The 84,001-nt window shown below is 70.4% G+C and carries 76 protein-coding genes, 3 tRNA genes, 1 rRNA gene and 1 other RNA gene; 48 read left to right on the top strand and 33 right to left on the bottom strand.

Going from position 1 to position 84,001, the window contains the following annotated elements:
- Positions 1–3 precede the first annotated feature (3 nt).
- From rrf to QSK30_RS26000, 5 genes are all read left to right on the top strand, one after another.
- Positions 4–120, top strand: a 5S ribosomal RNA gene (gene rrf, locus QSK30_RS26020).
- A gap of 129 nt (positions 121–249) precedes the next feature.
- Positions 250–1,137, top strand: coding sequence for a GNAT family N-acetyltransferase (locus QSK30_RS26015; RefSeq protein WP_285506636.1), 888 nt, complete (start codon positions 250–252; stop codon positions 1,135–1,137).
- Entirely contained in the window at positions 1,134–1,889 is a 756-nt protein-coding gene (locus tag QSK30_RS26010; RefSeq protein WP_285506635.1) for a type 1 glutamine amidotransferase, read from the top strand. The genes QSK30_RS26015 and QSK30_RS26010 overlap by 4 nt, the downstream gene beginning before the upstream one ends.
- Positions 1,890–1,893: 4 nt before the next feature.
- On the top strand, positions 1,894–4,875 hold the full coding sequence (locus QSK30_RS26005) for a bifunctional [glutamine synthetase] adenylyltransferase/[glutamine synthetase]-adenylyl-L-tyrosine phosphorylase (protein ID WP_285506633.1): 2,982 nt from the start codon (positions 1,894–1,896) through the stop codon (positions 4,873–4,875).
- 55 nt (positions 4,876–4,930) lie between these two features.
- A complete protein-coding gene (locus tag QSK30_RS26000) occupies positions 4,931–5,341 on the top strand; it encodes an acyl-CoA thioesterase (protein WP_285506631.1) in 411 nt (136 codons plus the stop codon).
- Positions 5,342–5,356: 15 nt separating this feature from the next.
- On the opposite strand, the gene QSK30_RS25995 is transcribed toward QSK30_RS26000, so the two are convergent.
- The 3 genes from QSK30_RS25995 to glnA form a co-directional block, all read right to left on the bottom strand.
- Positions 5,357–6,439, bottom strand: a complete 1,083-nt coding sequence (locus tag QSK30_RS25995) for a DUF1611 domain-containing protein (protein WP_285506629.1) — start codon at positions 6,437–6,439, stop codon at positions 5,357–5,359.
- A 185-nt stretch (positions 6,440–6,624) separates the two neighbouring features.
- Positions 6,625–6,843 carry a hypothetical protein gene (locus QSK30_RS25990; protein ID WP_285506627.1) on the bottom strand — a complete coding sequence of 73 codons (219 nt, stop codon included), beginning with the start codon at positions 6,841–6,843 and terminating at the stop codon, positions 6,625–6,627.
- 169 nt (positions 6,844–7,012) lie between these two features.
- On the bottom strand, positions 7,013–8,437 hold the full coding sequence (gene glnA, locus QSK30_RS25985; protein WP_285506625.1) for a type I glutamate--ammonia ligase: 1,425 nt from the start codon (positions 8,435–8,437) through the stop codon (positions 7,013–7,015).
- A gap of 234 nt (positions 8,438–8,671) precedes the next feature.
- Here glnA and QSK30_RS25980 point away from each other — a divergent pair, with 234 nt between their 5' ends.
- Complete coding sequence (locus tag QSK30_RS25980; RefSeq protein ID WP_285506623.1) at positions 8,672–9,163, top strand: RDD family protein; 492 nt, start codon at positions 8,672–8,674, stop codon at positions 9,161–9,163.
- Positions 9,164–9,326: 163 nt separating this feature from the next.
- Here QSK30_RS25980 and QSK30_RS25975 read toward each other — a convergent pair whose 3' ends face one another.
- Genes QSK30_RS25975 through QSK30_RS25965 form a run of 3 tightly spaced genes read right to left on the bottom strand, consistent with a single transcriptional unit; the run spans position 9,327 to position 11,560 of the window.
- Positions 9,327–10,139 carry a GNAT family N-acetyltransferase gene (locus QSK30_RS25975; RefSeq protein WP_285506621.1) on the bottom strand — a complete coding sequence of 271 codons (813 nt, stop codon included), beginning with the start codon at positions 10,137–10,139 and terminating at the stop codon, positions 9,327–9,329.
- Positions 10,140–10,179: 40 nt separating this feature from the next.
- On the bottom strand, positions 10,180–10,779 hold the full coding sequence (locus tag QSK30_RS25970; protein ID WP_285506619.1) for a Uma2 family endonuclease: 600 nt from the start codon (positions 10,777–10,779) through the stop codon (positions 10,180–10,182).
- A gap of 52 nt (positions 10,780–10,831) precedes the next feature.
- The gene (locus QSK30_RS25965; protein ID WP_285506616.1) at positions 10,832–11,560 is read right to left on the bottom strand and encodes a DUF4191 domain-containing protein; all 729 of its coding nucleotides are present in this window, start codon (positions 11,558–11,560) and stop codon (positions 10,832–10,834) included.
- Between the two features lie 62 nt (positions 11,561–11,622).
- On the opposite strand from QSK30_RS25965, the gene QSK30_RS25960 reads away from it, so the two are divergent.
- The 6 genes from QSK30_RS25960 (at position 11,623) to QSK30_RS25935 (ending at position 15,945) form a co-directional block, all read left to right on the top strand.
- Positions 11,623–13,734 (top strand): ATP-dependent DNA helicase UvrD2, encoded by a 2,112-nt coding sequence (locus tag QSK30_RS25960; protein ID WP_285506614.1) that lies wholly within the window; start codon positions 11,623–11,625, stop codon positions 13,732–13,734.
- A 128-nt stretch (positions 13,735–13,862) separates the two neighbouring features.
- On the top strand, positions 13,863–14,150 hold the full coding sequence (locus QSK30_RS25955; protein ID WP_285506612.1) for a hypothetical protein: 288 nt from the start codon (positions 13,863–13,865) through the stop codon (positions 14,148–14,150).
- 130 nt (positions 14,151–14,280) lie between these two features.
- Positions 14,281–14,676, top strand: a complete 396-nt coding sequence (locus QSK30_RS25950) for a WhiB family transcriptional regulator (RefSeq protein WP_285506640.1) — start codon at positions 14,281–14,283, stop codon at positions 14,674–14,676.
- Positions 14,673–14,888: a hypothetical protein gene (locus QSK30_RS25945; RefSeq protein WP_285506610.1), complete on the top strand. Its 216-nt coding sequence runs from the start codon at positions 14,673–14,675 to the stop codon at positions 14,886–14,888. Before QSK30_RS25950 ends, QSK30_RS25945 begins: the two co-directional genes overlap by 4 nt.
- Before the next feature lie 167 nt (positions 14,889–15,055).
- Positions 15,056–15,727 carry a DUF742 domain-containing protein gene (locus tag QSK30_RS25940; RefSeq protein WP_285506608.1) on the top strand — a complete coding sequence of 224 codons (672 nt, stop codon included), beginning with the start codon at positions 15,056–15,058 and terminating at the stop codon, positions 15,725–15,727.
- 11 nt (positions 15,728–15,738) lie between these two features.
- Positions 15,739–15,945, top strand: coding sequence for a hypothetical protein (locus tag QSK30_RS25935; RefSeq protein WP_285506642.1), 207 nt, complete (start codon positions 15,739–15,741; stop codon positions 15,943–15,945).
- A 519-nt stretch (positions 15,946–16,464) separates the two neighbouring features.
- Here QSK30_RS25935 and QSK30_RS25930 read toward each other — a convergent pair.
- Complete coding sequence (locus QSK30_RS25930; RefSeq protein WP_285506638.1) at positions 16,465–17,766, bottom strand: ABC1 kinase family protein; 1,302 nt, start codon at positions 17,764–17,766, stop codon at positions 16,465–16,467.
- Positions 17,767–17,909: 143 nt separating this feature from the next.
- Positions 17,910–18,962, bottom strand: coding sequence for a hypothetical protein (locus QSK30_RS25925; protein ID WP_285506607.1), 1,053 nt, complete (start codon positions 18,960–18,962; stop codon positions 17,910–17,912).
- An 81-nt stretch (positions 18,963–19,043) separates the two neighbouring features.
- Here QSK30_RS25925 and QSK30_RS25920 point away from each other — a divergent pair, with 81 nt between their 5' ends.
- Positions 19,044–19,604: a M48 family metallopeptidase gene (locus QSK30_RS25920; protein WP_502871887.1), complete on the top strand. Its 561-nt coding sequence runs from the start codon at positions 19,044–19,046 to the stop codon at positions 19,602–19,604.
- Between the two features lie 45 nt (positions 19,605–19,649).
- Here the strand turns inward: QSK30_RS25920 and QSK30_RS25915 are convergent, their stop codons facing one another.
- Positions 19,650–20,981: a zinc-dependent metalloprotease gene (locus QSK30_RS25915; protein WP_285506603.1), complete on the bottom strand. Its 1,332-nt coding sequence runs from the start codon at positions 20,979–20,981 to the stop codon at positions 19,650–19,652.
- 79 nt (positions 20,982–21,060) lie between these two features.
- Between QSK30_RS25915 and QSK30_RS25910 the strand changes: the two genes are divergently transcribed.
- A complete protein-coding gene (locus QSK30_RS25910) occupies positions 21,061–22,167 on the top strand; it encodes a YlbL family protein (RefSeq protein ID WP_285506601.1) in 1,107 nt (368 codons plus the stop codon).
- Between the two features lie 6 nt (positions 22,168–22,173).
- Here QSK30_RS25910 and QSK30_RS25905 read toward each other — a convergent pair whose 3' ends face one another.
- Positions 22,174–22,734, bottom strand: coding sequence for a PPA1309 family protein (locus QSK30_RS25905; protein ID WP_285506599.1), 561 nt, complete (start codon positions 22,732–22,734; stop codon positions 22,174–22,176).
- A gap of 199 nt (positions 22,735–22,933) precedes the next feature.
- Between QSK30_RS25905 and QSK30_RS25900 the strand changes: the two genes are divergently transcribed.
- From QSK30_RS25900 to lon, 10 genes are all read left to right on the top strand, one after another.
- A complete protein-coding gene (locus tag QSK30_RS25900; protein ID WP_285506597.1) occupies positions 22,934–25,930 on the top strand; it encodes a UPF0182 family protein in 2,997 nt (998 codons plus the stop codon).
- Positions 25,931–26,069: 139 nt separating this feature from the next.
- Positions 26,070–26,143: transfer RNA gene (locus QSK30_RS25895), tRNA-Met, on the top strand.
- Between the two features lie 400 nt (positions 26,144–26,543).
- Positions 26,544–26,617: transfer RNA gene (locus QSK30_RS25890), tRNA-Met, on the top strand.
- Positions 26,618–28,008: 1,391 nt separating this feature from the next.
- Positions 28,009–28,509 (top strand): PadR family transcriptional regulator, encoded by a 501-nt coding sequence (locus tag QSK30_RS25885; protein ID WP_285506595.1) that lies wholly within the window; start codon positions 28,009–28,011, stop codon positions 28,507–28,509.
- Between the two features lie 51 nt (positions 28,510–28,560).
- A complete protein-coding gene (prfB, locus tag QSK30_RS25880) occupies positions 28,561–29,661 on the top strand; it encodes a peptide chain release factor 2 (protein WP_285506593.1) in 1,101 nt (366 codons plus the stop codon).
- 90 nt (positions 29,662–29,751) lie between these two features.
- Positions 29,752–30,441, top strand: a complete 690-nt coding sequence (gene ftsE, locus QSK30_RS25875; RefSeq protein ID WP_285506591.1) for a cell division ATP-binding protein FtsE — start codon at positions 29,752–29,754, stop codon at positions 30,439–30,441.
- Between the two features lie 36 nt (positions 30,442–30,477).
- Entirely contained in the window at positions 30,478–31,380 is a 903-nt protein-coding gene (gene ftsX / locus QSK30_RS25870; protein ID WP_285506589.1) for a permease-like cell division protein FtsX, read from the top strand.
- A 51-nt stretch (positions 31,381–31,431) separates the two neighbouring features.
- Positions 31,432–31,908 carry an SsrA-binding protein SmpB gene (gene smpB / locus QSK30_RS25865; RefSeq protein ID WP_285506588.1) on the top strand — a complete coding sequence of 159 codons (477 nt, stop codon included), beginning with the start codon at positions 31,432–31,434 and terminating at the stop codon, positions 31,906–31,908.
- Positions 31,908–32,810: an amidohydrolase family protein gene (locus QSK30_RS25860; RefSeq protein WP_285506585.1), complete on the top strand. Its 903-nt coding sequence runs from the start codon at positions 31,908–31,910 to the stop codon at positions 32,808–32,810. Before smpB ends, QSK30_RS25860 begins: the two co-directional genes overlap by 1 nt.
- Before the next feature lie 67 nt (positions 32,811–32,877).
- Entirely contained in the window at positions 32,878–35,238 is a 2,361-nt protein-coding gene (gene lon / locus QSK30_RS25855; RefSeq protein ID WP_285506583.1) for an endopeptidase La, read from the top strand.
- Here the strand turns inward: lon and QSK30_RS25850 are convergent.
- A complete protein-coding gene (locus QSK30_RS25850; RefSeq protein ID WP_285506582.1) occupies positions 35,171–36,496 on the bottom strand; it encodes an acyltransferase family protein in 1,326 nt (441 codons plus the stop codon). The genes lon and QSK30_RS25850 overlap by 68 nt on opposite strands.
- A 340-nt stretch (positions 36,497–36,836) precedes the next feature.
- Between QSK30_RS25850 and QSK30_RS25845 the strand changes: the two genes are divergently transcribed.
- Positions 36,837–39,569: a S8 family peptidase gene (locus tag QSK30_RS25845; RefSeq protein WP_285506578.1), complete on the top strand. Its 2,733-nt coding sequence runs from the start codon at positions 36,837–36,839 to the stop codon at positions 39,567–39,569.
- Between the two features lie 155 nt (positions 39,570–39,724).
- On the opposite strand, the gene QSK30_RS25840 is transcribed toward QSK30_RS25845, so the two are convergent.
- The 3 genes from QSK30_RS25840 to QSK30_RS25830 are packed head-to-tail and all read right to left on the bottom strand — an operon-like array spanning position 39,725 to position 42,157.
- Positions 39,725–40,369, bottom strand: a complete 645-nt coding sequence (locus QSK30_RS25840; RefSeq protein ID WP_285506576.1) for a response regulator transcription factor — start codon at positions 40,367–40,369, stop codon at positions 39,725–39,727.
- On the bottom strand, positions 40,357–41,481 hold the full coding sequence (locus QSK30_RS25835; RefSeq protein WP_285506574.1) for a sensor histidine kinase: 1,125 nt from the start codon (positions 41,479–41,481) through the stop codon (positions 40,357–40,359). The genes QSK30_RS25840 and QSK30_RS25835 overlap by 13 nt, the downstream gene beginning before the upstream one ends.
- A gap of 4 nt (positions 41,482–41,485) precedes the next feature.
- Positions 41,486–42,157: a sensor domain-containing protein gene (locus tag QSK30_RS25830; protein WP_285506573.1), complete on the bottom strand. Its 672-nt coding sequence runs from the start codon at positions 42,155–42,157 to the stop codon at positions 41,486–41,488.
- A gap of 170 nt (positions 42,158–42,327) precedes the next feature.
- On the opposite strand from QSK30_RS25830, the gene ssrA reads away from it, so the two are divergent.
- Positions 42,328–42,700, top strand: a transfer-messenger RNA (tmRNA) gene (gene ssrA, locus QSK30_RS25825).
- Between the two features lie 303 nt (positions 42,701–43,003).
- On the opposite strand, the gene QSK30_RS25820 is transcribed toward ssrA, so the two are convergent.
- The 5 genes from QSK30_RS25820 to hrpB form a co-directional block, all read right to left on the bottom strand.
- On the bottom strand, positions 43,004–43,411 hold the full coding sequence (locus tag QSK30_RS25820) for a helix-turn-helix domain-containing protein (protein ID WP_285506572.1): 408 nt from the start codon (positions 43,409–43,411) through the stop codon (positions 43,004–43,006).
- Between the two features lie 121 nt (positions 43,412–43,532).
- The gene (locus QSK30_RS25815; RefSeq protein WP_285506570.1) at positions 43,533–44,009 is read right to left on the bottom strand and encodes a SixA phosphatase family protein; all 477 of its coding nucleotides are present in this window, start codon (positions 44,007–44,009) and stop codon (positions 43,533–43,535) included.
- 130 nt (positions 44,010–44,139) lie between these two features.
- On the bottom strand, positions 44,140–44,763 hold the full coding sequence (locus QSK30_RS25810) for a DedA family protein (protein WP_285506568.1): 624 nt from the start codon (positions 44,761–44,763) through the stop codon (positions 44,140–44,142).
- Positions 44,764–44,786: 23 nt separating this feature from the next.
- The gene (locus QSK30_RS25805) at positions 44,787–45,278 is read right to left on the bottom strand and encodes a DUF2127 domain-containing protein (protein WP_285506566.1); all 492 of its coding nucleotides are present in this window, start codon (positions 45,276–45,278) and stop codon (positions 44,787–44,789) included.
- Between the two features lie 50 nt (positions 45,279–45,328).
- On the bottom strand, positions 45,329–47,743 hold the full coding sequence (gene hrpB, locus QSK30_RS25800; RefSeq protein WP_285506564.1) for an ATP-dependent helicase HrpB: 2,415 nt from the start codon (positions 47,741–47,743) through the stop codon (positions 45,329–45,331).
- A gap of 51 nt (positions 47,744–47,794) precedes the next feature.
- On the opposite strand from hrpB, the gene QSK30_RS25795 reads away from it, so the two are divergent.
- Together QSK30_RS25795 and QSK30_RS25790 are read left to right on the top strand one after the other, a co-directional pair.
- The gene (locus QSK30_RS25795) at positions 47,795–48,286 is read left to right on the top strand and encodes a MauE/DoxX family redox-associated membrane protein (RefSeq protein ID WP_285506562.1); all 492 of its coding nucleotides are present in this window, start codon (positions 47,795–47,797) and stop codon (positions 48,284–48,286) included.
- A gap of 15 nt (positions 48,287–48,301) precedes the next feature.
- Positions 48,302–49,123 carry a DsbA family protein gene (locus QSK30_RS25790; RefSeq protein WP_285506561.1) on the top strand — a complete coding sequence of 274 codons (822 nt, stop codon included), beginning with the start codon at positions 48,302–48,304 and terminating at the stop codon, positions 49,121–49,123.
- Positions 49,124–49,417: 294 nt separating this feature from the next.
- Here QSK30_RS25790 and QSK30_RS25785 read toward each other — a convergent pair whose 3' ends face one another.
- The gene (locus tag QSK30_RS25785; RefSeq protein WP_285506560.1) at positions 49,418–50,719 is read right to left on the bottom strand and encodes a phenylacetate--CoA ligase family protein; all 1,302 of its coding nucleotides are present in this window, start codon (positions 50,717–50,719) and stop codon (positions 49,418–49,420) included.
- A gap of 155 nt (positions 50,720–50,874) precedes the next feature.
- On the opposite strand from QSK30_RS25785, the gene QSK30_RS25780 reads away from it, so the two are divergent.
- The 4 genes from QSK30_RS25780 to QSK30_RS25765 all read left to right on the top strand — a co-directional run bounded on the left by QSK30_RS25780 (position 50,875) and on the right by QSK30_RS25765 (position 54,797).
- A tRNA-Ala gene (locus QSK30_RS25780) sits at positions 50,875–50,947 on the top strand.
- Positions 50,948–51,688: 741 nt separating this feature from the next.
- Positions 51,689–52,777 carry a hypothetical protein gene (locus QSK30_RS25775; protein WP_285506558.1) on the top strand — a complete coding sequence of 363 codons (1,089 nt, stop codon included), beginning with the start codon at positions 51,689–51,691 and terminating at the stop codon, positions 52,775–52,777.
- Positions 52,774–53,973, top strand: coding sequence for an ABC transporter ATP-binding protein (locus QSK30_RS25770; protein WP_285506557.1), 1,200 nt, complete (start codon positions 52,774–52,776; stop codon positions 53,971–53,973). The genes QSK30_RS25775 and QSK30_RS25770 overlap by 4 nt, the downstream gene beginning before the upstream one ends.
- The gene (locus QSK30_RS25765; protein WP_285506555.1) at positions 53,970–54,797 is read left to right on the top strand and encodes an ABC transporter permease; all 828 of its coding nucleotides are present in this window, start codon (positions 53,970–53,972) and stop codon (positions 54,795–54,797) included. Before QSK30_RS25770 ends, QSK30_RS25765 begins: the two co-directional genes overlap by 4 nt.
- Here QSK30_RS25765 and QSK30_RS25760 read toward each other — a convergent pair.
- Entirely contained in the window at positions 54,794–55,534 is a 741-nt protein-coding gene (locus tag QSK30_RS25760; protein ID WP_285506554.1) for an esterase/lipase family protein, read from the bottom strand. The genes QSK30_RS25765 and QSK30_RS25760 overlap by 4 nt on opposite strands.
- A gap of 194 nt (positions 55,535–55,728) precedes the next feature.
- Between QSK30_RS25760 and QSK30_RS25755 the strand changes: the two genes are divergently transcribed.
- The 4 genes from QSK30_RS25755 to QSK30_RS25740 all read left to right on the top strand — a co-directional run bounded on the left by QSK30_RS25755 (position 55,729) and on the right by QSK30_RS25740 (position 58,861).
- Positions 55,729–56,382: a hypothetical protein gene (locus QSK30_RS25755; protein WP_285506552.1), complete on the top strand. Its 654-nt coding sequence runs from the start codon at positions 55,729–55,731 to the stop codon at positions 56,380–56,382.
- A gap of 12 nt (positions 56,383–56,394) precedes the next feature.
- Complete coding sequence (locus QSK30_RS25750; RefSeq protein WP_285506550.1) at positions 56,395–57,348, top strand: OmpA family protein; 954 nt, start codon at positions 56,395–56,397, stop codon at positions 57,346–57,348.
- Between the two features lie 213 nt (positions 57,349–57,561).
- Complete coding sequence (locus tag QSK30_RS25745) at positions 57,562–57,768, top strand: hypothetical protein (RefSeq protein ID WP_285506547.1); 207 nt, start codon at positions 57,562–57,564, stop codon at positions 57,766–57,768.
- Between the two features lie 664 nt (positions 57,769–58,432).
- Positions 58,433–58,861 carry a hypothetical protein gene (locus QSK30_RS25740; RefSeq protein ID WP_285506545.1) on the top strand — a complete coding sequence of 143 codons (429 nt, stop codon included), beginning with the start codon at positions 58,433–58,435 and terminating at the stop codon, positions 58,859–58,861.
- 265 nt (positions 58,862–59,126) lie between these two features.
- Here QSK30_RS25740 and QSK30_RS25735 read toward each other — a convergent pair whose 3' ends face one another.
- The 4 genes from QSK30_RS25735 to QSK30_RS25720 form a co-directional block, all read right to left on the bottom strand.
- Positions 59,127–59,546 carry a hypothetical protein gene (locus QSK30_RS25735; protein WP_285506544.1) on the bottom strand — a complete coding sequence of 140 codons (420 nt, stop codon included), beginning with the start codon at positions 59,544–59,546 and terminating at the stop codon, positions 59,127–59,129.
- 307 nt (positions 59,547–59,853) lie between these two features.
- The gene (locus tag QSK30_RS25730) at positions 59,854–61,194 is read right to left on the bottom strand and encodes a tetratricopeptide repeat protein (protein ID WP_285506542.1); all 1,341 of its coding nucleotides are present in this window, start codon (positions 61,192–61,194) and stop codon (positions 59,854–59,856) included.
- Positions 61,191–62,408: an ATP-binding protein gene (locus QSK30_RS25725; protein ID WP_285506540.1), complete on the bottom strand. Its 1,218-nt coding sequence runs from the start codon at positions 62,406–62,408 to the stop codon at positions 61,191–61,193. Before QSK30_RS25725 ends, QSK30_RS25730 begins: the two co-directional genes overlap by 4 nt.
- Complete coding sequence (locus QSK30_RS25720) at positions 62,405–62,848, bottom strand: hypothetical protein (protein WP_285506539.1); 444 nt, start codon at positions 62,846–62,848, stop codon at positions 62,405–62,407. The genes QSK30_RS25725 and QSK30_RS25720 overlap by 4 nt, the downstream gene beginning before the upstream one ends.
- A 400-nt stretch (positions 62,849–63,248) precedes the next feature.
- On the opposite strand from QSK30_RS25720, the gene QSK30_RS25715 reads away from it, so the two are divergent.
- Positions 63,249–63,608: a hypothetical protein gene (locus QSK30_RS25715; protein ID WP_285506537.1), complete on the top strand. Its 360-nt coding sequence runs from the start codon at positions 63,249–63,251 to the stop codon at positions 63,606–63,608.
- Between the two features lie 26 nt (positions 63,609–63,634).
- Here the strand turns inward: QSK30_RS25715 and QSK30_RS25710 are convergent, their stop codons facing one another.
- Entirely contained in the window at positions 63,635–64,279 is a 645-nt protein-coding gene (locus QSK30_RS25710; RefSeq protein WP_285506535.1) for a TetR/AcrR family transcriptional regulator, read from the bottom strand.
- Between the two features lie 57 nt (positions 64,280–64,336).
- Between QSK30_RS25710 and QSK30_RS25705 the strand changes: the two genes are divergently transcribed.
- Positions 64,337–65,203 carry an SDR family oxidoreductase gene (locus QSK30_RS25705; RefSeq protein WP_285506533.1) on the top strand — a complete coding sequence of 289 codons (867 nt, stop codon included), beginning with the start codon at positions 64,337–64,339 and terminating at the stop codon, positions 65,201–65,203.
- Positions 65,204–65,400: 197 nt separating this feature from the next.
- Here the strand turns inward: QSK30_RS25705 and QSK30_RS25700 are convergent, their stop codons facing one another.
- The gene (locus tag QSK30_RS25700; RefSeq protein WP_285506531.1) at positions 65,401–65,919 is read right to left on the bottom strand and encodes a CAP family protein; all 519 of its coding nucleotides are present in this window, start codon (positions 65,917–65,919) and stop codon (positions 65,401–65,403) included.
- Between the two features lie 162 nt (positions 65,920–66,081).
- Here QSK30_RS25700 and QSK30_RS25695 point away from each other — a divergent pair, with 162 nt between their 5' ends.
- Positions 66,082–66,627 carry a GNAT family N-acetyltransferase gene (locus QSK30_RS25695; RefSeq protein ID WP_285506529.1) on the top strand — a complete coding sequence of 182 codons (546 nt, stop codon included), beginning with the start codon at positions 66,082–66,084 and terminating at the stop codon, positions 66,625–66,627.
- The gene (locus QSK30_RS25690) at positions 66,612–67,367 is read left to right on the top strand and encodes an NADPH-dependent F420 reductase (protein ID WP_285506528.1); all 756 of its coding nucleotides are present in this window, start codon (positions 66,612–66,614) and stop codon (positions 67,365–67,367) included. Before QSK30_RS25695 ends, QSK30_RS25690 begins: the two co-directional genes overlap by 16 nt.
- Before the next feature lie 448 nt (positions 67,368–67,815).
- Here QSK30_RS25690 and QSK30_RS25685 read toward each other — a convergent pair whose 3' ends face one another.
- Positions 67,816–68,271, bottom strand: a complete 456-nt coding sequence (locus QSK30_RS25685; RefSeq protein ID WP_285506527.1) for a hypothetical protein — start codon at positions 68,269–68,271, stop codon at positions 67,816–67,818.
- 101 nt (positions 68,272–68,372) lie between these two features.
- Here QSK30_RS25685 and QSK30_RS25680 point away from each other — a divergent pair, with 101 nt between their 5' ends.
- Complete coding sequence (locus QSK30_RS25680) at positions 68,373–68,876, top strand: DEAD/DEAH box helicase family protein (RefSeq protein ID WP_285506525.1); 504 nt, start codon at positions 68,373–68,375, stop codon at positions 68,874–68,876.
- Between the two features lie 55 nt (positions 68,877–68,931).
- On the opposite strand, the gene QSK30_RS25675 is transcribed toward QSK30_RS25680, so the two are convergent.
- Both QSK30_RS25675 and QSK30_RS25670 read right to left on the bottom strand, forming a co-directional pair.
- Positions 68,932–70,791 (bottom strand): S8 family peptidase, encoded by a 1,860-nt coding sequence (locus QSK30_RS25675; RefSeq protein ID WP_285506524.1) that lies wholly within the window; start codon positions 70,789–70,791, stop codon positions 68,932–68,934.
- Positions 70,792–71,009: 218 nt separating this feature from the next.
- Positions 71,010–72,101: a Glu/Leu/Phe/Val dehydrogenase dimerization domain-containing protein gene (locus QSK30_RS25670; RefSeq protein WP_285506523.1), complete on the bottom strand. Its 1,092-nt coding sequence runs from the start codon at positions 72,099–72,101 to the stop codon at positions 71,010–71,012.
- 79 nt (positions 72,102–72,180) lie between these two features.
- Between QSK30_RS25670 and QSK30_RS25665 the strand changes: the two genes are divergently transcribed.
- On the top strand, positions 72,181–72,648 hold the full coding sequence (locus QSK30_RS25665; protein WP_285506521.1) for an Lrp/AsnC family transcriptional regulator: 468 nt from the start codon (positions 72,181–72,183) through the stop codon (positions 72,646–72,648).
- A gap of 88 nt (positions 72,649–72,736) precedes the next feature.
- Positions 72,737–74,266 (top strand): choice-of-anchor A family protein, encoded by a 1,530-nt coding sequence (locus QSK30_RS25660; RefSeq protein WP_285506519.1) that lies wholly within the window; start codon positions 72,737–72,739, stop codon positions 74,264–74,266.
- 287 nt (positions 74,267–74,553) lie between these two features.
- Here QSK30_RS25660 and QSK30_RS25655 read toward each other — a convergent pair whose 3' ends face one another.
- Together QSK30_RS25655 and QSK30_RS25650 are read right to left on the bottom strand one after the other, a co-directional pair.
- Entirely contained in the window at positions 74,554–75,480 is a 927-nt protein-coding gene (locus QSK30_RS25655) for a hypothetical protein (protein ID WP_285506517.1), read from the bottom strand.
- Between the two features lie 5 nt (positions 75,481–75,485).
- Positions 75,486–76,223 carry a papain-like cysteine protease family protein gene (locus tag QSK30_RS25650; RefSeq protein WP_285506516.1) on the bottom strand — a complete coding sequence of 246 codons (738 nt, stop codon included), beginning with the start codon at positions 76,221–76,223 and terminating at the stop codon, positions 75,486–75,488.
- Positions 76,224–76,789: 566 nt separating this feature from the next.
- Here QSK30_RS25650 and QSK30_RS25645 point away from each other — a divergent pair.
- Complete coding sequence (locus QSK30_RS25645) at positions 76,790–78,937, top strand: M4 family metallopeptidase (RefSeq protein WP_285506514.1); 2,148 nt, start codon at positions 76,790–76,792, stop codon at positions 78,935–78,937.
- Between the two features lie 482 nt (positions 78,938–79,419).
- On the opposite strand, the gene QSK30_RS25640 is transcribed toward QSK30_RS25645, so the two are convergent.
- Entirely contained in the window at positions 79,420–80,925 is a 1,506-nt protein-coding gene (locus tag QSK30_RS25640; RefSeq protein ID WP_285506512.1) for a M1 family metallopeptidase, read from the bottom strand.
- Positions 80,926–81,331: 406 nt separating this feature from the next.
- Here QSK30_RS25640 and QSK30_RS25635 point away from each other — a divergent pair, with 406 nt between their 5' ends.
- The 4 genes from QSK30_RS25635 to QSK30_RS25620 all read left to right on the top strand — a co-directional run bounded on the left by QSK30_RS25635 (position 81,332) and on the right by QSK30_RS25620 (position 83,656).
- Entirely contained in the window at positions 81,332–81,751 is a 420-nt protein-coding gene (locus QSK30_RS25635; protein WP_285506511.1) for a helix-turn-helix transcriptional regulator, read from the top strand.
- A 10-nt stretch (positions 81,752–81,761) separates the two neighbouring features.
- Positions 81,762–82,175, top strand: a complete 414-nt coding sequence (locus tag QSK30_RS25630) for a VOC family protein (protein ID WP_285506509.1) — start codon at positions 81,762–81,764, stop codon at positions 82,173–82,175.
- Between the two features lie 118 nt (positions 82,176–82,293).
- The gene (locus QSK30_RS25625; protein WP_285506507.1) at positions 82,294–82,713 is read left to right on the top strand and encodes a glyoxalase superfamily protein; all 420 of its coding nucleotides are present in this window, start codon (positions 82,294–82,296) and stop codon (positions 82,711–82,713) included.
- A gap of 1 nt (position 82,714) precedes the next feature.
- On the top strand, positions 82,715–83,656 hold the full coding sequence (locus tag QSK30_RS25620; RefSeq protein WP_285506505.1) for an RNA polymerase subunit sigma-70: 942 nt from the start codon (positions 82,715–82,717) through the stop codon (positions 83,654–83,656).
- Positions 83,657–84,001: the final 345 nt, after the last annotated feature.

Here is an 84,001-nt window from a genome sequence, read left to right as displayed (position 1 = left end):
TGTTACGGCGGTCATAGCGGTGGGGAAACGCCCGGTCCCATCCCGAACCCGGAAGCTAAGCCCACCTGCGCCGATGGTACTGCACTCGTGAGGGTGTGGGAGAGTAGGACGCCGCCGGACTAAAATTGGGTCAAGCCCCTGTGTTCCTCGAGAAATCGAGGAACACAGGGGCTTTTCTCGTTTGAGGTCGTCAAGGGCCCGTACCGAAAATCGGTCGCTGGTGTCGACTGGGCCGGGTCACCATGGGCTATGACCGTCACCCGACACGCGACCGCGCACGAGTTCTGGGAGCAGACCCGCGGCCTCTTCAGCGCCGATCCCATTCGGCACACCGGTCCCATCACAGTGCTGAACCAGCTCGTGGGACAGGCTCTTACGGGCCAGGCCGCGGCCCAGGACGACATGCTGTTCCTGACCGCTCACCGCGGCAGTGAACTGGTGGGTGCCGTGCTGCAGACGCCCCCGCACCCGCTCGCCATCTCGGGACTGCCGGTCGAGGTGCACGACGAACTGATCAACCACCTGCTGGCCAACGACATCCGCCTACCGGGCGTGCGGGGTCCGCGAGACGTGGCCGAGCTGTTCATCCAGCGGTGGACAGTGGCGACTGGGGCGGCGGTCTCGCGCATCGTGCCTGAACGGCTCTACCGGCTCGAGGCACTCGCGGTGCCAGCCCGCGAGGGGCACGCGCGGATCGCGACCACCGAGGACCTGCCGCTCGTTGGGCGCTGGTGCGACGAATTCGCCGACGAGGTCACCGGGGAACCGACGGAAGACGCGACCAGTCGGTCTGCCAACGGCATCGAGGTAGCGAGCGCCGCGATGGCGAACGGGCGGCCGAGCGTCATCTGGGTCGACGGCGACGACTCCGCGTTCGCGATGGTCACGGCCCCACTGCACGGCATGTCCCGGATCGGGCCCGTCTACACCCCGCACGGCAAGCGGCGCCGCGGCTACGGCAGCGCGGTCACCGCCGCGGCTGCCCGGTGGGCGTTGGACCAGGGCGCCCGGGACGTCCTGCTGTTCGCCGACCTGGACAACCCCACCGCGAACTCGATCTACCAGAAGATCGGCTTCCGGCCGGTCCTGGACGCCGTGGATGCGGAGTTCGCGGAGCGGAATACTCTCGACCCGTGACGTCCGCACGCATCCTCGTCGTCCAGCTCTCCGACCTCGACCCGCCCGGCAGGCTCGTGGAGTGGCTCGCCGACGCGGGCGCCGAGATCGACCTGGCGCACCCGTACCGGGATCCGCTCCCACCGAGCCCCGCCGGCTACTCGGCGGTGGTGTGCCTCGGTGGGCCGATGGGCGCCAACGACGTGATCGCGCACCCCTGGCTCGTCGACGTCCGCAGGCTGCTGAGCACCTGCGTGTCCGGTTCGGTCCCGGTGCTGGCGGTCTGCCTCGGCGCGCAGCTGCTCGCCGTGGCCACCGGTGGTCAGGTCGAAGTCGGCGACAAGGGCCCCGAGGTCGGCAGCGGCCTGGTCGCCAAGCGCGACCTGGGCTGGGCCGACCCGCTGTTCGCCGACCTGCCGCTGATGCCGGACGTGGTGCAGTTCCACTCCGACACCGTCACCCGGCTGCCGGTGGACGCCGCGCTGCTCGCCTCTGCGACCAAGTACCCGAACCAGGCGTTCCGGGTCGGCCGGGTCGGCTACGGCATCCAGTTCCACATCGAGACCACCGCGGAGATCGTGCTCGACTGGGCGCGCAACGCCCCGGAGACCGCCGGCTGGGCCCGGCCCGGCGACCTCGAACCGGACCGCTTGGCCGAGCTGCACGCCGATGTCGAGGAGACCTGGCGCCCGTTCGTCGACCGGTTCGTGCGGCTCGCCCGCGGTGAGCTGGCCCCGGTGGACACCGGCCGACCGCAGCTCCCGATGATCTGACGCCATGGCCGACCGCGCCCGCTCCATCTCCTCGGCCGCCCGCTTCGGGCTCACCGAGAGCCGTGCCGAACAGGACCTGCGGGCCGCCGGGCTGTGGGGCGACAACGGCCCAGAGCACGAGGTCATCCTCACCGCCCTCTCCCGCACTCCCGACCCGGACCTCGCGTTGCGCGGTCTGGACCGCATCCGCGAGGCCGACCCGCAGGCGTGGCCGGAGCTGCGCGGGCAGTTGGAGTCCGACCGCAGGCTGCGCGGCAGGCTGATCGCCGTCCTGGGGTCGTCCAGCGCGTTGGCCGACCTCCTCGCCGCCCGCCCCGGCGAGTGGCGCAGGCTGGTCGGCGAAACCCCTGCTGAGCACTACACATCCGCGCTGTACGCCGCCGTTGGTGCTGCGGGTGAAGGCCCGCAGGGGCCGGTGGCTGCGCTGCGCGGTGCTGAAGCGATCCGCGAGCTGAAGTTCGCTTACCGCGGCCTACTAATGGAACTCGCCGCGGACGATCTCGGTCACCTGGTCGAGGCATCGCTACCGGTCTGCTCTTACGACAAAGTCGCCGACCAGCTGAGCGAGCTGGCCGAGGCAGCCTTGCGGGCAGCCCTAGCGGTGGCGTGGGCTGAGAACCGCTCACCAGACCAGGCCCGGCTCGCGGTGATCGCGATGGGCAAGTGCGGTGGGCACGAGCTCAACTACGTCAGCGACGTCGACGTCGTGTTCGTCGGCGAGGGCGACACCGGACTGGCCACCAGGGTCGCCAGCGGCATGATGCGGATCGCCACCGAGGCGTGCTTCGAGGTCGACGCGGGCCTGCGCCCCGAGGGCCGCAGTGGTGCCCTGGTCCGCACCCTCGACGGCCACGACACGTACTACAAGCGCTGGGCCAAGACCTGGGAGTTCCAAGCGCTGCTGAAGGCACGGGCGGTCGCGGGCGACGCGGAACTCGGACAGGCGTACCTCGACACGGTTAGCCCGATGGTGTGGAACGCGGCCGATCGGGACAACTTCGTCCCCGAGGTCCAGGCGATGCGCAGGCGGGTCGAGGACCACGTGCCCGCCGAGCTCATCGACCGCGAGCTCAAGCTGGGGCGCGGTGGGCTGCGCGACGTCGAGTTCGCCGTGCAGCTGTTGCAGCTCGTGCACGGCCGCACCGACGAGTCGCTGCGCCTCGGATCCACTGTGGACGCCCTGGCCGCGTTGGGCTCAGGTGGCTACGTCGGTCGCACCGACTCCGCGGAACTCGCTGAGTCCTACCGGTTCTTGCGCACCCTCGAGCACCGGCTGCAGCTGCAACGCCTGCGCCGCACGCACCTCTTCCCCAGTGACCAGGAGACCGACGAGCTGCGCTGGCTCGCCCGCGCCAGCGGCATCGGCCCTGAGCGCGGGCGCTCGGCCGCGCAGGTCCTGCACGCGGAGTTCCGCCGCAACACCAACCGGATCCGCCGGCTGCACGAGAAGTTGTTCTACCGACCGCTGCTCGAAGCCGTGTCCCGCGTCCCGACCGACGCGCTGCGGTTGACCGCCAAAGAGGCCGAGGCGCGACTGGCCGCGCTCGGCTACACCTCGCCGCAGGGCGCGTTGCAGCACATCAAGGCCCTCACCGAAGGGGTCTCGCGGCGCGCGGCCATCCAGACCGCGATCTTGCCCGTGCTGCTCGACCTCCTGGGGGCGACACCGGACCCGGACGGCGGGCTCTTGGCCTACCGCAAGGTGTCGGAGGCGTTGTCGTCCACGCCGTGGTACCTGCGGGTGCTTCGCGACGAGGGCGCGGTCGCCGAGCGGTTGGCCACCCTGCTCGGCACCTCGAAGCTGGTACCCGACCTGGTGGTCCGGGCGCCCGAGGTGCTGCGGCTGCTGGCCGAGCCCAAGGAGCTCGCGGTCCGCGACCCGGCCGAGGTGGCGCAGTCGTTGCGCGCGGCGGTGAAGCGGCACGGGTACCTGGGCAATGCCGTCGCCGCGGCTCGGTCGCTGCGCAGGCACGAGATCCTGCGGATCGCCTGCGCGGACCTGTTGGGGTTCACCGATGTGCTGGCGGTCTGCGCGGCGTTGTCCAGCGTCTGGTCCGCGGTGCTGGAGGCCGCGCTGGCCGCGGTCGACCGGGCCGAGGCCGCCGCGGCGGGCGGTCACCTGGCGACGATCGCGGTGATCGGCATGGGCAGGCTCGGCGGCGCGGAGCTGGGGTACGGCTCGGACGCCGACGTGCTGTTCGTCTGCGAGCCCGCGCCCGGGGTCGCCGACGCCGACGCGCTGAAGTACGCGGGCCGGGTCGCCCAGGCGGTGCGCAAGCTGCTCGGCTCGCCCAGCCAGGACCCGCCGCTGCAGGTCGACGTCGACCTCCGGCCGGAGGGTCGGCAGGGCCCGATCGTGCGCACAATGGAGTCCTACCGCGCGTATTACGCCCAATGGGGTGAGATCTGGGAAGCGCAAGCGTTGTTGCGCGCACGCCTGGTCGCGGGCGACCCGGATCTCGGTGCCCGGTTCCTGGCGATGATCGACCCGATCAGGTACCCCGAGGGGGGACTCGACGCCAACCAGGTCCGCGAGATCCGCCGGATCAAGGCCAGAGTGGACACCGAGCGGCTGCCGCGCGGCGCCGACCCCACGACGCACACCAAGCTCGGCCGCGGCGGCCTCGCCGACATCGAGTGGACCGTCCAGCTGCTCCAGCTGCGGCACGCGCGCGCCCACCCCGAGCTGCGCACGACGTCCACAGTGGACACCCTGGTCGCCGCGGCGGCCGCCGGGCTGGTCGCCCCCGAGGACGCCGAGGAGCTGCGTGCGGCCTGGCTGCTGGTCACCCGGGTGCGCAACGCCGCGTCCCTGGTGCGGGGCAAGCAAACCGACCAGGTCCCCACGCACGGGCGGGAGCTGTCCGCGGTCGCCTACGTCATGGGCACGCCGCTCGCCGAGGACCCCGGCAAGTTCCTCGACGACTACCGCCGCAGCACCCGCCGGGCCCGCGCGGTCGTCGAGCGCGTCTTCTACGACGGCTGAGGTCCTGGTCACCAGCGCGGGCAGCGGTCCGCGGCGGACTACTACCCTCCGGTAGATGACCTGGAGCATCCGCGTACCGGTGCGCAGCTACGAGCTCGACAGCCTCGGCCACCTCAACCACGCCGTCTACCACCAGTACGCGGAGATCGCCCGGGTCGAGGGGTTCGCGGCCGCCGGGTGCCTCTGGTTCGACCTGATCTCCGCCCGGGTCGCCCCGGTGCTGCTGTCGTCCACCATCGACTTCCGCCGCGAGCTGCGCGCGGGCGACGAGGTCGAGGTCAGCCTGGTGGTCAAGTTCGGTAGCGGCAAGACCTTCAACGCCGACTCGGTGATCACCAAGCTGGACGGCACAGTGGCCGCCGAGATCACCTGCCTGCTCGGCGTCATGGACCTCGACCGGCGCAAGCTGGTGACCGACCCGAGGGCCGTGCTGGCCCAGCACGGCCTCGACGTCGACCGGCTCTAGGTCCCGGTCAGGCGGTCAGGCGAGGACCTCGCCCACCTCGTGCTCCACCATGGCCTCGGCGACCGCGCGGCGCAGCAGCTCCCCGGCCAGGGCCGGGGACTGCAGGTCGAGCGGGCCGTACACCGGGACGTCCAAACCGGCCTGCGCCTCGCGCACCGCCAAGGGGGACGCGGTCAGCACACCGCTCACCGCGAGTACCGGGTGGCCGCCGGCCTGCAGGCGCTGCACCCCATAGAGGGCACCGGAAGAGTCCGCCGCGGAGAAGAGGACACCGCTGGTAATACGTCGAATCTCTTGCCGGTCGAGCAATTGCGCCGTCTCCGGCTGGAGCAGGCCGTCGGCGATCTCCAGCACGATCGCGTCGACACCGCGCGCCATCAGGTGTCCGTGCAGCAACAGCGAGCTGGACACCAGGCGGTCCAACGGGATCCGGAAGGTGGTGGCCATGCCCGCGTCGGTGAAGTCCAGCGCCACCACCGCCCCCGAGTCGCGGAACAGCCACGGGTCGCCGCCCGCCGCGGTGCCGGTCAGCTTCGCCGCGCCGACCCGCAGGCCCGACCGGGTGAGACCGTGCACCAGCGAGGCGACCGTCGTGGTCTTGCCCGAGTTCATCGACGTGCCGACCACGATGAACGTGGGTGGCTTGCGTAGCGCGGGAAGCGGCGCGCCCAGGGCCAGGTCGGACACGTTGAGCACGTGCCCGGCGGGGTCGCCCACCAGCCCGAGGGGACGGACCGTGGTCGGCGCGCTCACCGCGGCGTTGCGGCTGCGCACCTTGCCCAGCACGCCACCGGCGGCCACCAGGTCGCAGGCGCCCAGGTCGTCGGGCAGCTCGGCCTCGAAGTGGTCCGGCGCGTAGCGCGCGCCGTAGGCGACCAGGACCTCGTCGCCCACGTAGAGCTTGGCCTTGCGGCCGTCGGTGAGCTCGAGGACCTGGTGGTAGCCGACCTTGGTGATCTCGGCCAGCACGAGGTCGCCGTGCCGCGGCTGATGATCACTGTGGTGGACGAGGGTCAGCGGGGAGTCGCGATCGAGATTGCGCACGGCGTAGGCCGCCTTGAGTCGGTCGACGCGCGCGGGATCAAGGGGAGCGAACATGGCTGGGTCCTCGTCGATAGCGGAAGAAGCGTCCGAACGAGACCCGTGCGGACGTCGGTGCGCGGGAGCGTAAGGCTTCGTGAGCCGTCGGGGGAATCCCACACCGGGTCTCGATTCGGGAAACACTTCAGCTACCCAGCTAGCGGCCCGGTCCGGTCCGGATGATCTACCTGATCGGGTGGAAATCAGGCGGGCCCGGGCCACGCCGGGCGCACCCGCATGGCCCCCCGGCGCGCCTCGATCCCGGCGATGCCGGTGAACAGCGCGCGCGGGTCGACGGCCAGCCGCAGCGCGGTGATCGCGTCCTGCTCGCTGCCCGCGCAGGTGTCGAACAGCGCGTGCTCGTCGTGCACGGTGACGGTGACCTCGGTGGTGACGACGTACTGGCGTCCGTTGCTGGTCATGATCCAAGTGTCGGTCGGCGGACCGCGGTGCCACATCGGAGACAACCCCGGATTCGCCTCAGGGTCGCCACCCACCCCTCTCAGGGACACCGCGTACGACAAGAGCGGCGGCCGAGGGCAAGACCCTCGACCGCCGCTCTCGTACCTCTTAGCGGATCACACTCGGCGATCAGACGTCGTAGTACAGGCCGAACTCGTACGGGTGCGGGCGCAGCCGCAGCGGGTCGATCTCGTTCTCGCGCTTGAGCGCCACCCAGGTCTCGATCACGTCCGGGGTGAACACGCCACCCTCGAGCAGGTAGTCGTGGTCGGCCTCCAGCGCGTTGAGCACCTCGCCCAGCGACGCGGGGACCTGCGCGACCTCCTTGGCCTCCTCGGGCGGCAGCTCGTAGAGGTCCTTGTCGATCGGCGCGGGCGGCTCGATCCGGTTCTTCACGCCGTCGAGGCCCGCCATCACGATCGCGGCGAAGGCGAGGTAGGGGTTGCCCGAGGAGTCCGGGCAGCGGAACTCGACGCGCTTGGCCTTGGCGTTGTTGCCGGTGATCGGGATCCGCACGCAGGCGGAGCGGTTGCGCTGGGAGTAGACCAGGCTGACCGGGGCCTCGTAGCCGGGCACCAGGCGGTGGTAGGAGTTCACCGTCGGGTTGGTGAAGGCCAGCAGCGACGGGGCGTGCGCGAGCAGGCCGCCGATGTAGTGCCGCGCGGTGTCGGACAGGCCCGCGTAGCCGGACTCGTCGTGGAACAGCGGCGTGCCGTCCTTCCACAGCGACGAGTGCACGTGCATGCCGGAGCCGTTGTCACCGAAGAGCGGCTTGGGCATGAAGGTGGCGGACTTGTCCGCGGCCCAGGCGGTGTTCTTGATGACGTACTTGAACAGCTGCAGGTCGTCCGCGGCGTGCAGCAGGGTGTTGAACCGGTAGTTGATCTCGGTCTGGCCGCCGGTGCCCACCTCGTGGTGCGCGCGCTCGACGGTGAAGCCCGAGTCCTGCATGTTCAGCACCATCTGGTCGCGCAGGTCGGCGAAGTGGTCGACCGGCGGGACCGGGAAGTAGCCGCCCTTGAACCGGGTCTTGTAGCCCTTGTTGTGGCCGTCCTCGTGCGCGCCGGTGTTCCACCAGCCCTCGACCGAGTCGATCTCGTGGAACGAGCCGTTCTCGGTGTAGTCGAAGCGGATCGAGTCGAAGATGTAGAACTCCGCCTCGGGGCCGAAGTAGGCGGTGTCGGCGATGCCGGACTCGGCGATGTACTGCTCGGCCTTGCGCGCGATGTTGCGCGGGTCGCGGCTGTAGGCCTCGCGGGTGAACGGGTCGTGCACGAAGAAGTTGATGATCAGCGTCTTCTCGATCCGGAACGGATCGATCCGCGCGGTGTAGGGGTCGGGCAGCAGCAGCATGTCCGACTCGTGGATCGACTGGAAGCCGCGGACCGAGGAGCCGTCGAAGGCCAGACCCTCGTTCCAGGCGTCCTCGTCGAACGCGCTCGCGGGCAGGGTGAAGTGCTGCATGACGCCCGGCAGGTCGCAGAACCGGACATCGACGAACTTCACGTCCTCGTCGGCAATGAAGCGCAAGACCTCGTCGGAAGAGTTGAACACGCTTGTTGGCTCCTTCGTCTGCTTCGCCGGCCCTGACCCGGCCCACCGCGCGAGCGGGCAGCCGATGGTGTCCGGCGATCACGGCTACCGTGCCGTGCCCGCTCCGTGATGACGCTAGGAGCACGGTGTTGCCCGACCATCACCCGGATGTTTCGCCGGTGTTAACGACGCCCAAGTGTGCGCCAGAGCATGCCGGCAGCGGCCACGGCGGGCACTTCGTCCTACCCTGGTGGGGTGAGCAGATGGACCGGAACCTGGCTGTCCGGACCGGGCGCGGCCCTCGAGGCCATCGACAACGCGGACGGTCCGGTTCGATACCGAGGCGAGCGCCTCGGCCTGCCCGAGCGCGGCCCGGGGTCGGTGGCCTCGAACGGCCTGCGGCTGGGCGCGCTGCTGGTCGACCTGGTGCTGGCGTCCCTGGTGACCTCGGTGTTCCTGCGCCCGGACTACGGCGACCCGGCGACGATGTGGCGGTTCAACATCTGGGCGGGCCTGGTCTGGCTGGTGATCTCCTCGGTCGGGGTGTCGTTGGCCGGGTTCACCCCCGCGAAGGCGCTGCTCGGGATGCGGGTGGTGCGGATGGACGGCACCGCGCTGGTGGGCCCCTTCCGGGCGATCCCCCGATCGGTGCTGATCGCCCTGGTCATCCCGGCGGCGATCACCGACAAGGACGGCCGCGGCCTGCACGACCGGCTGGTCGGCACGATCGTCCTGCGCACCCGCTAGCCCGGTGCGGGAACCGACCAGCGGGCTGGCGTAGGCGTTGAGGTCGAACGGCGGGTGATGTGCTCGCGCAGCACGGCCCGGTGCTCGGGCGGGTCGGGTCTGGCGGTGGACTTTCGGCCACGGAGCTCGCCGACGGATCGGCGTGGCTCGGGTGCCCCAAGGGCTAGTTCTCGGCCAGGTGCACGGCGTGCGCGACCGGGGTGAAGCCGACCTTGCGGTAGACGCGGTCGGCGTCCGCGCTGCCCGGCGTCAGCCAGGTGAGCGTGGCCCCGGCGAGCTCGGCGGCCGCCCGCACGGCGTGCGCGGTGACCAGGCCACCCAGCCCCCGCCGTCGGTGCGCCGCGGCGGTGGCCACGCCGACGATCTCGGTGATGCCGTCGGCGACCTGGGTCCACGAGGTGACCGCGACCGGCTCGCCGTCGGCCAACCGGGCCAGCACCGAACCGCCGTCGGCGGGCAGCGGCGGAGGTCCGGTCGGGAGGTCACCGGCCATGCCGAACGCCGCGTTGGCCACCTCGGCCCCCGCGATCCGGTCGGCCGCGGTGCGGACGTAGTCGACGGTCACCCCGTCGGGGGTCGCGGGCACGACCACCTCGGCGGCGGCCAGCGTCATCACCGGGATGCGCATGGTGACGGTGAGACCGGCGGCCGCCAGCAGGTCGGCCGCGCCGGGGCAGGCCTCGTCGATGAGCTCGAAGCGCAGGGCACCCGGCTGGAACTCGGCCCGCAGCAGCTCGATGGCCTCGGCCACCTCGGCGGCGTCCTGGACGGGCCGCCCTGGACGTGAGGCGACGGCGTAGGACAGGAAGGCAGGCCCGTCGACGGCGAGCAGCCCGGTGAACGGCCCGGCCGGGACGACCCGCCTGGCCTGCTGGAGCACCGGCAGGTCGTCGTCCCCCACCACCCGCCTGGCCCGGCTGAGCCCGGACAACTGGGCGGCGGCGATACGGGACGCGAGCGGATCAGCAGTCGACACGGCAGGCAAGCTAGCCCGAAACCGCTCCGCCCGCCCCCGATTAACCGAGCGCGTCCAAGTCGACGGTCAGCGGGAACGGCTCGTCGGTCGTGAACAGGCCGGTGGCCTCTTGGCGCTGCTGGTAGCCGAACTGCTCAGTGAGGTGGCAGGCCAACAACGAGGTGGGCCGCTCGGTGTCGACCAGCCAGTAGTGCGGGATCCCGGCCTCGGCGTACTCCGCGTACTTGGTGATCCGGTCGGTCCGGCGGGAGCCGGGCGACACGATCTCGATGACGACCAGCACCTCGTCGGCACGGATCAGCCCGCCCTGCTCGTCGACCCGGTCGCCTGCCGCGCGGCTGTGCACGATCAAGTCCGGCCGCCTGCTGAACCCGGGCTGCCCGGCTGGCAGGAACCTCAGGTCGATGTCGAGGTCTTGGACCACGCTGAGGTGGTCCGGCAGCTGACCGTCGACCTGCTCGTAGAGCTCGCCGGACGCCTTCATGTGCCGACGGTCGGGACTTGGGGACGTCAGCAGGCGACCCTCGAGCAACTCCGTGTACCCGTGTGTCGGCTCGCCGAACTCCAGGTACTCCTCAATGGTCAGAAGGTGCGTCGCAGGCGCGTTGGACTCGACTTGGTGCTTCGGTGTCGCGAACACTGGCCACTCCTCACGTTCGACCGGAGGGTGGCAGAGGGGGACGACAATCGGCCTAGCGGCGGCGCATGGTGCGCTGGACGCTGCGCATCTTGGCGCCCGCGGGCATCGGGCCCTTGGGCAGGGCCGCGCCGCGGGCGGCGATGGCGGCCAGGCGCTTCTCGACGCCGTCGATCTGGTTCGGGCGCAGGTTGTTCGGCAGCTTCATCAGGTGCCGCTGCAGCCCGCGCAGTTCGACCTGGCCCTCTTCGTGGCCGACGATGACGTCGTAGATCGGGGTGTCGCCGACGATCCGGGCGATCCGCTTCTTCTCCTGCGCGAGCAGCGTCTTCACCCGGTGCGGGGCGCCCTCGGCGACCAGGATGACGCCCGGGCGGCCGATCACCCGGTGCACCGCGTCGAGCTGGGTGGTCCCGGCGACGCTGGGGGTGACCCGCCAGCGGCCGCGCAGGTTGTCCAGCGCCCAGGCCGCCGCGCCGGGCTGGCCGTCGGCCTTGGAGTAGACGTTCTTCTGCACCCGGCGACCGAAGATGATCACGGCCGCGAGCAGGCCGAACAGGATGCCGACCGGCAGCAGGAACCACTGGATGCCCAGCAGCCAGCCGATGCCGAACACCACGCCGGTGATCACCAGCAGCGCACCGGCCATCCACGGGATGAGCCCCTTGTCCTCCTTGCGCTGCATGTTGAACGCCTGGAAGATCTGCCCGCGCTTGGCCTTCGACTCGGCCTTGCGCGCCTTCTTGGCCTCCGCGGCGGCCGCCTTGTCCTGCTTCTCAGCCATAACCACCAGGATACGGGGCGTCGTCCCCCGGTTGGTGACCGCGCTCTGTAAGTATGCTCCCCATGGCTGGCGGACCCCGACCCGGAAACCTGCTCGCCGGCCTGGACCCGGACCAGCTGGCCGCCGTCGAGGCGCCCCGCGGCCCGGTCTGCGTGCTCGCGGGCGCGGGCACCGGCAAGACCAGGACCATCGTCAGCCGGATCACTCACCTGATCCACTCCGGGCACGTCACCCCCGGTCAGGTCCTCGCGGTCACCTTCACCGCCCGGGCGGCGGGGGAGATGCGCACCCGGCTGCTGGCGATGGACGTGCACGGTGCCCAGGCCCGCACCTTCCACGCCGCCGCCCTGCGCCAGCTGCGCTACTTCTGGCCGCGGGTGGTCGGCGACGCGCCGTGGGACCTGGTCGACGGCAAGCTCCGCCTGGTCGGCCAGGCCGCCCACCGGGCGGGCGCGGGTACCGAGCGGGACACCCTGCGCGACCTGGCCAGTGAGATCGAGTGGGCCAAGGCGTCCCTGGTCGCGCCCGAGGACTACCCGGCCGCCGCCGCCCGCGCCCGCCGCGACACCCCGGCCCCCGCCGAGCAGGTGGCCAAGGTCTACACGGCCTACGAGTCGCTGAAGAACGCCGCGCGCGTGCTCGACTTCGACGACCTCCTGTTGCACACCGCCGCCGCGCTGGAGGAGCACTCCGCGGTCGCCGAGGAGTTCCGCGACCGCTACCGCTGCTTCGTCGTCGACGAGTACCAGGACGTCACCCCGCTGCAGCAGCGGGTGCTCGACGCCTGGCTGGGCCACCGCGACGACCTGACCGTGGTCGGCGACGCGAACCAGACCATCTACTCGTTCGCCGGTGCCTCGCCCCGGCCGCTGCTCGACTTCACCCGCCGCTTCCCCGAGGCCACCGTGGTGCGCCTGGAGCGCGACTACCGCTCCACCCCCGAGGTCGTCTCGCTGGCCAACCGGGTCATCTCCGCCGCGCGCGACCGGCCCGCCGGTTCCCGCCTGCGGCTGATCGGCCAGCGCCCGACCGGGCCGGAGCCGGTCTTCGCCGAGTACGACGACGAGCCCGCCGAGGCGGCCGCGGTCGCGGGCCGGATCAAGGAACTGGTCGAGCAGGGCACCCCGCTCAGCGAGATCGCCGTCCTCTACCGGGTGAACGCGCAGTCGGAGGTCTACGAGCAGGCCTTGGCCGAGCTGGAACTGCCGTACCTCGTGCGCGGTGGTGAGCGGTTCTTCGCGCGCCAAGAGGTCCGCCAGGCCATGGCCGCGTTGCGCACGGCGTGCGGCAGGCCCCCCGAGGGGGAGTTGCCCGCGGTCGTACGAGCTCTTCTCGCGCCGCTCGGTTTAAGCGACGAGCCACCGGCGGGCGGTTCCGCGCGGGAGCGCTGGGAGGCGTTGCTGGCGCTGGTCGAGCTGGGGGAGGAGTTGGTGGCCACGGTCGCCGACGCCGACCTGCACCGGTACGTCGCCGAGTTGGAGCAGCGCGCACAGGCCCAGCACCCGCCCACGGTGGAGGGCGTCACGTTGGCCTCGCTGCACGCGGCCAAGGGCCTGGAGTGGGACGCGGTGTTCCTGGTCGGCGTGGCCGACGGCACGATGCCGATCCAGCACGCCGACGGCGACGACGCCGCGATCGAGGAAGAACGCAGGCTGCTCTACGTCGGCGTCACCCGCGCGCGCGTTCACTTATCTCTGACGTGGGCCCTTTCGCGTACCGCGGGCGGTAAGCGCTACCGCAGGCGCAGCCGGTTCCTCTACGGGCTGATCCCCGAGAACCACCCCACCGCGCGCGTCGCCGCGGTGCGGCAGCAGGAGACCCCGCGGCCCGCGATGGGCCGGGGGATGACGCCCGTCCGCTACTGCCGGGTGTGCGGCGACAAGCTGGTCGGCACCATGCCGGTCAAGCTCGGGCGCTGCCAGCACTGCCCGTCGGACCTCGACGAGGGCCTGCTGGCCGCGCTGCGCGAGTGGCGGGTCGACCGGGCCAAGGGCCTGAAGGTGCCGCCCTACGTCATCTTCACCGACGCGACGCTGCTGGCGATCGCCGAACAACGTCCGGCGGACCGCGCCGCGCTGGTGTCGATTTCCGGCATCGGGGCCGCCAAGCTGGACAGGTTCGGGGCCGAGGTGCTCTCCTTGATCTCTGGGGTTCACCGTTCGAGTGATGTGTGACCGGCGTCACGCGAACTTCTGGAAAATCGGTTGCACGGCCTCCGCGAAGGCCAATAACCTGCAATAGCGGGGCACGAAGTGCCCCGGAGTCCAAGCCCACGACGGCGAGTGCGAAGGAGGTGGCCCCGATGGTGATCTTCACGATGACCAAGGACGGCGGCCGCTTCCCGATGTCGCTGGGGACCGCTGAGCACAGCTGCCTGGAGGGCCTGAAGCAGGCCACCCGCGGGCAGTGGGAGCGGACCGTCGGACTGCCTGCCACTGGGGTGGAGACCTCGGGCAATCCGATCAGTGCCACTGGGTTCGAGCCTGCCACCGGCAGCACCTTCGGTGCCGTCGCGGCCGCGTCCTACGCCCGAACCATCGATCTCGTCGTTCCGACCCAGCTGTCCGCAGCCTCAGGCTGGAGGACTTGACGCGCGTCAAGTAACTCCTGGCCCGAGGCCGCGGACTCCGACACCGGAATCCGCGGCCTTTTTGTTTGCCCAAAACCGCCTGATCACCATGGTTTTCCCAGTTCAGATGACACGTCAGGAGTTCAACACCATGTCCACCGCCACTGTTCCGCTCACTGGCGGAGCACTCTCGGACCTGCTGGGGTCCCAGGGCTCCGGGGTGAGCGAGCTGCTCGACGCGGCTCCCGCCGCGGGCCTGGACCTGCCCTGCCGGTCCAACGACAACCCGGACCTGTGGTTCGCCGACGCGCCCGCCGAGCTCGAGCGCGCCAAGGACCTCTGCGGCGACTGCCCGGTGCGCGTCGCGTGCCTGGCCTCCGCACTCGCACGGCACGAGCCGTGGGGGGTCTGGGGCGGCGAGATCTTCGAACGCGGAGTCGTCATCGCGCGCAAGCGCCCCCGTGGGCGCCCGCGCAAGGAGGACGTCGCCGCCCGTACGGCGGCCGACCGCGTCACCACCGGTACCCGGGACGAGGTCGCCGCGTGAACGCCCTGCTGAAAGACCCGATGTTGACCTTCAAGCCTGAGGGATCCCCGCAAATGTTGCTCTATGAGAATCTCGCGAGATCACGAATGCGCGAGGCGGAGCAGGCTGCGCGTGCGCACCGCCTGGTCCGCCTGCTGAGCGCGGCCAAGCGCTGGGAGCGCGTCTCGAGCTGGGCATCACGGCGCGCCGATCGCGTCACGTCCAGCCTCTAGACCGCTCTCCTGCCCTGAACGCGAAGCCCGCCACCGGCCGGTCCGGTGGCGGGCTTCGGCCGTTCGGGTGGGAAACACGATGGAAACGAACTCGTCACCGATCACCCCGCTGACCAGCGCTACGGTGGGTTCCCCTGTCCACGACGCGCCTTGGGGCTCACGTGGTGATGCGGTTCGAGGAAACGGGCGCCACCGGTGGTGGGCGCAGGCACAAGCGCAAGACCGACGTGGGCCGCACCGGCGCCCGCTTCGGCCCACCCGGCCAGTGGCGCGCGCCCGAGGACCCCGACGAAGCCGACCCCCTGCTCCCACCGGCCCCGGACTCCGACGTCGGCCTGGTCGGCGCACGGTTCGGTGGCCAGTCGCGCAAGCGCCGCAAGCCCGACACCCCCACCGAGACCGAGCCCTGGGCCGACGAGGAGAACGACGACCCGCCGGTGGCCGCCGACGTGCCCGCCGAGGCCGACCTGTCAGCGGACTGGGCCGAGGAAGACCACTCCGAATGGCTGGCCCGACCGGAGTCGCACGCCCTGGTCCGCCCGTACGCCTGGACCGGCGGCCGCACCCGCACCCGGGCCGACCTGGCGATCGAGGCCCTCGTCTCCACCACCGGCACAGCGGGCGCGGTGTCCTGGGAACACCGGGCGATCACCGAACTGTGCGTCCACCCACGCTCGGTCGCCGAGATCGCGGCACTCGTGGCAGTGCCCCTGGGCGTGGCCCGAGTCCTGATCAGCGACCTGGCGGACTCCGGCGTCCTGACCGTCCACCGGGTCGCCGACGAAACACCGAACCTGGGCTTCATGGAACGAGTGCTCGAAGGCCTGCGCAAGCTCTAAGCTGGCCAGCCGTGGCAGACGACAACACCCAGAACGCGGGCGACAGCGCCAGCGACGGAATCGCGTGCGCGCTGTGCGGCAGACTCCGCAGCGCCGGCACACCGCTAGAGGCACTGGCCTGGGTGAAAGACGAGGGCAACCGCTGGCTGTGCCCAGAATGCGGCCGACGCCACGTCCGAGACATCGAGGGAAAACTCCCGGCTGAATACTGGAATTAGCTCAAACCACTGAAGCTTGCCCAGACCGCTGGTGGTTGTCGGAAAAGCAGAGTTGAGCCGGTACTGCCGAGAATGGCACCTCCACGAATGGCACCTCCACAGCAGCGGAGAGGCCGACTCGGCAGGTCCCGCAGCCGAAGGCCGACCTCGCTGGTACCGCAGCGGATAGACCGACAACCCTGGTCCCACAGCCGAAAGTCGACTGCGCTAGTCCCGCAGCGGAGAGGTCGACCACGCTGGTCCCACAGCCGAAAGCCAACCCCACCAAACCGCAGCGGTGAGGCCGACCCCGCTGGTACGCAAGTCCCGTTACGGATGCTCGATCTAGTGGACTCGCTTCGTGTGGGGGGAGGGCACCGCTAAACTTGCCTGGTAGTGGGGATGCCCTTCACCCCACGCTTTCCCCACCGCGGTGCTCTAGGGGCCCCACGCGAAGCGAGTTCACTAGATCGAGCCCCCGTCCTTACTCGGGCAACAAAGACGGCAACACGGAAACGAGTTCAAGCCCCGCGCATAAGCTCAAGAAGCGAACCCAGGCTGCCACTGCGAGATGATCGACCGCATCGAGAACTCCGCGTCCAGCTGGCACAGGATTCCGGTGGCCCCAGCGGTCACCCGCTGGATCAGCAGGTACTGCGGCGGCAGGTTCAACGACCGCCCGGTCTTGAAGTCCTGTCCCCGGAGGTCCCCCACCCGCTCAGCCTGCCGCTGCATCCACTTGCGGGTGAAGTGGAAGGTCTCCACCGAGGCGGGCTGGGTGAACGGTGCCAGGTAGGCCAGCACGTCGTCCGGGTCCAGCCGCATCCCGGGCCGGATGAACCCCTCGTCGCGCATCAGCTCCATCAGCTCGGTGGACTCGCCCTCGATGGACAGCCGGGTCATCTGCCCCAGCGGCCTGGGCAGGCCCTCGGGCAGCCGGGCGACGGCGCCGAAGTCGATGACGCAGAGCCTGCCGTCGGGCAGCAGCATGAAGTTGCCGGGGTGCGGGTCGGAGTGCAGCAGGCCCGCGCGGGCCGGGGAGGAGAAGTGGAACTCCGAGAGCAGCCGGCCCGCCAGGTCGCGGTCGGCCTTGGTGCCGTCCTTGATGACCGACGCGAGCGGGCGGCCGTCGACCCACTCGGTGATGGTGACCTTGGGGGCGCTGGCGACCACCTTGGGCACCAGCACCTGCTCGTCGCCCGCGAAGGCCTTGGCGAAGGCGCGCTGGTTCTCCGCCTCGGCGCGGTAGTCCAGCTCCTCGACCATCCGGTCGGTGAGCTCCTGGAGCAGCGGTTTGATCTCCATGCCGGGCGCGAACGGCTGGAACAGCCTGCTGAACCGCTGGAGCTGGCGCAGGTCGGAGAGCAGTGCCTCGTCGGCGCCCGGGTACTGGACCTTGACCGCGACCCGCCTGCCGTCGTGCCAGACGGCCCGGTGCACCTGGCCGATGCTGGCCGCGGCGGCGGGCACGTCGTCGAACTCGGTGAAGCGCGCGGCCCAGCCGCGGCCCAGCTGCTGGGCCAGGACGCGGTGCATGGCCTGCGCGCTCATCGGCGGGGCGGCGGCTTGGAGCTTGGTGAGCGCCTCGCGGTAGGGCTCGGCGAGCTCGTCGGGTACCGCCGCCTCGAACACCGACAGCGCCTGCCCGAACTTCATCGCGCCGCCCTTGAGCTGGCCGAGCACCGCGAACAGCTGCTCGGCGGTGCGCGCCGAGAGGTCCGCGCTGACCTGTTCGGCACTCTGCCCGGCCAGCCGCTTCCCCCAGCCGCCCACCGCCCGGCCCGCGACCCCCAGCGGAATGCTGGCGAGTCGCGCCGTGCGCGCGACGGTCTTGCGTGGCATATCGGTCACCGCACGATTGTCCCCTGTTCGGGCCTGTGGTCGCAGGTGAATACGCGCTCGGATATCAGGGGACCGCTCACAGTGGCACCCGGGTACCGGTCGACTACCCGGCGTTCGTGGTCCGAATTGCGTGCTTTGGGCGGTCATCGGCCGAACAGGCCCCGGTAGTCGGGCCGGGTGGCCGCCCGACAACCACAGGCCGTGTGCGGTGACCACGGCCTCCGGTCGAGGGTGGCGGCGAACGCATCGATCTCCACGGCCGTGTTCCAGGTGCTCGGCGGGGACTTCGACGGTTCGCGCAGCCAGCCGAGGGCGTCGAGGGCCTGTGCGGCGGCGACACCCGCGGTGGCGTGCACGGTGGCCAGGTCGGCGGCTTGGCTGCGGCCCGCGAGCTGGGCGGCCACCAGCGGCCAGCACGGGTCGAGGTCGGTGCGCTGGTGGTCGGCGCAGCGCAGGCAGCCGCTCACCCCGGGGACCACGAACGGGCCGACGATGCCCACGCCGTCGCGCACCCGCGCGCACAGGTGCGGCAGCCGGGCGGCCATCACGTCGGCGACCAGGTCCGGGCGCGGCACCACGGCGTCGGTGAGCAGCACCAGGTCCGGTCTGCGCCGGGTGAACCGCTGGGTGCCGACGCTGTCCTCGGCCCGGGTGATCGCGTCGTGGGCGGCCTCCTGCCGGGGCCTGCCGATGTCGGCGCGGCGCAGGCCCGCGCCGACGTCCTCGGCGGCCACCTCGCCGCGGGCGTGCACGTGGACCTGGCCCACGCCCGCCTCCGCCAGCAGGCACCCGATCGCCACGGCCAGCCGACCGTCGCCGTGGATCCGGACGCCCAAGCCCGCGCGGTCGCTAGGGGCCGCGGTGGGGGACCGCCCCGCGGCGGCGGTGTCGTCCGCCACGAGCCTGCGCGGCAAAGCGGGGGTGACCGCGCCCGCGTCCTCGACCAGGCCATGGCCCACCAGGTCGGCCAGCAGCTCGACCATCGCGGCGCCGTGCGGGCCGACCTGGGCGAGCAGTTCCTCGGTCGTGCGGCCGCCGGTCAACCCCGCGGCGGCCGCGACCACCTGGTCCGGCAACTCGGCGAACACCCGGGCCCGCCTCGGGTCCAGGCCGACCTGGATCTCGCCGGTGCGCCGGTGCAGGACGGCCACGCCGGGCCGGAGCCGGGGCCGCTGGGGACGTGCTGGTTCTCGCATGCGCCACAGCGTCCCGGACTCCGCCGATCGGCGGATCGAGTTGTCCACAGGCGAGAGTCACACCCTCCCGGTCCTCCCGCGATGTCGGTGCCGCCCCTTACGGTTGGGGGCGTGGTCGAACACCGCGTCGAGGTGCGCCGGAGCAAGCGCAGGACTCGAACCGTCACCGCCTACCGCGAAGGCGACACCGTCATCGTCCTGATCCCGGCCAGGCTCTCCAAGAAGGAGGAGGCCCACTGGGTGCAGGAGATGCAGCGCAGGCTGCTGCGCAACGAGACGCGCAGGCGCTCGCCCGCGCGCACCTCCGACACCGCGCTGCTGGCGCGCTGCGGCGAGCTGTCCCAGCGCTACTTCGAGGGGCGGTGCGACCCCGAGGCGGTGCGCTGGGTGCCGCCGATGCGCACCCGCTGGGCGTCCTGCACACCCGCCGACCGCACCATCCGGGTCAGCGAGCGGCTGCGCGAGGTACCGGCCTGGGTGCTCGACTACGTGCTCGTGCACGAGTTGGCCCACCTGCTGGTCCCCGGGCACGGCGAGGACTTCTGGGCGCTGGTGCACGCCTACCCCAAGACCGATCGGGCGGTGGGCTACCTGGAGGGGCTCTCCGCCGCCGCGGGCTGGGGCATCTCGACCGAGGACTGAGGCCCGGGGCGCCGAGAGGGCCCCGAGCCCGGCGGGGTGGCCGCCTCAGTCCTCGGTGGTCTCGTCGTTCTTGCGCTTCTCGGCTTCCTCGGTGCGCTGGAGCTGGGCGATCGGGTCGTCCTCCAGGTCGGTGGACTGCCCCAGCCGCTCGGCGAACTCCATCGGGTCGTCCAGGTCGGCGGCGGTGGGCATCAGGTCCGGGTGCGCCCACAGCCCGTCGCGGGCCTCGATGCCGTGCTGGTCGGTGACCAGCCGCCACAGCGCGGCCGCGGCCCGCAGCTTGCGCGGCCGCAGCTCCAGCCCGACCAGCGTGGCGAAGGTCTGCTCGGCCGGTCCGCCGGAGGCCCGGCGGCGGCGCAGGGTCTCGCGCAGCGCGTCGGCGCCCGGCAGCCGCTCGGCGACCGCGTCGCCGACGACGATGTCGACCCAGCCCTCCACCAGGGCCAGCAGCGTCTCGAGCCGGGTCAGCGCGACCTGCTGCTCGGGGGTGGTCTGCGGTTCCAGCACACCCGAGCGCATGGCCTGCTCGATGGTCTCCGGGTTCGCCGGGTCGACCTGGGTGGCCAGCTGCTCCAGCGCGGCGGTGTCGACCTTGATGCCGTTGGCGAACTCCTCGACGGTGGCCAGCAGCCGCTGCCGCAGCCACGGCACGTGCGCGAAGAGGCGCTGGTGGGCGGCCTCGCGGGCGGCGATGAAGACGATCACCTCGCTGGCCGGGCGCTCCAGGCCCTTGGTGAACTCCTCGATGTTCGCGGGCAGCAGCGCCGCGGTGGCGGGCGGGCCCAGCGGCAGACCGATGTCGGTGGCGGTGAGCACCTCGGCGGCGAGCTGGGCCAGGGCCCCGCCCAGCTGCGAGCCGAACGCCATGCCGCCCATCTGGCCGACCATCGCCAGCAGCGGACCGGCCTGCTCCTTGGCCTCGGCGGGCAGCGCGTCGACCCAGGCGCTCGACATCCGCCTGGCCACCGGGTCGCACAGCCGCTGCCAGGTGGGCAGCGTGTGCTCCACCCAGTCGCGGGCGGTCCAGGCGCGCGCGGAGGTGGCCCCCGCGGGCAGCGTGGTGGCCGGGTCGAGCCACATCTCGGCCAGGTGGACCGCGTCGGTGACCGCCTTGGCCGACTCCGACGGCGCGCTGAAGCCGACCTGGCCGCCGAGCTTCTGCACCGCGATCTGCTTGGCGAGGTCGTAGTTGACCGGCCCGCTCGAGGTGCCCGCCTGGCTCATCATCTGGCCGAGCTGGCTCAGCATCTGCCCGAGCTGGCCGAAGGCGTCGAACGGGTTCTCGCTGCCGCCGCCCTGCCCGGGGGCAGACTTGTCCTTGTCTTTGTCCCGGTCGTCAGGGTCCGGCGCGCTGAAGCCGAACTGGAACTCGCTCATGGGTCCACGGTACGCGGCGCCACCGCGGGTGTGCCGTCCGGTGATCCGCCCTGGGTGAACGCACGTACGCTGTCGATCCGTGAGCACCGCACCGGACGCCCCCGCTCCGCCGCAGCCCGCTGGGCCCACTCCGCCGACGCTGTCCAGGACGCTGTCCCGGCGCGGCTGGACGGTGGTGGTCAGCTTCGTCCTCACGGTGGCGTTCCTGTTGGTCGGCCTGCTGGTGCCGATCCCGTACGTCTCGCTCGGCCCCGGCCCCACCTACGACACGCTCGGCGCGGTCGAGGGCGTGCCGATCGTCAAGATCGACGGCGAGGAGAGCCACCCGACCACCGGTCAGCTGCGGATGACCACGGTGTCGGTGAACGACGAGATCAGCCTCTTCGGCGCGCTCGGGCTGTGGGTCAGCGGCCGCTACGCGCTCGCCCCGCGCGAAGACTACTTCCGCCCGGGGGAGACCGAGGAGCAGATCGAGCAGCAGAACACCAAGCTCTTCCAGGAGTCGCAGAGCAACGCCGAGATCGCCGCGCTGCGCTACCTGAAGTACCCGGTCAAGGTCATCGCCTCGTCGATCACCGCGGGCGCGCCCGCAGACAAGGTCCTCGCCCCCGGCGACCAGCTGGTCACGGTCAACGGCAAGCCGATCGTGGCCGCCACCGACGTGACCACCGCGCTCACCGGCACCGTGCCGGGGCAGACGGTGTCGATCACCTTCAAGCGCGACGGCCAGGAGCGCACCGCGCCGCTGACCCTGGCCAAGGCCACCGACTTCGGCGCCAAGGAGCGCGCCGAGGGGTTCATGGGGGTCGGCCCGGCCGAGCGGCCGGACGTGGCGTTCAAGACCACGATCCGGCTGCAGAACGTCGGCGGGCCGTCGGCCGGGCTGGTCTTCGCGCTGGCGATCGTGGACCGGCTGAGCACCGACGACCTCGCGGGCGGGGCCACCATCGCGGGCACCGGCGAGATCGACGTCGACGGCAACGTCGGGCGCATCGGCGGCATCCCGTTCAAGATGGTCGCCGCCAAGGAGGCCGGGGTGAACACCTTCCTGGTCCCGAAGGACAACTGCACCGAGGCCAAGGACAACGCCCCCGAGGGGTTGCGGCTGGTCAAGGTGGAGAACCTCGCGGGCGCCGTGCAGGCGCTCAAGGACATCAAGGCGGGCAAGGACGTCCCGGGCTGCTGACGAGCGCTACTCGCGCAGGGTCTCCAGGAGCGCGGCCGTGAGGTTCGCCGCCAGCTCCGGGTGCTCGATGACCTCATCCACGCCGTCCACGCCGTCCACGCCGTCCCCGTCGCCGCCCGCCGTGCCGTCGTCGCCGCCGCGCAGCCGCAGCACGCAGGCGACGGAGCCGTCGCGCAGCGCGGCCGCGACCAAGCGGGCCTCCCTGGCCTGCGGGTGCGTCGCGGCGATCCGGCTCATCGCGTCGCTGTCGCCCTCGGGCAGGTCGGCCTCGGCCTCCGGCGGCAGCATGACGATCTCCTGGGCGAGCGCGCAGCCCAGCACCGCCGCGGGCCACATGATCGAGGCCAGCGCCACGCCCAGGTCGGGCTCGGTGAGGGCCTCCTGGGCGATCGGGGTGAGCGCCGAGGACGGGTCGACCTGGCCCGCCAGGTCGGGCTGCTCGCGCAGCAGGTGCTCGGTGGGCACGAGCGCGAACAGCTGGGGCGGCTGGTCCCAGCCGCCCGAGGCGACGAACTCCTCGATCTCGCGGGTCACCGTGGGCAGGTCATGCGTACCGGGCTGGCTCACGACCACATGCTCCCACCCGGGCGCGCGTCACCCGATCCGGCCACAGTTGTCCACAGTCGCGCCAGGTATCCACACATTTCGGACACCCTCACGGGAACCTGAAGCGGCCCTAATAGAGTTGAAGGATCAGGGCGGGGCCTGCCCCGTCCGCCGTTCGTCGAACCACAGCGATATCTGAAGCGACTCTGGAGCGTGTCCAGTGGCCACTCGGCCCCCGATCGGCCTGCCGAAGCTGTCCCGGCGCAGTCGGATCCTACTAGTCATCGCCGCGGCGGTGATCCTGCTCCTGCTGGTCGGGTCCCGGCTGCTCAGCACCTACGTCAACTGGCTCTGGTTCGGGGAGGTCGGCTTCCGGTCGGTCTACGCGACCGTGCTGTGGACGCGCGTCGCGCTGTTCTTCGGGGTCGGGATCCTCGTCGGCGGGCTGCTCGCGGTGAGCCTGTGGATCGCCTACCGCTCCCGGCCGGTGTTCGTCCCGGTGTCCAGTGCGGACGATCCACTGGCCCGCTACCGCTCCACCATCGTGGCCAGGGTGCGCCTGTTCGGCATCGGCATCCCGCTGGTGATGGGCCTGATCGCGGGCTCGGCGGCCCAGTCGGACTGGCAGCAGGTGCAGTTGCTGTTCAACGGCACCGACTTCGGCGTCACCGACCCGCAGTTCAACATCGACATCGGCTTCTACGCCTTCACCCTGCCGTTCATCACCTGGCTGATCAACTGGCTGTTCGTCGCGATCGCGGTGTCCTTCTTCGGCGCGCTGATCACGCACTACCTCTTCGGCGGCATCCGCCTGGCGGGCAAGGGCGGCCAGCTCGCCGCGCCCGCCCGCATGCAGCTCTCGATCACCGCGGGCGTGTTCGTGCTGGTCTACGCCGTCGACTACTTCTTCGAGCGCTACGAGCTGCTCTTCGGCAAGCACGACCTGTTCAGCGGCGCGAACTACACCGACCTCAACGCGGTGCTGCCCGCCAAGCTGATCTTGATGTTCATCGCGGCCTTCTGCGCGGTGGCCTACTTCGTCGGCGCGTTCCTGCGCAACCTGCAGCTCCCCGCGATCGCCACGGCGCTGCTGATCCTCTCCGGCATCCTGGTCGGCGCGGCCTGGCCCGCGATCATCCAGCAGTTCTCGGTGCGCCCGAACGAGAACGCCAAGGAGGCGCTGTCGATCCAGCGCAACATCGACGCCACCCGGGTCGCGTTCGGGCTGGGGCCGGACAAGGTCAGCACCCAGGACTACGCGGGCGTCGCCGACGCCTCGCCCGCCGCCATCCGGTCGGACCAGGGCAACCTGAACACGATCTCGAACGTGCGGCTGCTCGACCCGAACATCCTCGCGCCCACCTTCACCCAGCGCGAGGGCCGGGAGAACTTCTACGGCTTCCCGGACAAGCTCGACGTCGACCGCTACAGCATCGACGGCAAGACCCAGGACTACATCGTCGCCGCGCGCGAGATCAAGACCAGTGGGCTGACCGAGGCCCAGGGCGGCTGGATCAACCGGCACATGGTCTTCACCCACGGCAACGGGTTCGTCGCCGCGCCCGCCAACACGATCAACTCGGCGCTGCAGGACTCCAACGACCAGGGCGGCTACCCGGTCTTCAAGGTCAGCGACCTGGCGGGCCAGGGGCCGATCAAGGTCGACCAGCCGCGGATCTACTTCGGTGAGCTGGCCACCGACAACTACGCCATCGTCGGCGGCAAGGACAACGGGCGCCCGCTGGAGTACGACACCTCCAGCAAGACCTTCGTCTACGACGGCAAGGGCGGTGTGCCGATCGACAACCTGTTCAACAAGCTGGTCTTCGCCGCGCACAACACCGAGCGCAACATCCTGTTCTCGTCGCAGATCGGCGACGGCGCCAAGATCATGTACAACCGCAACCCGCGGGACCGGGTGAGCCTGGTGGCGCCGTGGCTGACCCTCGACGGAGACCCGTACCCGGCGGTGGTCAACGGCAAGATCACCTGGATCATCGACGGCTACACCACGCTGGAGAACTTCCCGTACTCCCAGCGCACCGCGCTCGGCGAGGCCACCACGGACTCCCTCGGCGGCGTCGTGCGCCAGGAGAACCGGACCATCAGCTACATCCGCAACTCGGTGAAGGCCACCGTCGACGCCTACGACGGCACGGTCACGCTGTACTCCATCGACGACAAGGACCCGGTCCTCAAGGCGTGGCAGGGCGTCTTCCCCGGCACCGTGAAGCCGTCCTCGGACATCTCCCCGGAGCTGCGGTCGCACTTCCGCTACCCGGAGGACCTGTTCAAGGTCCAGCGCGAACTGCTCTCCCGCTACCACGTGTCCGACGCGAACGAGTTCTTCTCGCAGAAGACCTTCTGGAACGTCCCCACCGACCCCACCGAGGACGGTGCCTCCAACGGCACGAACACCAGCGGTGCCAAGCAACCCCCGTACTACGTGCTCGCCCAGGCGCCCGGGCAGGAGAAGGCGACGTTCCAGCTCACCAGCGCGCTGACCCTGCTGAACCGGCAGTTCCTCGCCTCGTGGGTGTCCGCCTCGTCCGATCCGTCCGACTACGGGCAGATCAAGATCCTCCGATTGCCCTCCAGTGGACAACAGGCCGAGGGACCGGTCCAGGTGCAGAACCGGTTCCAGACGACACCGAAGGTCGCCGAGAACCGGACACTGCTGCAGAACCAGAGCGTCACACCGACCTTCGGCAACCTGTTGACCCTGCCCGTGGCAGGCGGGCTGCTCTACGTCGAACCGCTCTACATCCAGCGCAAGGACGCGAACTCGTTCCCGCAGCTCGCCCGGGTGCTCGTCGCCTTCGGCAGCAAGGTCGGCTTCGCGCCCACGATCGACGAGGCGCTCGACGAGGTCTTCGGCGAGGGCACCGGTGACACGGCCACCAAACCGGGCCAGACCGACGGCACCACACCGCCGACGAGCTCCTCGCAGCCGCCGACGACCAGCACCGCGCCACCGACGACCGGGTCCGGCGGCGGCACCGAGCTGGACCGGGCCGTGCAGGCCCTCAACGCCGCCATCACGCACCTGCGGGACGCCCAGCGCACCGGCGACTTCACCGAGCAGGGCAAGGCACTGGCCGAACTGGACGCGGCCACCAAGCAGTACGACACCGCCAAGGCGAAGGCCGGGCAGCCGACCAGCCCGTCGTCCTCGGGCGCCTCACCGTCGCCCACACCGGCCTCCGGCGGCGGGTGACCACTCCCGACAACAGGTGCCGGTGACCGCCCCGCGGCGGGCGGATCACCGGCACCTGACCGGAATGAGTGACCCCACTCACCACCAACCCCCCTGATTTGTATCCCCGTCCACCCCCGTGTAGAGTCATATTTACCGACGCGGGGTGGAGCAGCTCGGTAGCTCGCTGGGCTCATAACCCAGAGGTCGCAGGTTCAAATCCTGTCCCCGCTACGATCGAGGCCGCCCTATACCTGCGGAAAGCGCAGGTGTGGGGCGGTCTTCGCATTGTTTCTGGGGGCCGAGCCCCCAGACCCCCACGGTGCGATCGGTGGCGGTTCCAGCGGTGCTCGCTCGACCTTCGGTCGTCGCATCGTGGTGTGTGACCGGTGGTGGGGGGCTCGCTCACGGCTTCGCCGATCGCATCGGGCTGTGGGAGCAGTGTTGTGGGGCTGGCTCACGGCTTCGCCGATCGCATTGGGGGAGCGAGCGGTGTGCTGGATGTGCTGGATGTGCTGGGTGGGGTTGGGGGTGGGCTTGCCTGCGGCTTTGTGGGGGGTGTGGGGCTCCTTCTGGGAAAGAGGGGGGTGGGTGGGAGTGGGTTTTCGAGGGTGTGTAGAGTTCTGTTTAGCAACGCGGGGTGGAGCAGCTCGGTAGCTCGCTGGGCTCATAACCCAGAGGTCGCAGGTTCAAATCCTGTCCCCGCTACAAACGGTTAAGGCCCGATCCGATATGGATCGGGCCTTTTTCGTTTGGGGGTGGGAGTGGGCGGTGGGGCTGGGGTGGGATTTGGGTTTGGCTGGGGGTGGGTGGGTGGGGCGGGTTGAGTTGGGACCTGGGGCCTGGGGCCTGGGGAGTGGGGCCTGGGGAGTGGCGGACGTAGCGGGTGTTGATCTCGGGTGGGGTGTGGGGGCGGGGTCTTGGGTCTGGTGTCGGGTGGGGGGATGAGGACTCGGTGGGGGAGTGCGGGGCGGCGGGTTGGGGGATGGGGCGCGTCTGGCTGAGGTTGAGGCTGGGCGGCGCTGCGCTGGGGGTGGTGTGGTCCGTTGGGCTGGGGTGGCGAGGGTGCATCGGTTGGGTGTGGGCCGTGGGCCGCGGGCTGCGTGCCGTGGGCCGTGAGCCGGGGGGCGGCGTGCCGTGGCTGGGGCTGGCGTCTTGGGTCTGGGTTGGGCGGTTGGGTGGGTCTGGGTGTCCGTGGAGCGGTCGTGTTCCGGTCGGGTGTCTGGATGGTCCTGTCCGCGTCGTGGGTCCACTGAGCGGCTTGGGGTGTTCGGTGGGCACGCTCCCGGTCGGGTCCCTTCGGTACAGGGAAGGGAGGGGATTCTGTTGGGGGTGTGTGGGGGCGTTACTTGTGCGGGGGTGGCGCGTTGGAGGGGTGGGGATCGTGTGGTGGTCGAGGGAACTGGGCGTACCGGGGAGTCGGTTTCGTGTTGGGCAATACCGCGAATTGGTCGGTGTCGAGTACGCACCGGTGCGGGATGTGGCGTGGCGTTCGGGGGACTGGTGGTCGGATGCGATGGCGTGGACCGGATGCCGTCACCGCAACGGGGGTGCAACCTCGACCATCCAGGAGGTCTGGCGGGCGGGTGCTCGTGCATCCGCACGGGCGTTTGGCGGGAGCGGGCCGAGGTGTCCGCGTCAGGCGTCCACACTGGACCGTCGACAGTGCCCTGGGGTGTGACAGTTTCACCGCAAACGCAACGTTCGTCGAGTCGATCGTGGGTCGTCCGGGCGGTCCGGAGGCGACTCGGATGGTCTGTCCACTAGCGGTTTTCGGGCGTTGACCTGCGACATTCGGGTGATCTGGACCACATTGGCAGATTATTTCCGGGTGTTCAACAAGTCCCGTACCGACTACGGGCGGGGCCGATCGCACTGGTCCGAACGGGTAGCGCGATGGGAAGAGATCCACTCCTTCGGGGGAGCAAGTCCGGGAAGTCCATGTGGGACCGTCCGAGTTTGGGCCAGATGGGGTGCCGATCTTGCGCTGATCGGTCCGGGTTCGGACCCTCCCGGCGGTTGTTTAACGATCAGCCACTGTGGACTGCCGCACTTGGCCACTGTGGACAGCGCGGCCATGTCGTGGGACCGTTGTCGGCGTGTCTGAATTGAATGCAACCGCCGCAGCTCTTCTTGGCCTGCTGCACGAGGGCCCCCAGACCGGGGGTCAGCTCGTGTCCGCCGCGCGCGAGCGCTTCGGCTCGTTCTTCAGCGTGACGCGCAGCCAGGTCTACCGCGAGCTGCCCGCACTGGCCGACAGCGGACTCGTCCGGCTCGGCAAGCAGGGTCCCCGCTCCAGCCAGCAGTACGTGATCACCGCCGCTGGCAAGAAGGCCTTCAAGGCCTGGCTCGGTGGTGAGCCCGGCCCCGACCACCTCCGCAGCCCGCTGATCCTGCGCCTCGTGCACGCGAGCACGCTGACCGCGAAGCAGCGGGTCGGCCTGATCGACTCGGCCAAGCAGGTCTACAACGGCGAGCACGAGGCGGCCAAGACGGCCGCCAAGACCGCCGAGGACCCCTACGCCAAGGCGATCGCCGAGTTCGGCGTGGCCAGGGCCAAGGCCGTGCTCAAGCTGCTGGACTCGATCCCCAAGTCCTGACCGGCCTACCGCCGCAGCGGCGGCGCCCGTGTCCGCGTAGTCTTTTCCGACGTGAACCCGGACGTCGCCGCTGACCTCAAGGACCTCTCCGCCACGCTGGCCAGTGTCGAGGCGGTGATGGACCTCGACGGGCTGCGCGCGCAGATCGCCGAGCTCGAGGAGCAGGCCGCCAAGCCGGACCTGTGGGACGACCCGGACTCCGCCCAGCAGGTGACGAGCAGGCTCTCGCACCGGCAGGGTGAGCTGCGCAAGGTCGAGGAGCTGCGCTCCCGCCTCGACGACCTCGCCGTGCTCTACGAGCTCGGCGAGGAGGACGGCGGCGACGCCGACACCACCGCCGAGGCCGAGGTCGAGTTCGCCAAGCTCAAGGCGGACATCTCCTCCCTGGAGGTGCGTACCCTGCTCTCCGGCGAGTACGACGGCCGCGACGCGCTGCTGACCATCCGCTCGGAGGCCGGTGGCGTCGACGCGGCCGACTTCGCCGAGATGCTCATGCGCATGTACCTGCGCTGGTCCGAGCGGCACGGCTACCCCACCGAGGTCTACGACACCTCCTACGCCGAAGAGGCGGGGATCAAGTCGACCACCTTCAAGATCGCGGCGCCGTACGCCTACGGCACCCTCTCGGTCGAGCAGGGCACGCACCGGCTGGTGCGGATCTCGCCGTTCGACAACCAGGGGCGCAGGCAGACCTCGTTCGCCGCGGTCGAGGTGGCCCCGGTCGTCGAGCAGGCCGACCACGTCGAGATCGACGACAAGGACCTGCGGGTCGACGTGTACCGGTCGTCCGGTCCGGGTGGACAGGGTGTCAACACGACCGACTCCGCGGTCCGGCTGACCCACCTCCCGACCGGGATCGTGGTGTCCTGCCAGAACGAGCGCTCGCAGCTGCAGAACAAGGCCTCGGCGATGACCGTGCTGCAGGCGAAGCTGCTGGAGCGGCGCAGGCAGGAGCAGCAGGCCAAGATGGACGCGCTCAAGGACTCCTCCAGCGGGTCCTGGGGCAACCAGATGCGCACCTACGTGCTGCACCCGTACCAGATGGTCAAGGACCTGCGCACCGAGTTCGAGGTGGGCAACCCGTCGGCGGTGCTCGACGGTGACATCGATGGCTTCCTGGAGTCGGGGATCCGCTGGCGCAAGACCCAGTAGTAGTCACCGCTACACGCAGGGTGACCAGCGAAAACCGTAACCGGAGCCAAGGCAACGGCTCGATAACGACCAGAGGTAGACTCGCCGATCGTGATCCGGCTCGAACAGGTATCCAAGGCTTACAAGACCTCCACGAGGCCCGCCCTCGAGAACATCAACGTGGAGGTGGACAAGGGCGAGTTCGTCTTCCTCATCGGCCCATCGGGCTCCGGGAAGTCGACTTTCCTGCGCCTGCTGCTGCGTGAGGAGGTCCCCAGCAAGGGCCGGGTCTACGTGGCCAACTTCGACCTCACCCGGATGGCGCGCAGGCGCGTGCCCCGGCTGCGGCAGTCGATCGGCTGCGTCTTCCAGGACTTCCGGCTGCTGGCGAACAAGACCGTGGCGGGAAACGTGGCCTTCGCCCTCGAGGTGATCGGCAAGCCCCGGCCGACGATCCGCAAGGTCGTGCCCGAGGTGCTGGAGCTGGTCGGGCTGGAGGGCAAGGCCGAGCGGATGCCGCACGAGCTCTCCGGTGGCGAGCAGCAGCGCGTGGCCATCGCGCGCGCGTTCGTCAACCGGCCGCTGATGCTGCTCGCCGACGAGCCGACCGGCAACCTGGACCCGGACACCAGCCAGGACATCATGCTGCTGCTGGAGCGGATCAACCGCACCGGCACGACCGTGCTGATGGCGACGCACGACCACTCCATCGTGGACTCGATGCGGCGCCGGGTCGTCGAGCTCGACCTCGGCCGGGTCGTGCGCGACGACGCCCGCGGCGTCTACGGCGTCGGCCGCTAGCAACCCCCGCCCCCAAGACTCGAGGACCCACCCCCGATGCGTGCCAGCTTCGTGTTCAGCGAGGTCGTGACCGGCCTGCGCCGGAACATCACGATGACCATCGCGATGATCATCACGACCGCCATCTCGCTCGCCCTGCTCGGCGGTGGACTGCTGGTCGTGCGGATGATCGACAAGACGAAGGTGCTCTACCAGGACAAGGTCGAGGTCAGCGTCTTCCTGACCAACGACGTCTCGTCCTCGGACAAGGGCTGCGCGAACGACCCGTGCAAGGGCCTGTTCAGCGCGCTGCAGTCCGACCCGGCCGTGGACACGGTCACCTTCGAGAACCGCGAGCAGGCCTTCGAGCGGTTCAAGCGGATCTTCGAGGCGCAGCCGGAGCTGGTCAAGCTGGCCCGGCCGGAGGCGCTGCCCGCGTCCTTCCACGTCAAGCTGAAGAACCCGGACCGGCCCGAGGTGATCACCCAGAGCTACAACGGCCGGGCCGGGGTGGACACCATCTCCGACCAGAGCGAGTTCCTCGACCGGTTCTTCAACGCGCTCAACGGGTTCCGGAACATGACCTTCGCGATCGCGCTGTTCATGGCCATCGCGGCGCTGCTGCTGATCTCCAACACCGTGCAGCTCTCGGCGTTCACCCGGCGCACGGAGGTGGGGATCATGCGCCTGGTCGGCGCCACCCGGTGGTACACCCAGCTGCCGTTCCTGCTCGAGGCGATGGTGACCGGTCTGATCGGCGCGGTGCTGGCCATCGGGTTGCTGGTGCTGCTCAAGCTGTCCTTCCTGGACGACGTGCTGGCCGACCCGATCGCCGCGGGCGTGGTGCGCTCGGTGGAGTCGATAGACATCCTGCTGGTCGCGCCGTGGCTGCTGCTGGTCGCGCTGGGTATCTCCGCGGTGACCGGTTACGTCACGCTCCGCCTCTACGTGCGCACGTGATCGCGGTATCGCCGTCGCCGCCCGCCGCGGCTCGCACGTAGAGTCACGGCCATGGCGAAGGAACGCGGCCGCAAGGCCATCGTGACGAACCGCAAGGCGCGCCACGACTACTCGGTGATCGACACCTACGAGGCGGGCGTGGTCCTCGTGGGCACCGAGGTGAAGAGCCTGCGCGAGGGCCGCGCGTCCATCGTCGACGCGTTCGCCACGGTGGACGACGGCGAGGTGTTCCTGCGCAACCTGTTCATCCCGGAGTACACGCAGGGCACCTGGACCAACCACGAGCCGCGGCGCACCCGCAAGCTGCTGCTGCACAAGGGCGAGATCCTCCGGCTGATCGGCAAGATCAAAGAGTCCGGGCTCTCCCTGGTGCCGCTGTCGATGTACTTCTCCGACGGCAAGGTCAAGGTCGAGCTGGCGCTGGCCAAGGGCAAGAAGTCCTACGACAAGCGCCAGGACCTGGCCAAGCGCGACGCCAACCGGGAGATCGCCAAGGCGGTCGGGCGGCGGGCCAAGGGCCGCGAGTAGTGGCCGGGCCGGGCAGCGACGCCGAGGTAGCGGACTGGGTCCGCGGGCTCGGGCTGCCCGGGCTGGTCGACCTGCACGTGCACTTCCTGCCCGATCCGGTGCAGCGGAAGGTGTGGGCCTACTTCGACGACGCCGAGCGCAACTACGGCACCGCGTGGCCGGTCCACTACCGGCAGTCCGAGGGCGAGCGGGTCGAGGTCCTGCGGTCGTTGGGTGTGGTCGGGTACGCGCCGCTCGTCTACCCGCACAAGCCCGGTATGGCTGAGTGGCTCACCGAGTGGGTCTTGGACTTCGCCGCCCGGGTGCCGGAGGCAGTACCTACCGCGACTGTCTACCCCGAGCCGTCGGTGGGGCGGTATCTGGAAGGCGCGCTAAGAGCCGGTGCGCGGTGCGTGAAGGCGCACGTGCAAGTGGGCGCGTACGACCCGCGAGACGACCTCCTGGACCCCGCGTGGGGGCTGCTGGCCGAGGCGGGCGTCCCGGTGGTGGTGCACTGTGGACACGGGCCGCTGCCCGGCGCGCACACCGGCATCCCCGTCTTCGAAGAGGTCCTGCGCGCACACCCCCGTCTCGCGGTGGTGCTCGCGCACGCGGGCATGCCGGAGATCTCCGAGGCGTTGGACCTGGCGGAGCGCTACCCGCGCGTGCACCTCGACACCACGATGGTCGGTGTCGACTTCACCCTGCGGAACGCGCCGCTGCCGGACGACTGGACCGCCCGGCTGGCCGACCTGGGCGACCGGATCGTGCTCGGCACGGACTTCCCGAGCATCCCGTACGCCTACGCCGAGCAGCTGCGGGCCATCGCGGGCTGGGCGCAGGCCCCTGGCCTGGGCGAACCGTTCCTGCGGGCGGTGCTGCACGACAACCCCGCCCGGCTGCTCGCTCTGGGCGAACACTGAGCGGAAACAAAACCACGCTCAATGAAGTTGACGGGATCAGACTCAACTTCTGGAGTGTGATCAGGCGATGTCCGAGGCTTTGACGCTGCCGGTGCTGCCCGTGGACGACACCGTCCTCCTCCCCGGCATGGTTGTCCCCATCCAGCTCACCGGCACCGAGAACGCCAACGAGGCCCGCGCGGCCGTCGAGGCGGCCCGGGCCGGAACCGAACCCGCGCAAGTCGTCCTGGTGCCCCGCCTGGAGGGCAAGTACGCCAAGGTCGGCACGCTCGCCGTGGTCGAGCAGGTCGGCAGGTTGCCCGGTGGCGAGCTCGCCGCCGTGGTGCGCGGCACCGCCCGGGTGCGCATCGGCGCGGGCACCACCGGCCCCGGCGCCGCCCTGTGGGTGCAGGTCGAGACGGCCGACGAGGCCACCGACGAGCGCACCGCCGAGTTGGCCCGCGAGTACAAGGGCCTGGTCACCACCATCCTGCAGCAGCGCGGCGCGTGGCAGGTCGTGGACACCGTGACCCAGGTCGACGACCCGAGCGCGCTGGCCGACATGGCCGGTTACGCGCCCTACCTCTCCGACGAGCAGAAGGTCTGGCTGCTGGAGACCACCGAGGTCACCGCCCGGCTGGAGCGGCTGCTGGAGTGGGGCCGGGAGTACCTGGCCGAGCTGGACGTGGCCGAGACGATCCGCAAGGACGTCAAGGAGGGCATGGAGAAGCAGCAGCGCGAGTTCCTGCTGCGCCAGCAGCTCGCCGCCATCCGCAAGGAGCTGGCGGAGCTGGACGGCAAGCCCGCCTCCGAGGAGCAGGACTACCGGGCCCGGGTCGAGAGCGCCGAGCTGCCGGAGAAGGTCCGGGTGGCCGCGCTGTCCGAAGTGGACAAGCTGGAGCGCACCTCGGAGCAGTCGCCCGAGGTCGGCTGGATCCGCACCTGGCTGGACACGGTGCTGGAGATGCCGTGGAACACCCGCACCGATGACGCTTACGACATCGCGGGCGCGCGGGCGATCCTGGACGCCGACCACGCCGGTCTGACCGACGTGAAGGACCGGATCATCGAGTACCTGGCCGTGCGCAAGCGGCGCGACGAGCGCGGGCTCGGCGTGGTCGGCGGACGGCGCAGCGGTGCCGTGCTGGCGCTGTCCGGGCCTCCCGGGGTCGGCAAGACCTCGCTCGGGGAGTCGGTGGCGCGGGCGATGGGCCGCGAGTTCGTCCGGGTCGCCCTGGGCGGTGTGCGCGACGAGGCGGAGATCCGCGGGCACCGGCGCACCTACGTCGGAGCACTCCCGGGCCGGATCGTGCGCGCCATCAAGGAAGCGGGCTCGATGAACCCCGTGGTGCTGCTCGACGAGATCGACAAGGTCGGCTCGGACTACCGCGGCGACCCGACGGCGGCCTTGCTCGAGGTGCTCGACCCGGCGCAGAACCACACCTTCCGCGACCACTACCTCGAGGTCGAGCTGGACCTGTCCGACGTGGTCTTCCTGGCCACCGCGAACGTGATCGACTCGATCCCCGGGCCACTGCTGGACCGGATGGAACTGGTGGCGCTCGACGGCTACACCGAGGACGAGAAGGTCACCATCGCGGCCGGGCACCTGCTGCCCCGGCAGCTGGAGCGCGCGGGGCTGACGGCCGACGAGGTCGTCGTCGACGAGTCCGCGCTGCGGCTGCTGGCGGGGGAGTACACCCGTGAGGCCGGGGTCCGGCAGCTGGAGCGGGCGATCGCGCGCGTGCTGCGCAAGGTCACCGCGAAGCTCGCGCTCGGCACGGCCGAGCTGCCGTTGCACGTCGGTGTCGCCGACCTGCGCGGCTACCTCGGGCAGCCCAAGCACACGCCGGAGTCGGCCGAACGGACCTCGGTCCCCGGGGTGTCGACCGGTCTGGCGGTCACCGGCGCGGGCGGCGACGTCCTGTTCGTCGAGGCGTCGTTGGCGGACAAGGAGACCGGGGCCAGCGGGGTCACGCTCACCGGCCAGCTGGGTGACGTGATGAAGGAGTCCGCGCAGATCGCGCTGTCCTTCCTGCGCTCGCACGGCCCATCGCTGGGCCTGCCGGTCGGTGAGCTCGCCAACCGGGGTGTGCACGTGCACGTCCCGGCGGGCGCGGTGCCCAAGGACGGCCCGAGCGCCGGGGTCACCATGACCACCGCGCTGGCCTCGCTGCTGTCCGGGCGCCCGGTGCGCGCGGACGTGGCGATGACCGGCGAGGTCTCCCTCACCGGTCGGGTCCTGCCGATCGGCGGCGTGAAGCAGAAGCTGCTCGCCGCCCACCGCGCGGGCATCACCACGGTGCTGCTGCCGCAGCGCAACGAGCCGGACCTGGACGACGTGCCCGACTCGGTGCGCGCGGCGCTGACCGTGCACCTGGTCAGCGACGTGCGGGACGTGCTCGCCGTGGCGCTGGAACCAGTGGCCGCGGGAGTGCTGGCAGCCTGATCAGCCGGAAGTGGGTCGCCCGCCCGTAGCGGGCGGCCCACTCTCGGTCGTCCCACAGCCCGACCACCAGACCGGCGACGACCATGGCCGCCCACGGCACGGGCCCGTCGAACAGGCCGGGGCCGTCGGGGGAGAAGCCCCGCACGGTCAGGCCGAGCAGTCCGAGCGCGGTGATCACGGTCCCGGTCACCACCCGCGAGCCGGCCGGGACGCCGCCCAGGCGCAGGGTTTCCGCTCTGCCGAACACGTTCACCAAGCCGGTGAGCACGAGCGTCGCGCAGCCGAGCCAGACGGGGGCAGCCGCGAACCACGCGACCGACCCGGGATCCGGTGTGCGGTAACCGAAGCCCAGCACCGCGACGCCCGCCACCACGACAAGGGCGGGCATGTGCCACAGGTACACCGTCGTGCTGCGCGCGCCCAGCGCCCGCGCGGTCGGCCCGTCCAACCGGCTCAGCCACGGCCGGGCAAGCAGCAGCAGCCCGAGCTGACCCAGCGCCAGCGGTAGGAGAACGGCGGCGGGCGGGCTCATGTTGGACACCGGCGCCCCGGGCATCCCGATCATGCTCGGCGCGTACGGTCCACACGCGACCATCAGCGCGGTGGTGCCGAAACCGGCCGCGGCCAACGCCCAGTAGCCCAGCCGCGAGCCGAACTCGAAGAGCCCGTTGGCGTAGCAGATCCCCAACTGGTGCACGGCCAGCCACACCAGCACCGCGTTGAGGTAACCCGCCTCGGTCAGCCCCGCGAACCGCACCGCGTCCACCAAGACCGCCCCCGCTGCCAGTGGCAGCAGTGTCCACGCGCCGAACCGCCCGTGCGCCTTGACCATCAGCGGGGTGAGCAGCACGACGGCTAGGTAGACCACCAGGAACCACAGCAGCTGGGCGGTGATGCCACCGGCCAGGTCCACCGGCTGGGCCGGGAAACCCAGCGCCAGCATGGTGTTCGGCAGCCCGACCCACACCGCAGCCAGTGGCAGCACCGGGAGCACCAGCCTGCCCAGCCGCCCGGCGAGCCACTCGCGCGGGCCCGCCGCGGTCCGGTAGGAGTGCGCGTTCGCCGCGCCACCGGCGAAGAACACCACCGGCATCACCTGCGACAGCCAGGTGAGCAGCCACCAACCCGGCGTCGTCAGCGCGTTCCCGGTCGTCAGGGTGTCCCCGGTGGCACTGAGCACCGGCATCAGCCAGTGCTGCCCCACCACCAGCAGGATCGCCCCCACCCGGATCACGTCCAGGAACGGGTCTCGTCGCATTCTCGGCCCCCTAGCGCTGCTGTTCCGCACGCCGGTCAGCCTCTCGGGAACCGCGGGCGGGCACAGCCCGGCCAGCAGGCATCCGCGTCCTGGGGCGGGCTGGAAGGCCGGGGGTGGGGCCAGCCATACCCTGTGAATTCACAAAGGGATTTCCCTATAAGTGTGTGGCATTATGCCGATTACAAATGGGATAGCCCTTGACCTATGGACTGAACAGCGGAACTTGTTGCCGAGATCTGGCGCTGCCCGGTGTGATCGTGGTTGCTTTCCCTGGTCGGCCTGCCGAAGCCGTTCGCGCGAACGTCCCCTGTTCCCTGCTGCTCTTCTTTGGAGTAATCCCATGAGACAAGTTCGCGGGAGTCTGCGCAGACGTCTGGTCTGCGCGGGAGCCGTCGCGGTCACCGCGGCCGCCCTGGCGGTCGGCATGGGCACGGCCGAGGCCGCCGAGGGCACCGTCCTCGGCGCCGGTCGCGCCGACTCGGTGCCCGACAGCTACGTGGTGACACTGAAGGACTCCGCCGCTCAGCGGTCCCAAGTGGACCGCACCGCGGCCGGGCTGGCGAGCCGCTACGGCGGCACCGTGAAGGCCACCTGGCACAGCGCCCTGCACGGGTTCGCGGCCACGATGTCCGCCGCACAGGCCCGCAAGCTCGCCGGTGACCCGTCGGTCGCCTCGGTCGAGCAGGACGCGGTGGTGCGCGCCACAGGCACCCAGCCGAACCCGCCGTCGTGGGGGATCGACCGGCTCGACCAGCGGAACCTGCCGCTGGACAACAAGTACAACTGGGACACCACCGGCGCCGGGGTGACCGCGTACGTCATCGACACCGGCATCCGCACCAGCCACACCACCTTCGCGGGCCGGGCCACCTGGGGCACGAACACCGTCGACACCAACAACACCGACTGCCACGGCCACGGCACGCACGTGGCGGGCACCATCGGCGGCACCGAGTACGGCGTGGCAAAGCAGGTCAAGCTGGTCGCGGTGAAGGTGCTCAACTGCCAGGGCTCCGGCACGAACACCGGCGTCATCAGCGGCATCGACTGGGTGACCCAGAACGCGGTGAAACCCGCCGTGGCCAACATGAGCCTCGGCGGCGGCGCCTCCGCGGCCGTCGACACCGCGGTGAAGAACTCGGTCGCCTCCGGTGTCGTCCACGCGGTCGCCTCGGGCAACGACAACAAGGACGCCTGCGGCTCCTCGCCCGCCCGCGAGCCCTCCGCGATCACCGTCAACGCCACCGCCGAGTCCGACGCCCGGGCGTCCTTCTCCAACTTCGGCACCTGCACCGACATCTTCGCGCCCGGGCAGAACATCACTTCGTCGTGGAAGGACAACGACACCGCGACCAACCGGATCAGCGGCACGTCGATGGCCACCCCGCACGTCGCCGGCGCTGTCGCCCGCTACCTGCAGGCGCACCCGAGTGACACCCCCGCCGCCGTCGCCACCGCGCTGTTCGCGCAGGCCACGCAGGGCAAGGTGACCAACCCGGGCGCCGGTTCGCCGAACCGCCTGCTGTTCACCGGTGAGAGCTCGGGCACCACGCCGACCGTGGTCACCGCGCCGGGCAACCAGTCCGGCCAGGTCGGCGCGCCCGCGAGCCTGACCCTGTCGGCCACCGGCGGCACCGCGCCGTACACGTGGACCGCCACCGGCCTGCCGCCCGGTCTGAGCATCTCCACCAGCGGCGTCATCTCGGGCACGCCCACCACGGCGGGCTCGTACACCGTGAACGTCACCGCCACCCCGTCCGCGGGCACCCCGGGCAGCGCGTCGTTCACCTGGACCGTCGCCGATGCACCCGGCGGCGACACCACGGTCACCCCGCCCGGCAACCAGAACAGCCGGGTCGGCACGCCGGTGAGCCTCACGCTGTCGGCCACCGGCGGCACCGAGCCGTACACCTGGACGGCCACCGGTCTGCCGCCCGGCCTAAGCATCTCCGCTTCCGGCGGGGTCGTCTCCGGCACCCCGACCACCGCGGGCGAGTACGGCGTCGTGGTCACCGCGACCCCGCGCTCGGGCAACCCGGGCAGCCAGAAGTTCGGCTGGGTCGTCACTGACGCGCCCAGCGGCGACATCACCATCGGCGACCCGGGCCCGCAGACCGGCAAGGTCGGCGTCAAGGCGGGCCTCAAGCTCGTCGCGACCGGCGGCACCGCGCCGTACACGTGGTCGGTCACCGGCCTGCCGGACGGCCTGAGCGCCGACAGCGGCGGCGGCACCAGCACCGCGGTCGTGCGCGGCACGCCCACCACGGCGGGCAAGTTCACCGTGACCGCCACGGCCACCGGCACCACCGGCGGCACCGGCACGGTCACCTTCGTGTGGACCATCGGCGGCGGCGTCGAGGTCACGGTGAGCAACCCGGGCCCGCAGTCGGTCAAGGTCGGCCAGCCGGTCTCGGTCCAGTTCACCGCCTCCGGCGGCACCGGCCCGTACACCTGGTCGGCGCGCAGCCTGCCCGGCGGCCTGTCCATCGACCGCGACGGCCTGGTCACCGGTACCGCCAAGACCGAGGGCAGCTACCAGTCGGTGGTCATCGCCACCGCCACCGACGGCTCGGGCACCGCGTCGGTCGACTGGACGGTCACCCCGGGCAGCTCGTGCACGCCCACCCAGGTGCTGGCGAACCCCGACTTCGAGTCGGGTGCCTCCGGTTGGACCGCGTCGGTCAACGTGATCGGCGACCACTCCGCGCTGGGCCACCCGGCGCACGGCGGCCAGAACTCCGCCTGGCTGGGCGGCTGGGGGACCGCGTCCAACGAGCAGGTCAGGCAGACGGTGAGCGTTCCCAGCGGTTGCACGAGCTACACGCTGTCCTACTGGGTGCACATCGACACGGCCGAGAACGAGCAGGTCCAGTACGACACCCTGGTCGTCCGGGTCGGTGCCGCCACCGTCAAGACGCACTCCAACCTCGACGCCTCCGGCGACTACCAGCAGGTGACCCTGGACCTGAGCGCGTACGCGGGCCAGTCGGTGACCCTGGAGTTCGCCTCCACTGAGGACGCCTCACTGCAGACGTCGTTCGTCCTCGACGACGTCACGCTCGCGGTGAGTTGACCGGATCCGGTGCGGCGGGGCCTGGCCCCGCCGCACCGGCCGGTCGTCGCGAAACACAGGGCGGCTCCACCCGCGCGGGGTGGGGCCGCCCTGTCCTCAAAGGACTCTGGTATTCCTGGAAAGGAATCCCGCGATCGATCTCGGCGCGGAATTGGTCAGGCCCGGTTGAGGAAGGTGAGCACGGCCCGAACCCGCCGGTGCTCCTCACCGGTGGGCTCCAGGCCCAATTTCGAGAAGATGTTCCCCACGTGCTTTTCCACCGCCCCGTCGGAAACCGTCAACGATCGGGCGATGGCCACGTTCGACAGCCCCTGCGCCATCAGGCCCAGCACCTCGCGCTCGCGCGGGGTGAGCAGGTCTATCGGGTTGCGCCGTCCACGCGCCATGAGCTGTGCGATCACCTCCTGGTCGATGCAGGTGCCGCCCCCGGCGACCCGGTGCACCGCGTCGATGAAGTCGGCGACGTCGGCCACCCGCTCCTTGAGCAGGTAGCCCACGCCCCCGGCGCCGCCCGCCAGCAGCTCGACCGCGTAGCGCTCCTCGACGTACTGCGAGAGCACCAGCACCGGCAGCCCCGGCACCTCCTCGCGGGCGCGCAGCGCGGCCCGCAGCCCCTCGTCGGTGAAGGTCGGCGGCATCCGGACGTCGACGATCGCCAGGTCGGGGCGGTGTTCGCTGACCGCCTCCAGCAGTGCGTCGCCGTCCTCGACCGCCGCGACGGTCTCGATGTCCTCGTCGGCCAGCAGCCTGGTCACCCCCACCCGCAGCAGCACCGAGTCCTCGGCGATCACCACTCGCACGGCAGGTCCGCCCTGATCACTGTTGGCCCACCGATGGGGCTCACCACGGTCATCACGCCGTCAATCGTGGCAGCGCGGTCGGCCAGGCCCGCCAGCCCACCCCCCGGGCGGATGCTCGCGCCGCCGTCGCCGTCGTCGGTGATCTCGACGACGACCTGGTCGCCGCTGCCGCGCTCGTGCCGCCACACCTTGACCGTGACGTTGCGCGCGCCCGAGTGCTTGGCGATGTTGGTCAGCGACTCGCCGACGATGAAGTACGCCGTGCTCTCCACCGCGGCGGGCGGTCGCGGCTCGACCGCCACCGCCACCTCGACCGGCACCGGGCACTTGGCCGCCAGCGACGACAGCGCCGCGTCCAGGCCGCGGTCGCCCAGGACGGCCGGGTAGATGCCGCGGGCCAGGTCGCGCAGCTCGGCGACGGCCAGCTTGGCGTCGGCGTGCGCCTCGTCGATCAGCGCCCGGGCCAGGTCCGGGTCGGCGTCCAGCTTGCCCTTGGCCCGGCCCAGGCCCATGGCCACCGCGACCAGCCGCTGCTGGGCGCCGTCGTGCAGGTCGCGCTCGATCCGCCGCCGCTCGGCCTCGGCCGCGTCCACCCCGCGCGCCCGGGACGCCTGCAGGTGCTCGGCCTTGGCGGTCAGGTCGGCGGTGCGGTCCGGGCCGAGCATGGCCACCGCGAGCTGGGAGTGCAGCCAGGCGTAGCGCGGGGTGAGCCACAGCGCCAGCGGGACCAGCGGGACGCTGGCCACCGCCAGGGCGAAACCGAAGACCGACAGCGGCAGCTCCATGCCCAGGAAGGCGATGTCGCGCCAGGTCCGGCGGTCGGTGAGCAGCGCCCGCCACTGCCGCAGCGCGCCGCGGTCCTCGGTGAGCACCGGCAGGTTCGGCAGGTCGGCGCCGGTCATGGCGCGCGCCCAGGCCCGGTGGGTGTTGCCGAACGAGCGGGCCAGCACCGCGCTGCCCACCAGCAGCGGCACCCCCACCCAGATGACCACGGTGCCGACGCCCACGCAGAGCAGGACGAGGGTCACGATGAAGGTGAACAGGCTCAGCGGGAAGCCGCCCACCAGGTAGAGGATCGCCAGCGCCGGGTTCGGGTACCTGCGGTCGCGCATGGCCTCAGACCCCGACCCGCACGCCGTCGGACTCCCACGGCTCCAGCGACCGGATCTTGGCCTGCGACGGCCCCAGCACCGACCGCGCGAACACCGCGTGCGCGGCGCCCATCGCCCTGGTCAGCGGCACCGTGAGGGCCAGCAGGACCAGCCCGGCCCCGGCGAAGGGCAGCGCCTCGAGGAACGAGTCGACCACGATGCGCGGGTGGTCGGTGTCCCAGAGCAGCCAGGCGCCGTCGGGCAGGAAGCGGTAGACCAGCGGCAGCGCCACCAGCCACGCGGAAGCCGACCAGAGCGCGATCATGATCGAGAACTCGGCGACGCCGATCGGCAGCAGCAGGACGAAGTAGGCGGTGTCCCGCCAGGTCGCGCCGTCCTTGAGCCGCGCCTTCCACCGCCCGGTGACCGGCAGCGGTGGGTACGGGGTGGCGATGTAGGTGTCGAGCATCGCGTACACCCTGGCCCGCTCGACCCGCGCGGCGCCGCGGGTGCCGAGGATGGCGAGCGCCAAGACCGGCAGCCCCACCCACACCACCGCGGTGCCCGCCCCGACCGCCCAGGCGGTCACGATCCCCACGAAGCCGAGGATGCCCACGACCAGGTTCATCAGCAGGTACCCCAGCGAGCCGAACACCGACGGGCGCGGCCGGGTGCCGTCGCTGTGGATGGTGGTCATCTTCGTCCCCTCCTCGTGCCGTTGACCACCAGCATCACCCCTGGAGGGGCCCTTCTCCATGGGGGGCGCCACCGGGGTCGTGGTAGGGCTGGCCCCACCACCGGTATCCGGGATGATCCGAGCGGCCGGAGGGGCTAAGGTGGGGGGAGCAAGACAGTCCCTACCCACACGGGGGTGAACGGTTTCGACTCTGGACGTCTAGTCAGGAGAAGCGTGCAGGTGCAGGCGAGATGACCACCTCAAGCGTCGCTCGCAAACCAATAAGCGCCAAGACTAACAGTCGCGCTGACTTCGCCCTCGCTGCCTAAGCGAGTGTGAGTCTGTCGGCCCGGGGATGCCTCCGCCCCGGTAGCCGGCATCAGCTAGGAGGCTCACCGCCAGTCCCGGTCACGGGGCCTGAACGGGAAACTCACAGTGACTGGGCCCGTCACACCGGCTTGTTCGCGTGATCGGTGGGGTCGAGTAGAGGCATAGCGAACTGCGCACGGAGAAGTCCTGGTGAAACGACAGAGGACCCGGGTTCGATTCCCGGCACCTCCACGGACTCGGGCGGCTCGTGCCTGCGGAAAGCGCAGGCCGGGTCGTCCGTTTCAATTTCTGGGGGCCGAGCCCCCAGACCCCCACGGTGCGATCGGTGGCCGAACCAGCGTGGTCGGGTGGGGGGCTCGCTCACGGCTTCGCCGATCGCATCGGGGGTGAGCGAGTTGGGTGGGGTGGGGCTCGCTCACGGCTTCGCCGATCGCATCGGGATGCGGGAGTTGGTGGGTGGGTTCGCTTACGCCTTCGGCGATCGCATTGGGGCTGGGGTGCTCACGGCTTTGGCGATCGCGTTCGAGTGGGTGGTTCTCAGTCGATGTGGGGCGGTAGGTGGTCGGGGGATTTGGGGAGGAATGCGTCAGCCAGGCGGTTGAGGGTGTGGTTCATTTCGGTCAGGATGGCTGTCTGGGCGCCGAGGTGGGTTTGCATGATGTCGACGATGTGGTTCTTGAGGGCTTCTTCTGCGGTGGGCTCGGCTTCCGCTGAGGGGTTCTCGCCCGCTTCGACCTTGTGCAGGTAGTCCGCGCGCCAACCCAGGGCTTGGGAAATCGCCTGGAGGGTGTGGGTGCTCCGATTCTCCCGGACCACGCCGCCACGGATTTCCCGGACGGTGGACTTGGAGAGGCCCGCGCGCTCCATGAGTGCCGTCTGGGTCATCTTCAGGTCTTTCATGCGGGCGTTGACCACATCGGCGACCGCTGCCCCGTCCTTCGCCACCCAGTCCTCCGCGCGCTCCGCCTCGTGAACTTCGCCGAGAATAGCGCGTGGGAAAGGAAGGGTCGCCGCACCGGCGAGAAAGGATTAAATCATCCCTGAAAGGGATTAAAGCATCCCTTGATTAGGCGCGGATGGTTTCGGTGTGGGTGAGGATGGCGGAGTGGGGGGTGGTGGTGAGGTGTTTGCCGTGCCAGGTCAGCAGGGCGAGGCTGCTCGTCTTGAAGATCGGGCGGGTGCCGGTGAGGGTCTCCACGACGTCTTCCAGGTCGGGGTTGTGGCCGATCAGCAGGACCGTCTTGGGGGAGTCGGCGAGGGTGGTCAGCACGGCCAGGATGGAGTCGGCGCCCTCGCCATAGAGCTGTTCGTCGAAAGTGGTCGGTGGGACCGCCGGTAACTCCGCCGAGGCCAGTTCCCAGGTCTGCCGGGTCCGGGTCGCGGGGGACACCAGGGCCAGGTCGATACCGTCGAGGTGCTCGGCCAACCAGCTGCCGACCGCCGGGGCGTCGCGCCTGCCGCGGTCGTTGAGGGGACGCCGGTAGTCGGGCACGCCCTCCGGCCAGGCCGACTTCGCGTGCCGCAGGACCACCAACCGCCGCATGGGCTCCTCCTCCGCAGTGAGTCCCCATCGAACCAGTCCCGGCCGGGTCCGGCGCGTGCTCTGGCCCGCCGCGGTGAGGTGGTTCACAGCGGTGGGCCTGGGCGGCCCGCCCGAACAGCGGCCCGGTTGGTCATCGCCGTCGCGCGCGCAGCCGTTTCGCCACGAACCAGCCGATGGCCAGGACGGCGGTACCGGCCACCGCGTACTCGAACACCGAGGCGTAGCCCTCGACGAGGTGCCAGTTCTGGCCCAAGAGGAACCCGGCGAGCACGAACGCCGAGTTCCACACGAGGCTTCCCCCGGCGGTCAGCAGCGCGAACCGCCACAGTGGCATCCGCTCGACCCCGGCGGGGATCGAGATCAGGCTGCGGAACACCGGCACCATCCGGCCGAAGAACACCGCCTTGCCGCCGTGCTCGGCGAACCAGCGCTCCGACCGGTCCACATCGGACACGTCGAGCAGCGGCACCCTGGCGACCAGCGCGCGCAGCCGGTCCCGGCCGAGCCGGGCGCCGAGCCAGTACAGCGCCAGCGCGCCGACCAGGGAGCCGAGCGTGGTGAAGAAGATCGCGCTGAACAGGCTGATGCCGCCCCGGCTGGCGGCGAAGCCCGCGAGCGGGAGGAACACCTCGCTGGGCAGCGGCGGGAACAGGTTCTCGGCGGCCACCAGCAGTCCGGCGCCGGGCCCGCCCAGGGTGTCCATCACGTCCAACGCCCAGCCCGTCAGGCCGCCCTCGGGTCCACTCTGCCGCATACCCCGTCACGTACCCGCGCGACTCAGCCGGACAAACCGCCCACTGGCAGCCGCCGGTACTCGCGGACGATCATCACGATGATCACCACATCGATCGCGGCGAAGACCGGCAGCCCGATCGAGCCGGTGCGGATCGCGCGGTAGACCTCGTAGCCGACGAACAGGCCGAGCACGACCGCGGCGACCGGGTACATCGGCCTGATCCGCTTGAGCAGGGCGGTGACCAGCCCGATCTTCACCAGGCCGTGCAGCAGTAGGAAGACGATGGCGAACGTGCGGGTGCCACCGCCGTCGGCGAAGTCCTGCGCGGCGCGGGAGAGGTGGTGGGCCAGGGTGCCGTCGTGGTCGCCCACCAGGTCGCGGGTGATCACCGCGTTGGCCACCCCGGTGATCACCGACGGCGGCACCACCAGCAGGAGGAACGCGGTGAGCACCTGCAGTACCCCGTCGGCGCCCTTGAGCAGGACGGCCAGCCGGAACCACACCCCGGTGCCCGCGTGTGTCTGCGTGCTCACCCCGACAGCATGCTCCAGGGCACCGGGGCTTGTCTCGGTACTCGCCGAGGTCAGGACCTGCGCTGGATGCTGTGCCGGGTGGGCGGCGCGGCCATCGGGTCTTCCGGCCAGCGGTGCTTGGGGTAGCGGCCGCGCAGCTCCGAGCGCACTTGCCGGTAGCCCGAGGCCCAGAACGACGCGAGGTCGCCGGTAACCGCGACAGGTCTACCGGCGGGCGACAGCAGGTGGAGGACTACGGGCACTCGTCCGTCTATTACCGTCGGGCTGGACGTCCAGCCGAAGACCTCTTGCACCTTTACCGGTAGCGCGGGGGAGTCTCCGGAGTAGTCCAAGCGCACCTTGGACCCGGAAGGAACCTCTACCCGTTCTGGCACCAACTCTTCCAACCGGGTAGCCGCAGGCCACGGTAGGAGAACCCGCAGCGCGTTAGTCATGTCCAGTCTGCTTAGGCTCGCGCGGTCGCGGGCGTTGCCGATCCAGCTCTCGGCGTTAGCGAGCAGAGCGTTGTCGTCGACGGCGGGCCACGGGTCGCCCAGGGTGCGGTGCAGCAGGTCGAGGCGTTCGCGCAGGGATTGGGCGGCGGCGGAAAAGCGCACCAGCTCCAAGCCGGACTTGCGCAGCCCATCCAGTACCGCGGCGCGGACGGCGTCGCCGGGCGGATTGGGCAGCGCGCGCTCGTGCAGCACGATGGCGCCCAGCCTGCGGACCCGGCGCGCCACCACGTCACCGTCGACCCAAGCGACCTGCTCCTCGGTGACCAGTAGCGCGGGTGCGGCGGCGATGGCTAGTTGCTCGTCCGCGCGCGCGGCCAACCGGACTCGACCGTGCGCGGCACCCGGTGGTCGGTCCGCGACCGCGACCGCCAACCACTCGGGGTCCCCTAGACCGCTGCCGGGTGGGAGCTCGACGGCAGTGCCACCCGCCATCAGGTAGACCGGTGTGCTCGCGGAACGTCTTCGCGCTAGGCGTTCTGGGTGCGCAAGAGCGGTTACCAGCGCAGGGTCGTTTGTCTTGCCGCGCGGACCTTCGACCAACGCGGCTAGGCGACGAGTCTCGCGTCGCCACCGGGTGGTTGACGGTGAGCCGTTGCGGAGCGCGCGCAGGCTCGAGTCGAGGTCGGTGCTTCCGGCAAGACCGTCGTCGTCGAGGATCGCGACTACCTCGGCGGCGTTGTCCGCGCCCAGTTTCGCCGCTCCGTCCAAGAGCGCGCGGGCGAGCCGAGGGTGCAGGCCGAGGCGGGCCATGGCGGTGCCGCGCGCGGTGACCTTGCCGTCGGCCAAGGCGCCGAGCGCGGTCAAGGTCTCCCGCCCGACTGCCAGCGGTCCGGCGGGCGGTGGGTCCCACCAGCGCAAACCGGTGCCGTCCGGGGTGCCCCAGCAAGCCAGCTCCAAGGCGAGCCGGGTGAGGTCGGCGGTGCGGATCTCCGGTTCGGGGTAGCGGGGGAGTGTCGCGTGCTCGTGCTCTGGCCAGCACCGGTAGACCCAACCGGGCGCTTCCCGACCCGCGCGGCCCGCCCGCTGGTCGGCTACCGCCGCGGACACTCTTACTGTCGCGAGACCGGATAGACCGCGCCGGTGATCCACCCGCGCTACGCGCGACTGGCCAGCATCTATCACGATTCGCACGCCGGGCACCGTCAAACTGGATTCCGCCACCGCCGTCGATAGCACTACCCGTCTGCGCGGACCGGGTGTTAGCGCGGCGTCTTGGTCCGCCGTGGATAGCCTGCCGTGCAACGGGAGGACGTCTGCGTCGATACTGCGCAACGCCTCAGTCACACGGCGGATCTCTGCCGCACCGGGCAAGAAGACCAGGACGTCACCGTCTAGTTCGGACACTGCTGCCCGTACTGCTCTTGCGGCGCACTGCTCGATCCGTTCGCCCCTAAGGGGCGCCAGGTAGCGCATTTCCACCGGAAACGTCCGCGCCGCAACGCGAATTACCGGTGCCCCGCCGAGCAGCTCGGCAAGTCTGCCTTCGGCGACGGTGGCGCTAGTGGCGAGCAGGCGCAGGTCCGGGCGGAGGCCATCGCGGGCGTCCAAGAGGAGGGCGAGCAGCAGGTCGGCGTCGAGGTGGCGCTCGTGGCACTCGTCGAGCAGCACAGTGTCCACACCGGATAGTTCTGGGTCGTTCTGCAGTCGTCGGACGAGCAACCCGGACGTCACTACCTCGATGCGGGTGTCCTTGGACGTCTTGCGGTCGCCGCGCACCGCGTAGCCGACCGTGCGACCGACCGGTTCGCCCAAGAGGGCCGCCATGCGCGCGGCCGCCGCGCGTGCGGCGAGCCTGCGCGGCTCGGCCACCACGACCTTGCCCGCGTCGGCCAACGCCAACGGCACGAGCGTCGTCTTGCCGGTGCCGGGCGGCGCGACCAGCACCGCGACGCCCGCGGCGTCCACCGTCCGGGTGATCTCGCCCAGGGCAGCGCGGACCGGCAGGTCCGGGAGCTGGGCGAGGGCGATCACGGGTCCAGCTTCTCAGGTTGCGCTCAGTGTGCGCGGGTAGCCTCCTGGAGCGTGACGAAAGGGACGGTGCTCGACGTCGTCGGCACGCTGTCCCGCCTCGGACTGGCCGCGGTCTGGCTGGTCTCCGGCGGGCTCAAGGTGGCCGACCCGAACCAGACCTTCATCGCCGTGCAGGCCTACGACGTGCTGCCCGGCGGTGTGGTCAGCGTGGTCGCGGCCGCCATGCCGTTCCTCGAGCTCGCGCTGGGCCTGCTGCTGCTCGTGGGGCTGGGCACCCGGCTCACGGCCGTGCTGTCCGGGCTGGTGCTGCTGGCGTTCATCGCCGCGGTGGCCCAGTCCTGGGCGCGCGGGCTCAGCATCGACTGCGGCTGCTTCGGCGGCGGCGGTCCGGTCGCCCAGGGCGACACGCGGTACCCGGAGGAAATCGCCAGGGACATCGGGTTCCTGGCGCTGGCGGTGTGGCTGATGGTCAGGCCGCGCACCCGGTTCTCGCTCGACGGCAGGCTCGCGGGCCGCGTCGAGGAGCCGGTGCGGACGAGCTAGGGAGGATCGGGTCAGGTGGGCGGAGCGGAGCGCAACGCGCGCAAGCGTCGGCAGAACCAGGGAGCGGGCACGAGGCCCGCGGCGAAGAACCCGGTGGTGGCCGCGCGCAAGGCGGGCGGCGACCGCAACAAGGTCATCATCGGCGTGCTGGTCGTCCTGGTCATCGCCGCCGCGGTGATCGGCGGGGTGATCTACACCAACAGCAAGAAGGACGCCACGGCGGGCAGCGCCATCAAGGTCGCCACCGTGGGCTTCGACGTCCCGGTCAAGCGCGACGGCGCGACGGTGCTGGTCGGCAAGGACAGCGCGAAGGTCACCGTCGACGTCTACGAGGACTTCCTGTGCCCGGTGTGCGGGGACTTCGAGAAGACCTACGGGCAGGAGATCGAGGATAAGCTGACAGCGGGCACGGTCAAGGTCCGCTACCACATCGTCAACCTGCTCAACACCCGCTCGGACCCGGCGGGCTACTCCACCGACTCGGCCAACGCGGCGCTGCTCGCCGCCGACGAGGGCAAGTTCCTCCCGTTCCACAAGAGCCTCTTCGGCGACCAGCCGGAAGAGGGCGCCCGCGGGTGGACCAAGGACCAGTTGATCGACCTGGGCAAGGCCGTCGGCCTGAGCTCGCAAACGTTTGCCGACGGGGTGCGCGCGGGCAAGTACGACGCCGAGGTGAGCGCCGCCTACCAGCAGATCAAGTCGACGGACTACCTGCAGCAGGACTTCGGCAACGGCCAGAAGGGCTTCGGCACGCCGACGGTGGCGGTGGACAACAAGGTCGTCGACACCTCCAACAAGGGGTGGCTGGCGAACCTGGTCGGCAACAGCCAGGGCTGAGCCCGCCCGAGACGTCGCGATGTGGGGGCCTTCGGACTGGGTGTGAACACCAGCCCCCGCTGTCGTGCGGCAGCGACGCGGACAGCCCGGAGTCGACGAACCGGCTGATGCCGATCACGACCAGCGCCATGGTGAACAGCGTCGTTCGTGCACCGGTGACCGCCCGCCGCGCCTCGGCGAGGTCAGCCACCAGCACCCGGAGAACAGGTGGTGCACCAGCAGCGCGGTGTGCTGTGCGTGCTTACGGGAATGGCCACGCAGGTACTCCGTCCGCCAGCCGCCTAGGCGGTAGCGCTAAGCGAGGCCGGGCAGTGGCGCGGGGCCCTCGGTCCACCGGACCAGGCGCCGCGCCTTGCCCACCTCGGTCCGCGGCACGCTGCCCGGTTCGAGCACCCGTACGTCGCACCCGATTCCGAGCCGTTCCCTTAGAGCCGCGTCAAGCGCCGCCCGCAGCTCGATGGGGTCGGCCCCGGCCACCGGCTCGACAGCCACCCGCAGCTCGGCGCGCGCGGCCACCCGCCGGTCCTCGACGACGAGGTAGTGCGGGAGCACGCGGCCGTCAGAGAGCAGGACGGCCTCCACCTCGGTGGGAAACACGTTCACGCCGCGGATCACCAACATGTCGTCGTTGCGGCCCAGCAGTTTCGACATCCGCCGCAACGTCCGCTGCGATCCCTCGACCGGCGGCGCGAGCGTGGCGACGTCCCCGGTGCGGTAGCGCAAGAGGGGCATACCGGTCTTGGTGAGCGTGGTGAAGACGAGCTCACCGGGGGTGCCGTCGGGCACCGGTAGCCCGTCCGAGTCGACGCACTCGGGGTAGAAGTGGTCCTCGGCGATGTTGAGCATGCCCTCGGAGTCGAGCGACTCGCAGGCCACCCCCGGGCCGATGATCTCCGACAGCCCGTAGATGTCCAGCGCGCGGATCCCCAGCAACCGCTCGATCTGCAACCGCATCTCGTGCGTCCACGGCTCGGCGCCGTGCACCCCGACCTTGAGACTGGTCGGCACCACTCCCGCCGCGGCCATCGCCTCACCGAGGTGGATCGCGTACGAGGGCGTGCAGGTCAGGACGTCGGGGCGCAGGTCTTGGACAAGGCGCACCTGCCGTTCGGTCATCCCGCCGGACATCGGCACGACGGTCGCACCCAGCCGAATAGCGCCGTGGTGGATCCCCACCCCACCCGTGAACAACCCATACCCGTACGCGTTGTGCACAACGCTGCGGTTGGTGGCCCCGGCGCCCCCGAGCGCCCGCGCCACCACCTCAGCCCAAATCCCCAGGTCGTGCGCGGTGTACGGGATCAGGGTCGGCCTACCGCCGGTCCCGGAGGAGCCGTGCACGCAGACGATCTCGTCAGCCTCCACCGCCCTCAACCCGTGCGGGTAGTGCTCCCACAGGTCGCGCTTGCCAACGGTCGGCAGCTTGTGCAGCTCGTCCAGGGTGACGTCGCCACCGGAGGTCACCCCGCTGTCCCGCAACCGCCCCGCCTGCATACCCCCGGCGTCGAGCAACCGGTCGACCAGCCCGCGCAGCGCACCCTCTTGCACGTCGCGCCGCCGCTGCCGGTCCATGCCCTCGGCCGCGGGGTCCACCATCGCTGGAAAGTCCACTCCGGTCACGCCCACCGGTCTAACACTCCCGGCCCCACCTGGGAAGGGGCCGGGCCACCCACCCCCGATTTTTGTCCCGGCAACCCGGTGTTGTAACGTATGCGCAGCACGCCGGGAGCAGTCGCCGGTGTGACTGACCTGGGGCTGTGGCGCAGCTGGTAGCGCATCACACTGGCAGTGTGAGGGTCAGGGGTTCGAGTCCCCTCAGCTCCACAACTGAATATCTATCATTATCGCCCGCTGACCTGCGTGAATACGGTCGGCGGGCGATCTTGTTTATCTGTGTCATGTGGACGTTTGCGCGATTGGCTGGAGCAAGAGTGGAGCAGTGTCCAGAATGGACGCTGAAAAGGGGGCAGAAGCTGCTCCAGCGGATCCTGGTAATGCGCGCCACAGATGCCGTCGCGCCGGGTCTCAACCCGGTGGTGCTACCTGGCGCATGGACGAGCGCGGCACGTACGACCTCGAATCGCCGGTGGAGCACGGTTGGCACTGGGCGCTAACGGCACGATTGGCCGCCCCCGGTGTCGGGGCGGTCGGCTTGGAGGGTCGGCGGACACGGCGCCAGGAGTAGGCGTGGTGCTGGTCCTGAACGGTGGAGTAGGCGCCTCCGCTGTTCTGCTCGGGGCGGGCTGGGTCGACGTTGGTTCCACGGGCTTTCTCGTCCGGCAGCGCCTCGATGGAGGCCAGGCGGGAGTAACCCGTCGACAGCGGGGTGCAGATAGGTGTAGCTCTTGCGGGCGCCGGTGTTCTTGGCTCATTCGACCTGTTTGGCTGCTCGCCGGCCTCGACCGCCTCGCCGACGCGATCGGTCGCACCGGGGTCCCGCGATAGGTCCCGCCACCCGGGGAGGCACGCGTCCGGCGCGGGTGTCCAGGGCGACGTATCGTCGCTGGTGGTGGATCGGTGGTGGTCGTGGCGGGTATCCGGACTCGTGGTAGCTGGCGGTGGGGTGTGCTCGTCGCGGCCCTGGCCGTCGTGCTGGGGACACCCGCGATCGTGACCGCCGTGACCGCTCCGGCCGGGACGGTCGACGCGAGTGCGTTGCGGGAGCGGGTGGCACGTTCGGATCGCCAGGCCCACCAGGGGGTGGCGGTGATCCGGGGGTCGCTGCCGTTGCCGGTGCTGCCGAAGCTGGAGGACGTGTCCGCGCTGGTGACCGGGGTGACCACGGTGCGGTCCTGGTACGACTCGCCGGAGCGGTGGCGGTTCGACGTGCTCTCCACTGTCGGCGAGCGGGACACCTACCGGACCGCCGACGGCGAGTTCGTCTGGGACTACGGCGCCGACCAGGTGACCCAGCTCGTCGGGACACCGCCGGTCCGGGTGCCGCGCGCCGGTGACCTCCTGCCCCCCGACCTGGCCCGCGGGCTGCTTGCGACCGCCGCGGGCGACGCGGTGTCCGGGTTGGGCGCGCGGGCGGTCGCGGGGCGCCGGGCCGAGGGGTTGCGGCTCGTGCCCGCCGATCCGGACACCACCATCGGGCGGGTCGACGTGTGGGTGGACGCCGCGAGCGGGGTGCCGGTGCTGGTCGAGGTGACGCCGCGGGGTGCGGAACGACCGGTGCTGGTCAGCGCCTTCGAGGAGTTCGCCCCGGACCGGCCGGGGGATGACGTGCTGACCCCGGACGTGGGGCGGGACTCCGGGTTCAGCACCGTCGAGGCACCCGATCTGGCCGGGGCGCTCGGGGCGCTCGGCGATGACGACGTGCCCGCGAGCCTGGCCGGGCGGTCGCTGCGGCAGACCGACGGTGCCGGTGTGCGCGGGGTGGGTGTGTACGGGACGGGGTTGTCCTCGTTCGTGGCGCTGCCGGTGCCGCGCGAGGTGGGGCTGGCCGCGGCGGACGCGGGCGGGAAGGCCGGGGCGCGCGACGAGACGGTGCCGAATGGGCGGGTCGTGTCGTTGGCGGTCGCCCCGCTGTCGGTGGTCGTCGTGCGGGCGCAGCGGGTCCGCCGGTGGTACCTGCTGGTCGGGATGGTCGACACGGTCGTCCTGCGCGCCGCCGCGACCGAGCTGATCGCCCAGTCCGGGCGCGGCCGGTGATCCGGACCCGCGGGCTGACCAAGCGGTTCGGTCGGATCACCGCGGTCGACGGGGTCGACCTGGACGTGCGCGCGGGTGACCGGTTCGGGTTCCTCGGGCCCAACGGCTCGGGCAAGACGACGCTGGTGCGGATGCTGCTGGGGCTGGTGCACGCCACCGCGGGCGAGATCGAGGTGCTGGGCGAGCGGATGCCCGCCGCCGCGGCCCGGGTGTTGCCCCGGGTGGGCGCGATGGTGGAGGGTCCGGCGGCCTACCCGCACCTCTCGGGTAGGCGGAACCTGTCCCTGTTCGACGCGGCCGGTCCCGGTGGCGGGCGGCGGGGCCGGGTCGACCGGGTGGAGGACGCGCTGGCCCGCGTCGGACTGTCCGGTGTGGACAAACGAGCGGTGTCGGCCTACTCGCTGGGCATGCGCCAGCGCCTCGGCCTGGCCGCCGCGCTGCTGCGCGGACCGAGCCTGCTGATCCTCGACGAGCCGACGAACGGGTTGGACCCCAAGGGGATCCGGGAGATTCGCGACCTGCTCATCGCGCTGAACGAGGGCGGGACCACGGTGTTCCTGTCCAGCCACCTGCTCGCCGAGGTGGAGTTGCTGTGCACCCGGGTGGGGATCGTGGACCGCGGCAGGATGGTCCTGCAGGACGACCTGGACAACCTGCGAGCGCCGACGGGGCAGGTACTGGTCCGCAGTCCGGACGTCGCGGCGGTGGCGGCGCTGCTGGCCGGGCGGGTGGTCGCGCGCGACGGCGAGGAGTTGACCGTGCGCCACGCCGACGCGGCGGAGCTGAACGCGGAACTGGTGCGGCGGGGGCTGCGGGTGTCGGGGATCGCGGAGCTGCGGCGGACCCTGGAGCAGGTGGTCCTGGAGTCCACAGGGGACAGCGGCGACCGCGTCGACCGGCCACCGGACCCAGGCGCGGCCCAGCGGCGCACGAGACCCACCCGTGGTGGTGACCGCACCGATCATCCACGCGAACCAGACCCGACGGTCGCCGAGCGACCAACGACCGGGGACCACCTTCCCGGCGAGACGCCGGGCGAACCGGACGCGACCACCACCGGGCGCACCGGCGACAGCGCGACCCACCGGCGCGGACCCGATCCCGAGGCCGAGCCGGACTCGGCGGCGGGGCGGATCTCCGGGGATCTCCACCCCGGTGACCACACCGGTGCCCCGGATGGCGAGGTGCGGCGGTGATCGCCGTCGAGTTGCGCAAGCTGGCCTCGCGGCCCCGCGTGTGGCTGAGCATCGGGCTGCTGTGCGCGTTGCCCGCCTTGGTGGCGGTGCTGCTCTCCGTGTCGAACCTCGCGCCGCCGCCTGGGCAGGGTGGGGCGTTCCTGTCCGCGGTGCTGCGCAATGGTGCGCTGTTCCCCGCGGCGGCGTTGGCGTTGGTGCTGCCCGTGTTCCTGCCGTTGGCGGTCGCGGTGTTCGCTGGGGACGCGGTGGCGGGTGAGGCGGCGACTGGAACCTTGCGCTACCTGCTGGTGCGGCCGGTGTCGCGGTCGCGGGTGTTGGTGGCGAAGATGGTGGCGCTGGCGGTGTTCATCGTGCTCGCGATCACGATGGTGGTGGTGACCTCCCTGGTGGTCGGCTTGGCGCTGTTCGGCACCGGCGCCGAGGCGGTGGGGCAGTCCGGCGCGGCGACGTCGTTGTCCGGGGTGACGTTGGGCCCGGGTGAGTTGGCGCTGCGGTTGCTTGGCGCGATCGGCTACATCGTGGTGTGCATGCTCGGGTTCGGCAGCATCGCGCTGTTCTTCTCCACCCTGTCCGACTCGGCGATCGGCGCCGCGCTGGCCGCGCTGGCCGTGTTGATCGCGAGTTCGGTCCTGCAGACGCTGCAAGCGGCGGACTCGATCAAGCCCTACCTGCCGACGAACTACTGGCTGTCCTGGATCGACTTCTTCCGCGACCCGATCCTGTGGCGCAACATCGACAGCGGCCTGGTGCTGCAAGCCTGTTACATCGCCCTGTTCTTCGGCGCGTCCTGGGCCAACTTCGCCGCCAAGGACATCACCAGCTAGCAGCCCGTCGGCGCGCGGTCCAGCGGCGCCGGTCCGGCGAGGGCCCGCAGGACGAGCCCGGTGACCAGGGGGTCGGTGGGCAACTGCGAGTGCGCGACGACCGCTCCCGGGCAGAGCTGCTGCACGGCGACGTTGACCGCGCCGGTGAGCCGGGCGGAGTCCGGCGGTCGGACGGTCTGGTCGTCGTCGGTCCAGATGGACAGCCACGGCAGCGCCGCCGGGACCGGCCGCCGGTCGACCTGGGTGAGCAGGGTGCTGCCCGGGGTGAGCTGGGCGCAGGCCACCGGGCAGGCACCGGGCACCAGCACGCCCCCCTCCCCGGCCAACCGGGTCCCGTGCAGCGGGGCACCGAGGGTGACCACCCGCCGGGCCGCCCGGGCGGTGTCGTGGCCCGCGAGCCAGAGCCGGACGACGACGCCGCCCGCGGAGTAGCCGATCAGGTCGACCGAGGGGGCACCGTCGTCGATGGCGGCGCGGACGGCGTCCTCGAGCGCGGCGGCCTGGGCGTTGAGGTCGCCGGTGCCGTCGCCGGGCAGGGTCAGCACGGTGGCGGTCCGGCCGGTCGCGCGCAGCCGGTCGGCGAGCGCGGCGAGCGAGTCGCGGTTGCCCCCGTAGCCCGGGACCAGCAGGATCGGCCCGGGCCGGTCCTGCACGGCGGTCGGGACGGCCCGACCACGCGTGGCGAGGATCCCGACCACGACCGCACCGACCAGCACCACCGTGGTCAGGGCGGCCATCAGCCGCCGTCGAGGCACACTGAGTGACGACCACCAGACCCGCATACCCCATCGTGCCTCACCCGCGGCCGGGCACTCCGCCGCCCGCGCGGGCCCAGCCCGTCCGGGGCGGCCCGAAAGTGCGGCTGGACCTGCCCGATCGCGCGCCCCGCCGGACCCGGGCGTGATCATCGGATCTGGCTAGCCTCGATCGCATGGAAGCGGCCTTGAGTTCCGCGATCACGGCGGTGCACCACGATGACGCCGCCGCCGCAGAGCGGTGGTTCGAGTTGGTCCGCGCGACCCACGACCAGCTCGCCGCGGCGGGCAGGCCGGAGTGGTCGGAGTTCTCGACCGCGCTCGCGGAGAACGCGGGGTCGGCCGGGGTCGACGGGCAGACGGTCGAGCAGTTCGTCGAGCACATGGCGGCCAACGACGTGGACCCCGCGGGGACGGTCGAGCAGATGGCCCGACTGGGGACGGACCTGCCCGCCTACCACGCGGAACTCACCGCCGCGGCGGTCGAGCCCGCCGCGGCGGACGACAGTGCGGCCTGGGCGGCGTTCTTGCCCGAGCACGGCCCCCGGTGGGACGGTCAGGACGCGTCGTGGGAGCAGTTCGCGGCGTGGTTCCGCTACGAAGCCGACCAGCACGGCGCCGGGACGTCGGCCGCCGGGTTCATCGCCTACGCGGAGGGGCAGCCGGACAAGGTCGCGGTCTTCGCCCAGTACGGCGTGCCGATCGCCGCGCAGCCCGCCCAGGACGCGGCGGCGGCCGTGGACGTGAGTTCGTTCCCCGAGGTCAGGCCCGGCGATTCCGGGGAGTGGGTCGACTACCTCGACACCCTGCTGACCAGCCACGGATTCTAGGGAGCGCAGGCGATGGGCGAGTTCGACGACCAGTTGCGGCAGCGCTTGGCGGCCTTCCAGCTGCACCACGGCCTCTCCGGGGACGGCGTGGCCGGACTGCTCACCTGGCAACGGCTCGCGGGCGGCCCACTGCCCACCGGCGACACCGGGTCCGGACCGCGGAGCAGCTCGACCGAGGAGTCGCTGACCGGCTTCGAGACCGGCTCGGCCGACCTCACCGCGGAGCACGTCGCCGTGATCGAGGCGATCGCGGCCGACCTGAACGCCCAGCCGCTCACCTTCGGCGGGTTCGTCACGCTCACCGGCGGCTCCGACCGCCGCGGCGACGAGGCCGCGAACCGGGAACTGGGCCAGCGCCGGGCCGAGGCGGTGCGCGACCGGTTGCAGTCCCTGATCACCGACGACGACACCAGGGCGCAGATCCGCGCGTACTCGCTCGGGGAGCCGTCCGAGGGCCCGGAGACCGACGACCCGAGCCTGCGCAAGGTGGACGTGAGCATCACCCGGCGCGAGTACCACATCGACCTGGGCACGAACCACCCCACGCCGTCGCCGGGCGGCACGCCACCGGTGCACCTGCCGGAACTGCCGCGGGTGCCGATCCCCGGCCCGGAGCCGTTCCACCTGCCGGAGTGGTTCTGGCACGAACTGCCACCCCGCCCACCGGACCCGCCGCTGATCACCCAACTCTCCACCTGGCTCAACCGCGCCCTGCGCACCGACGACCTGGCGGGCGTCGCCGCCGACATCGCCGCCGCCTTCGGCATGGACCGCGCCCGTGTCCACGAGATGGTGCACGAGGCCTTCCACAACGGCGGCGAGGCGGCGATCCGCGCACTGATCAACGAGGCGATCCAGCGCACCGCGGGGCCCCGGTCCCACACGCCGTCGAGCCCCACCGGCCCGGACGTCGAGCCCGCGCCGTTCCCGACGCCGCAGCTGCGATCGCCGGAGATCCGGTTCTGAGCGGGGTCCGTCGACGCCGCCGGGGGCCGCGGTGCCGACGGGCCCTCCACCTGAGGGGGAGCATGCGGAGCGGTGGCACCGACGACCGGGCACCACGACAGCGGATAGACGTCCGGGTCACCGGCGTCCTCACGGGCCCCGGCGTGCAGGCGGGCGTGATCCACGGCGGGGTGCACATCCACCACACGGTGACCGAGGCGCTGCGCGCAGCCGGTGGTCTCGCCGGTCCTGACGACGCGCCGCGACATCGCCTCGTTCACCGGCCGGGAGGAGGAACTCCGGCTCTTGGTGTCGGCCACCGAGGCGGCCGGTGGGCGGGTGATCGGGATCTACGCGGTCGACGGGATGCCCGTGGTCGGCAAGACGGCCTTCGCCGTGCACGTCGTACACCGGCTGGCCGACCGGTTCCCGACGGGCTGATCTTCCTGTCCCTGCACGGCCACACCCCGGACCAACGGCCGCTCGACCCCGCGGCGGCGCTGGCCTAGCTGCTGCTGGCGACCGGGGTGCACGCGCCCTCGATCCCCGCCGACCTCGACGCCCGCGCGGCCCTGTGGCGCCACAGTCGGCGGGCGATCTTGTTCAACCCTCCGGGTGGACCGTGGTGGCGTCAGGTGGAGCAAAACTGGAGCAGGCTGGCGAATCGGCCGAAATAGGGTCAACGATCTGCTCCAGTCCGCGCACTCCACCAGGGTGCTGGACGAGCGCTCGCACCCATTCGTTCAACTGGCTCGTCGAAGCCAGGCGTTCCGCTTGTGTACCTGGAGCACGTTCTCTGTGATGGCCTGCTGCCTTCGGAACCTCTAGCGCGCGCCGACACGCCGGGGGGCGGAAATCATCGCACGCCGTGATCACGCAGGAGGTGGTGATCACCGGACATCACCCACCAGCGACGGACGCACCCTCGGCCAGGTTCGACTCCAGGCCAGGCACCACTCGGCGCCGCGGTCGCTCGTGCTACCGGGTGAATCGAAGGCCTCGATACAACGACTAGTGGGTACTGGGCGTGGCGGTGGTGGTTGTCTGGACGGATCAGACGTCTGTGAGAGGGGAAACTGTGACAAGGGTAGGAGTTCGGCGAGCTGTGGCTGCGACCGTGACGGTCGTTGCCACGGTGTTCGGGTCGTTGGTGCTGATCGCGCCGGCAGCCCAGGCGGCGGGGAAGCCGTGGGGGACGATCTACACCCGGACCTCCGCGGGGAACGCCGCGGCGGCACATGGCGACTTCGCGAACAACGGCAATGTCTATGCGACGGTGGGCGCCAACTGGACCGACCTGCGCTCCGGCGACGGCAAGGCGTATGTGAAGGTCGAGTTCTTCTTCTACAAGAACCAGAAGTGGGAGAGTGCTGGCTCGAGCGAGTCCGCCCACACCAGCACCTCGGCCTCCGGGCCCCTTTCCCGCAGGCTGCGGGTCGACGCGTCGGCCGCACGGGCCGCGATCAAGGTCTGCATCGAGTCCATCTTCGTGGACCCCTGCTCACCAGAAGCCATCCTGTCGTTCAACTACTGACCTTCCTCGCCTCCCAGGAATTCAGCCACACCACCGGCGAAACCCCAGTTGGGGTCGTGAGATGGGCGCCCGGGGGCAGGTGTGGGATTGCGGCTTCGCAGAGCCAGAACAGGGCGTAGACGTTGGTCTTGTGATCAGGACGTCGGCGCCTCGCGGGCGAAGGCGATGGCCACGGCGGGCGGTGTGCGGTCAACGAACTCGACGCAGGCCGTGTCGCAATCTGTTCCCAGTGAACGGGTGCTCGCGGGGAACAGATCAGGTGCGGTCAGTCCTCGGTCGCGTTGTGCTCTGCCCGCAAGGCTGTGACCAGGCGCTCGTACAACTCGTCGTACGCGGCGCCTTCGACGGTTGGTGGACGCCAGTCCAGCGCGCTCATGTGCTCGACCACCCCATCGGGTACCGCGAGCCCGTAGGTCTCGATGTAGTCAGCCGCGTCGAGTCGCCAGTAGTAGAGCCCGTCGCTCAGCACCGCTGAGCCGCCGGAGACCCCGAAGCGCTGTTCGAGGGAGTCGGTCGTGTACTCCATGATCGCGAAGAGGATCGTTCCCGCCCGGAGATAGGCGGCCACCGGCGCGCGCGACTCCGGTGCCAGCGCACCCATCAGCGGTGCCGCCGAGTCGATCGTGATCCTGGATGCCCCATCCGCGCGCGGGGCGAACACACCTAGTGGGCGCAGCTCAGTCATCTCCGCAGCCTCCATCGCTACCGTTGTACCGCGCGTACGGGTGCTCCGACATCCCGGTCCTGGGGTTCAGGTGCACGCTCGGGTCGAGCGCGGTGACCCATGATGTCGGGCAGGCTCTGGGCCTGGCCGCGCGCTCCCGCCGCCGGTGAGCGGTCTGGGAGACCCTCGACTTCTGGGCGGTGTCCCCGGGCCGGTGTCCCGCGCCGACGCCCAGCGGATGGCGGTCGACCACCTCTGCTGGGCGATCGAGTCGGCGCGGACGGCATCTGAGCGCTTGGAGCGGCGTACATCGTCGCGATTGCGCCGGTCAGCGGCCTTCCCGGGACGAGGGTAGGTCGGTCGGGAGATCCTCGGCCTTCCCGCGCGCCGGTCGCGGGTCCGGACCACCGAAGGCGACCACCCGGTCCCAGATCCAGTCGGCCATCGACGTGGCGACGGGCTTGTCGGGGTGTCCGGGTCGACGCCTGACCAGCGCCCCGAACGCGACGACGACCAGGTACGCCCCGGCGTCGTCGGTCATCACCTGTTCCCAGGCCTCGTTCTCCGGCCAGTCCGGGTGCGCTGCCGGGTCGGCCTCGATCTCGGTGGTCATGGCGATGATCTCGGCTGCCGACATCAGGCGGAACGACGGCTCGGCAGGCCCCCAAACGGCGCCGGAGCCGGGCTGCTGGCCGTCGTGCCAGGCCAGCAGGTCCTCCGCGACCATGGAGCCGATCTTGTCGCCGTCGGTCTCAGCGGAGATCGCGGCTCCGGGTCGCAGGGTGGCGCGCAGGTCGGCGGGCATCACCTCGTCCAACGCCGCCAGTGCGGAGGCCAGGTCGACGCCGATCATCTGGTCGCGGAGTTGTCGCCACCCGAGCTCGATCACCCCGGCGCGGCGGATCTCCTCCAGCGTGATGTCCTGGGCGTGCGCGTTCTCGACGATCCGCAGCATCGTCCGAGCCGTCCCCACCAGGTTCTGCAGCAGGTCTTCGGTCGGGTTCTCGCGCAGGAGCCGCAGACCGAGCCGTTCGGCGTCGGCGAACCGGTACTGCACCAGATAGGCCCAGCCGAGCAGCAGGGCAACCGAGGAGTTCGCCGCGTCGGCCCGGATGGCCTCCTCGGCCGCGGGGGTGAACCGGTCGGGTGGTGCGAAGCTCCCCAGCAGGTACACCGCACGTTTCCCGAGCGCTTTGCCGAGCAGTTCCGGCGCCGTGCGGGAGCAGAGTGCCACCGCCTCGTCGAGTTGGCGCCATCCTTCCTCGTGCTCCCCGCAGAGTGCCCGGGCATAGCCCAGCTCCGCCCAGTCGTCCCACTCCTCGTGGTCCTCGCCCAGCACGGTGTGCGCCCACCGCAGCGCCTCGGGATGATCGTGCACGGCCAGCGCCAGGTGCCGGAGGGCACGAGCCGCGTTGATGAACTGGCCGTCGCGGCGACCAGCCACCTGGAGGTAGAGGCGCCGCGCCTGGTCAGCCTCGCCGCAGTACTCGCGGTGATTGCCGAGCAGCAGCGACACGCTGCTCCGCTCCGGCTGGGCCGCGAGCACCCGCAACGCCAGCTCGGCGACCTTGGGGTGCGTCGGCTGTGCTGCGAAGAGCTCCCAGGCCAGGTCCAGGCTCCGCTCCACGGCATCGCCGTCATCGGGGACCGTGACGTCGAAATCCCTCATCGCATGCCCCGCTTGACCCGGTACGCCCGGAGTTGGTCGAAGGTGCCGTCGTCGACGCCGTACTCCAGCACCGGCGCCACCTGGTCGAACCAGGCCGTCGTGGACGGGGTGATGCCGCCGATCGCGGCCAGCGTCGCGGCGGTGGTGACCGGCACCAGCGCACCGCTGTCCATCGATTCGACCATCGCCTGCTGCAGGACGGTGGTCGTCAGGTGGCTGAGGTCGGCACCGGAGAACCCCTCGGTCGCCGCCGCGACGGCCACGACATCGACGTCGTCGGCCGGCTTGCCCGCCAGCGCGCCCTGGACGATCGCCGCTCGGGCGACCGCGTCCGGTGGCAGCACGAGCACCGTCTTGTCGATCCGGCCCGGTCGGCGCAGCGCGGAGTCGATGTCCCACGGCCGGTTCGTCGCGGCCAGGAAGTAGACGCCGTCGTTCGCGCCAGCCACGCCGTCGAGTTCCTCCAGCAGCTGGGTGACGAGCATCCGCATCGACTGCGACCCGCCGCCACCGGAGGTGCGTCGTCCGCCGAGCGCGTCGAACTCGTCGAAGAAGATCACGCACGGCGCGGCCGCGCGTGCGTCGCGGAACACGCTCTGGATCGCCTTCTCGCTCTCCCCGATCCACTTGCTGAGCAGGTCCGCGAGGGTCACGTGGATGAAGGACGCCCCTAGATCGCCCGCGATCGCCCTGGCGATGAACGTCTTGCCGCAACCGGGTGGGCCGTACATCAGCAGCGACCCGCCCGGCCGCTGCCCGAACGCCGCCGCCAGCTCGGGGTTGCGCAGCGGGGCCAGGAACGCGGTGTCCAGGTGCCGCTTGACCTCGGCGAGACCCGCGACGTCGGCCAGCGTCACTGCCGGGCGCTCGGCGTCCCACAGCGACGCCGACGCAGCCGCGTCGCCGTGGTGGCGGTCATCGTCGGCCGGGGCCGGAACCGGTCGCGCGGATCGTGCCGTCAGCGCGGTCTCGGCGGGCGGCGTCGGGTTCGAGGTGCGCAACCGCGCCGCCATCAGTCGGGCCCGCAGCACGCGGATCCTCGCCGGATCACCGCCGAGGGCCTCGAACGCGTCCAGTTCGGTGGCGGCGCGGCCCGGGTCCTGCTCCATCAGCAGCGTGACGAAGTCCTCACGCAGCGCCAGGTTGCCGGGGTCGGCCTCCACCTCGCGCGCGATCACCTCGACGAAGCTGTCGCCTGGATCGGCACCGTTCACCGAGCGGCCCCTTCGATCCAACCCTTGAGCAGGCCCAGGTTGGCGAGCGGGATGTAGTGACCGAGCCGCGGATGGTCCAGCGCCACACCGACGACGCCTGCTTTGTCGAACGAGGCGACGTAGTCGATCGCGGCAGGCATCGGCACACTGAACAACGGTGCCGCGCCACCCCCCGCGTCGGCCAGCCCGAGGCTGCGGGCGGCTTCGTTCGCCCGTGCGGCGCTGCTGTAGAGGCAGATCATCGGCCCCTGCTCGGCGCCCGCGGCGTAGGGGCGGGGTTGGTCGGCCGAGCCCCGCGCGATGAAGAACCAGTGCTCCAACCCGGTCACCTGCCGCCACAGCGCGATCTGCGCCGTCGTGTCCCCTGCGGGCGCTGCCCTGACTGCCCCGTCGAGGCGGTCCAGCTCGGCGACCATCTCCGGGTCGTTGTCTCTGGTCATTCGGTTCTCTCTTGTCTGCTCAGCTGTCCGCGGTGGCGATCGCGACCCTACTTGGGCGGCATGCCGGGCGGCCCGGACTCGTGACAGCTCTTCGAGTCACGGGGCGTGCCCCGCGCCACACCGCGGGCTCGGCCTGATACCTGACTACCGGCGAAACCCAGTCTCGATCTTGCGCCGTTCCACACGTTCGCCACTTCGAGCAGAACAGATTCCGTTCCAGCCACTCCTCGCACGGCACCCGGTGAATCGCATGCCATGGGAGAACCTCGCCAATGAGTGGTTCCGGCAATTGGGTGATGTCGTGGCAATCCGGCCTTGGGCGGGCTGTGCTGATCATCTAATGGGGTGGTCGCAGGGGAGGAGCGTCATGACGAGTTCTACTAGGAGCACGTCCGAGTACGTGGAGTTGCCGCGCAGGGTGAGGGTGGCGCTCAATGTCATCTGGTTGCAGGTGGCGCTGGGTGTGGTCGGGTTGCTGGTTCTGGCCGACCTGTCGGAGGGGGCGGCCGGGGACGTGATCACGTTCTGCGTGAGCGTCGCTGCCACGGTGTTGTTGGTGGTGGCGACTCGGCGGGTCCATGGCCGGCGTCGGTGGGCGGTGTGGGTGGTTCTGGGGGTGGAGTTCCTCCAACTGGCCAGCTGTGTGGTCCTGGCCGTGTCGTCAACCCCGTACGGGATCGTCGGGATGGTGTTGCCGCTGATCGTGTTGATCGCGCTCGGTGATGCAGGAGCCAGGGCGTGGTCGACGGTTGAGGACTAACACCCGGTCGCCTGCCTGCTGTGTCACTAGGTTGGTTGGCCAGCGGGCGTGATCATGCGGACGAGGGTGTCGACTAGTTCGTCCGGGGTGGTGTGCCACTTGTCCGTGTCGAGGTGGCCGCTGAGTTCCATGCCTGCGATGCCGTGGGCGCTGGTCAGCAGCAGGGCACCGTATTGCCGTGCGTTCCGTTCCCCCGCCAAGGCGGCGACGACGGCGAGGAACTCGTCTTGGAAGCGTTCGGCCGCGTGGACGGCGGCGGCTGGGTCGGCTGGTGGTCCGCACAGTTGGCGGTGGACTTGGTTGAGGCCCTGGGCGCGCACTGGCCGCTTGAACAGCAGTTGGTACAGGTGTGGCTGGTCCCGGCCGACGCCGATGAGGAGGCGTAGTGCGCTGCGCAGCGTGTCGGCTGTTGGCAGGGCTGGGTTGGTGCGCAGGGCGTGCACTTGGTTGGCGATCCGGTCCCAGGTCTCGGCCGCGATGGCGGTCAGCAGGCTGTCCTTGTCCGCGAAGTGCCGGTACGGCGCTCCTCGCGTCACGCCCGCCCGCGCGCCGACCTCGCGCACGGTGACCGCTTCGGGGCCGCCGAGGTCGAGGAGTTCGGCGGCCGCGTCGAGCAGTGCGCGGCGGGTGGCGGCGGCTGACTCCGCGCGGGTGACCATGGCGTCCAGCATACAGTTGACGGTGTCATCTGAAGTGGTAGCGTCGCGGAGGTGACAACGTCATCTGAAATGCCGAAGCTGGTAGTCGTGACCGGGGCGTCGACGGGCATGGGCGCCGCGACCGCCCGTGAACTGGCCCGCCAGGGGTTCCACGTCCTGGCCGGGGTTCGACGCGACCGGGACGCTGACGCGATCCGGGCGGTCGGCATCGAGCCGGTCATCCTCGACATCACCGATTCCGGGCAGGTGGCGGCACTCGCGGCTCGGGTCGCCGACGACCCGCGGCCGCTGCACGCCCTGGTCAACAACGCGGGCATCCAGGTCAACGGGCCGGTGGAGGCCCTGCCCATGGCTCAGTGGCGGTGGGTGTTCGAGGTGAACCTGTTCGGCCACATCGCCCTCACCCAGGCACTCCTGCCCGCGCTGTTGCGCGGTGGCGGGCGCGTGATCAACATCAGCTCGGTCGGCGGCAAGGTCGCCATGGCCACCTACGGCGCGTACGCGGGCGCGAAGTTCGCTCTCGAGGCGGTCAGCGACTCGCTCCGCCGGGAGGTCGGGCCGTTGGGTGTGCGGGTGGTCGTGGTCGAGCCCGGCGGGGTCCGCACGGAGATCGCCACCCGTGGGATCGCGACGGCGAACGACCTGGCCGCCCAGATGACGCCGGAGCAGGACGAGCGCTACGGCAACCTGGTCCAGGCGACCAACACCCTGATGGCCACGGGCACCGCGTCGGGCGTGACCGCCGACGCCGCCGCTCGCGTCATCGCCAAGGCCGTGACGACCCGCAAACCGCGTACCCGCTACACCATCGGCCGGGACGCCGCCCTGATCACCCGCCTGGTCCGGGTACTGCCGGACCGGGTGCTCGACGGCATCACCGCCGCGAACCTGCGCAGGCACTACCCGAAGAAGGTCGCGCCCGCCCACATCGGCTGATGTGCAACACAATTCACTCTGCTCCTGCGCTGGTTGTGCAGCCATCGTGCACATCCCGCGCTGGTGCGCAGAGGGTCCGAGTAGAGCGGCGGCGCCGACAACGCCGACCGAAATCCGCCCGATAGGGCGTGGTGTTCGACCGGTTCAGTCACCGTGGCGATCGGTGACTGGGCGATCGACGCCGGGCACGAGGTCCCTCAGGTGACCGGCCTGCCGACGTTCTGCGGGAACTGGCCCAGGTAGTTGCCCGGCGGCGTGTAGCGAGCGACGACGTAGGTTGTGGGGATGGGCAATATCGTGCCCGCCGGGCAGGCGGCGATCGCGGCGGTGACCTGGGTGGTGGACTTCCAGACCAGTTGGGTGAAGTGGCCGGTTTCCCCGGAGAAGGTGGGGTTGCCGTAGTCGTACTTGCTCGCCTCGTCCATCCAAGCCGCCACTGCCTTCCTGATGCTCGCGGTCGGTGCGGTGGAGACGAACAGGTTCTCCCCGTACTTCCCCGCCGCGGTGGAGTGGCGGAACTGGCAGGACTGGGCGTGCTCGAGGGTGCTCGCGTAGAGGGCGACGTTCCAGGTGAGCGGGCGGGCGCCGCAGCGCGCCCTGGCCGTGTTGTGCTGCGCCAGGACCTCGTCGCTCCAGGCATCGGCCGCTGCGGGCTGGGCAGCCGCGACCAGTGCCAGGCACGCCGCCATCGTTGTCAGAACACCGGTTCCACGCATCACGGCCACCTCTCTCCAGAATGGACAGACCACCCCCGATCCTCGCTCGCGTCCGCCCCGGCACAACCCGCCGCACCCCATCGCGTGTCACTCACCAGGGGTGACTACCGACCGTGGCCTGGGCTGCCAGCTCGCCACCACCCGACTTGGAGTGCCACCGCCATGCGATCCGTTGCCACCGAACGACTCCTGCTCCGCCCGTTCGCCGAGTCCGATCTCGACGACCTGCACGACCTGCACCGCCGCCCGGACGTCACGCGGTACCTGCTGTGGGAAGCGCGCACCCGCGAAGAGACCAGGATGGCGCTGACCGCCAAACTCGGGCAGACCGAACTCGCCGCCGAGGGGGACAACCTGGCCATCGCGGCGGAGCTGCGGTCGACCGGGCGGCTGATCGGCGACTTCACCCTGGAGTGGCTCAGCGCCGAGCTGGGTCGCGCCGAGATCGGTTTCGTGCTGAACCCGGACCACGCGGGCCGGGGCTACGCCACCGAAGCCGGTCGCGAGGTGCTGCGGCTGGCGTTCGAGACCCACGGCCTGCACCGGGTGATCGGCCAGTGCAACGGCGCCAACCTGGCCTCGCAGCGGCTGATGGAACGCCTCGGGATGCGGCGCGAGGCGTACTTCGTCCAGGGCGAGATGCTCAAGGGCGAGCGGGCCGACCTGGCCGTTTACGCGATGCTGGCCACCGAGTGGGCGCGCGGCTGAGCGCGGCCGGGAATGTCGGGCGGTGGTCGCGCTGTTGCACCGGGACAGCAGCTTCCACAGGCGACAAGGGGACCGCAGTGAAGATCGGAATCATCGGGGCGGGCAACATCGGGGGTGCCCTCACCCGGCTGTTCACCAAGGCCGGGCACCAGGTCGCGGTCGCGAACTCGCGCGGCCCGCACACCCTGGCCGACCTGGCCGCCGAGACCGGCGCCACCGCCGTCGAGGCGGCCGACGCGGCCCAGGGCGCGGACCTGGTGATCGTCACCATCCCGCAGAAGCACATCCCCGCGCTGCCCGCGGGCATCCTGGACGGCGCCGCCGAGGGCGCCACCTTCGTCGACACCGGCAACTACTACCCGCGCGAGCGCGACGGTGCCATCGACGAGATCGAGGCAGGCGCGCTGGAGAGCGAGTGGGTGCAGAGGCAACTGGGCAAGCCGGTGGTGAAGGCGTTCAACAACATCGGCGCGGCCAGCCTGTTCGAGAACGGCAAGCCCGCAGGGTCGCCCGGCCGGATCGCGTTGCCGATCTCGGGGGACGACGCGGCGGCGAAGGCGGTGGTCGCCGGGGTGATCGAGGAGATCGGGTTCGACGTAGTGGACGTCGGTCCGCTGTCGGAGTCGTGGCGGCAGCAGCCTGGAACTCCCGGGTACGGGGCGGACTTCGGCGCGGAGCGGCTGCGGGTGGCGTTGGGTGAGGCTGGGCGGGAGCGGACTGAGGCGTTTCGCGCTCAGTAGCTTGCTGTTGCTTGCTCTCGTTGCCTACTGAGGTTTCTCGTCGTGTGTACCCATGGGTTTCGGGGTGGGCTCGCTCTTCTGGTGTCTCGTCGTCTGGGGTGCCGCGGGTAAAGCGGTGAGGCTCGATCTGGTGGACTGCCTTTGTGCGGGGCCCCTAGGGACCCTGCGTGGGGAAAAAGCGTGGGGAGAAGGACATCCCCACGCACGGCAAGTTTGCAGGGTCCCCCACCCCACACAAAGGCAGTCCACCAGATCGAGCAGAGAACGTCGGGGGCCGCCGATACCAGCGGGGGTGGCTTTTAGGGCGACAGGAAAAGGACATACATGAGTGGTCGGCCACGAGTGGTCCAGCTTGGTAGTCCAGCATGGTGGTGGCGTGGGTGGTCCGGCCGAGAGTTCCCTGGGAATCCGGATTTCTCGGGATGCGCCGTTGGTCCAGAGTGGACACTCAGTCGGTGGGTCGCGGTGTCTGGGGGCGGGGTGGGTTTGGCGGGAGCAGCAGGGTGCGTAGCTGTGCAGCCTCGGGGGTGGGGGTCGCGCGTGCCAGGTAGGTCTCGTCCAAAGGCAGGACCAACGCGCGCAGCTCGCGTGCTGCCTTGGTGGGCAGGGTGTGCAGTGCCACGGCCAGGGCTTGGCGTTGTACGACCGGGTCATCCCACTGGCACCCGTCGCAGGGGCAGTCCTCGGGCGTGCAATCGTCCAGGCGGTGGGCTGGGCCGAGGGTGAAACGGCGCCAGCCCGCCAGTGCCCTGGCGGTCGCGCCGGGGTGGAAGCGGGTGCGGTCGAGAGCTGCGATCGCCCGGGACGTGGCCGCTGAGACGTGGGGGATCTGCGGGATCGTGCACCTGTGCTGCGGGTGGACCCGCAGGTGGGCGCGGATCTCGTCGGGGCGCCTACGCGGCATGGGCCTTTCGGGATGTCATGGGGTAATCCTCGCACAGGGTGAGCTCTGCTGTGCGGGGAAACCCGGTGGCCGTCCGCCCTCGGCGCCGGGATGATCCGGGAATGGGCGCGGTACTGGTCACCGGTGGTTCTGGGGCGGGGAAGAGCAGTGTCGCGGCTGCGTTGGGCCTGCGTGGTCTCGTGGGGTTGGACGCCGACGCCGATCCGGAGCTCGCTCGGTGGGTTGATGGTGCGGGGCGGCTCGTGTGGTTGCCCGATGATGTCGGGGCCGACTGGCTCGACCGGCACGACTGGTCCTGGGACCTGGACCGGCTCGACCATCTCATCGCTGCGGCCCCTGGGACGCTTTACGTCTGCGGGAACGCGGGCAACGTGGCCGAGGCGTGGTCTCGGTTCGACCGGGTCTTCCTGTTGGTGATCGACGTGCCCACGATGTGCGCGCGGTTGGACGACCCCGCGCGGGACCACGACTTCGGGCGTGCGCCTGGTCAGCGGGAGTGGTTGCGCGGGTGGCTTCCCCGCTACCAGGACCACATGCTCGGCCTCGGTGCCATCCCCGTCGACGCCACCCGGCCGTTGGTGGAGGTTGTCGATTTCCTTGTCTGAACGCGGAAGGCGCCCGGTGGACTGGTCCACCGGGCGCCTTTTCCGCTCGTCAGGCTCAGACCGTGAGGGTCCAGGTGTCGATCTTGCCGATGTCATTGCGTTCGACGTCCTGGACGCGGAGGCGCCAGGTGCCGTTGCGGGTCTCCGAGGACAGGTTCACCTGGTAGGTGACGTTGATGTTGTCCGCGGAGTCGCTGGTGGAGGAGTTCTTCAGTCGGTAGGCGCTGCCGTCCGGTGCCACCAGGTCGATGACGACGTCACCGCGGTAGGTGTGCACGATGGAGACCGCGACCCGTGAGGTCGCCGAGGCGTTGCCCGCGCAGCCGGAGACCGTGACCGGGCTGGTGGTGGTGGCCAGGTCGTTGATCGCGTAGTCGGTGCCGTTGGTGACCGGGTTGCAGCCGCCGCCGGTGGTGGAGACGGTGATGGTGAAGGTCGCCGAGCCGGTCTTGCCCGTGTTGTCGCGGGCGGTGACGGTCACGTTGGCGGTGCCCGCCGTGGTCGGGGTGCCGCTGATGGTGCCCGACGAGGTCGAGATGCTCAGGCCCGCGGGCAGGCCGGTGGCCGACCAGGTGTAGGGCGCGGTGCCGCCGGTGGCGCTGTTGTTGACCGAGAACGACTGGCCGATGGTCGCGTTCTGGTTGCCCGGGTTGGCCACGGTGACGGTGCCCGGCTGGGTGCCGCCGTTCATGAAGCCGGTGTAGAGCAGCACGTTGGGCGAGCCGCTGCCGGGGCTGGTGACCTTGCCGGTGGTGCCGTTGTTGACCAGGGCGTTGCGGACCTGCGCCGGGGTGGCCGACGGGTTCTGGCCCAGGTAGACCGCCGCCGCGCCGGTGACGTGCGGGGAGGCCATCGAGGTGCCGGTCATCGTGGCGCTGCCGGTGTTGCTGGAGTACGACGCCGACACGATGTCCGTGCCCGGGGCGAAGATGTCCAGGCAGGAGCCGTAGTTGCTGCCGCTGTTCTTGGCGTCGGTGCGGGTGGTGTTGCCGACCGTGATCGACTCGGGGACCAGTTGGGGGCTGTAGTAGCAGGCGTTGTCGCCCGCGTTGCCCGCGGCCTGGACCCACTGCACGCCGCTGGCGATCAGCGACTTCACCGCGTTGTCCAGCGAATTGTCGGTGCAGCGCTGCTGGCAGCCGATGCTGTAGTTGACCACCGCGGGCTTGACGGCGTTGTTCTTGATCCAGTTGATGCCCGCGATGATGTCGTCGTTCGCGCCGCTGCCCGAGCAGTTGAGCACGCGCACGGCGGTGATGGTGGCCTTCTTGGCCACGCCGTAGGTGGTGCCCGCCGCGGTGCCCGCGACGTGCGTGCCGTGGCCGTGGCAGTCCGACGGGTTCGAGTCGTTGTCCACGAAGTCGTAGCCCGCCGCGACGCGGCCGCTGAAGTCCTGGTGGTTGGCGTTGATGCCGGAGTCCATGATGTACACGCGCGCGCCCTGGCCCGGGTTCGTCGGGTAGGTGTAGGCGCTGTTGAGCGGCAGGTTCGCCTGGTCGATCCGGTCGTCGCCCCAGTTCGGCGGGTTGTTCTGGGTGTCGGTCAGCACCATCCGGGTGACCTGCTGGACGTAGGAGACGCTCGAGTCCTTTGCGACCTTGGCCGCCTCGTCGGCCGACATGGTGGCCGAGTAGCCGTTGAAGCCCGCGTCGTAGGTGTGCCGGACCTGGCCGCCGTGCCGCTGGGTCATCGAGGCGGCGGTGGCGCTGACCGAGGCGATGCCCTGGCCCTGGGACTTGAACACGACGATGTAGCGGTTGGCGACGGCGTCGGCCGCGCCCGCGTTGCGGATCGCGGCGGTGCCGGTCGAGTCCTGGGCCGAGAAGGCCGGGGGTGCGATGACCGCGGCGACTCCGGCCACGGCGGCGATCGTGAAGACGACCGCTTTCGTTCTGCGCGACACTCGTATCTTCATCTGCTACCGGATTCCTTCACTCGCAGGGTGCGGAGTCCTGGTCCCCTGTGGACAGCTACGGGTGGACTCCGTGCGAGGAACAGTGCAATTGGGCCATATCGGATACAAGGCAACGGCCTTCACTGTGGATCGTTCCGCTGTGTAGGTCCAGCTCAGCGCTGGTGATCGGTCAGCACAGCGGAACGTTCACAGGTGTTCACACCGGATCGCGGAACGGCTCAATTCACTGTATTACAAGCCGAAGTAGTCGTGTTACCGCTTGACAAGCGCTGCCGCGCAAGGGTTCGGGCCTCGTGCAGCATGGTCGTGCCCGCGGTCTCGGCCGCGGCCAACAGGTTGGTGACGGTCTCCTCGATCGCCTCCACCCTGGACAGCGCGGCCCCGTACGGCACCCCGTCGACCTCGCGCGCCAGTGTGTAGATGATGCCGCCCGCGCTCGCGACGAAGTCCGGGACCCACGCGATGCCCCGGGCGGCCAGGTCGGCGGCCACCGAGTCGTCGGCGAGCTGGTTGTTCGCCGGGCCGACCACCAGCGGGGTGTCCAGCCCGGCAACGGTTTCCCGGTCCAGCACCCCACCGACCGCGGCCGGGATGACGACGTGCGCGCCCAGCGTGAGCGCCTCCTCCGGCTCCGCCCAGCGCAACCCGAGCTCACGGGCCACGCGCCGCCGCTCTGGGTCCACATCGGACACCACGACCTCGGCGCCCGCACCGGCGAGGTTCGCCGCCAGGTGCGTGCCCACCGCGCCGAAGCCGGAGATCACCACGCGGTGCCCCGCGAGGTCGGCGGTGCCCAGGACGGCGCGGGCCGCGGCGCGCAGGGCCGCCAGCACCCCGACCGCGGTCGGGCCGCTGGACGAGCCGGACCCGCCGTGCGCCTCCGGCACGCAGAAGGCGTGCGGTGAGACCGACCGGAACACCAGCATGTCCTCGGGCCCGGTGCCGATGTCCGGACCGGCCACATAGGACCCGTCCAGCTCGGCGATCAGGTCGGCGTGGTCGAGCAGCGCGGCGTGCCGCCGGTCGGCGGTCAGCGCCGAGCCCGCCGGGACCGCGATCACGCTCTTGCCGCCGCCGAACGGCACCCCCGCGACGGCGCACTTGTCGGTCATCGCGCGGGAGAGTCGCAGCACGTCGCGCACGGCCGCGTCGAGGTCGGGGTACGTGGCGAGCCTGCACCCGCCGATCGCCGGGCCGAGCACCCGCGAGTGCGCCGCGACCATGGTGGTGAGGCCGGAGCGGCGGCCGCGCCGCACGACCAGCTCCTCGTGGTCCCAGTGTTTCTCGCTGCCGAATGAAGTGTGTGTCATAGCGCCGAAATTAGGTCGGTCGTCGGTGATCTAGGGTCGATACCGGATGATGTTCGGCCGGAACGGTACTGGGGGAGTCGTGGACGAACTTGATTCGGCGATCGTGCGGCAGCTGCAGGCGGATGCCCGGCAGTCGAACCGGGACATCGCGCGCAAGGTCGGGATCGCGCCGTCGACCTGCCTGGAGCGGATCCGGCTGCTGCGCCAACGCGGGGTGATCCGCGGCTACCACGCCGACATCGACCTGGGCAGCCTCAACCGGGGCGTGCAGGCGCTGGTGTCCGCCCAGGTCCGGCCGCTGAGCCGGACGGTGATCGACTCGTTCCAGCGCTCGCTGGTCGACCTGCCCGAGGTCATGTCGGTGTTCGTCACCGCGGGCAGCGATGACTTCCTGATCCACGTCAGCACCCCGGACATCGACCAGCTGCACTCGTTCCTGGTCGACCGGCTGGCCATCCGCAAGGAGGTGATCGCCTTCCGGACCTCGATCATCTTCCGGCACCACCGCAAGACCACGGTGGAGCCGCTCCCTGCCACGACCGGGTGAGAGGTCGCGGTTGATCACCGACTGATGCATGCGAATGGACTACCGTCGTGCCCCGAATGGCCTAAGAGGGCAATCGAGGAGGAAACACGTGCGGTCTTGGCATGCCGTAACAGCCGCGGTGGCGGCGGGCGGGCTGATCACGCTCGCGGTGGTGGTCGTTACCCCCGCCCAGGCCGCCCCGCTGCCCGGAGGGCTCGGACCGTGCGTCCCCGGTAACTGTCCGAACCCCTACCCCGCGGTGGGCAACGGCCCGTTCGCGGGCCGGGACAACGGGATCAACATCTACGTCGGCGGTGACATGCAGGTCTCCGGCCGCGCCGCCGAGGCCGAGGGCCGGGTCGTGGTGCTCGGCGACTTCTCCCAGGACAAGGTCGCCGACGCCTCCGCGGTCTACAACATCGGCGCGGTCGGCGTCGGCTCCCGGGTACCGCCGCCGGACGGCGCGGACTTCCTGACCACCGGCGGCGACATCACCATCGCCACCGGCGAGACCCTCGACGCGGTGGGCGACTCCGGCGGCGGCGTCGTGCGGCACGCGGGCACGGTGACCGGCACCGTCATCGGCACGCTGACCCAGGACGCCAACGCGGCCGCCCCGTACACGGCCCTGCGCGGTGACCTCACCACGGCCAGCGACTGCTACGCCCGGGTCAGCGGCACGCCGCGCCCGGCCACCGGCACCGCGGAGAACCAGGGCTTCCAGACCCTGTTCACCGGTGACGGCACCTCGGCCCTGCAGGTCTTCAACGTCAACTTCGACCTCGCCACCGCAGGCGGCGGCGCGCAGGGGATCACCTTCGCCGGGATCCCGGCGGGCGCGACGGTGCTGGTCAACATCACCGGGGCCACCCGGCAGATCAACACCTTCAGCGGCACCTTCCTGGAGACCGACCCGCTCAACCAGCTGCGGCCCCGGCTGCTGTGGAACTTCCCGGACGCCACCTCGGTCGCCTTCCTCGGCGGTGCCCAGTTCCAGGGCAGCGTGCTGATCGGCAACCAGGCGAGCACGGCCACGGTGAGCCAGCCCGGCATGGCGGGCCGGTTCTTCACCGCGGGCTCGCTCGTGCACACCTCGGCCAACACCGGTGTGGAGTTCCACGCGTACCCGTTCACCGGTGACCTGCCGGACGACTGCGCCGTGGCCCCGACCACGACGACCACGACGACCACGACGACCACCGAGCCGACGACCACGACGACGACCACCGAGCCGACCACGACGACCACGGAACCGACGACCACGACGACGGAACCGACGACGACCACCACGACGACCGAGCCGACGACGACGACCACCGAGGCGACGACGACCACGACGACCACCACGTCGAGTCAGCCGAACTCCGAGCTGACCACGACCACGGAACCGGGCGGCTCCGACGGCGGTCCGGGTGGTCCGGGCGAGAGCTGCGGGCCCGGTGGCCCCGGGGGGCCGGGTGGCCCTGGTGGCCCCGGTGGGCCCGGATGTGGTCCGGGTCCTGGTGGTCCTGGTGGCCCGCACGGCCTGCCGGACACCGGCTTCTCCGGTGGTTGGGCGGTCGGGATCGGTGGCCTGCTGATCCTCGGCGGTGGCGCGGCCATCGCGATCGCCCGCACCCGGCGTCAGTCGCGGACCTGATCGACCCGGTCTGACCGACCTGTTCGGTCAGACCGGGCCTGCTCAGAGCCGGTCTGACCGAACGGAACTGATCAAGTCAGGCTGACCGAACCGGTCTGACCAGCCTGGTCGGACCCGGTCTGACCGATCCGACCTGGTCACCCCGGTCGGTTCCACTACAACCGCCATTCCAATACAGCGAATCTCGCGCGTGGGCACCGCCCGCGCGCGAGATTCGCTGTGGGGGTTGGAAACCCGGACGCGGCCGGCTAGCCTCTGCCCATTTCCCCCGACCCGGGAGGTGGCGCTCAGTGCTCACCCGTGTCCTGTTCGTCGTCCTCATGGCCGGATCGATGCTGCTCACCGACCCGCGCGCGGCCGTCGCCCTGCACTGGTTCACGGGCTGACCCGGTCCGCCCCGGTGTTCGCCACACCGCGACGAAACCCGCCGCCGCCAGGACCAGGGCGGCTCCGCCGAGGTACCACCAGGCGTGCGACGGCGCCGTCGAGGTGTCCGCAGGCTTGGCAGTGGGTCTGCCGGAGGGTTGGGCGGAGGGTTGGGCGGAGGATGGTGCCTGGTCGAGCGGGAAACCGATGCCACCGTTGTTCTGATAGGTCGAGCCGGGCAGCTTGTCGCCGTAGCGCGAGCTGACTTGCCGTTGGTAGTCGTCGAGCGGGATCGGTTGTCCCACCGGGGTTTGCGGCAGGCTCGCCTGGAGCAGCGTGACCTCGGTGTGGGTCAGGGCGTACCAGCCGTTGATCTGCGGTTCGTTGAGCAGCACGCCGCCTGGCGGCACCCGGGCGAGCAGCCGGTGCTCGTCGTCGCCGGAGAGCACGCTCGTCACCGCCCAGCCCGCCCGCGGGTCCTGGGTGGCCATCAGGGTCGCCTTGCGGCCGTCGTCGGCGGTGGCCAGCACGGCCACGTAGGCGAAGCGGCCCGCGGCGGCCACCGGGTCGCCGCGCACGAAGTCGGGGTTGAGGGTGTACACGGGGATCCCGGAGCCCGCGACGGTGACCGCCGCGGGCTCCGGCTGCCCGCCCTGCTTGAGGTTGGTCGTGGCGAAGCTGATGGCCTGCGGGGTGTTCGCCGCGGCCACCGCCCTCACTGACTCCGCCGGGGTCGGTGGGGTCACGTCGGTCCGGTCGGCCACCGCGGCCGCGGTGGCCACAGTGGACATACCGAGGGCCAACCCCGTCACGACCGCGCCGACCAGTGCCCGAGCAGTGCGTCGCATCGGACTCAGGCCCGCCGGATCCCGGCGACCGAGTCCGTCCAGGTGAACTGGCTGTTGGACAGGTAGTTGTTGTACGTCGAGGTCCAGTAGCGCTGGTAGGACTGCCACGGGTCGCCGACGCTGATGGTGCCGTTGGTGGCGTCGTAGCCGTAGATCACCTCGGCGTGCGCGCCGCCGGAGGCCCAGGAGATCACCGTCATGACCGGTTGCCCGGCGTTGACCTGCTGGGTCGCGTAGGACCAGCTCATCGCGTTGCCGACCTGCGTCGCGGTGTAACCGGTGCGGCGGAAGCCGTTGACGATCTGGTAGAGCTGCCCGGCCTCGTTCGGGCAGTAGCCCACCGCGGTGTTCTTGGCCGCGGCGCAGAACTGGTCCTGGGTGGTGGTGGAGCCGAAGTACTGCTCGATGCCGGCGCCGTCGGCGGCCCAGCACCACTGGTTGTACTTCTGCACCTGCTGGGTGTAGCGCAGGTAGTAGGACGACGCGGCCGCCCCCGACGCGGCGGCGGTTCCCGGGGAGATCCGCAGGGCGCTGTTGTCGCGGGCGCCGTGCGTGGTGGTGATGCCGTTGGGACGGGCGCCACCCGCGGCGGGCGTGCCCGCCTGGGCGGTCACCGACAGGGCGGCCGGGCCCGGCTGGGCCTGGGCGCTGGGGTTGACGACGAGCACGGTAGCGGTGAGCAGTCCAGCGAATCCGGCTAGTGCGCCTAATCGGCGCACGGTTCGGTTGCCTGTGTTGCGCACGTATCCTCCTGAATGTGAAATGGGAATGGCGAAGACACCGCTGCTACCCGGGGGGACGGACGGATAATGGCGCGGTGTTCTTGTCCAGCAGGGTTTGATCCGTCAGGAGACGGTGCTCGGGATCACCGAGTTGACCCATCCTATGTTCGGATGGATTTCTCGGGCAAGACGTGGGCACCCGCCGTCCAGGTCGGGCGCTACCTAATCTTCTCCCTGGTGGCGGCTACCTATGGTTCTACCTATCGCTGCGCGGACGATCGGTCGCACCGGTGCCTTTAATATGCGAATCTCGCGAAATATGTCGCATTTGTCCATTTATCTTCACGCTTCACACCGATGTGCGCGTGAATATCTCTCGGTGTGATGGGGCTGGATTCACCGCATTGGCGGAGTTAACGTTCCCCTGTTCCCAAGCGACGAACGGGCAACGAGACAGTTTTCTCGGCTGATTGAGGGCAGGGAAGAAATTCCCGGGCAATTGGCGCTGCTGTCCGTCGAACATGTTCCATCCCTGCGTTTTCCAGGTTGTTTCCGCGCGCCGCGCGAAGGCCTGGGAAAGGAGCATTATGAAGTCGGCACATCGCCTGGTCGCCATTGGCGGCGCGGTGGCTGCTGGCATGGTGGTCGTCGGGACCGCCATCGCCGTACCCAACAACCAGGCCCAGCCCGCCACGGCGGTCACCGCCGCGCAGGCCCAGGCCAACGCCACCGGCGCGGTCGCGGCCCTGGTCGCCAACCCGCCCGCCGCCCTGCGCGCCAGCGCCCAAGACAAGTTCGTCCAGAAGGCCGTCCGCTCCGCGGGCGGCCTCAACTACGTCGCCTACGACCGCACCTACAAGAACCTGCCGGTCATCGGCGGCGACTTCGTCGTGGCCACCGACGACCAGGGCACGGTCAAGGCCACCTCGGTCGCGCAGGAGAACACCCTGGGCGAGGTCGACGTCGCCACCGTCAAGCTGAACCAGGCGGGCGCCGACGCCATCGCGGTCAAGCAGCTCAAGAACGCCAAGGTCACCGCCGCGGGCCGCAAGGTCGTCGTGGCCGACGGCTCCGGCCGCCTGGCCTACGAGAGCAACGTCGAGGGCCGCGGCACCGACGGCGAGGCGAGCGCGCTCAGCGTCTACGTCGACGCCGCCGACGGTCGCGTGCTGCGCACCGTCGAGCACATCGCGCACGGCACCGGCACCGGTTACTGGAACGGTCCGAACCTGCCGCTGAACACCACCAAGTCCGGCAGCACGTACACCATGAAGGACCCGAGCATCTCGGCTCTGGACTGCCGCGACTACAGCACCGGCTCGGTCTACTCGGGCTCGGACGACTCGTGGGGCAACGGGTCGGCCACCAACAAGGAGACCGGCTGCGCCGACGCGCTGTTCGTCGCCCAGACCGAGAACAAGATGCTCTCGCAGTGGGTCGGCCGCAACAGCTTCGACGGCAACGGCGGCGCCTGGAAGATCAACGTCGGCCTGGACGAGCAGAACGCGTACTACTACAGCTCGCGCCCGGCGTATGTGAACCTCGGCCACAACCCGAGCGGCCAGTGGGTCGGCTCGCTCGACATCCTGGGCCACGAGATGGGCCATGGCATCGACGACTACTCCGGCTCCGGCGGCTTCTCCGGCGGTGGCACCCAGGAGTTCATCGGTGACACCTTCGGCACCGCGACCGAGTGGTTCGCCAACGAGCCCTCGACCTACGACGAGCCCGACTACATCATGGGCGAGGACACCAACCTCGTCGGCAGCGGCCCGATCCGCTACATGTACAAGCCCTCCCTGCACGGCAGCGACCCCAACTGCTACTCCAGCAGCGTTCCCAACCTGGAGGTGCACGCGGCGGCCGGTCCCGGCAACCACTGGTTCTACCTGCTCGCCGAGGGTTCCAACCCGACCAACGGCCAGCCGGTCAGCCCGACCTGCAACAACACCACGCTGCAGGGCATCGGCATCCAGAAGGCCATCAAGATCATGCACGGCGCGGTGCAGCTCAAGACCTCGAGCAGCTCCTACGCCAAGTACCGCACCTGGACGCTGACCGCGGCCAAGAACCTCTACCCCGGCAGCTGCGCGGAGTTCAACGCCGTCAAGGCCGCCTGGGACGCGGTGAGCCTCCCGGCCCAGTCCGGCGACCCGACCTGCACCGGCGGCACCACGACCACGCCGCCGACCAGCAGCTCGACGACCCGGCCGACCAGCTCGACCACCCCGCCGACCAGCTCGACGACCCCGCCGACCACGACCACCCAGCCCCCCGGTGGGTGCTCGGGCCAGAAGGTCCTCAACGGCGGCTTCGAGTCCGGCAAGACCAACTGGTCCGACCCGAACACCACCATCGGCAACTGGACGAGCTACAACGAGCCCGCCCGCTCGGGTAGCAACTCGTCCTGGCTCGGCGGTTGGGGCTCGACGCACACCGACACGGTCACCCAGTCGATCAGCATCCCCGCGGGCTGCCGCGCCACGCTGACGTTCTGGCTGCACGTGGACAGCGCGGAGACCGAGAACCTGGCCTACGACAAGCTGGCCGTCTCCCTCGGCTCCAGCTCGGTGGCCTCGTTCTCCAACACCGACAAGCGGACCGGCTACGTGCAGAAGACCTACGACGTGTCTTCGCTGGCGGGCCAGACCGCGACGCTGAAGTTCGCCGGTAGCGAGGACTCGAACCTGCAGACCTCGTTCGTGGTGGACGATGTGGCTGTGACGCTCGGGTAGTTCTTCTCCCGGCGTGTGGGGGACTGCTTCCCCTACGCCAAGTGTGACTACGGACTGGCGTTGCTTGTCAAGGCGGGAAAGATGCCTTGACAAGCAACGCCAGTCCGTGTTTTGGGCTGCGTATGGGATGCAGGGGCGGGAGTGGTCACCAGGGGGGTGGGTTTGGTGGCCGGGCGCCGGGAAGTGGGCGAAGAAAGTGGTTGTGCTGAAGGGAAGTCGGCGAGGAGGGGTGGGGCGCTGGAAAGAAGTCGGCGAGGACGGGTGGGGGCGCTGGAAAGAAGTCGGCGAGGAGGGGTGAGTGTGCCGGAAGCAGGTGAAGAGGATGGGTGCCGGAAGGAAGTGGGCGAGGAGGGTGGGTGTGCCGGAAGTGGACGAAGAGGGTGGGTGTCGGTGACACCCACCCTCTTCTCGAAAATGTGTGCTGCCCCTTGGGTTCTTGCTGGTGGGGCTGGTGTTGTCAGGCTATCGCTCGGCCAGGACTGCTAGTGCTGGTGGTGGGCGGCCTGGATCTGCTTGAAGGACTTGGGTTCGGCCAGGGTCTTGGTGGTGCTGAAGGCGCCGGTGGTGGTGGGGCCGTTGGGGCCGACGGCGGGCTTGGTGGGGGTGTAGAGCCAGGTCTGGAAGAGGCTCACCAGGGGCTTGTGCGAGACCTGCTCGGCCAGGGCGACGAACTCGGTGATGAGGCCGGTGCTGCCCTTCTTCAGCGTGGTCCAGCGCTTGAGGATCTCGAAGAACTTGTCGTCGCCGACGGTCTTGCGCAGGGCGTGCAGGGTGAGGGCGCCGCGGTCGTAGACGGCGTTGTCGAACTGCTTGTCCGCGCCCGGGTTGGCGGGCAGGACCGTCCAGAACGGGTCGGTGGCCGGGATGCGGTCGTAGGTGTACTGGGCGAGCTCGTCCGCCGTGCCCTCGCCGACGTGCTCGGACCAGAGGTACTGGGCGTAGGTGGCGAAGCCCTCGTTGAGCCAGATGTCGCTCCAGCGGCCGACCGCGACGCTGTCGCCGAACCACTGGTGGGCGTTCTCGTGGGCGATCAGGGAGGTGTTGGCGCCGAAGGCGAAGTTGCGGGCGCCGTAGACCGGGCGGGTCTGGTTCTCCAGGGAGAAGCTGAGGCCGTCGCTGACCACGCCGCCCTGGGCCTCGAAGGGGTAGGGGCCGAACTTGGTGGCGAGGAACTCGTTGATCTCCGGGGTGCGCTCGACGCTCGCCTTGGCCGCGCCGAGGGAGTCACCGAGGTCGGAGTCGTAGGCGGTGATGAACGGCTGGCCGTTGGGCGTGGTGGACCGCACCAGCTCGAACTTGCCGACCTCGAGCGAGGTCAGGTAGGTCGCCTGCGGCTGGGTGCTGCGCCACCACCAGCGGGTCCAGCCCGCGCGGTTCTTGGTCTGGCGGACCAGGTTGCCGTTGGACAGCGCCACCACGTCGTCGGGCACCTCGACCGAGACGTCGTAGGTGGCCTTGTCGGTCGGGTGGTCGTTGCCCGGGAACCACCACGGCGAGCTCTGCGGCTCGTCAACGGCCAGGGCGCCGTCCGGGGTCTTCTTCCAGGTGCTGATGCCCTCGATGAGCACCGTGGACGGCTTGTCGCTGTAGGCCACCACGATGGTGACCTGGCGGCCCTTGGCCAGCGGCCGGGCCGGGGTGACCACCAGCTCGCCGTGCCCGCCCTCGTTGGACACGAAGGTGGCCGGTACACCGTCGATCAGGACCGAATTGGTCTTCAGTCCGAAATCGAGGTCGAAACGGGACAAATCCTGCGTCGTGGTCGCCAGGATCGTCGTCGTGCCCGACAGGACATCTGTCGTGGGCTGATAGGTGAGTCTGATGTCGTAGTGGGAGACGTCATATCCGCCGTTTCCCGCGTACGGGTAGTAGGGGTCGCCTACCCCCGATGCTCCGGGTGCCGGTGCGGCTGCCGCCACCCCGGCTACCAGCGTCGATGCGACTCCGGCGGCCACCACGGCCCACCCGTTGCGAATTGTCCTACGCATGGATCCCTCCTTCTGGGCGCCGCCGAACCTATCGGTGACGGCCAGGGGAGAGATACGTGCGAAAGAGGGGTCTTGGAGGCTGGGAAGCGTTGCGCACGCGTGCGGACATCATTATCCGCGCGCGTGCGGTGCCACGTTCCCGGTTGTGTTCCCATTTCTCGTACCGCGATCCGGATCACGGCCGCGGCAGCCGCACCGGTACCGGTGGCAGGTCCCGGCCGACCGGGTCGCGGTCAGCCCAGCGACCAGGTGATCGGCTCGGAGCCTGCGCACCCGGCACAAATGGCGCTGCCCGGCCTTGACAGTCGGTGACCGTGGGTGACGGTGAGCCATCGCATGCCTGCGGGTCGTGCCCCAGACGCGGTGGGAGACGGCTGCGGTGGTGGCCGCGTGCGATGCTGGACGGGTGTCCACAGAAGACCTGGTCCGGCTGCGGCGGGCGCGCGACACCATGGACCGCGACTACGCCCAGCCGCTCGACGTGCCCGCGCTCGCGCGCGCGGCGCTGATGTCGGCGGGCCACTTCTCCCGCAGCTTCCGCGCGGCGTTCGGCGAGACCCCGTACAGCTACCTGATGACCCGCCGCATCGAACGCGCCAAGGCGCTGCTGCGGCGCGGCGACCTGAGCGTCACCGACGTCTGCTTCGCGGTCGGGTGTTCGTCGCTCGGGTCGTTCAGCTCCCGGTTCACCGAGCTGGTGGGGGAGAGCCCCAGCGCGTACCGGGCCCGGGTGCACGACGCGGGCGCGGCCATCCCGGCGTGCTACGCCAAGCTCGTGACGCGACCGGTCAGGAACGGAGAAGCGAAGCGCACGGCAGGCTCGTAGCGTGTCCGGCATGGACCTGAAACTGTCACACACCTTCATCGCCGTGCACGACCACGACGAGGCCCTCGCCTTCTACCGCGACACCCTCGGCCTGCGGGTGCGCAACGACGTCTCGTTCGAGGGCATGCGCTGGGTGTCGCTCTACCCCGCGGCCCAGCCGGAGATCGAGATCGTGCTCGAGCCCCCGGCAGCAGCGCCGGACGCCTCGGAGGCGGACAAGGCCGCGATGTCGGACCTGCTGGCCAAGGGCCTGCTGCGCGCGGTGCTGTTCTCCACCCCGGACTGCGACGCCACCTTCGACCACATCCAGGCCTCCGGCGCCGAGGTGGTCCAGGAGCCGATGGACCAGCCGTACGGGGTCCGCGACTGCGCCTTCCGCGACCCGTCGGGGAACATGATCCGCTTCAACCAGCCCAAGGCGTAGCGACCCGGTTGACCAGGGCGAACCGGTCGGTCATCGGGGGACCGATGAGTTTCACCGGCGGCCGGCGTTAGAGGGGGTACAGGATGGCCACCGAGGCCCCCGAACGAGGAGATCCACCATGGACTGGAAGCTGCAGGTCGTCGTCGTCCCGGTGACCGATGTGGACCGCGCCAAGGAGTTCTACGCCGACAAGCTCAGGTTCACCGTGGACACCGACCACCGGGCGGGGGAGAACTTCCGGGTCGTGCAGGTGACGCCGCCGGGGTCGGGGTGCTCGATCGTCTTCGGCAAGGGCATGGGTGACGGCGAGCCCGGCTCGATCAAGGGCTGCCACCTGGTGGTCACCGACATCCACGCGGCCAAGGAGCACCTCGACACCGCCGGGGTCGACAACGGCGGTGTGGTGCACTTCGGCGACGCCGGTGCCCTGACCCCCGGCGCCCACCCGAAGGACGCCGACTACGGGTCGTTCATCTTCTTCGACGACCCGGACGGCAACACGTGGGCCGTCCAGCAGGTCAAGACCCCCCAGCGCTGACGTGCTCAGCGAAGCGGACTTCGAGACCGCCGCCGAACACCACCGGCGGGAACTGCACGTGCACTGCTACCGCATGCTGGCCTCCTACGACGAGGCCGAGGACGCGGTGCAGGAGGCCTACATCAAGGCCTGGCGCGCCCGAGCCCGCTTCGACGGCACCAACCTGCGCGCCTGGCTGTACAAGATCGCCACCAACGTCTGCGTCGACCTGGTGCGAGCCAGGTCCCGCCAGGTCCCCCGACTGCGCTCCAACGCGGAAGTGGCCTGGCTGAGCCCCTACCCCGACCACCTGCTCGACGAGATCGCCCCGACCGACGACGAACCAGACGTGGTCGCGGTGGCCAAGGAGACCATCGAACTGGCCTTCCTGGCAGCACTCCAGGTACTCCCGGCCCGGCAGCGCGCGACACTGCTGGCCCGGGAGGTCCTCGGAATGCCCGCGGCGGACACCGCGGCAATGCTCGACATCAGCGTCGCCGCAGCCAACAGCGCACTGCAACGCGCCAGGGCGACAATGCGCGACCACCTACCCTCACACCGCGACGACTGGACAGCGCGGGAACCCAACGCGCGAGAACGGGAACTGCTGGACCAGTTCATCGACGCCCACCAGCGCTGCGACGCTGCTGCTGCCTTGGCGATCGCGGCAGAGGACGTACGCGTCACCATGCCCCCGGCCCCGATGTGCTTCGACGGACGCACAGCCATCGCACCACTGCTGGAACGAGCCTTCGGCCCAGACCGAGACGGAGACTGGCGACTCCTACCGACCATGGCCAACAGGATGCCGGCGGCGGCAAGCTACCTGCGACGACCCGGGGACAGCGAGTACCGGGGGTTCAAACTGGACGTGCTCCGCATCGAGGCCGGCGAGATCGCTGAGATCACCACCTTCGGATACTCGATGTTCCCGGCCTTCGGCCTACCAACAGTCCTGACCTGATCCACTAACCAAGGAATGGGCGACCACCCCGCCGCCCATTCCTTCCTCTTTCCCACCCACCCACCCACCCACCCATCCACCCACGCGCCCACCCCCGCCGACTCCCTCCCTCCCTGCTCTCCGTTTTTCATCCGAACTCCTCTCCTTTTCCCTATTCTTTCGCCCTTTTTCAATCCCTAAATGCCGAGCCCGCTGGTACGCAAGACCCGCTACGGACATGCTCGATTGGGTGGACTGCCTTCGTGTGGGGGGAGGCGACCGCTAAACTTGACCTGTGGTGGGGATGCCCTTCTCCCCACGCTTTTTCCCCACGCGGTCGCCTAGGGGCCCCACGCGAAGGCAGTC

Source organism: Actinokineospora sp. NBRC 105648 (genome assembly GCF_030269645.1).
Classification (GTDB): Bacteria; Actinomycetota; Actinomycetes; order Mycobacteriales; family Pseudonocardiaceae; genus Actinokineospora.
This window is presented reverse-complemented; position numbering and strand designations above follow the sequence as displayed.

Bases quoted from the DNA above. Each gene is read 5' to 3' on its own strand.
- QSK30_RS26015 (WP_285506636.1), top strand. From the start codon at position 250: ATGACCGTCACCCGACACGCGACCGCGCACGAGTTCTGGGAGCAGACC.
- QSK30_RS26005 (WP_285506633.1), top strand. From the start codon at position 1,894: ATGGCCGACCGCGCCCGCTCCATCTCCTCGGCCGCCCGCTTCGGGCTC.
- QSK30_RS26000 (WP_285506631.1), top strand. From the start codon at position 4,931: ATGACCTGGAGCATCCGCGTACCGGTGCGCAGCTACGAGCTCGACAGC.
- QSK30_RS25995 (WP_285506629.1), bottom strand. From the start codon at position 6,439: ATGTTCGCTCCCCTTGATCCCGCGCGCGTCGACCGACTCAAGGCGGCC.
- QSK30_RS25990 (WP_285506627.1), bottom strand. From the start codon at position 6,843: ATGACCAGCAACGGACGCCAGTACGTCGTCACCACCGAGGTCACCGTC.
- QSK30_RS25965 (WP_285506616.1), bottom strand. From the start codon at position 11,560: ATGGCTGAGAAGCAGGACAAGGCGGCCGCCGCGGAGGCCAAGAAGGCG.
- QSK30_RS25960 (WP_285506614.1), top strand. From the start codon at position 11,623: ATGGCTGGCGGACCCCGACCCGGAAACCTGCTCGCCGGCCTGGACCCG.
- QSK30_RS25955 (WP_285506612.1), top strand. From the start codon at position 13,863: ATGGTGATCTTCACGATGACCAAGGACGGCGGCCGCTTCCCGATGTCG.
- QSK30_RS25950 (WP_285506640.1), top strand. From the start codon at position 14,281: ATGTCCACCGCCACTGTTCCGCTCACTGGCGGAGCACTCTCGGACCTG.
- QSK30_RS25940 (WP_285506608.1), top strand. From the start codon at position 15,056: ATGCGGTTCGAGGAAACGGGCGCCACCGGTGGTGGGCGCAGGCACAAG.
- QSK30_RS25930 (WP_285506638.1), bottom strand. From the start codon at position 17,766: ATGCCACGCAAGACCGTCGCGCGCACGGCGCGACTCGCCAGCATTCCG.
- QSK30_RS25925 (WP_285506607.1), bottom strand. From the start codon at position 18,962: ATGCGAGAACCAGCACGTCCCCAGCGGCCCCGGCTCCGGCCCGGCGTG.
- QSK30_RS25920 (WP_502871887.1), top strand. From the start codon at position 19,044: ATGTCGGTGCCGCCCCTTACGGTTGGGGGCGTGGTCGAACACCGCGTC.
- QSK30_RS25915 (WP_285506603.1), bottom strand. From the start codon at position 20,981: ATGAGCGAGTTCCAGTTCGGCTTCAGCGCGCCGGACCCTGACGACCGG.
- ftsX (WP_285506589.1), top strand. From the start codon at position 30,478: ATGCGTGCCAGCTTCGTGTTCAGCGAGGTCGTGACCGGCCTGCGCCGG.
- smpB (WP_285506588.1), top strand. From the start codon at position 31,432: ATGGCGAAGGAACGCGGCCGCAAGGCCATCGTGACGAACCGCAAGGCG.
- lon (WP_285506583.1), top strand. From the start codon at position 32,878: ATGTCCGAGGCTTTGACGCTGCCGGTGCTGCCCGTGGACGACACCGTC.
- QSK30_RS25850 (WP_285506582.1), bottom strand. From the start codon at position 36,496: ATGCGACGAGACCCGTTCCTGGACGTGATCCGGGTGGGGGCGATCCTG.
- QSK30_RS25845 (WP_285506578.1), top strand. From the start codon at position 36,837: ATGAGACAAGTTCGCGGGAGTCTGCGCAGACGTCTGGTCTGCGCGGGA.
- QSK30_RS25835 (WP_285506574.1), bottom strand. From the start codon at position 41,481: ATGCGCGACCGCAGGTACCCGAACCCGGCGCTGGCGATCCTCTACCTG.
- QSK30_RS25830 (WP_285506573.1), bottom strand. From the start codon at position 42,157: ATGACCACCATCCACAGCGACGGCACCCGGCCGCGCCCGTCGGTGTTC.
- QSK30_RS25815 (WP_285506570.1), bottom strand. From the start codon at position 44,009: ATGCGGCGGTTGGTGGTCCTGCGGCACGCGAAGTCGGCCTGGCCGGAG.
- QSK30_RS25810 (WP_285506568.1), bottom strand. From the start codon at position 44,763: ATGCGGCAGAGTGGACCCGAGGGCGGCCTGACGGGCTGGGCGTTGGAC.
- QSK30_RS25785 (WP_285506560.1), bottom strand. From the start codon at position 50,719: ATGGTGGACCCCGCGGCCGAGGGCATGGACCGGCAGCGGCGGCGCGAC.
- QSK30_RS25760 (WP_285506554.1), bottom strand. From the start codon at position 55,534: ATGGCCGCCCTGACCACGGTGGTGCTGGTCGGTGCGGTCGTGGTCGGG.
- QSK30_RS25755 (WP_285506552.1), top strand. From the start codon at position 55,729: ATGGAAGCGGCCTTGAGTTCCGCGATCACGGCGGTGCACCACGATGAC.
- QSK30_RS25750 (WP_285506550.1), top strand. From the start codon at position 56,395: ATGGGCGAGTTCGACGACCAGTTGCGGCAGCGCTTGGCGGCCTTCCAG.
- QSK30_RS25735 (WP_285506544.1), bottom strand. From the start codon at position 59,546: ATGACTGAGCTGCGCCCACTAGGTGTGTTCGCCCCGCGCGCGGATGGG.
- QSK30_RS25730 (WP_285506542.1), bottom strand. From the start codon at position 61,194: ATGAGGGATTTCGACGTCACGGTCCCCGATGACGGCGATGCCGTGGAG.
- QSK30_RS25720 (WP_285506539.1), bottom strand. From the start codon at position 62,848: ATGACCAGAGACAACGACCCGGAGATGGTCGCCGAGCTGGACCGCCTC.
- QSK30_RS25710 (WP_285506535.1), bottom strand. From the start codon at position 64,279: ATGCTGGACGCCATGGTCACCCGCGCGGAGTCAGCCGCCGCCACCCGC.
- QSK30_RS25705 (WP_285506533.1), top strand. From the start codon at position 64,337: ATGCCGAAGCTGGTAGTCGTGACCGGGGCGTCGACGGGCATGGGCGCC.
- QSK30_RS25700 (WP_285506531.1), bottom strand. From the start codon at position 65,919: ATGCGTGGAACCGGTGTTCTGACAACGATGGCGGCGTGCCTGGCACTG.
- QSK30_RS25695 (WP_285506529.1), top strand. From the start codon at position 66,082: ATGCGATCCGTTGCCACCGAACGACTCCTGCTCCGCCCGTTCGCCGAG.
- QSK30_RS25685 (WP_285506527.1), bottom strand. From the start codon at position 68,271: ATGCCGCGTAGGCGCCCCGACGAGATCCGCGCCCACCTGCGGGTCCAC.
- QSK30_RS25680 (WP_285506525.1), top strand. From the start codon at position 68,373: ATGGGCGCGGTACTGGTCACCGGTGGTTCTGGGGCGGGGAAGAGCAGT.
- QSK30_RS25675 (WP_285506524.1), bottom strand. From the start codon at position 70,791: ATGAAGATACGAGTGTCGCGCAGAACGAAAGCGGTCGTCTTCACGATC.
- QSK30_RS25670 (WP_285506523.1), bottom strand. From the start codon at position 72,101: ATGACACACACTTCATTCGGCAGCGAGAAACACTGGGACCACGAGGAG.
- QSK30_RS25655 (WP_285506517.1), bottom strand. From the start codon at position 75,480: ATGCGACGCACTGCTCGGGCACTGGTCGGCGCGGTCGTGACGGGGTTG.
- QSK30_RS25645 (WP_285506514.1), top strand. From the start codon at position 76,790: ATGAAGTCGGCACATCGCCTGGTCGCCATTGGCGGCGCGGTGGCTGCT.
- QSK30_RS25640 (WP_285506512.1), bottom strand. From the start codon at position 80,925: ATGCGTAGGACAATTCGCAACGGGTGGGCCGTGGTGGCCGCCGGAGTC.
- QSK30_RS25630 (WP_285506509.1), top strand. From the start codon at position 81,762: ATGGACCTGAAACTGTCACACACCTTCATCGCCGTGCACGACCACGAC.
- QSK30_RS25625 (WP_285506507.1), top strand. From the start codon at position 82,294: ATGGACTGGAAGCTGCAGGTCGTCGTCGTCCCGGTGACCGATGTGGAC.